The organism is Bacillus yunxiaonensis (assembly GCF_037104695.1).
Lineage (GTDB): Bacteria > Bacillota > Bacilli > Bacillales > Bacillaceae_G > Bacillus_A > Bacillus_A yunxiaonensis.
In genome coordinates this window covers 115,014-227,369 of sequence record NZ_JBAWSV010000002.1, presented here as the reverse complement: position 1 = coordinate 227,369, position 112,356 = coordinate 115,014, and the positions used below count along the sequence as shown (strand labels likewise).

At 37.0% G+C, this 112,356-nt stretch carries 129 protein-coding genes, 1 pseudogene and 1 riboswitch (2 of these 131 running past the window's edge); of the genes and pseudogenes, 97 read left to right on the top strand and 33 right to left on the bottom strand.

Annotation, left to right across the window (positions count from 1 at the left end):
* From WAX78_RS07230 to WAX78_RS07220, 3 genes are all read right to left on the bottom strand, one after another.
* Positions 1 to 266: the 5' portion of a DMT family transporter gene (locus WAX78_RS07230; RefSeq protein WP_336481624.1), read on the bottom strand. The gene continues 67 nt to the left of window position 1, outside the view; the window shows 266 of its 333 coding nt (coding positions 1-266); its start codon is at positions 264 to 266; its stop codon lies beyond the left edge, outside the window.
* Between the two features lie 68 nt (positions 267 to 334).
* Entirely contained in the window at positions 335 to 916 is a 582-nt protein-coding gene (locus WAX78_RS07225) for a TetR/AcrR family transcriptional regulator (protein WP_336481623.1), read from the bottom strand.
* A 104-nt stretch (positions 917 to 1,020) separates the two neighbouring features.
* Positions 1,021 to 1,998 (bottom strand): LacI family DNA-binding transcriptional regulator, encoded by a 978-nt coding sequence (locus tag WAX78_RS07220; RefSeq protein WP_336481622.1) that lies wholly within the window; start codon positions 1,996 to 1,998, stop codon positions 1,021 to 1,023.
* Between the two features lie 265 nt (positions 1,999 to 2,263).
* Between WAX78_RS07220 and WAX78_RS07215 the strand changes: the two genes are divergently transcribed.
* Positions 2,264 to 2,848 (top strand): DNA polymerase III subunit delta, encoded by a 585-nt coding sequence (locus WAX78_RS07215; protein ID WP_336481621.1) that lies wholly within the window; start codon positions 2,264 to 2,266, stop codon positions 2,846 to 2,848.
* 35 nt (positions 2,849 to 2,883) lie between these two features.
* Here WAX78_RS07215 and WAX78_RS07210 read toward each other — a convergent pair whose 3' ends face one another.
* On the bottom strand, positions 2,884 to 3,273 hold the full coding sequence (locus WAX78_RS07210; protein WP_336481620.1) for a rhodanese-like domain-containing protein: 390 nt from the start codon (positions 3,271 to 3,273) through the stop codon (positions 2,884 to 2,886).
* Positions 3,274 to 3,441: 168 nt separating this feature from the next.
* Here WAX78_RS07210 and WAX78_RS07205 point away from each other — a divergent pair, with 168 nt between their 5' ends.
* Positions 3,442 to 4,278 (top strand): lipoate--protein ligase family protein, encoded by an 837-nt coding sequence (locus tag WAX78_RS07205; RefSeq protein WP_336481619.1) that lies wholly within the window; start codon positions 3,442 to 3,444, stop codon positions 4,276 to 4,278.
* Positions 4,279 to 4,372: 94 nt separating this feature from the next.
* On the opposite strand, the gene WAX78_RS07200 is transcribed toward WAX78_RS07205, so the two are convergent.
* Positions 4,373 to 5,221 carry a hypothetical protein gene (locus tag WAX78_RS07200; protein ID WP_336481618.1) on the bottom strand — a complete coding sequence of 283 codons (849 nt, stop codon included), beginning with the start codon at positions 5,219 to 5,221 and terminating at the stop codon, positions 4,373 to 4,375.
* 594 nt (positions 5,222 to 5,815) lie between these two features.
* Between WAX78_RS07200 and mntR the strand changes: the two genes are divergently transcribed.
* Together mntR and WAX78_RS07190 are read left to right on the top strand one after the other, a co-directional pair.
* Positions 5,816 to 6,244, top strand: a complete 429-nt coding sequence (gene mntR / locus WAX78_RS07195; protein WP_336481617.1) for a transcriptional regulator MntR — start codon at positions 5,816 to 5,818, stop codon at positions 6,242 to 6,244.
* A 105-nt stretch (positions 6,245 to 6,349) separates the two neighbouring features.
* The gene (locus WAX78_RS07190; protein ID WP_336481616.1) at positions 6,350 to 7,003 is read left to right on the top strand and encodes an HAD family hydrolase; all 654 of its coding nucleotides are present in this window, start codon (positions 6,350 to 6,352) and stop codon (positions 7,001 to 7,003) included.
* 17 nt (positions 7,004 to 7,020) lie between these two features.
* Here WAX78_RS07190 and WAX78_RS07185 read toward each other — a convergent pair whose 3' ends face one another.
* Both WAX78_RS07185 and WAX78_RS07180 read right to left on the bottom strand, forming a co-directional pair.
* Positions 7,021 to 7,425, bottom strand: coding sequence for an SA1362 family protein (locus tag WAX78_RS07185; protein WP_336481615.1), 405 nt, complete (start codon positions 7,423 to 7,425; stop codon positions 7,021 to 7,023).
* Between the two features lie 81 nt (positions 7,426 to 7,506).
* Positions 7,507 to 8,430, bottom strand: coding sequence for a DUF1385 domain-containing protein (locus tag WAX78_RS07180; RefSeq protein ID WP_336481614.1), 924 nt, complete (start codon positions 8,428 to 8,430; stop codon positions 7,507 to 7,509).
* 239 nt (positions 8,431 to 8,669) lie between these two features.
* Between WAX78_RS07180 and WAX78_RS07175 the strand changes: the two genes are divergently transcribed.
* From WAX78_RS07175 to efp, 4 genes are read left to right on the top strand one after another with little or no spacing between them, the layout of a single operon-like run.
* Positions 8,670 to 9,155, top strand: coding sequence for a YqhR family membrane protein (locus WAX78_RS07175; protein ID WP_336481613.1), 486 nt, complete (start codon positions 8,670 to 8,672; stop codon positions 9,153 to 9,155).
* 52 nt (positions 9,156 to 9,207) lie between these two features.
* Positions 9,208 to 9,648: a type II 3-dehydroquinate dehydratase gene (gene aroQ / locus WAX78_RS07170; RefSeq protein ID WP_336481612.1), complete on the top strand. Its 441-nt coding sequence runs from the start codon at positions 9,208 to 9,210 to the stop codon at positions 9,646 to 9,648.
* Between the two features lie 3 nt (positions 9,649 to 9,651).
* Entirely contained in the window at positions 9,652 to 10,713 is a 1,062-nt protein-coding gene (gene pepQ, locus WAX78_RS07165; protein ID WP_336481611.1) for a Xaa-Pro dipeptidase, read from the top strand.
* A 20-nt stretch (positions 10,714 to 10,733) separates the two neighbouring features.
* Entirely contained in the window at positions 10,734 to 11,291 is a 558-nt protein-coding gene (gene efp, locus WAX78_RS07160; RefSeq protein ID WP_336481610.1) for an elongation factor P, read from the top strand.
* A 185-nt stretch (positions 11,292 to 11,476) separates the two neighbouring features.
* Here efp and WAX78_RS07155 read toward each other — a convergent pair whose 3' ends face one another.
* Entirely contained in the window at positions 11,477 to 11,797 is a 321-nt protein-coding gene (locus WAX78_RS07155; protein ID WP_336481609.1) for a hypothetical protein, read from the bottom strand.
* Between the two features lie 201 nt (positions 11,798 to 11,998).
* Between WAX78_RS07155 and WAX78_RS07150 the strand changes: the two genes are divergently transcribed.
* From WAX78_RS07150 to WAX78_RS07110, 9 genes are read left to right on the top strand one after another with little or no spacing between them, the layout of a single operon-like run.
* Positions 11,999 to 12,280: a YqhV family protein gene (locus WAX78_RS07150; RefSeq protein ID WP_336481608.1), complete on the top strand. Its 282-nt coding sequence runs from the start codon at positions 11,999 to 12,001 to the stop codon at positions 12,278 to 12,280.
* Positions 12,281 to 12,301: 21 nt separating this feature from the next.
* Positions 12,302 to 13,225, top strand: a complete 924-nt coding sequence (gene spoIIIAA / locus WAX78_RS07145; protein ID WP_336481607.1) for a stage III sporulation protein AA — start codon at positions 12,302 to 12,304, stop codon at positions 13,223 to 13,225.
* A complete protein-coding gene (gene spoIIIAB, locus WAX78_RS07140; protein ID WP_336481606.1) occupies positions 13,222 to 13,737 on the top strand; it encodes a stage III sporulation protein SpoIIIAB in 516 nt (171 codons plus the stop codon). The genes spoIIIAA and spoIIIAB overlap by 4 nt, the downstream gene beginning before the upstream one ends.
* 12 nt (positions 13,738 to 13,749) lie before the next feature.
* Positions 13,750 to 13,953: a stage III sporulation protein AC gene (gene spoIIIAC, locus WAX78_RS07135; protein ID WP_020061584.1), complete on the top strand. Its 204-nt coding sequence runs from the start codon at positions 13,750 to 13,752 to the stop codon at positions 13,951 to 13,953.
* A 9-nt stretch (positions 13,954 to 13,962) separates the two neighbouring features.
* Positions 13,963 to 14,361, top strand: a complete 399-nt coding sequence (spoIIIAD, locus tag WAX78_RS07130; protein WP_336482006.1) for a stage III sporulation protein AD — start codon at positions 13,963 to 13,965, stop codon at positions 14,359 to 14,361.
* A 14-nt stretch (positions 14,362 to 14,375) separates the two neighbouring features.
* The gene (spoIIIAE, locus tag WAX78_RS07125; protein ID WP_336481605.1) at positions 14,376 to 15,545 is read left to right on the top strand and encodes a stage III sporulation protein AE; all 1,170 of its coding nucleotides are present in this window, start codon (positions 14,376 to 14,378) and stop codon (positions 15,543 to 15,545) included.
* A 12-nt stretch (positions 15,546 to 15,557) separates the two neighbouring features.
* A complete protein-coding gene (gene spoIIIAF, locus WAX78_RS07120; protein ID WP_336481604.1) occupies positions 15,558 to 16,187 on the top strand; it encodes a stage III sporulation protein AF in 630 nt (209 codons plus the stop codon).
* Complete coding sequence (spoIIIAG, locus tag WAX78_RS07115; RefSeq protein WP_336481603.1) at positions 16,180 to 16,824, top strand: stage III sporulation protein AG; 645 nt, start codon at positions 16,180 to 16,182, stop codon at positions 16,822 to 16,824. The genes spoIIIAF and spoIIIAG overlap by 8 nt, the downstream gene beginning before the upstream one ends.
* 12 nt (positions 16,825 to 16,836) lie before the next feature.
* Positions 16,837 to 17,394, top strand: coding sequence for a SpoIIIAH-like family protein (locus WAX78_RS07110; RefSeq protein WP_336481602.1), 558 nt, complete (start codon positions 16,837 to 16,839; stop codon positions 17,392 to 17,394).
* Positions 17,395 to 17,436: 42 nt separating this feature from the next.
* Here WAX78_RS07110 and WAX78_RS07105 read toward each other — a convergent pair whose 3' ends face one another.
* Entirely contained in the window at positions 17,437 to 17,610 is a 174-nt protein-coding gene (locus tag WAX78_RS07105) for a DNA recombination protein RecO (protein WP_336481601.1), read from the bottom strand.
* A 460-nt stretch (positions 17,611 to 18,070) separates the two neighbouring features.
* On the opposite strand from WAX78_RS07105, the gene accB reads away from it, so the two are divergent.
* The 14 genes from accB to spo0A all read left to right on the top strand — a co-directional run bounded on the left by accB (position 18,071) and on the right by spo0A (position 33,031).
* On the top strand, positions 18,071 to 18,553 hold the full coding sequence (gene accB / locus WAX78_RS07100) for an acetyl-CoA carboxylase biotin carboxyl carrier protein (RefSeq protein WP_336481600.1): 483 nt from the start codon (positions 18,071 to 18,073) through the stop codon (positions 18,551 to 18,553).
* A 17-nt stretch (positions 18,554 to 18,570) separates the two neighbouring features.
* Positions 18,571 to 19,923 carry an acetyl-CoA carboxylase biotin carboxylase subunit gene (accC, locus tag WAX78_RS07095; RefSeq protein WP_336481599.1) on the top strand — a complete coding sequence of 451 codons (1,353 nt, stop codon included), beginning with the start codon at positions 18,571 to 18,573 and terminating at the stop codon, positions 19,921 to 19,923.
* A gap of 22 nt (positions 19,924 to 19,945) precedes the next feature.
* Positions 19,946 to 20,338: an Asp23/Gls24 family envelope stress response protein gene (locus WAX78_RS07090; protein WP_336481597.1), complete on the top strand. Its 393-nt coding sequence runs from the start codon at positions 19,946 to 19,948 to the stop codon at positions 20,336 to 20,338.
* 346 nt (positions 20,339 to 20,684) lie between these two features.
* Complete coding sequence (gene nusB, locus WAX78_RS07085) at positions 20,685 to 21,068, top strand: transcription antitermination factor NusB (protein WP_336481596.1); 384 nt, start codon at positions 20,685 to 20,687, stop codon at positions 21,066 to 21,068.
* A gap of 334 nt (positions 21,069 to 21,402) precedes the next feature.
* Positions 21,403 to 22,263 (top strand): bifunctional methylenetetrahydrofolate dehydrogenase/methenyltetrahydrofolate cyclohydrolase FolD, encoded by an 861-nt coding sequence (gene folD, locus WAX78_RS07080; protein WP_154712123.1) that lies wholly within the window; start codon positions 21,403 to 21,405, stop codon positions 22,261 to 22,263.
* Between the two features lie 27 nt (positions 22,264 to 22,290).
* The gene (gene xseA, locus WAX78_RS07075; RefSeq protein WP_336481594.1) at positions 22,291 to 23,649 is read left to right on the top strand and encodes an exodeoxyribonuclease VII large subunit; all 1,359 of its coding nucleotides are present in this window, start codon (positions 22,291 to 22,293) and stop codon (positions 23,647 to 23,649) included.
* The gene (locus WAX78_RS07070) at positions 23,639 to 23,869 is read left to right on the top strand and encodes an exodeoxyribonuclease VII small subunit (protein ID WP_336481593.1); all 231 of its coding nucleotides are present in this window, start codon (positions 23,639 to 23,641) and stop codon (positions 23,867 to 23,869) included. The genes xseA and WAX78_RS07070 overlap by 11 nt, the downstream gene beginning before the upstream one ends.
* Positions 23,869 to 24,762, top strand: coding sequence for a polyprenyl synthetase family protein (locus tag WAX78_RS07065; protein WP_336481592.1), 894 nt, complete (start codon positions 23,869 to 23,871; stop codon positions 24,760 to 24,762). Before WAX78_RS07070 ends, WAX78_RS07065 begins: the two co-directional genes overlap by 1 nt.
* A gap of 263 nt (positions 24,763 to 25,025) precedes the next feature.
* Complete coding sequence (gene dxs, locus WAX78_RS07060; RefSeq protein ID WP_336481591.1) at positions 25,026 to 26,918, top strand: 1-deoxy-D-xylulose-5-phosphate synthase; 1,893 nt, start codon at positions 25,026 to 25,028, stop codon at positions 26,916 to 26,918.
* Positions 26,919 to 26,921: 3 nt separating this feature from the next.
* Positions 26,922 to 27,761 carry a TlyA family RNA methyltransferase gene (locus WAX78_RS07055; RefSeq protein WP_336481590.1) on the top strand — a complete coding sequence of 280 codons (840 nt, stop codon included), beginning with the start codon at positions 26,922 to 26,924 and terminating at the stop codon, positions 27,759 to 27,761.
* Between the two features lie 154 nt (positions 27,762 to 27,915).
* Positions 27,916 to 28,365, top strand: coding sequence for an arginine repressor ArgR (gene argR, locus WAX78_RS07050; protein ID WP_336481589.1), 450 nt, complete (start codon positions 27,916 to 27,918; stop codon positions 28,363 to 28,365).
* Positions 28,366 to 28,698: 333 nt separating this feature from the next.
* A complete protein-coding gene (gene recN, locus WAX78_RS07045) occupies positions 28,699 to 30,438 on the top strand; it encodes a DNA repair protein RecN (protein ID WP_336481588.1) in 1,740 nt (579 codons plus the stop codon).
* Positions 30,439 to 30,557: 119 nt separating this feature from the next.
* A complete protein-coding gene (gene spoIVB, locus WAX78_RS07040) occupies positions 30,558 to 31,859 on the top strand; it encodes a SpoIVB peptidase (protein ID WP_336481587.1) in 1,302 nt (433 codons plus the stop codon).
* A 377-nt stretch (positions 31,860 to 32,236) separates the two neighbouring features.
* Entirely contained in the window at positions 32,237 to 33,031 is a 795-nt protein-coding gene (spo0A, locus tag WAX78_RS07035; RefSeq protein WP_336481586.1) for a sporulation transcription factor Spo0A, read from the top strand.
* Positions 33,032 to 33,526: 495 nt separating this feature from the next.
* On the opposite strand, the gene WAX78_RS07030 is transcribed toward spo0A, so the two are convergent.
* Entirely contained in the window at positions 33,527 to 33,685 is a 159-nt protein-coding gene (locus tag WAX78_RS07030; protein WP_336481585.1) for a YycC family protein, read from the bottom strand.
* 143 nt (positions 33,686 to 33,828) lie between these two features.
* Between WAX78_RS07030 and WAX78_RS07025 the strand changes: the two genes are divergently transcribed.
* Entirely contained in the window at positions 33,829 to 34,557 is a 729-nt protein-coding gene (locus WAX78_RS07025; protein ID WP_336481584.1) for a glycerophosphodiester phosphodiesterase, read from the top strand.
* Between the two features lie 270 nt (positions 34,558 to 34,827).
* Here WAX78_RS07025 and WAX78_RS07020 read toward each other — a convergent pair whose 3' ends face one another.
* Complete coding sequence (locus WAX78_RS07020) at positions 34,828 to 35,061, bottom strand: DUF2627 domain-containing protein (RefSeq protein WP_336481583.1); 234 nt, start codon at positions 35,059 to 35,061, stop codon at positions 34,828 to 34,830.
* A gap of 137 nt (positions 35,062 to 35,198) precedes the next feature.
* Between WAX78_RS07020 and WAX78_RS07015 the strand changes: the two genes are divergently transcribed.
* From WAX78_RS07015 to WAX78_RS06925, 19 genes are all read left to right on the top strand, one after another.
* On the top strand, positions 35,199 to 37,271 hold the full coding sequence (locus tag WAX78_RS07015; RefSeq protein WP_336481582.1) for a sigma 54-interacting transcriptional regulator: 2,073 nt from the start codon (positions 35,199 to 35,201) through the stop codon (positions 37,269 to 37,271).
* 197 nt (positions 37,272 to 37,468) lie between these two features.
* Entirely contained in the window at positions 37,469 to 38,368 is a 900-nt protein-coding gene (gene yqiS, locus WAX78_RS07010) for a phosphate butyryltransferase (RefSeq protein ID WP_336481581.1), read from the top strand.
* A 105-nt stretch (positions 38,369 to 38,473) separates the two neighbouring features.
* Entirely contained in the window at positions 38,474 to 39,574 is a 1,101-nt protein-coding gene (locus tag WAX78_RS07005; RefSeq protein ID WP_336481580.1) for a leucine dehydrogenase, read from the top strand.
* A gap of 87 nt (positions 39,575 to 39,661) precedes the next feature.
* Positions 39,662 to 40,765 carry a butyrate kinase gene (gene buk / locus WAX78_RS07000; RefSeq protein WP_336481579.1) on the top strand — a complete coding sequence of 368 codons (1,104 nt, stop codon included), beginning with the start codon at positions 39,662 to 39,664 and terminating at the stop codon, positions 40,763 to 40,765.
* A 5-nt stretch (positions 40,766 to 40,770) separates the two neighbouring features.
* Positions 40,771 to 42,192 (top strand): dihydrolipoyl dehydrogenase, encoded by a 1,422-nt coding sequence (gene lpdA, locus WAX78_RS06995; RefSeq protein ID WP_336481578.1) that lies wholly within the window; start codon positions 40,771 to 40,773, stop codon positions 42,190 to 42,192.
* Between the two features lie 81 nt (positions 42,193 to 42,273).
* Positions 42,274 to 43,275: a 3-methyl-2-oxobutanoate dehydrogenase subunit alpha gene (bfmBAA, locus tag WAX78_RS06990; protein ID WP_098310600.1), complete on the top strand. Its 1,002-nt coding sequence runs from the start codon at positions 42,274 to 42,276 to the stop codon at positions 43,273 to 43,275.
* Positions 43,276 to 43,288: 13 nt separating this feature from the next.
* Positions 43,289 to 44,272 carry a 3-methyl-2-oxobutanoate dehydrogenase subunit beta gene (bfmBAB, locus tag WAX78_RS06985; RefSeq protein ID WP_098310601.1) on the top strand — a complete coding sequence of 328 codons (984 nt, stop codon included), beginning with the start codon at positions 43,289 to 43,291 and terminating at the stop codon, positions 44,270 to 44,272.
* A gap of 15 nt (positions 44,273 to 44,287) precedes the next feature.
* Complete coding sequence (locus WAX78_RS06980) at positions 44,288 to 45,604, top strand: dihydrolipoamide acetyltransferase family protein (RefSeq protein WP_336481577.1); 1,317 nt, start codon at positions 44,288 to 44,290, stop codon at positions 45,602 to 45,604.
* 289 nt (positions 45,605 to 45,893) lie between these two features.
* Positions 45,894 to 47,069: an FtsW/RodA/SpoVE family cell cycle protein gene (locus WAX78_RS06975; RefSeq protein WP_336481576.1), complete on the top strand. Its 1,176-nt coding sequence runs from the start codon at positions 45,894 to 45,896 to the stop codon at positions 47,067 to 47,069.
* Positions 47,070 to 47,208: 139 nt separating this feature from the next.
* Complete coding sequence (locus WAX78_RS06970; RefSeq protein ID WP_336481575.1) at positions 47,209 to 47,913, top strand: DUF421 domain-containing protein; 705 nt, start codon at positions 47,209 to 47,211, stop codon at positions 47,911 to 47,913.
* A gap of 78 nt (positions 47,914 to 47,991) precedes the next feature.
* Positions 47,992 to 48,453: an NUDIX hydrolase gene (locus WAX78_RS06965; RefSeq protein ID WP_336482005.1), complete on the top strand. Its 462-nt coding sequence runs from the start codon at positions 47,992 to 47,994 to the stop codon at positions 48,451 to 48,453.
* 137 nt (positions 48,454 to 48,590) lie between these two features.
* Positions 48,591 to 48,998 (top strand): YjdF family protein, encoded by a 408-nt coding sequence (locus WAX78_RS06960; protein WP_336481574.1) that lies wholly within the window; start codon positions 48,591 to 48,593, stop codon positions 48,996 to 48,998.
* 156 nt (positions 48,999 to 49,154) lie between these two features.
* Positions 49,155 to 49,568, top strand: a complete 414-nt coding sequence (locus tag WAX78_RS06955; protein WP_336482004.1) for a BrxA/BrxB family bacilliredoxin — start codon at positions 49,155 to 49,157, stop codon at positions 49,566 to 49,568.
* Positions 49,569 to 49,802: 234 nt separating this feature from the next.
* The gene (locus WAX78_RS06950) at positions 49,803 to 50,582 is read left to right on the top strand and encodes a transporter substrate-binding domain-containing protein (RefSeq protein ID WP_336481573.1); all 780 of its coding nucleotides are present in this window, start codon (positions 49,803 to 49,805) and stop codon (positions 50,580 to 50,582) included.
* A gap of 36 nt (positions 50,583 to 50,618) precedes the next feature.
* The gene (locus WAX78_RS06945; RefSeq protein WP_336481572.1) at positions 50,619 to 51,278 is read left to right on the top strand and encodes an amino acid ABC transporter permease; all 660 of its coding nucleotides are present in this window, start codon (positions 50,619 to 50,621) and stop codon (positions 51,276 to 51,278) included.
* Positions 51,271 to 51,993: an amino acid ABC transporter ATP-binding protein gene (locus WAX78_RS06940; RefSeq protein ID WP_336481571.1), complete on the top strand. Its 723-nt coding sequence runs from the start codon at positions 51,271 to 51,273 to the stop codon at positions 51,991 to 51,993. Before WAX78_RS06945 ends, WAX78_RS06940 begins: the two co-directional genes overlap by 8 nt.
* Positions 51,994 to 52,096: 103 nt before the next feature.
* Positions 52,097 to 53,065, top strand: a complete 969-nt coding sequence (locus WAX78_RS06935; RefSeq protein WP_336481570.1) for an aromatic acid exporter family protein — start codon at positions 52,097 to 52,099, stop codon at positions 53,063 to 53,065.
* 17 nt (positions 53,066 to 53,082) lie between these two features.
* Entirely contained in the window at positions 53,083 to 53,670 is a 588-nt protein-coding gene (locus WAX78_RS06930; protein ID WP_336481569.1) for a L,D-transpeptidase, read from the top strand.
* A gap of 140 nt (positions 53,671 to 53,810) precedes the next feature.
* Positions 53,811 to 54,050: a DUF3894 domain-containing protein gene (locus WAX78_RS06925; RefSeq protein ID WP_336481568.1), complete on the top strand. Its 240-nt coding sequence runs from the start codon at positions 53,811 to 53,813 to the stop codon at positions 54,048 to 54,050.
* A gap of 21 nt (positions 54,051 to 54,071) precedes the next feature.
* Here WAX78_RS06925 and prli42 read toward each other — a convergent pair whose 3' ends face one another.
* Positions 54,072 to 54,164 (bottom strand): stressosome-associated protein Prli42, encoded by a 93-nt coding sequence (gene prli42 / locus WAX78_RS06920; RefSeq protein ID WP_336481567.1) that lies wholly within the window; start codon positions 54,162 to 54,164, stop codon positions 54,072 to 54,074.
* 206 nt (positions 54,165 to 54,370) lie between these two features.
* Here prli42 and WAX78_RS06915 point away from each other — a divergent pair, with 206 nt between their 5' ends.
* Complete coding sequence (locus WAX78_RS06915; RefSeq protein WP_336481566.1) at positions 54,371 to 55,489, top strand: tripeptidase T; 1,119 nt, start codon at positions 54,371 to 54,373, stop codon at positions 55,487 to 55,489.
* Between the two features lie 37 nt (positions 55,490 to 55,526).
* Here WAX78_RS06915 and WAX78_RS06910 read toward each other — a convergent pair whose 3' ends face one another.
* Positions 55,527 to 55,727 (bottom strand): hypothetical protein, encoded by a 201-nt coding sequence (locus WAX78_RS06910; RefSeq protein WP_336481565.1) that lies wholly within the window; start codon positions 55,725 to 55,727, stop codon positions 55,527 to 55,529.
* 134 nt (positions 55,728 to 55,861) lie between these two features.
* Between WAX78_RS06910 and WAX78_RS06905 the strand changes: the two genes are divergently transcribed.
* Complete coding sequence (locus tag WAX78_RS06905; RefSeq protein WP_336481564.1) at positions 55,862 to 57,100, top strand: DNA polymerase IV; 1,239 nt, start codon at positions 55,862 to 55,864, stop codon at positions 57,098 to 57,100.
* 361 nt (positions 57,101 to 57,461) lie between these two features.
* On the opposite strand, the gene WAX78_RS06900 is transcribed toward WAX78_RS06905, so the two are convergent.
* Positions 57,462 to 57,752, bottom strand: a complete 291-nt coding sequence (locus WAX78_RS06900) for a hypothetical protein (protein WP_336481563.1) — start codon at positions 57,750 to 57,752, stop codon at positions 57,462 to 57,464.
* Positions 57,753 to 57,933: 181 nt separating this feature from the next.
* On the opposite strand from WAX78_RS06900, the gene WAX78_RS06895 reads away from it, so the two are divergent.
* The gene (locus tag WAX78_RS06895; protein WP_336481562.1) at positions 57,934 to 58,707 is read left to right on the top strand and encodes an alpha/beta fold hydrolase; all 774 of its coding nucleotides are present in this window, start codon (positions 57,934 to 57,936) and stop codon (positions 58,705 to 58,707) included.
* Between the two features lie 98 nt (positions 58,708 to 58,805).
* Here the strand turns inward: WAX78_RS06895 and WAX78_RS06890 are convergent, their stop codons facing one another.
* Complete coding sequence (locus tag WAX78_RS06890; protein ID WP_336481561.1) at positions 58,806 to 59,057, bottom strand: DUF3932 family protein; 252 nt, start codon at positions 59,055 to 59,057, stop codon at positions 58,806 to 58,808.
* 190 nt (positions 59,058 to 59,247) lie between these two features.
* On the opposite strand from WAX78_RS06890, the gene rnz reads away from it, so the two are divergent.
* The 3 genes from rnz (at position 59,248) to sdaAA (ending at position 62,143) form a co-directional block, all read left to right on the top strand.
* Positions 59,248 to 60,171, top strand: coding sequence for a ribonuclease Z (rnz, locus tag WAX78_RS06885; RefSeq protein WP_336481560.1), 924 nt, complete (start codon positions 59,248 to 59,250; stop codon positions 60,169 to 60,171).
* 415 nt (positions 60,172 to 60,586) lie between these two features.
* On the top strand, positions 60,587 to 61,246 hold the full coding sequence (gene sdaAB / locus WAX78_RS06880) for an L-serine ammonia-lyase, iron-sulfur-dependent subunit beta (RefSeq protein ID WP_336481559.1): 660 nt from the start codon (positions 60,587 to 60,589) through the stop codon (positions 61,244 to 61,246).
* Between the two features lie 18 nt (positions 61,247 to 61,264).
* Positions 61,265 to 62,143: an L-serine ammonia-lyase, iron-sulfur-dependent, subunit alpha gene (gene sdaAA / locus WAX78_RS06875; protein WP_336481558.1), complete on the top strand. Its 879-nt coding sequence runs from the start codon at positions 61,265 to 61,267 to the stop codon at positions 62,141 to 62,143.
* A gap of 31 nt (positions 62,144 to 62,174) precedes the next feature.
* Here the strand turns inward: sdaAA and proI are convergent, their stop codons facing one another.
* On the bottom strand, positions 62,175 to 63,014 hold the full coding sequence (proI, locus tag WAX78_RS06870; protein WP_336481557.1) for a pyrroline-5-carboxylate reductase ProI: 840 nt from the start codon (positions 63,012 to 63,014) through the stop codon (positions 62,175 to 62,177).
* Between the two features lie 172 nt (positions 63,015 to 63,186).
* Here proI and WAX78_RS06865 point away from each other — a divergent pair, with 172 nt between their 5' ends.
* Together WAX78_RS06865 and WAX78_RS06860 are read left to right on the top strand one after the other, a co-directional pair.
* A complete protein-coding gene (locus WAX78_RS06865; RefSeq protein ID WP_336481556.1) occupies positions 63,187 to 64,137 on the top strand; it encodes an MBL fold metallo-hydrolase in 951 nt (316 codons plus the stop codon).
* 9 nt (positions 64,138 to 64,146) lie between these two features.
* Positions 64,147 to 64,941, top strand: a complete 795-nt coding sequence (locus WAX78_RS06860) for an SDR family oxidoreductase (protein ID WP_336481555.1) — start codon at positions 64,147 to 64,149, stop codon at positions 64,939 to 64,941.
* Positions 64,942 to 64,964: 23 nt separating this feature from the next.
* Here the strand turns inward: WAX78_RS06860 and WAX78_RS06855 are convergent, their stop codons facing one another.
* Both WAX78_RS06855 and WAX78_RS06850 read right to left on the bottom strand, forming a co-directional pair.
* The gene (locus WAX78_RS06855; protein ID WP_336481554.1) at positions 64,965 to 65,333 is read right to left on the bottom strand and encodes a hypothetical protein; all 369 of its coding nucleotides are present in this window, start codon (positions 65,331 to 65,333) and stop codon (positions 64,965 to 64,967) included.
* Positions 65,334 to 65,393: 60 nt separating this feature from the next.
* A complete protein-coding gene (locus WAX78_RS06850) occupies positions 65,394 to 65,579 on the bottom strand; it encodes a YqzH family protein (protein ID WP_336481553.1) in 186 nt (61 codons plus the stop codon).
* Between the two features lie 231 nt (positions 65,580 to 65,810).
* Here WAX78_RS06850 and argC point away from each other — a divergent pair, with 231 nt between their 5' ends.
* From argC to WAX78_RS06815, 7 genes are all read left to right on the top strand, one after another.
* Complete coding sequence (argC, locus tag WAX78_RS06845; protein WP_336481552.1) at positions 65,811 to 66,848, top strand: N-acetyl-gamma-glutamyl-phosphate reductase; 1,038 nt, start codon at positions 65,811 to 65,813, stop codon at positions 66,846 to 66,848.
* A 9-nt stretch (positions 66,849 to 66,857) separates the two neighbouring features.
* Positions 66,858 to 68,084, top strand: coding sequence for a bifunctional glutamate N-acetyltransferase/amino-acid acetyltransferase ArgJ (gene argJ, locus WAX78_RS06840; protein WP_336481551.1), 1,227 nt, complete (start codon positions 66,858 to 66,860; stop codon positions 68,082 to 68,084).
* 11 nt (positions 68,085 to 68,095) lie between these two features.
* A complete protein-coding gene (gene argB, locus WAX78_RS06835; RefSeq protein ID WP_336481550.1) occupies positions 68,096 to 68,890 on the top strand; it encodes an acetylglutamate kinase in 795 nt (264 codons plus the stop codon).
* Positions 68,859 to 70,013, top strand: a complete 1,155-nt coding sequence (locus WAX78_RS06830; protein ID WP_336481549.1) for an acetylornithine transaminase — start codon at positions 68,859 to 68,861, stop codon at positions 70,011 to 70,013. Before argB ends, WAX78_RS06830 begins: the two co-directional genes overlap by 32 nt.
* 13 nt (positions 70,014 to 70,026) lie before the next feature.
* Positions 70,027 to 70,974, top strand: a complete 948-nt coding sequence (argF, locus tag WAX78_RS06825) for an ornithine carbamoyltransferase (protein ID WP_336481548.1) — start codon at positions 70,027 to 70,029, stop codon at positions 70,972 to 70,974.
* A 107-nt stretch (positions 70,975 to 71,081) separates the two neighbouring features.
* Positions 71,082 to 71,633 carry a DUF2062 domain-containing protein gene (locus WAX78_RS06820; RefSeq protein ID WP_336482003.1) on the top strand — a complete coding sequence of 184 codons (552 nt, stop codon included), beginning with the start codon at positions 71,082 to 71,084 and terminating at the stop codon, positions 71,631 to 71,633.
* A gap of 54 nt (positions 71,634 to 71,687) precedes the next feature.
* Entirely contained in the window at positions 71,688 to 71,843 is a 156-nt protein-coding gene (locus WAX78_RS06815; RefSeq protein ID WP_336481547.1) for a hypothetical protein, read from the top strand.
* A gap of 24 nt (positions 71,844 to 71,867) precedes the next feature.
* On the opposite strand, the gene WAX78_RS06810 is transcribed toward WAX78_RS06815, so the two are convergent.
* The gene (locus WAX78_RS06810; protein WP_336481546.1) at positions 71,868 to 72,314 is read right to left on the bottom strand and encodes a MarR family winged helix-turn-helix transcriptional regulator; all 447 of its coding nucleotides are present in this window, start codon (positions 72,312 to 72,314) and stop codon (positions 71,868 to 71,870) included.
* Positions 72,315 to 72,602: 288 nt separating this feature from the next.
* Complete coding sequence (locus WAX78_RS06805; RefSeq protein ID WP_336481545.1) at positions 72,603 to 73,382, bottom strand: GDSL-type esterase/lipase family protein; 780 nt, start codon at positions 73,380 to 73,382, stop codon at positions 72,603 to 72,605.
* A gap of 295 nt (positions 73,383 to 73,677) precedes the next feature.
* Between WAX78_RS06805 and WAX78_RS06800 the strand changes: the two genes are divergently transcribed.
* A complete protein-coding gene (locus tag WAX78_RS06800) occupies positions 73,678 to 75,876 on the top strand; it encodes a bifunctional 2',3'-cyclic-nucleotide 2'-phosphodiesterase/3'-nucleotidase (protein WP_336481544.1) in 2,199 nt (732 codons plus the stop codon).
* Between the two features lie 26 nt (positions 75,877 to 75,902).
* Here WAX78_RS06800 and WAX78_RS06795 read toward each other — a convergent pair.
* A pseudogene (locus WAX78_RS06795) lies at positions 75,903 to 76,448 on the bottom strand (Na+/H+ antiporter NhaC family protein); the annotation flags it as partial.
* Between the two features lie 152 nt (positions 76,449 to 76,600).
* Between WAX78_RS06795 and WAX78_RS06790 the strand changes: the two are divergent.
* The 9 genes from WAX78_RS06790 (at position 76,601) to WAX78_RS06750 (ending at position 84,934) form a co-directional block, all read left to right on the top strand.
* Complete coding sequence (locus tag WAX78_RS06790) at positions 76,601 to 78,052, top strand: RNA-guided endonuclease InsQ/TnpB family protein (protein ID WP_336481543.1); 1,452 nt, start codon at positions 76,601 to 76,603, stop codon at positions 78,050 to 78,052.
* 117 nt (positions 78,053 to 78,169) lie between these two features.
* Positions 78,170 to 78,562, top strand: coding sequence for a hypothetical protein (locus tag WAX78_RS06785; RefSeq protein ID WP_336481542.1), 393 nt, complete (start codon positions 78,170 to 78,172; stop codon positions 78,560 to 78,562).
* Positions 78,563 to 78,640: 78 nt separating this feature from the next.
* Positions 78,641 to 80,065, top strand: a complete 1,425-nt coding sequence (gene bioA / locus WAX78_RS06780; protein ID WP_336481541.1) for an adenosylmethionine--8-amino-7-oxononanoate transaminase — start codon at positions 78,641 to 78,643, stop codon at positions 80,063 to 80,065.
* Positions 80,065 to 80,793 carry a dethiobiotin synthase gene (gene bioD / locus WAX78_RS06775; RefSeq protein WP_336481540.1) on the top strand — a complete coding sequence of 243 codons (729 nt, stop codon included), beginning with the start codon at positions 80,065 to 80,067 and terminating at the stop codon, positions 80,791 to 80,793. The genes bioA and bioD overlap by 1 nt, the downstream gene beginning before the upstream one ends.
* Positions 80,759 to 81,943: an 8-amino-7-oxononanoate synthase gene (gene bioF, locus WAX78_RS06770; RefSeq protein WP_336481539.1), complete on the top strand. Its 1,185-nt coding sequence runs from the start codon at positions 80,759 to 80,761 to the stop codon at positions 81,941 to 81,943. Before bioD ends, bioF begins: the two co-directional genes overlap by 35 nt.
* The gene (locus WAX78_RS06765; protein WP_336481538.1) at positions 81,943 to 82,692 is read left to right on the top strand and encodes an alpha/beta fold hydrolase; all 750 of its coding nucleotides are present in this window, start codon (positions 81,943 to 81,945) and stop codon (positions 82,690 to 82,692) included. Before bioF ends, WAX78_RS06765 begins: the two co-directional genes overlap by 1 nt.
* Positions 82,658 to 83,515, top strand: coding sequence for a malonyl-ACP O-methyltransferase BioC (bioC, locus tag WAX78_RS06760; protein ID WP_336481537.1), 858 nt, complete (start codon positions 82,658 to 82,660; stop codon positions 83,513 to 83,515). The genes WAX78_RS06765 and bioC overlap by 35 nt, the downstream gene beginning before the upstream one ends.
* Positions 83,469 to 84,467 (top strand): biotin synthase BioB, encoded by a 999-nt coding sequence (bioB, locus tag WAX78_RS06755; RefSeq protein WP_336481536.1) that lies wholly within the window; start codon positions 83,469 to 83,471, stop codon positions 84,465 to 84,467. Before bioC ends, bioB begins: the two co-directional genes overlap by 47 nt.
* Before the next feature lie 185 nt (positions 84,468 to 84,652).
* Positions 84,653 to 84,934 carry a hypothetical protein gene (locus WAX78_RS06750; protein WP_336481535.1) on the top strand — a complete coding sequence of 94 codons (282 nt, stop codon included), beginning with the start codon at positions 84,653 to 84,655 and terminating at the stop codon, positions 84,932 to 84,934.
* A 194-nt stretch (positions 84,935 to 85,128) separates the two neighbouring features.
* On the opposite strand, the gene ribH is transcribed toward WAX78_RS06750, so the two are convergent.
* The 4 genes from ribH to ribD are packed head-to-tail and all read right to left on the bottom strand — an operon-like array spanning position 85,129 to position 88,557.
* A complete protein-coding gene (gene ribH, locus WAX78_RS06745) occupies positions 85,129 to 85,590 on the bottom strand; it encodes a 6,7-dimethyl-8-ribityllumazine synthase (RefSeq protein WP_020059455.1) in 462 nt (153 codons plus the stop codon).
* Between the two features lie 22 nt (positions 85,591 to 85,612).
* Positions 85,613 to 86,806, bottom strand: coding sequence for a bifunctional 3,4-dihydroxy-2-butanone-4-phosphate synthase/GTP cyclohydrolase II (locus WAX78_RS06740; RefSeq protein ID WP_336481534.1), 1,194 nt, complete (start codon positions 86,804 to 86,806; stop codon positions 85,613 to 85,615).
* Positions 86,807 to 86,819: 13 nt separating this feature from the next.
* A complete protein-coding gene (gene ribE / locus WAX78_RS06735) occupies positions 86,820 to 87,464 on the bottom strand; it encodes a riboflavin synthase (protein WP_336481533.1) in 645 nt (214 codons plus the stop codon).
* Positions 87,445 to 88,557: a bifunctional diaminohydroxyphosphoribosylaminopyrimidine deaminase/5-amino-6-(5-phosphoribosylamino)uracil reductase RibD gene (ribD, locus tag WAX78_RS06730; protein ID WP_336481532.1), complete on the bottom strand. Its 1,113-nt coding sequence runs from the start codon at positions 88,555 to 88,557 to the stop codon at positions 87,445 to 87,447. Before ribD ends, ribE begins: the two co-directional genes overlap by 20 nt.
* Positions 88,558 to 88,854: 297 nt before the next feature.
* Positions 88,855 to 88,998: riboswitch (FMN riboswitch) on the bottom strand.
* 167 nt (positions 88,999 to 89,165) lie between these two features.
* Between ribD and crcB (WAX78_RS06725) the strand changes: the two genes are divergently transcribed.
* Both crcB (WAX78_RS06725) and crcB (WAX78_RS06720) read left to right on the top strand, forming a co-directional pair.
* Positions 89,166 to 89,573: a fluoride efflux transporter CrcB gene (gene crcB, locus WAX78_RS06725; RefSeq protein WP_336481531.1), complete on the top strand. Its 408-nt coding sequence runs from the start codon at positions 89,166 to 89,168 to the stop codon at positions 89,571 to 89,573.
* A complete protein-coding gene (crcB, locus tag WAX78_RS06720; protein ID WP_336481530.1) occupies positions 89,570 to 89,923 on the top strand; it encodes a fluoride efflux transporter CrcB in 354 nt (117 codons plus the stop codon). The genes crcB (WAX78_RS06725) and crcB (WAX78_RS06720) overlap by 4 nt, the downstream gene beginning before the upstream one ends.
* Before the next feature lie 35 nt (positions 89,924 to 89,958).
* Here the strand turns inward: crcB (WAX78_RS06720) and WAX78_RS06715 are convergent, their stop codons facing one another.
* Positions 89,959 to 90,162, bottom strand: coding sequence for a CDGSH iron-sulfur domain-containing protein (locus WAX78_RS06715; RefSeq protein WP_098310653.1), 204 nt, complete (start codon positions 90,160 to 90,162; stop codon positions 89,959 to 89,961).
* Positions 90,163 to 90,406: 244 nt separating this feature from the next.
* Between WAX78_RS06715 and WAX78_RS06710 the strand changes: the two genes are divergently transcribed.
* On the top strand, positions 90,407 to 90,649 hold the full coding sequence (locus tag WAX78_RS06710) for a DUF2552 family protein (protein WP_336481529.1): 243 nt from the start codon (positions 90,407 to 90,409) through the stop codon (positions 90,647 to 90,649).
* Positions 90,650 to 90,872: 223 nt separating this feature from the next.
* A complete protein-coding gene (locus WAX78_RS06705) occupies positions 90,873 to 91,331 on the top strand; it encodes a DUF4352 domain-containing protein (RefSeq protein WP_336481528.1) in 459 nt (152 codons plus the stop codon).
* 8 nt (positions 91,332 to 91,339) lie between these two features.
* Here WAX78_RS06705 and WAX78_RS06700 read toward each other — a convergent pair whose 3' ends face one another.
* A complete protein-coding gene (locus WAX78_RS06700; RefSeq protein ID WP_336481527.1) occupies positions 91,340 to 92,266 on the bottom strand; it encodes an alpha/beta hydrolase in 927 nt (308 codons plus the stop codon).
* 78 nt (positions 92,267 to 92,344) lie between these two features.
* On the opposite strand from WAX78_RS06700, the gene WAX78_RS06695 reads away from it, so the two are divergent.
* From WAX78_RS06695 to WAX78_RS06685, 3 genes are all read left to right on the top strand, one after another.
* Positions 92,345 to 92,836, top strand: a complete 492-nt coding sequence (locus WAX78_RS06695; RefSeq protein ID WP_336482002.1) for a GNAT family N-acetyltransferase — start codon at positions 92,345 to 92,347, stop codon at positions 92,834 to 92,836.
* A gap of 180 nt (positions 92,837 to 93,016) precedes the next feature.
* Entirely contained in the window at positions 93,017 to 94,183 is a 1,167-nt protein-coding gene (locus WAX78_RS06690) for a cation:proton antiporter (RefSeq protein WP_336481526.1), read from the top strand.
* Positions 94,184 to 94,297: 114 nt separating this feature from the next.
* Positions 94,298 to 95,242: a LacI family DNA-binding transcriptional regulator gene (locus WAX78_RS06685; RefSeq protein WP_336481525.1), complete on the top strand. Its 945-nt coding sequence runs from the start codon at positions 94,298 to 94,300 to the stop codon at positions 95,240 to 95,242.
* A gap of 81 nt (positions 95,243 to 95,323) precedes the next feature.
* Here WAX78_RS06685 and WAX78_RS06680 read toward each other — a convergent pair whose 3' ends face one another.
* Positions 95,324 to 96,325, bottom strand: coding sequence for an alpha/beta fold hydrolase (locus WAX78_RS06680; RefSeq protein WP_336481524.1), 1,002 nt, complete (start codon positions 96,323 to 96,325; stop codon positions 95,324 to 95,326).
* Positions 96,326 to 96,507: 182 nt separating this feature from the next.
* On the opposite strand from WAX78_RS06680, the gene WAX78_RS06675 reads away from it, so the two are divergent.
* Positions 96,508 to 96,963 (top strand): ribbon-helix-helix domain-containing protein, encoded by a 456-nt coding sequence (locus WAX78_RS06675; RefSeq protein WP_336481523.1) that lies wholly within the window; start codon positions 96,508 to 96,510, stop codon positions 96,961 to 96,963.
* Positions 96,964 to 97,076: 113 nt separating this feature from the next.
* On the opposite strand, the gene WAX78_RS06670 is transcribed toward WAX78_RS06675, so the two are convergent.
* Positions 97,077 to 98,666, bottom strand: a complete 1,590-nt coding sequence (locus WAX78_RS06670) for a bifunctional metallophosphatase/5'-nucleotidase (protein ID WP_336481522.1) — start codon at positions 98,664 to 98,666, stop codon at positions 97,077 to 97,079.
* A gap of 289 nt (positions 98,667 to 98,955) precedes the next feature.
* On the opposite strand from WAX78_RS06670, the gene WAX78_RS06665 reads away from it, so the two are divergent.
* Positions 98,956 to 99,210, top strand: coding sequence for a YqkE family protein (locus WAX78_RS06665; RefSeq protein WP_336481521.1), 255 nt, complete (start codon positions 98,956 to 98,958; stop codon positions 99,208 to 99,210).
* A gap of 108 nt (positions 99,211 to 99,318) precedes the next feature.
* Positions 99,319 to 99,834 (top strand): GrpB family protein, encoded by a 516-nt coding sequence (locus tag WAX78_RS06660; RefSeq protein WP_336481520.1) that lies wholly within the window; start codon positions 99,319 to 99,321, stop codon positions 99,832 to 99,834.
* Positions 99,835 to 99,873: 39 nt separating this feature from the next.
* Here the strand turns inward: WAX78_RS06660 and WAX78_RS06655 are convergent, their stop codons facing one another.
* Entirely contained in the window at positions 99,874 to 100,839 is a 966-nt protein-coding gene (locus WAX78_RS06655) for a quinone oxidoreductase family protein (protein WP_336481519.1), read from the bottom strand.
* A 238-nt stretch (positions 100,840 to 101,077) separates the two neighbouring features.
* Here WAX78_RS06655 and WAX78_RS06650 point away from each other — a divergent pair, with 238 nt between their 5' ends.
* On the top strand, positions 101,078 to 101,905 hold the full coding sequence (locus WAX78_RS06650; RefSeq protein WP_336481518.1) for an aldo/keto reductase: 828 nt from the start codon (positions 101,078 to 101,080) through the stop codon (positions 101,903 to 101,905).
* 29 nt (positions 101,906 to 101,934) lie between these two features.
* Here the strand turns inward: WAX78_RS06650 and WAX78_RS06645 are convergent, their stop codons facing one another.
* Positions 101,935 to 102,849, bottom strand: coding sequence for an aldo/keto reductase (locus tag WAX78_RS06645; RefSeq protein ID WP_336481517.1), 915 nt, complete (start codon positions 102,847 to 102,849; stop codon positions 101,935 to 101,937).
* Between the two features lie 53 nt (positions 102,850 to 102,902).
* Positions 102,903 to 103,031 carry a Z-ring formation inhibitor MciZ gene (gene mciZ / locus WAX78_RS06640; protein WP_272186983.1) on the bottom strand — a complete coding sequence of 43 codons (129 nt, stop codon included), beginning with the start codon at positions 103,029 to 103,031 and terminating at the stop codon, positions 102,903 to 102,905.
* Positions 103,032 to 103,105: 74 nt separating this feature from the next.
* On the opposite strand from mciZ, the gene WAX78_RS06635 reads away from it, so the two are divergent.
* Complete coding sequence (locus WAX78_RS06635; RefSeq protein WP_336481516.1) at positions 103,106 to 103,645, top strand: NUDIX hydrolase; 540 nt, start codon at positions 103,106 to 103,108, stop codon at positions 103,643 to 103,645.
* 238 nt (positions 103,646 to 103,883) lie between these two features.
* Here the strand turns inward: WAX78_RS06635 and WAX78_RS06630 are convergent, their stop codons facing one another.
* Positions 103,884 to 104,435 carry a GNAT family N-acetyltransferase gene (locus WAX78_RS06630; RefSeq protein WP_336481515.1) on the bottom strand — a complete coding sequence of 184 codons (552 nt, stop codon included), beginning with the start codon at positions 104,433 to 104,435 and terminating at the stop codon, positions 103,884 to 103,886.
* Positions 104,436 to 104,559: 124 nt separating this feature from the next.
* On the opposite strand from WAX78_RS06630, the gene spoIIM reads away from it, so the two are divergent.
* The 9 genes from spoIIM to corA all read left to right on the top strand — a co-directional run.
* Positions 104,560 to 105,210: a stage II sporulation protein M gene (spoIIM, locus tag WAX78_RS06625; RefSeq protein WP_336481513.1), complete on the top strand. Its 651-nt coding sequence runs from the start codon at positions 104,560 to 104,562 to the stop codon at positions 105,208 to 105,210.
* 107 nt (positions 105,211 to 105,317) lie between these two features.
* Positions 105,318 to 105,773, top strand: coding sequence for a ferric iron uptake transcriptional regulator (fur, locus tag WAX78_RS06620; protein ID WP_336481512.1), 456 nt, complete (start codon positions 105,318 to 105,320; stop codon positions 105,771 to 105,773).
* Positions 105,774 to 105,936: 163 nt separating this feature from the next.
* On the top strand, positions 105,937 to 106,167 hold the full coding sequence (locus WAX78_RS06615; protein WP_336481511.1) for a YqzK family protein: 231 nt from the start codon (positions 105,937 to 105,939) through the stop codon (positions 106,165 to 106,167).
* A gap of 6 nt (positions 106,168 to 106,173) precedes the next feature.
* Positions 106,174 to 107,064 (top strand): site-specific tyrosine recombinase XerD, encoded by an 891-nt coding sequence (gene xerD, locus WAX78_RS06610; RefSeq protein ID WP_336481509.1) that lies wholly within the window; start codon positions 106,174 to 106,176, stop codon positions 107,062 to 107,064.
* 188 nt (positions 107,065 to 107,252) lie between these two features.
* Positions 107,253 to 107,993: a FixH family protein gene (locus WAX78_RS06605; protein ID WP_336481508.1), complete on the top strand. Its 741-nt coding sequence runs from the start codon at positions 107,253 to 107,255 to the stop codon at positions 107,991 to 107,993.
* Positions 107,994 to 108,238: 245 nt separating this feature from the next.
* Positions 108,239 to 109,423, top strand: a complete 1,185-nt coding sequence (gene deoB / locus WAX78_RS06600) for a phosphopentomutase (protein WP_336481507.1) — start codon at positions 108,239 to 108,241, stop codon at positions 109,421 to 109,423.
* A gap of 13 nt (positions 109,424 to 109,436) precedes the next feature.
* Positions 109,437 to 110,258 (top strand): purine-nucleoside phosphorylase, encoded by an 822-nt coding sequence (locus WAX78_RS06595; protein ID WP_336481506.1) that lies wholly within the window; start codon positions 109,437 to 109,439, stop codon positions 110,256 to 110,258.
* Between the two features lie 7 nt (positions 110,259 to 110,265).
* Positions 110,266 to 111,570 (top strand): pyrimidine-nucleoside phosphorylase, encoded by a 1,305-nt coding sequence (locus tag WAX78_RS06590; protein WP_336481505.1) that lies wholly within the window; start codon positions 110,266 to 110,268, stop codon positions 111,568 to 111,570.
* An 82-nt stretch (positions 111,571 to 111,652) separates the two neighbouring features.
* Positions 111,653 to 112,356, top strand: the 5' portion of a protein-coding gene (gene corA / locus WAX78_RS06585; RefSeq protein WP_336481504.1) for a magnesium/cobalt transporter CorA. Its footprint extends 259 nt past the window's final position; 704 of the gene's 963 nt are visible here — the first part of the coding sequence; it begins with the start codon at positions 111,653 to 111,655; its stop codon lies beyond the right edge, outside the window.

The window sequence follows — 112,356 nt, the reverse complement described above, 5'->3', positions numbered from 1 at the left end:
AAACCGATAAATAAGATTTTTACAAGCGAAAATGGTTCGCCAAAAACAAAAATTTCTGTTAGCACAATACCTCCAGCTCCGATTCCTGTGAAAACAGCATACACAGTCCCTACAGGGAGTTTTGCATAAGCTTTAAATAAAAGGAAAAAGCTAATACCGATTGCAATCGCTACACCAATCCATTCCAGCGGTGTTGTTGCATGTTTTAAACCAATTACCCACACAATTTCAATGATTCCTGCTATAACAACATAAATCCATTCCATCATTTATTCTCCTTCCTACCAGTCGTTAGGTTTAGGGCCGGAAAATGACGCATTGCGTCTGCAATCCGTCAGCTTGACAATCCGCGCCAAAATACTTTCCAAGATGCGTATAATCGATTTTCAAATGGCTGTATTCCAGCAAATAAAAATTCAACCATTAATCCGTCAATTAAACATAAATAAGCTGCAACAGCTTCTGTTACTTCAATGTTACAAAGTTCTTTCTTTTCTTGTGCCTGTTCAAATATAGGTACTAAAAGCTGTCCGATGCTTTCGATGTATGCATTTGCTTTTTCGACAATTTGCTCACGAAAAGCATCTGGTGGAAAAAACGAAGTGCGTAGCCAAAACATTGTTTCAATACTTTCTTGAAAGCGATGGCCATAATCTTTAAGAAGATGAAATAAAAAGTCTCCAAAGGGAGTTTCTTCTGACTTCTTCACATACTGTTTAAAGAATGCAAGATCTTTTTGTAAAGATTCTTCTAAGCAAATAAAATATAGCTCTTCTTTTCCTTTAAAATGTGCGTATATTGACGGCTTCTTAATGCCAACATCTTGTGCAATGTTTGCTAGTGAAGTTCCTTCATAGCCATAGCGTGCAAAGTGTGACAATGCTACAGATTTTATACGGTTTGCTGTCATGTTCATCCCCTACCTACCGTTCGTTAGTTAAATTATAAGGTAAAAAAAATATATAGTCAAGGAGGGCAATTATACAAAATTGAACAGTGTAAGCTCCAATAATAGGGGCTTTACACTGTTCCTCGTTCAATTAAACGAAACGGTAACTCTTCAGAAGTCCCTGTAATTTGTTCCTGTTGCACTTGTTCATAAAATAAGGAAAAAGCACGATTTCCCATTGCTAAGCCAGGATTTTCAATTGTTGTTATCTCTAACGCTTCAGAAATAGGATGGTTATCAAATCCTAAGATTGCTAAATCCTCTGGTACTCGCAGTCCTTGTTTTTTTGCTTCTGTTAATAATCCAGAAGCAACTTGATCGCTTGCAGCAAAAAGAGCGGTAGGTCGATTTTTCATCGTTAGAATGCTGTGGATGACATTCGCACCGTCTTGAATAGTGTAGCATTGATAAAACTGCCAGTCTGTTTGCGAGCGTTTACCTGCTACATGAAGAGTATCAAAGAACGCTTGCTCACGCTGCTTCGTGCTCACGCTTTTTTTGCGTGCTAAACAAAATCCAATGCGTGCGTGTCCGTTTTGTAATAAATATTCTGTTCCAATCCGAAAGCCGTCGTAATGATTAACATAGACAGAAGATATAAGAGGATGCAGCAGTTTTTCACACGAAATGATAGGCGCAAATTTTGCATAAGGTTCAATGGCTTCCCATGAGCTCGTTCGGGAGCAAATAATCATACCGTCAAATTGTTTCATTTTCATCATTTCAAGGACACGCATTTCTTCAATGCTATCATAGTTTGTTTGACAGAGATTAATGCGGTATCCAGCTTCAAGTGCTTTCGTTCCAATACCTTCAATAATTGTGCTAAAGTACGGCAGATTAATAAAAGGAAGCATAACACCAATTGTATGTGTTTTTCCTTTGAGAAGATGAACGGCATTTACATTTTTGGCATAATTCAATTCTTCAACAGTTTCTAGGACGCGTTTTCGTTTTTCTGCACTGACATATGGATGTTCATTTAAGACGCGTGAAACAGTCGTAACGGAGACTCCAGCCGTTTTCGCGATTTGTTTTATATTTACCATATGTTTCACCTCTATTTCTATTATACAAGAAAAAGGTAAGAGAAATCTTGTAAAACTCTTGACATGAAAAGCGTTTCATACTCTATTTTGTTAATAACGCTTTTTGCTATTCGCGTAACAATTATATTCGGCGTGAGAATAGGGAAAGCGTTTTTGTCAAATTGTGTGAGATAAACGAGGAAAGTTTTCAAAGGTGGAACAGGAAGAAAAAGAGAATATGAACATAACATACGAAAGCTTCAATTGTATCTTGATAGAAAAGAGAATGTTGAGAAAGGGCGGATACACATTGAAAAAACGGATGCTATGTTTCGTATTTTCTAGTATGGTGTTAAATGCATGTTCTTTTCAGCAAACGATGGTCGAGGAAAAAAAATTTGCAGCAAGTTTAGAGGCAAGTGAAGATATGATGTCTGATCCAGTATCGGTACAAGCTGTAAAAAACGTTCTCCCGTTTTCGTTTCAAACACCATCATATTTACCGTATGAGTCAAAAGATAATCCAAAAGCAGTAGTTCGAAAAATGGGAGATAAGCGAATTGCCCTTGATATTAAATATGAACGACGTGAAAAAAGCGTGAAAGATTACATTGAATTAACAGTTGCCAACTTCTCATATAATTTTCCTTTTGTTGTAGAACAAAATCATTTTCAGGAGCAAGTAAAGCTTGAAAATGGCATAACAGCTTATTTTAAAGGTAGTGACGGAGAAATGGATGGAGAAGACATTGCGACGCTCACTTGGAAAGAAGAGAAAGTAGAATATCAGTTGCTATATCGAAATGTGCGTGATCAAAATAGTGAAGATGTAAAGAAAAATTTAATGTATATCGCTAGTAAAATGGAATGAAATAGCTAGCTTGTGATAGACAAGCTAGCTATTTGTTATGAATTTTTCTTTTTCACTTTACCAGACCAAGTTTTAAAGCCACCTTGCAATTGATAAAACTCTTTGTAACCGTGCTTCTTTAAAAACTGTGCTGCGCGTCCTGTTCGGAAACCATTTTGGCAATACATATAAATCGGTTGGTCAGCACGTAGTTCTTTGTAACGAAGGCGTAATTGTGATACGGGAATGTTACGTGCTCCTAAAATATGACCAGCATTATATTCGTCCGCTTCACGAACATCGATAAGTTGTGCTTTACGATATCCAGCGCGAAATTCTTCTTCTGGAAGTGTTTTAATTAATTTTTTCTGATAGAAATACATCCATACAGAATAGCCGATGAATCCTACAGTTATGGCTAGTAAAATAATAACATTTGTTGACACGATTGTATCGCTCCCTTTTTTCTTATCCTACTCTCAATATTATAATGCCCATATGTATTTATGCAACAAGTTCATTTTGTATTAGAAGAAATTTCGTATTCTTTCACAAATTTTGTCGAATTTGATAGACTAGAGAATGTGAGAAAAATTAGTTATATGAGGTGTGGGATGGAAAAGGAAAAATGGTGTTATATAAATTCTGGTAAATGCTCTCCAGCGTTTAATATGGCGTTAGATGAATGTTTATTAAATTGGCAAAGCGAAAAGAAAATGCCGCCAACAATTCGTTTTTATGAGTGGGAAGTTCCGACGTTAACAGTGGGGTATTTCCAACGTGCTTCAAAAGAAATTGATATGGATGCAGTGAATAGAAATGGTTTTGGATTTGTACGCCGTCAAACGGGTGGACGAGGCGTTCTTCATGATAATGAATTAACATATAGTGTAATTGTATCTGAAGATCATCCAAGCATGCCGAAAACAGTGACAGAAGCATATCGCGTCATTTCGCAAGGTTTATTAGATGGATTTAAAGAACTAGGCTTAGAAGCGTATTTCGCAGTACCAAAAACGGCAGAGGAACGTGATAATTTGAAAAATCCGCGTTCAGCAGTTTGCTTTGATGCTCCGTCATGGTATGAAATCGTTGTAGAAGGGCGCAAAATTGCTGGAAGTGCACAAACTCGTCAAAAGGGAGTTATTTTACAGCACGGCTCCATTCCATTAGAAATTGATTTAGACACGCTGTATGATTTGTTTCTGTTTCCAAATGAACGTGTGAAAGAACGTATGAAAAAAATGTTCTCTTCAAAAGCAATTGCAATCAATGAATTAACAGATCGTACTTTTACAATTCAACAACTGATTGATGCATTCCACATTGGATTTGAGAAAGGATTAAATGTGGAACTTGTTCCGTATCAGTTAACAGAAGAACAATTGCATGAAGTAGAAACATTAGCAAAAGAAAAATATGAAAGTGATGAATGGAATTATAAGAAATAAGGAGATGGATGTCCATCTCCTTATTTTTATATTGTTGAGAGCTTTCCAGCAGTGATGATGAGAAAACGGACTGATGGAATTTTCGCTTTATAATTTATAATAAGTTTAATACTTTCTCTACTTTAATTCCTTTTTGCTTTAGTGAACGTAAACGATTTACAACATCCATAATTTCTGCATCAAATGCTACCGATATTCCTTGTTTTTGTAACTCGCCTTTTAAGTTCTCGATAGAATCGTCTACATCCATACCAAGCTCGTAATCTTGACATACATCTACAGCTTGTTTTACAAGACGAACATACTTTTCTTGTAATTCAGAGTTTGGTTGATTTGTTGCAGGTTGTTTAACTGTAACTGCTGGCTGTACTGGAGTTGATACAGTTACTTCTTTTTGCACTGTAGTTGGTGCAGTTACATCTTTTTGTACAGGAGTTGGTGTAGCTTTAACTACAGGTTCTGGACGCACCGGCTTTGGAATTGGTGTTGGAGTAGGTGCAACATTTACAACTGGTTTTGTTACAGGTGTCACTTCTTTTGAAGCTTCAACTACTGTCTCTTTCTTTGGAGCAGGTGTTTCGACAACTGATAGTGTATTGTCTTCTAATTCTGTCATTTCTTCTTTTGTTTCTTTACTCCACATAACGCGTTCGATTTGCAGTGAAACATTGTTTTTGTTCATGGCGCTTAATGTCACTTTACCAACTTCGGCATTGCCAGTAAAATCGACAATTTTATAAATAACGCTTTTGTTCCAATCTACTTTTCCGCTCAAAAATAATTCTTCGTTACATTTTGGCGTTAAGCCCTCGATTTTAATTTCTGCGTTTACACCGTTTTCACTATATACCATGATTAGCGAAGCATTCACATCTTCGTCTGCTAACATTAGTTCACGTACCATTTTGCCGGTGCGCACTTGTGTTTTCTTCTTAAGTGACATCAAATTTCCCCTCTCAAAAATTTAGTAATAATAAAAAATCGTATAACGAAAAATAATTGCTCACGAAGAAATATGATACCGATAATAAAAGCATCACGTCAACAATTTACTTTAATTATTTTGTATTTTTCTTTTTTGTTTATGTTATTTTTCTTTTTGTAAATTTAGACAAACGAAAAATAGTCCTGAAAAAAACCGTTAAAACCCTGAGGCTTTAAATAAAAATTTATATAACATACAGAAGAAAAAGGGCCAATGCGGCACCTTGCCACATTGTTAAGTGATAGGATAGATACTCTTGCTTTTTTAGGTAAATATTTAAGAATGCAGATAAATAAAAGTGGAAAAGTCCGATTGGTTCAACTGATGGAAGTTTCAATTTATTTACAAACACTTAGAGGTTATACTCATAAATATTTTCCGAATGCTGAAATTCAATATTTTACATGATAGAACCCAAGCTATGTATGTGGGTTCTTTTGTGTGTCGGAAAAATGGGCTTGTTTCCACCCTTGTCACAATATCCTTTCTGTTGTATCATTTTATTGATTGCTTAGTGCGGAATTTATAAACTGAATTGGATGGAGGAAAACGATGCCTACTCCTAGTATGGAAGATTATATCGAACAAATTTATTTGTTAATTGAAGAAAAAGGATATGCCCGTGTATCTGATATTGCCGAAGCGCTTAGTGTACATCCATCCTCTGTAACGAAAATGGTACAAAAACTTGATAAAGATGAATATCTAATTTATGAAAAATATAGAGGACTTGTATTAACATCAAAAGGGAAAAAAATTGGTAAGCGCCTTGTCTATCGTCATGAATTGTTAGAGCAGTTTATGCGTATTATCGGTGTAGATGAAAGTAAGATTTATAATGATGTAGAAGGAATTGAACATCATTTAAGCTGGGAAGCTATCGATCGTATTGGCGATTTAGTGCAGTACTTTGAACAAGATGAACTTCGCGTTGAGAAGCTTCGTGGTGTTCAAAAGGCAAATGAGGAACAGGCGCAGTAAGAGAGGGAACTGAGGAACAGTTTCCTTTTTTGTTTGCAAAAAAAGGGGATTTTCACACAGCGTAGAATATATAGATGCTGACTACACTTGTAGGGAGAGGATACATTGAAAGCGGTTGTGTTTGACTTTGATGGACTCATTGTAGATACAGAAACGGTATGGTTTGAAGCATATCAGGAAATTGTACGTGAATACGGAGGAGAGTTGCCACTTGAAGAGTTTGCAAAATGTATTGGAACAACAGATGAAGTGTTACATGCATTTTTGCAAGATGAGTTAAAAGAAAAATGGAATAAAGACCATATAGAAAAAAAAGTAGCGACATTGCATCGTGATAAAATGAAATTACCTGTGGCTCGTGAAGGGGTAAAAGGGTATTTGGAAGAAGCAAAGAAACTCGATTTGAAAATCGGTTTGGCCTCTAGTTCTTCACGGAAATGGGTGACAAGTTTTTTGAAGGAATTGGGATTACAAAAATATTTTGAGGTTATTAAAACGAAAGAAGATGTATTACAAGTTAAGCCAGACCCAGCACTATACGTGAGTGCTGTTGCTGAACTTGGCGTACATCCTTCTGAAGTAATTGCTTTTGAAGATTCCGTAAACGGAGCAAGAGCTGCAATTGCAGCCGGGTTAAAATGTGTAATTGTGCCAAATGAGGTGACGAAATCCTTGTCTTTTGAAACGCATCATTTACGTTTAAATTCTATGAAAGATAAGAATTTAGTAGAGGTTATTGAACATATTAAGCAAAAGTAAAGAAAGACCACACTTCTCTAAAAGGAAGCGCGGTCTTTCTTTTTGCCTTTTTTTCCTTCAATAACTGTTAAGTGAGATTGCTTTCGTTTGCGTCTTAGGAAGGAAGCATTTCCTTTTTTTCCTTTAGCATCAGAAGCATTTTTCTTTAACAAATTTTTGCTTAGGGGTGTTACATCCTGTTTTCCATATTTTCGGTTCGATTGTTTCGCAGCACGTTTGTAGGAAGATTGTGAGTTATTAGCTGAACCGCTTGAACTCGTAAGCATCTTATAAAGCAAATAAAAGACACCAACAACAATGAGCATTATCGCAATGTTTTTTACAACTCCCATTGGATTTTCAATTGTGAATGATACAAGGCTAAATACGGCTAACCCAACAATTATAACAAATAGAGCGAACATAAATGAGCGACCCTTCATAAGGAACACCTCCTAAAAAGAAAGATATTTTAATTAGTTTATTAACGAAAGGCAAAGGAGTTGAATAATATTACGAAAAAGTTATTGTTGTCCTTCTTCTAGACGCAGTAGTTCTTCAAAAGATGCAATTGCTACTTCAACTTGATCATCTGTCGGTTCTTTCGTTGTTAACAGCTGAAGCCACAGACCAGGGTATCCTAATGTGCGGAGTACCGGAACGCTTCGCAAGCTGTTTGTAAATTGAAGCACTTCAAATGAAATACCTAGTACTACAGGAATGAGCAAAATACGATTCATAAGACGAACCCAAAGGGGATCCGTTGGAACGAGAAAATATACAAACATCCCAATAATAACAGTAAATAAAATGAAGCTGCTGCCGCAACGATAATGGAGACGGGTTTGTTTTTGTACGTTTTCTACCGTTAATGGAAGATTATTCTCATAAGCATTAATTACTTTATGTTCCGCCCCGTGATATTGAAATACACGTTTAATAAGTGGAGTCAGTGAAACAAAATAAATATAGCTAAGTAATAATACAAGCTTAATGATACTTTCGACAATGATCTGCCCAGCATGAGATGGGAAAATGGGTCTTGTCAATTCTGCTAAAAGCGCAGGAACCGCAGTAAAAATCACTTTTCCGAAGATAAAGGATAAGACCCCGACTGCCGCAACGCTAAGTATCATCGTTAGCTTCGACTGCTCTTCTTTTTTTTGTACGAATTGTTCATCATCTGCAGGGTGTACATCATAGCGTTCTGAAGCGAAGTTTAAATGCTTTGCCCCGTTTGCACTTGCATCAATAATTGCCGCGATGCCGCGTAGAAATGGAATTTTTTTAAACATAGATGATACTTTATTACGAACACGAGGTAATCGATAAAATTCGATAGACTTATCTTTACGACGAATCGCTGTAACAGTATATTCTCTACCGCCAAACATAACTCCTTCTACTACCGCTTGACCGCCGTAGATTTGTTTTGTCTTCTCTGTCATGTCAACACCAACCTGTATTTGTTTTTCTCTTATCAGAAAAGAGGTAGCGACTCTAGGTGTTGTCATTATATTACATGACAACACTACAGTTTCCTTTATTTTATCGACAAAAGCGTACTTCTGACAAGGAAAATCAACAGGTTAGTCAGACATTTCCTATTCTTTTTATAGACAAGTTCTGCAGTATTTAAACATGCTTTAAATTAGTTTCGGACATACTAGTAGGCGGAGGTGTGGATGTGAAACAAGAACAATCTGTCACGAAAAAAATAGTTCAAATTGGTGTGTTTGGAGGTTTGTTTTGGGGAGCTGTTTGGTACTTTCTCAATTTTTTTTCCTTCACTGAGGCGGGCCCAAATTATTTGCTGCTCCCGTTTGCGCTAGGAAATTGGAAAGAAGGTGTATGGGGAAACGTAACGGGAATTGTGTGTATGGGAATACTTTCAATTGTTGTGGCGTTTGTATACAGGGCAGCTTTGAGTAAGTTTGAAGGTGTGATTCCAGGCGTTATATACGGTCTTATATGGTGGGGAATATTATTTTTTGTGATTGGATCTGTTGCACCTGTCATAAAAAGTGCGTTAGAAATGCCTAGAACAACCATTATAACGACAGCATGTATTTTTATTTTATATGGTGTTTTTATTGCATATTCTGTTTCGTTTGAGGTGAATAACGAAAAGGGTATAGGGAATGAGGAAAAGACAAACTATTCAAATAAGTGAGAGGTATGATAAAATGTTATATAGACATTTTTTTTATTAAGGAGTTAGGTATATGAATAAATTGCTCCTCGTTAACGGGCCTAATTTAAACCGTCTCGGTGTGAGAGAGGTTAATGTATATGGTACGGGAACGTTAGCATCGTTAGAAGCAGATATGAAACAACAAGCAGAAAGTTTGGGAGTGGAGCTAGAGTGTTTCCAATCCAATCATGAGGGTGCCATTATTGATATCATTCATGAGGCTGAGGGTACATATAAAGGAATTATTCTAAATCCAGGAGCATTTACGCATTATAGCTATGCAATTCGTGATGCGATTGCGAGTGTTTCGATTCCTGTTGTTGAGGTGCATATTTCAAATATTCATCAGCGCGAATCGTTTCGTCATGTATCTGTTACGGCACCGGTCACAGCAGGACAAATTGTAGGATTTGGTTTGTATGGCTATCACTTAGCGTTACTTGCATTATTGGAGAAAATCGGGGAGGCATAATCCATGGAGAAACTTACAAAATTAAGAAGTGCATTTGGAGAAGCTGGTATTGATGGCATTTTATTAACGAATCAACATAGTCGTAGATATATGACAAACTTTACAGGAACGGCAGGAGTTGTATTAATTTCAAATGAACGCGCTTTGTTTATTACAGATTTTCGATATGTTGAACAAGCGCAAAAACAAGCGGTTGGCTATGAGATCGTGCAGCATACGGGTACGATTCTTGAAGAAGTTGCAAAACAAGTAAAAGACCTAGGAATTCAAAAGCTTGGTTTTGAGCAAGATACTCTTACATACAGCTCTTATACGGCATATAAAGAGGAAGTTGATGCAGAATTTGTTGCAACTTCTGGTATTGTGGAAAAGTTACGCTTGATTAAGACTGATTCAGAGATTAAGATATTAAAGGAAGCTGCACAGATTGCAGATGCTGCCTTTGAACATATTCTATCATTTATTCGCCCGGGAGTATCTGAGATTGAAGTGTCAAATGAACTTGAATTTTTCATGAGAAAGCAAGGAGCAACTTCTTCTTCGTTTGATATTATCGTTGCTTCGGGACTTCGTTCAGCATTGCCGCACGGCGTGGCATCTGAAAAATTGATAGAAAAGGGAGATTTTGTTACATTAGACTTCGGTGCTTACTATAAAGGATATTGCTCTGATATTACTCGTACAATTGCAGTAGGTGAGCCGTCCGACAAATTAAAGGAAATTTATAATATCGTATTAGAAGCGCAGCTGCGTGGTGTAAACGGCATTAAAGCTGGTTTAACTGGCCGTGAAGCTGATGCGTTAACGCGTGACTACATAACTGAAAAAGGATACGGTGAATATTTTGGGCATTCTACAGGTCATGGAATTGGTCTTGAAATTCATGAGGGACCAAGTTTAGCCTTCCGCTCTGAAACGGTACTTGAGCCAGGAATGGTTGTGACTGTAGAACCTGGAATTTATATTCCAAATGTAGGCGGAGTTCGTATTGAGGATGATATTATAGTAACAGCTGAAGGTAATGAAGTGTTAACTAAATCTCCAAAAGAACTCATTATTTTGTAATACACAGGAGGATTTTTTGCATGATTTCAGTAAACGATTTTCGTACAGGTTTAACAATTGCGGTGGACAACGGCCTTTGGCAGGTTATAGATTTCCAACACGTAAAACCAGGTAAAGGTGCAGCGTTCGTTCGTTCTAAACTACGTAACCTTCGTACAGGTTCTGTTCAAGAAAAAACATTCCGTGCTGGTGAAAAAGTGGAAAAAGCACATATCGAAAACCGTCGTATGCAATATTTATATGCAAGCGGTGAAGCTCATGTATTCATGGATAATGGAACATACGAGCAAATCGAACTTGCTGACAAGCAAATCGAACACGAATTAAAATTCTTAAAAGAAAATATGGAAGTAGCAATCATGACATATCAAGGCGAAGTACTTGGTGTAGAACTTCCGAACACTGTTGAGTTAAAAGTTGTTGAAACAGAACCAGGTATTAAAGGTGACACAGCTTCTAACGTAACAAAACCAGCTACATTAGAAACTGGTCTAGTTGTACAAGTACCAATCTTCATTAACGAAGGTGAAATGCTTATTATCAACACAGGAGAATCAAAATACGTTTCTCGTGCGTAATTGAAAGAGGCACTCGTGGATTATCCATGAGTGCCTCTTTTTATTCTGCTATTCGTAGGCAGTTAGACCCTATTTTAAGATTCTGAGAAAACAAAGAAGATAGGTGGGGAATAACTGCTGACACGTGCCCGATTGGACGGAATTTCCACCAGTGGTGGTAAAAAGCCATTGATGGAAGTTTCATTTTATGTGAAATAAGGTACGTAATAAATGACAGTAGTAATAAAGCTAATGATAAGCAGTAGAAGAGTCCCAGCCATATAAGGATTCATTCGAATTTGAAAAGGTGTTATTTCCCCGGTGTTAAGCCCTGTGAAACTTTTTGTAATAGCACGATCCATATTAGCGTTTCGGTTCATATTTAAAAGCAACAGCCAAGTGATACTGAAAATAGCTAAACTCCCTAAAAAGAAACTTTCTATAAACGGCCAATCGACAAATTTTGCAAACAAGAAAATAGCAGCCACTTCTACTGAGATAGTAAGGATAATTTTAAGAATTTTCATACTTACACCCTTTTTATTCCAATATATCACAATTTAATGGAAAATTCCGTTTATTTTCATTTGATAATTAAAAAATTACTTTTCCACTTCTGAAATAGACAACCATTGCATATGGTTGTACAAACGTACTCTTTCATCTTGTTTCAGCAGGATATATGTGTGCTGTTAGAACGGTGTAAGGATAACGAGAGAGGTGAGAGGATGAAACAATGGCTAGCGGCATTTGAAACATCTGTGCTCGTGATGGCGCTTCTTAGGCTCTTCTCGGGAAGCATGGAGATTTTCGCCGCTTTGCTTATGTTGTATTTCAATGATGCCAAAAAAGCATTGTTCGTAAATGGCATGCTTGCATTTGTTGGCCCAACTGTTTTGATTGTAACGATGTCAATTGGAATTGCGAGCGTTACGAATGAAATTTCTTTTTTGAAATTGTTTTTTTTGGCGCTTGGAATTGGCTGTATTTTTATTGCGGTACTGAAATAGCGATGTGATGGGGAGAGAGCTATGAAAGAAGTATTAGAGATGTTGCCAAAGCAAATCGAACGTTTTATACAAGACTATAAAGAATATGACGGATTGGAAGAAATACGGATTCGGATTGGTCGACCGCTTGAATGCATTGCGCGCGGTGAAGCGCATTTTTATAACTATATTGTGACGGTAGAAGACGCAGCGTATTTGCTGAATAAGCTGAGTCAATATTCACTTTATACGATGGAAGAAGAATTAAAGCGAGGGTATGTTACATTGCGCGGAGGACATCGCGTTGGTTTAGCGGGCAAAGTAATTATGGAAAAGAGTGCAGTGAAAATGATCCGGGATGTGGCGTCATTTAATATTCGAATTGCTCGGCAAAAAAAGGGAATTGCTGAGCCGCTTATACCATATTTATATGAGAAGCATTGGCTGAATACAATGATTATCGGTCCGCCGCAAACAGGCAAAACAACATTATTACGTGATGTAGCGCGTTGTATGAGTGCGGGGGTTCCAAGGCAACATATTCCTTCTTGTAAAGTTGGTATCGTAGACGAAAGATCAGAAATTGCGGGGTGCGTGAAAGGTGTACCGCAATATGAGTTTGGAACAAGAGTGGACGTGTTAGATGCATGTCCAAAAGCAGAAGGTATGATGATGATGATTCGCTCAATGAGTCCCGATATATTAATTGTTGACGAAATCGGCCGACCAGAAGATAGCGAAGCAATTATGGAAGCTGTTCATGCTGGTGTTCAGTTGTTTACTAGTGTGCACGGACAAGGGCATGAAGATATACTGAAACGACCTTCGCTAAGGAAAATAATAGAATTGGGCGTATTTGAACGCTTTATTGAGCTTTCTAAAATAAAAGGACCAGGAACGATTTTGAATATGAAGGATGGCAGCGGAAAGCCAATTCGCCGCGGAGAGAAGGTGCTGACCGTATGATTAAATTTTTGGGTGCTGCACTTATCCTTGCTGTATCAACATTTTTTGGTTTTTCATATGCGAAGAAATATAGTGAGCGCCCTCGCCAATTACGGTTGTTAAAGGCAGCCCTGCAATCACTTGAGGCGGAAATTATGTATGGACATACCCCGTTGTCAGAGGCAGCTGCACGTCTTGAAAAACAAATGCCAAAGCCTTTGAACTGGTTATTTCATAGCTTCCATGAACGATTAGAAAGGGGAGAGCAAACGGTTCGGGAAGCATGGATGGATAGCTTACAAGAAAATTGGAAACTCACAGCCCTGAAGCAAACAGAATATGAAATTTTACAGCAATTTGGAGAAACGTTAGGACAACACGACCGGGAATCACAGCAAAAGCATATTCGTTTATGTATTACGCATTTAGAAAGAGAAGAAGGGGAAGCAAAGGAAATGCAGATTCAGTACGAAAAGATGATGAAAAGTTTAGGTGTATTAGCAGGACTACTTATTGTTATTTTATTGTTGTAAGGGGGAAAGGTGATGTCGATCGACGTTGGATTAATCTTTCAAATTGCAGGCATTGGTATTATTTTAGCTTTCATTCATACTGTGCTGAAAGAACTAAAGCGAGAAGATATTGCCAACTGGGTTATTCTTGTTGGTTTTGTCGTTATTTTATTCCAAGTTGCATTTTTAATTAACAATTTGTTTGACAAGATTAAAAGCGTCTTTCTCTTTCAGTAAAGGGGGGCGATTCGAATCGAAATATTACAAATTGTAGGACTTGGGCTTGTGGCGACTTTTTTGGCGGCAGTATTGAATCAACATAAATCGAGTATAACTTCATTGTTTGTTGTATTTGTCGGTAGTGTGATGTTTTTACTAATAATCGATCAAATTCACTCTATTTTAACGATGATTGAGCGCATTGCAAATGAAGCGAAAGTGAGCAATGTGTATGTGGAAACGCTGCTGAAAATTATTGGAATTGCTTATATTGCAGAATTTGGCGCACAAATTACGAAAGATGCAGGACAAGGAGCGATTGCCTCAAAAATTGAATTAGCAGGAAAAATTTTAATTTTAGTGATGGCGATTCCAATATTAACGGTTGTAATTGAAACAATTCTCGGTTTTTTACCAACCGGATAAAGGAGGGGTGAAACGTGCGATCGTTTGGAATAAAGCTTTTGTTTACCTTTCTCCTCTTTTTTTCTTTGCCAATTATCGTACAAGCTTCTCCCTTAGAACAAAATGTTGTGGATGAACAGCTAGGAAAGCTTGGGATAGAAGATGTAAAGAAATATTGGGATGACCTTGTTGCAAAGTACGGGGGATATTTGCCGGAAAGCCAAAAGGGAAGCTTTATGGAGTTTGTAAAAGGAGAAAAAAATTTTTCAATTAAAGAGTGGATAATTGGATTACTAAAATATTTATTTCATGAATTAGTGGCTAATGGAAAGTTACTTGGGACACTTATTATGCTTACTATTTTTAGTGCGCTTCTTCAATCACTTCAATCTGCTTTTGAAAAAAGTAGTGTTGGAAAAATAGCAGATGCTGTTGTATATATGGTGCTTATCGTTTTTGCTTTAAATAGTTTTTACGTTGTAATGACGTATGCAAGAGACACCATTCAAACAATGATAGATTTCATTTTAGCACTTCTTCCTATTTTGTTGGCACTTATTGCTACTGGAGGCGGTGTTGTATCTGTTTCCTTCTTTCATCCGATTATTGTTTTTCTTATGAATACGAGCGGGATGCTCATGAATTATATTGTTTTACCGCTCCTGCTGCTTGCAACGATTTTAAGTATTGTAAGTACAATGAGTGATCAATATAAAGTCACAAAATTGTCCAAGCTGCTTCAAAATGTTAGCGTTAGCATCATTGGCATTTTCTTAACAATCTTTCTTGGTGTGCTATCTGTACAAGGAACGGCAACAGCAGTAGCGGATGGGATTGCTGTTAAAACAGCAAAATTTGTAACGGGAAACTTTATTCCAGTTGTGGGGCGAATGTTTACCGAAGCGGCAGATACAGTGCTCAGTGCATCTGCATTATTAAAAAATACAATTGGAATTGTTGGGATTGTTATTTTATTACTTATCGTTGCTTTTCCTGCGATTCAAATTTTTTGCATTGCTTTTATCTATAAGTTTGCAGCAGCAGTGTTGCAACCTGTTGGTGGAGGGGCGATTATCCAATGCCTAGATATTATCGGTAGAAGCATTATATACGTGTTTGCTTGTTTGGCTATTGTATCGTTTATGTTTTTTTTAAGTATCACTATTATTATCGCAGCTGGAAATATTACGTTAATGATGCGTTAGGGGGTGATCAGGTTGCAATTTGTAGTAGAGTGGATTCGGAATATTATTGTGTTTCTACTATTAGCGACGATGCTTCATATGTTACTTCCTAATTCAAAATTACAAAAGTATGTCAAATTTGTTGTTAGTTTGCTTCTAGTTGTTTTAATCTTAACGCCCTTGTTTAAATTATTGCAAACAGACATTCAAGATGTAATTGCAAACGTTAGTGAAGACAAGTATGTGGCCAATGGATTAGTAGAAAATAAAATTGATACAAAGAAAAAAGAAATACAAGCCTCACAACGTGCATATATTTTAGAACAGATGGCTGTCCAAATGAAAAAACAAGTTGGGAAAGAACTGGAAGAACAATATGGCATGGCCGTTATGAGTTTGCAGATACAAGTACCAGAAGAAAAAAAGGAAGTGAAATCTCAGCAAGATATTCAGTCTGTCGTCGTAACGCTTCAAAAAAAGGATCGTAATCGAGAAGGAGCTATTGAAACAATTCAAAAGGTAGAAATTAATTCGAAAGAACCTCGAAAGACATCAGAACAAAACACAGCTGAAATGAAACAATTCTTCTCAAACAAATGGCAATTAGAAGAGAACAAAATTAAAGTTCAGATGGAAGGGGGGGCAGAAAAAGCAAATGAATAACAAATTTCAATTTCTTCGCAATTTTTTTAAAGGAAATGAAAAAGATGAGAAAGAGAAAAAAATAACATCAAAGTTTTTAATTGTTTTGCTTATACTCGGTATGCTTCTTATGTTTTCTAGTAATCTTTTTCAAGCGAAAAAACCAGAAGTACCTGTTTTGAAATCGCAGACAGGGCAAGAACAGCCTAAAGATGTACCGACGTTTGGACAAAAGGACAGCGACAATAAATCTATCATTGATAAATATGAAAAAGAATATGAGCAACAATTAAAAGAAGCATTAGAAAGTATTACAGGTGTTAAAGACGTGACAATTACAGTCAATCTTGATTCATCTGAAGAAAAAATACTCGACAAAAATACGGTGAAGCGATCGCAAACGACAAATGAAACAGATAAAGAGGGTGGAACACGAAAAGTTGAAGATGAGTCTACTGATGATAAAACGGTAATTATACGTCAAGGGGATAAAGAAACTCCTATTGTACTTCGAACAGAGAAGCCGAAAGTTCGCGGTGTTCTTGTTGTTGCAAAAGGAGTGGATAACATACAAGTAAAACAAATGGTGAAAGAAGCTGTTACGCGTATGCTTGATGTCCCAAGCCACCGTGTATCTGTCTTGCCAAAAAAGAATTAGGGAGGAAATAAGGTGTTAAAAAAACAAACAGTTTGGTTATTAACGATGTTAAGTTTAGTTGTTGTTCTTTCGGTATACTATGTAATGACGCCAGATAATAAAAGTAAGGTTGTTACAACATCTCTTGAAGAAGTAACGAAAGAGAAGCAAGGAACTCAAAAGGAAACAAGTAAAAAAGAAACAAGTAAAAAAGAAGGTAATGTATCTAGTCAGTCTGCTAGTGATGATAGTTTCACAGCACTACGTTTGCAAATGGAAGATCAGCGCAGTGAAGTGAAAGAAAAATTGCAAGATGTAATGAACTCAACAAACGCTTCTGCTGAAGAGAGAAGTAAAGCAAAAGATGAATTTAATGCATTAAGTGATTTATCAGCAAAAGAAACGTTATTAGAAACATTGATTAAAACAGAAGGTGGCTATAAAGATGCACTTGTACGTGCAGATGGAAATGACATTAAAGTGACAGTGAAAGCAGCGAAGCTTTCTGCGAAAGAAGCAAATAAAATTATGCAGCTTGTAAAAAGTGAAACGGGCTTAATGGCAGACGTTCGGTTTGAAATAGCAAAGTAAAAAGCTATCGATTTTTCGATAGCTTTTTTTGTCTATTAGAAGTTAGTCTAGTAATCGTAATTCAGCCTCTTTTACTTTTATAGGCGAAATTCGTTGTGAGCAAAAAATCATCGGTTCTTGATGAAGGCGATTACTTTGTCCGCATTTCATTTGAATAGCAAGAGCTATACCCCAAATAATAACAGTTGGTAGAAAGAGAATAAGCCAAATGTTCACGTTTCCGCACCTCACTGTATAGGATTCTACTTTGACGATACTCCTTTTATGTGAAGGGGATATGAAGTAAAGGTAAATAAACTTTTAATGTTTGGTAAAAAATATACAAACTTACATAATAAGGTAGATGTCGCTGTTTTTTCAGAAGTGGTCTTGCCAATTTTGAGTGAAGCTTGGTATTATTACTAGGTGATAAAATATAAAATACTGTTATTTTCACAGGAGTTTTTATTTATCATAAAGAAAAATAAGTTGGAATGTTAAAAATATTTATCGTAAGATGAATATATAGTGTGAAACTTCATAGTAGTTTTTTATTGAAAGTACGCGAAGTAATTTATTATTGTCTGTTATAGCAAGATTTAGTGAAACTTCCATCAATGGCGTTTATGAATGATGGCTTGTAGAAGCAACCAAGCTATTGCAGCAGGACAAACAAGTATATAGGAGTGGATTTTATATGTTTAAAATTCAAGAAGTTCGTGAATTAATTAAATTGATTGATGATTCTAATATTGATGAATTTGAATACAAAAAAGATGGTACTACAATTAAGATGAAAAAGCGTGGCAATGAAGTAATTGCTGTGCAACCTGCTCTTGCAGCACAGAAACCTGTACAAGCTATCGCAACAGAAGTAGTTGCTGCACCAGCTCAAGGTGAAACGCCAAAACAAGAAGAGAAACCAGCAGTACAAGATGAGAACTTGCAAAAGATTACTTCTCCAATGGTCGGAACGTTCTATGGATCTCCATCACCAGATGCACCTGCATATGTAAATGTAGGAGATCGCGTATCAGAAGGGAAAATTGTTTGTATTGTAGAAGCAATGAAACTCTTTAATGAAATTGAATCAGAAGTAAATGGAGAAATCGTTGAAATCCTTGTGAATAACGGTCAGCTTGTTGAATATGGACAACCGCTATTTCTTGTAAAAGCATAATAAGGGAGTCTTGAATAATGATTAAAAAAGTATTAATTGCGAACCGCGGGGAAATTGCTGTACGAATTATTCGTGCTTGTAAAGAAATGAACATTGAAACAGTTGCGATTTATTCTGAGGCAGATAAAGAAGCGCTTCATGTACAAGTAGCCGATGAAGCATACTGCGTTGGTCCAACCGTATCAAAGGAGAGTTATTTAAACTTAACGAACATCATTAGTGTTGCGAAATTAACAGGTTGTGATGCAATTCACCCTGGATATGGATTTTTAGCAGAAAATGCTGATTTTGCAGAGCTTTGTCGTGAATGTAATTTAATTTTTATTGGTCCAAGTCCAGAAGCTATTTCAAAAATGGGCACAAAAGACGTTGCACGTGATACAATGAAAGAAGCAGGGGTTCCGATTGTACCGGGTTCACAAGGAATCATTAAAAATATCGAAGAAGCTGTAGCACTCGCAGAGGAGATTGGATATCCTGTTATTATTAAAGCAACAGCGGGCGGCGGCGGTAAAGGTATTCGCGTTGCGCGCACTGAAGAAGAGCTTGCGAAAGGAATTCAAATTACGCAGCAAGAGGCAAGTACCGCTTTTGGAAACCCTGGTGTATATTTAGAAAAATACATTGAAGATTTCCGTCATGTGGAAATTCAAGTGATGGCAGATAACTATGGTAATGTCATTCATTTAGGAGAGCGTGATTGTACAATTCAGCGTCGTTTGCAAAAGCTGCTAGAAGAGTCACCTTCTCCAGCTTTAGATGCTACTATTCGTCAACAAATGGGAGAAGCAGCAGTAAAAGCAGCGGCAGCGGTAGATTATACAGGTGCTGGCACAGTTGAATTTATTTACGAATATAAAACGAAAAGTTTCTACTTTATGGAAATGAATACGCGAATTCAAGTCGAACATCCTGTAACTGAAATGGTGACAGGTGTAGATCTTATTAAAGAGCAAATTCGTGTTGCTTCAGGAGAGCAGTTATCGCTGCAGCAAGAAGATGTACAATTTAACGGTTGGGCAATTGAGTGCCGAATTAATGCGGAAAACCCTGCCAAAAACTTTATGCCATCTCCAGGAAAGGTAGAAATGTATTTACCACCAGGAGGATTTGGTATTCGCGTCGATTCAGCTGTATATCCTGGATATACGATTCCGCCTTATTACGATTCGATGGTTGCAAAGCTTATTGTTTACGGAAAAACACGTGAAGAAGCAATTGCAAAAATGAAGCGAGCGTTAAGTGAATTCGTCATTGAAGGTGTACATACGACGATTCCGTTTCATTTACAACTTCTTGACCATCCTGAGTTTGTACAAGGTGAATTTAACACTAAGTTTCTAGAACAGCATGATTTAACGGCGCACTGATACATTTAAAGGAGGTTTTTTCATGGCTGATCATATGTTAGACATGGGGCAAGACACAAGCCTTGGTAAAGTAGAAATCGCACCGGAAGTAATTGAAGTAATTGCAGGTATTGCTGCTTCTGAAGTAGAAGGTGTAGCAGCAATGCGTGGTAATTTTGCAACAGATGTTGTTGAGAAGTTAGGAAAGAAAAATCACGGAAAGGGCGTAAAAGTAGAGTTAGCAAACGATGACATTATCGTTGATGTTTATGTATTAATGTACTTTGGTGTAGCAATTCCAGTTGTTGCACAAAACATTCAAGATAATATTCGTCAAGCGCTTCTTACAATGACAGGCCTTGAACCGAAAGAAATAAACGTGCATATCGTTGGTGTAACATTTGAAACACCAAAGACAGAAATTGAGCCAGTGTAATACTAAAAAGGTGCCTCGTTATACAGGCACCTTTTTTATCGTTTTGTATACTTTTGCCTGAATTTCAGAAACATAATATTATTCGGAAAAATGAAAAAATACTTAAGGGTAAATACGTGTTTTTGAAAAAAACGTACATTGTGGTATGATATGGAACTTGAAGTTAATCTTTTTATTATTTTTCCGTTAGGGAACTCGTGTATGAAACGATAAATTGTGGTATTATCATTGTATTATAAGGTTGAAAACTCAGCGGAATTTATAAAGAGTAAGTAATTCGACGGCTTATAAATTATAATAATATAACAAAACATAAGAAAGACTTGAAGTATAAAGGAGAGTTATAATGAAACGTAGGACGGCTAGAGAAAGAGCAATGCAAGCACTCTATCAAATGGATATTACCGGAGAATATAATCCGAAAGCTGCAGTAGAAAATGCACTTGAAGAAGGCGAAAGTACAAATGAATTTTTAGAAACACTTGTCTTCGGGTGTGTAGAGCATAGAGAAGTAATTGATGAGCTTATTCGTCAAAATTTAAAAAAGTGGAAATTAGAGCGCATTAGCATTGTTGATCGTAGTATTTTACGACTTGCTGTGTATGAAATGAAATATATGGAAGATATTCCGCACAGCGTATCTATTAACGAGGCAATCGAAATTGCAAAAGCATATGGAGACGAGGAATCTCGTCGTTTTATTAACGGCGTTTTATCTAGTATAAAGTGAAACTTCCATCTGTGAGGGGATTTTCCCCCACAGATGGAAAGTTCTCACCAATCGGGCGCATGCCAGCAGTTATTCCCCACCTATCTTTGTCGTTTCTTTTTAATCTTAAGGTGGGGATCATACTGCCCAAAAGTAACGGGATACAGTGAAACTTTTATCTGCGGGGAGTTTCATCCCCCCACAGATGATTAGTAAGACTAATTAAGCTTTTATGAGCAGTTAACCCTCACCTATCTTCTTTGAATTTTCAAACCTTTAAGATGGGGGCTCTACTGCTCGTTAGAGCGGGGTAGAAGAAAAATAGCTTTGTAATTTTTTAAGGGGGAATTTTAACATGGTAGCAGTAATCATCAAAGGAAATGAAGTTGCAGAGAAAAAGCGAGCACAGTTAAAAGAGAAAGTTGCAGAACTAAAAGAACAAGGAATTGTACCAGGATTAGCTGTTATTTTAGTTGGGGATGATCCAGCTTCTCATTCGTATGTAAAGGGGAAAGAAAAAGGGTGCGAACAAGTTGGTATTTATTCTGAACTAATTACATTTCCTGATACAATTACACAAGATCGTTTATTAGCAGAAATCGATCGTTTAAATAACGATGATCGTATTCACGGTATTTTAGTGCAATTACCTTTGCCAAATCACATTGAAGAGAAGGCTATCATTGAAAAAATTTCTCCTGAGAAAGATGTGGATGGTTTCCACCCAATTAGTATCGGCCGTATGATGACAGGACAAGATACATTCCTTCCATGTACACCGCACGGTATTTTAGAATTAGTAAAAGAAACGAACCTTGATATTACAGGAAAACACGTTGTTGTTATTGGACGAAGCAATATTGTTGGAAAACCAGTAGGACAACTGTTTTTAAATGAAAATGCGACAGTTACTTATTGTCATTCAAAAACAGCGAATATAAAAGAATTAACAAAGCTAGCTGATATTTTAATTGTTGCAGTTGGCAGAGCAAAAATGGTAACAGCTGACTATGTAAAAGAAGGCGCAGTTGTAATCGATGTCGGAGTAAACCGTTTAGAAACAGGAAAACTTTGCGGTGATGTTGACTTTGATGATGTATTAAACGTTGCAGGCTATATTACCCCAGTACCAAAAGGTGTAGGTCCAATGACGATTACAATGCTACTAGAAAATACAGTACTATCTGCAGAGCGCGCAGGTGTTGTTTGTAAGTAATTACAAAGCGGCTATGAGGAGAGAAAGATGGATAAGCAATATTTAACCGTTACAGCATTAACTCGTTATATGAAAACAAAAATAGAGTATGATCCTCATCTACAGTCTGTTTGGTTAAAAGGAGAAATTTCAAATTTTAAATATCATAGCCGCGGTCATATGTATTTCACATTAAAAGATGAAAATGCAAGAATTGCTGCGGTCATGTTTGCAAGTCACAATCGTAATATGAAATTTAGACCAGAAGACGGGATGACAGTGCTTGTAAAAGGGAAGATCTCTGTTTATGAAGCAAGTGGTTCATACCAAATTTATGTTCATGATATGCAGCCGGATGGAGTAGGGAATCTTCATTTAGCATATGAACAGTTAAAGGCTCGTTTAGAGGAGGAAGGGCTGTTTTCACAAGTATATAAACAACCAATTCCTGCTTATCCAACAACAATCGGTGTTATTACGTCACCAACGGGTGCGGCCATTCGGGATATTATAACGACGATTACACGCCGTTATCCTATTGGAAATGTAATTGTATTTCCAGTTCTTGTACAAGGGGAGTTCGCAGCTCCCTCGATTGTACAGGCTATTGAAAAAGCAAATGAAATGAACGATATGGATGTATTAATTGTTGGGCGCGGCGGAGGTTCAATTGAAGAACTATGGGCGTTTAATGAAGAAACAGTGGCCCGAGCAATCTTTGCGAGTAAAGTTCCGATTATTTCTGCAGTTGGTCATGAAACAGATTTTACAATTGCTGATTTTGTTGCGGATTTAAGAGCGCCAACGCCAACAGCAGCAGCTGAATTGGCAGCTCCTCACATTCTTGAATTAGAAGAAAAAGTGATGCAGCGTACACTTCGGTTAACGCGTGCGATGCGTGAGATGATGAAATATAAGCAGGAACATCTGCAAGCATTACAAAAATCATATGCGTTTCGATATCCAAAACAACTGTATGAGCAAAAGGAAGAACAATTGGATCGTACAATTGATAAGCTGATGCAAACGAAAGAACGTTACATAGAGAAGAAGGCGAATCAGCTTCAGCAGCTGTCTTTTTATTTAGGGAAGCATCATCCTTCGCAAAAAATTGAACAAACAAAGCTTACGGTGGATGCATTGCAAAAACAACTGCAACGCGAAATGCAAACTCTTTTACAAGCGAAAGAATTTGCATTTACGAGAGCAGTAGAGAAGTTAGAAACCTTAAGTCCTCTTAAAGTGATGATGCGAGGCTACGGTCTTGTGTATAACAATAAAAAACAGGTGTTAAAAAGCGTGAAGGAAATTGATCTTGGAGATACGGTTGCAGTACAGCTTCAAGATGGTGTGTTAGAATGTAATGTATGGGGAATAGAGGAGCGTGAACTAGGCGATGGAAAATAAAGTGAGCTTTGAAGAAGCGATTGCAAAGCTTGAGCAAATTGTTTCTAAGCTTGAACAAGGCGATGTTCCGCTTGAAGAAGCAATTTCATATTTTAAAGAAGGTATGGAACTTTCTAAGCTTTGCGATGGAAAATTAAAAGATGTACAAGACCAAATGGCAGTTATACTTGGTGAAGACGGTGAACTTCGTCCTTTTACTGCCCTAGGAGATGAAGCATAATGGCGTATGTAGCTTTTGATGCTTTTATGAAAGAGAGCAAAGCATTTGTTGAAGAACAGCTTGTGCGTTATGCAAATACACTGCAATGTCCGAATGTGCTTCGCGAGGCGATGGCATACTCATTAGCAGCGGGCGGAAAGCGTCTCCGGCCGTTACTTTTATTTGCGACGCTTCAAGCGTTTGGGAAAGATAGAGATTTAGGGATAGGTACAGCCTGTGCACTAGAAATGATTCATACATACTCTTTAATTCATGATGATTTGCCTTGTATGGATGACGATGATTTACGCCGCGGGAAACCGACAAATCATAAAGTATTTGGTGAAGCAATGGCTGTATTAGCCGGTGATGGATTGTTAACATATGCATTCCAAGTTGTAACAGAGCAAGAGCATACAGACGTTACTCCTGAAATTAAGCTACGCATTGCGTTAGAACTTGCAAAGGCAGCAGGACCAGAAGGAATGGTTGGAGGACAAGTTGCAGATATGGAAGCGGAAGGAAAACAGTTAACGCTTCATGAGTTAGAATATATTCATAAGCATAAAACTGGCCGTTTATTAGAATTTGCAGTATTAGCCGGTGCACTATTATCAGGGGCTACAACTGAGCAACAAGAAAAACTACTTACATTTGCGAAATATGTTGGACTTGCTTTTCAAATTCGTGATGATATTCTAGATGTAGAAGGAACAGAAGAAGAAATTGGGAAGCCAGTCGGAAGCGATATGACAAATGAAAAAAGTACATATACAACGTTGTTTACAGTAGAAGAAGCGAAGCAAATTTTAGAAGAGACAATTGCAAAAGCAAAAGAAGCAATTTCTTCTTTACAATTACAAGATGAATATTTGTTAGCAATTTGTGATTTAATTGCAAAGCGTAATCACTAGTATTAAGAACGTTTTCGTTTGTTGAGCCATTCAGGATTTTATGGTATAAATGTAGACAAAGGTTTTTCTTTTCTTGTTATTGGCAAAAATATATGTAGATTACATTGCCGTTATCACTTTGTGTTAGCGGCTCTTTTTTCATCGTATAAAATTAAAGAATATGCTTGATTTTTTTAATACAATTAAGTACAACTATGTTTTATAGGTATTTTGTATAATAGTTGACATGATGACAGATTATGAAACGAAAGTGAGTGATCCTTGTGGATCTGACGCAAATTCAAAATCCTAGTTTTTTGAAGGATATGTCTATAAGTGAATTAGAGGCGTTAAGCGAAGATATTCGAAAGTTTTTAATTGAAGAGCTTTCTCAAACTGGTGGACATATTGCCCCAAACCTAGGTGTAGTAGAACTCACAATTGCTTTGCATAAAGTATTTAATAGTCCAAGGGATAAATTCTTATGGGATGTAGGACATCAATCCTATGTACATAAAATTTTAACAGGGCGTGCAAAGGAGTTTGGTACATTAAGACAATATAAAGGATTATGCGGTTTTCCAAAGCGTTGTGAAAGTGAGCACGATGTATGGGAAACTGGGCATAGTTCTACTTCATTATCTGCCGCAATGGGAATGGCGCTTGCGCGTGATTTAAAGAAAACGAAAGAGTATATTGTTCCAATTATTGGTGATGGTGCGCTAACAGGTGGAATGGCACTGGAAGCGCTAAATCATATTGGACATGAGCAAACAGATATGACGGTTATCTTAAATGATAATGAAATGTCGATTGCCCCGAACGTTGGTGCATTGCATAACGTACTTGGACGTTTACGTACAGCAGGGAAATATCAATGGGTAAAAGATGAATTAGAATACTTATTGAAGAAAATCCCAGCAGTAGGTGGTAAAGTAGCAGCAACAGCAGAAAAAGTAAAAGACAGTTTGAAATATTTACTTGTGTCTGGTGTGTTTTTTGAAGAGTTAGGCTTTACATATTTAGGACCTGTTGATGGTCACGATTATGAAAGTTTATTTGAAAATCTTCAATATGCAAAGAAAACAAAAGGCCCTGTTATTGTCCACGTCATTACGAAAAAAGGAAAAGGCTATAAGCCAGCTGAAAGTGATGTAGTGGGAACTTGGCATGGCACAGGACCGTACAAAATTGAGTCTGGTGATTTCGTAAAACCGAAAGAAGCTGCCCCGGCATGGAGTTCTGTTATTAGTGAGGCTGTTCGTAAATTAGCGAAGAATGATCCGCGTATTGTTGCTGTGACACCAGCGATGCCGGTTGGGTCAAAGCTTGAAAAATTTGCGAAAGAGTTTCCTAATCGCATGTTTGATGTAGGGATTGCTGAGCAGCATGCGGTAACGATGGCGGCTGGTTTAGCGACGCAAGATATGAAGCCGTTTTTAGCGATTTATTCTACGTTTTTACAACGTGCTTACGATCAAGTTGTTCACGATGTGTGTCGTCAAAATTTAAATGTCTTTTTTGGAATTGATCGAGCAGGGTTGGTAGGAGCTGATGGAGAAACGCATCAAGGTATATTTGATATTGCATTTTTACGCCATCTTCCGAATATCGTTCTCATGATGCCAAAAGATGAAAATGAAGGCCAACACATGGTGTATACGGCTATTAATTATAAAAATGGACCAATTGCACTTCGTTATCCACGTGGAAATGGGCTTGGTGTACCTATGGATGAGGAGTTTAAAGAAATTCCAATCGGTACATGGGAAACGCTTCGTGAAGGTTCACAAGCAGCCATTTTAACATTTGGTACGACAATTCCGATGGCAATGGAGGCAGCAGAATGCCTCGAGAAGAAAGGTATTTCTGTAAAGGTTGTAAATGCTCGCTTTATTAAGCCTATGGATGAAGCGTATTTACATGAGCTGCTAGGAAAGAATATGCCGATTTTAACAATTGAAGAGGCGTGTTTAATGGGAGGATTTGGTTCTGGCGTGTTAGAATTTGCTAGTGAGCAGGGGTACCATAATGCATTAATTGAGTGTATGGGTATTCCGGATCATTTCATTGAACATGGCAGTGTACCTAAACTTCTTGAAGAAATTGGCTTAACAACAGATGCAGTTGTTGAACGCATTTGTACAATGATTCCATTAAAACAAAAAAGGGCGTAACAAATGAGCGGAAAAAAAGAAAGAGTAGATGTACTATTAGTAGAACGCGGACTTATAGAAACAAGAGAAAAAGCAAAGCGGGCTGTTATGGCTGGTCTTGTATATGCTAATGAAATGCGTTTAGATAAACCTGGTGAAAAAATACCGCAAGATATAGAGCTTACAGTAAAAGGCCAAGTGATGCGGTATGTAAGCCGTGGTGGATACAAACTAGAGAAGGCATTAGAGACGTTTCGAATAGATTTGCAAGACAAAATTATGTTAGATATTGGTTCTTCAACTGGTGGATTTACCGATTGTGCTTTGCAAAACGGAGCGAAATTATCATATGCGTTAGATGTAGGTTATAATCAGCTTGCATGGAAAATGCGTCAGGACGAGCGCGTTGTGGTAATGGAACGGACGAATTTCCGTTATGTAACACCTGCTGATCTGCAGCAAGGGTTACCGCAATTTGCGAGTATTGATGTATCATTTATATCTTTAAAATTAATTTTACCTGTATTGAAAACAATGTTAACTCCTGGTGGTGACGTTGCAGCGCTTATTAAGCCGCAATTTGAAGCTGGGCGAGAGCAAGTGGGGAAAAAGGGAATTGTTCGCGACCGTAAAGTGCATGAAGCGGTTATAGAAATGATTGTCGATTTTGCATTAAATGAGGGTTATGATGTTCAAAATTTAACGTTCTCCCCAATTACAGGCGGAGATGGGAATATTGAATTTTTAATTCATTTAAAATGGCATGGTGATCGTGCGCAAGGGGAAAATCATTCTCCTATTCGAGTAGAGGAAGTTGTAACAGAAGCTCACGAAGCCCTGAAGAAAAAAGGGAAAGAGGAATAACAATTGTTGTTCCTTTTTTTATCATATAGAAAGTTAGAGTTGTAAACACAATTGTAAAAACAATTGTGTACAAGTAACCGGTTATACGTTAACATAAATAAGAGAAGTATACCAATGTTAAACTAAGGTAAGAGATAGTGCGAGGTGCAAAAAGATGAATAAAGGGCAGCGCCATATTAAGATCCGAGAAATTATTGCGAGTAAAGAAATTGAAACACAAGATGAACTAGTAGATATTTTGCGTAATGAAGGTTTTAATGTAACGCAAGCGACAGTATCACGAGACATTAAGGAATTACATTTAGTAAAGGTACCACTTCATGACGGAAGGTATAAATATAGTTTACCAGCCGATCAACGATTTAATCCGCTTCAAAAATTAAAACGCAATCTTATCGATTCGTTTGTTAAATTAGACTCAGCTGGTCATATGCTTGTGTTAAAGACATTGCCAGGTAACGCACATGCTCTTGGTGCGCTTATTGATCATTTAGAATGGGATGAAATTATTGGCACAATTTGCGGTGATGATACGTGTTTAATTATTTGCCGTACATCTGAAGATACAGGAGTTGTATCGAATCGTTTTTTAAATATGCTGTAACAAAAAGAATCTTGTTTGCTTTATTGCTCAGAAGAGTGAAAAGTAAGCAAGATATTTTTGTTATGAAGAAATATAAAGTGAAATTTCCATCAGTGGGGGAGGCTTATTGCCCGCGAATAGCGGGATAAAAATCCAAAATAGCACGTGAAAATATACATCTCCATATCAAAATATCATTATTGTTACATTGACCATAAAAACGAATGTTTGGTACAATGAAGCAGGTTACATGACATATTCTTCATCAAGAAGAGAATCAACAGAAGAATGTATGTGAGAATAGTTTAAGCCTCCAGTGCGGAGTGTGAATTAGATAACGAGGTGAATGAGGCATTGTTATCAGAATTATCGATTAGAAACTTTGCTATTATTGAATCATTAAATATTTCTTTTCAAAAAGGGCTGACTGTTTTAAGTGGTGAAACGGGTGCAGGGAAATCCATTATTATTGATGCGATTAGTCTTCTTGTTGGAGGACGGGGTTCTGCGGAATTTGTTCGCTATGGGACAGAGAAAGCTGAAATTGAAGGGTTATTTTATATTGAGGATGAAAATCATCCTTGCGTTATGAAAGCAGAAGAACTTGATATTGAAATTGAAGATGGCATGATGATTTTAAAACGAGATATTTCTGTGAACGGGAAAAGTGTATGCCGCGTAAACGGAAAGTTGGTTACATTAAGTGTATTAAAGGAAATTGGGAAAACGCTTGTTGATATTCATGGGCAACATGAAACGCAAGATTTGATGAATGAAGACCGTCATTTATTTATGCTTGATCATTTTGATGGGGACCATATCTTAGTTCAGTTAGAAAAGTATCAAAATGTTTATAGAGAATACGAGCAATTAAAAAAACAATTGCTCTCTTTAACAGAGAACGAGCAACAAATGGCGCATCGTTTAGATTTGATTCAATTTCAACATGAAGAGATTCGGAATGCAGACTTGAAAATAGATGAAGAACAAAACTTATTAGAAGAACGATTGAAGATTTCGAACTTCGAAAAGATTTATAAGGCGCTGGGTGATTCGTATCGTTCTTTAACTGAAGACCGTTCTGGTTTAGATCATGTTCGAAATGCAATGAATCAAATGGAGAGCATTACGGATTTGGATATAGCATATCAAGAAAACTATGATGCAATTGCAAATAGTTATTATTTATTGGAAGAGGTCGCTTATCAGCTACGTGAAAAGTTAGATATGATGGAGTATGATCCTAATCGTTTAGATGAAATTGAAACACGTTTAAATGAAATTCGTATGTTAAAACGTAAATATGGAAATACTGTAGAAGAGATTTTAGCGTATGCAGATGAGATTGAACAAGAAATATTTACCATTGAAAATAAAGATGTACACATTGAAACGACAAGAAAGAAATTAAAAGAAGTAGAACAGCTTATATTAAAAGAAGCGAAATCCTTAAGTGATATGCGCCACAATCTTGCGAACCGATTAACAACGGCAATTCATCAAGAGTTAAAAGAGCTGTACATGGAAAAAACAAAATTCGAAGTAATGATAAAGAAAAAAGAAGGGACAATTGACGATCCTCTTGTCGAAGGAGCTCCTGTAAAAATGACCCAAGATGGGTATGACCGTGTGGAATTTTATATTTCTACAAATCCAGGAGAACCGCTAAAGCCGCTTTCTAAAGTAGCTTCAGGAGGAGAATTATCCCGTATTATATTAGCGTTAAAGAGTATTTTCTCTAAACATCAAGGTGTTGCTTCTGTCATTTTTGATGAGGTAGACACCGGGGTAAGTGGGCGTGTTGCGCAGGCAATTGCTGAAAAGATTTATCGTGTTTCTGTCAATTCACAAGTGCTATGTATTACGCATTTACCGCAAGTTGCGTCTATGGCAGATTCTCATTTGTTTATTCGTAAACAAATTGTCAATGAGCGAACAGTTACATCTGTTACTGTACTGAATCAGGACGAAAAAGTAACAGAAATTGCTCGTATGATCTCTGGTGTGGAAATTACTGATTTAACAACAGAGCATGCAAGAGAGTTGCTCTCGCAAGCGCATCGTTTTAAACAAGCAGCAGAGGCTATCCAATAATGGATAGCTTTTTTGGTAACAACAATGATTTCTTAATTCTTCCGGTTATAAAGAAAGGGTAGCAAGGAGAGATTAAAAAGTGAAGCCGCATGGCTGAATGTGGGTTAGGAGCGAGGAGAGTGAAAAGATTGAAATTAGAGCAATTTCGAAAAATCATAGGAATCTGTCTCCTTGTTTCACTTGTTTTTATTGGGTGTTATAAACCGTTCCGTGAGTTTATTTCACTTCCAAAGCAACTTGTTATGTTTCAAAGTCAAGATTCACAAGTATCTTCTTTACCTGTATTTCAAACAAAATCAACAGATGAAACGATTTTTACAATTGCTTCTCAACATGCTGGTGAAAAAACAATTGCAGTAAATCCCCATCAAGACGGAGAAGCTGATATGGTTTATGAGCTTGCAGGATTGCCGGTGAAAAAAGTAAATGTAAAAGTACTAAAAGATTTTAAGGTAGTTCCAGGCGGGCAATCAATAGGAGTAAAGTTAAATGCAAAAGGGGTACTTGTTGTAGGGCATCATTTAATCCAAACAGAAAAAGGAAAAGTATCTCCGGGTGAACTTGCAGGTGTACAAGTAGGGGATATGATTACTGAAATAAATGGTAAGACAATTGAAAGAATGAGTGACATTGCACCATTTATTCATGATAGCGGGAAAACAGGAGAATCGCTTAATCTTGTTTTATTGCGAGATGGAAAATATATTCGAACAAAATTAACGCCACAAAAAGATGGAGGAGAACAGTCGTATCGAATTGGATTGTATATTCGTGACTCAGCTGCGGGCATTGGAACGATGACATTTATTCATCCAGAGTCAATGAAGTACGGTGCACTTGGTCATGTTATTTCTGACAATGATACGAAGAAGCCAATTCAAGTTGAAGATGGGCAAATTGTCCGTTCGACGGTAACATCCATTGAACGTGGTAGTAATGGTGATCCGGGGGAAAAACTAGCAAGATTTTCACCAGATCATGAAATTATTGGTAATATCACAACAAATAGTCCATTTGGTATTTTTGGTAAATTAAATACAGGAATGAAAAATGGAATTATGGATGAAGCAATTCCGATTGCTCTTTCGTATCAAGTAAAAGAAGGACCTGCAAAAATTTTGACAGTTATTGACCAAGATAAAGTGGAAGCGTTCGATATAGAAATCGTAAGTACAGTTCCGCAAAAATTCCCTGCAACAAAAGGAATGGTTGTTAAGATTACAGATAAACGTCTATTAGAAAAAACAGGTGGAATTGTACAAGGAATGAGTGGTAGTCCTATTATACAAGATGGGAAATTAGTTGGAGCTGTAACACACGTATTTGTCAATGATCCAACATCTGGCTATGGTGTTCATATTGAGTGGATGCTACATGAAGCGGGTATTAATATTTATACCGATCAGAAAAAAGCAAGCTGAATAAGTTCAGCTTGCTTTTTTTCGATCTATTCCGCTATTCGCGGGCAGTAAGAGCCTGATTGGCTCAACTAACCTTTCGTGAAAAAAAGCGTTCATGAAAGGAAGTTTCATTTTATAAAGTCGTTGAAAATTTACAAAAGTTTCGCAATGGTTGTGTTTTGTTGTAAAATAAAAGTAGAGTATGTATATTCGGTTGTAATCATATGATGGAATATGTAAAAGAAAACTAAGAAATGAACGATAAAGATGTTTTTTTGTGATTTTTTCGGAATTTAAGAAAGTTTTAAAGGGGATTTTCACATAATTGTCGAACAATTCATGTAGTCTAGAAGCTAATACTTTATGTCGGGAGAAATCATTAGTAGGGAGGAAAAGTTGTGGAGAAAATTAAAGTGTGTCTCGTGGATGATAATAAAGAACTTGTATCTATGTTAGAAAGTTATGTTGCCGCTCAAGATGATATGGAAGTGATTGGTGTAGCTTACAATGGTCAAGAGTGCTTAAATTTATTAAAAGAGAGACAACCGGATGTACTCGTTCTCGATATTATTATGCCACATTTAGATGGACTTGCAGTGCTAGAAAAAATGCGTCATATTGACCGTTTCAAACAGCCAAATGTTATTATGCTAACAGCGTTTGGACAAGAGGATGTGACAAAAAAGGCTGTTGATTTAGGTGCATCATATTTTATTTTGAAACCATTTGATATGGAAAACTTAACTAGTCATATTCGTCAAGTGAGTGGAAAATCAAGCGCTATAATTAAACGTCCACTGCCAGCTTTTCGTTCTGCCACAACGTCTGATGGGAAGCCGAAAAATTTAGATGCAAGCATTACGAGTATCATTCATGAAATTGGTGTACCAGCTCATATTAAAGGGTATATGTATTTGCGAGAAGCAATTTCTATGGTATATAACGATATTGAATTGCTTGGTTCAATTACGAAAGTGCTATATCCAGATATCGCAAAGAAATACAATACAACAGCAAGTCGTGTAGAACGTGCAATTCGTCATGCGATTGAAGTTGCATGGAGCCGAGGTAATATTGAATCCATCTCTTCTTTATTTGGTTATACGGTATCTATGTCAAAAGCGAAGCCTACGAACAGTGAGTTCATCGCGATGGTGGCAGATAAGTTGAGATTGGAACATAAGGCTTCGTAAAGATTGATATTATAAGTTTTTTAATGTTTAGCGGTAATGTAAAGTTACTGAAAAACTTCTTTTTGTACTAATAAATAACGTTAATTTTTAATAAGAGCCGTCTTTTATTGGTTTGTGAAAATACAAATTAATGGAAGGCGGTTTTTATTTTTGATGAATGTAACATTATCGCCTGGAAAATCCTGAAAATTAAATATATAGTTGGAAACCTTTTGTTTAATAAATGTATCTCAAGTTGTGTCTAAAAAGATTGGTCGCTACAATAGATGGATGCGAAAGATGAGCATAAGTTACTTGTTAACGAATAAGTCATTCATATATAAAGTGAACCTTCTATCAATGGGCATTTTTGTTATTTCAGTGGTGCTATCGGAGGTTTTCTTTTGAGTTGATAGAATACTTAAGTGTTACATGTCATTTTGGCAATAAAGGAGAGATAAGATGTGTTAGTGGACTGGAATCTTATAAGAAAAGTCCTGTACACAACAGGACTGTCTATTCTTTATCTTGATTTTGATTTTGATTTTGTTTTTCTAATTCAACAAGTTTTTGGATTAAAATATGCTGAGGCATATGCATAAGCTGTTCAAGTGGAACACCGAGAGCTTTAGATAACTTAATAGCTGTTTCTGGTGAAAGTTGTAATGGTTTCATAAAAGTACCTCCTTTTTGTATAGTATAACATAAAGTGGAGCACCCATCGGTGGGAGACTTGCTGATGGCAGCAACTCGTAAGGTTAGTAACTTGTAATGATTTCTTGCTAGCCGATAGAGCGGATAAGATTTGAGGTGATAAGATGACGCTTATTTTTGGGCATCGCGGGGCTGCGGGAACATATCCGGAAAATACAATGGTTTCTTTTCAAGCGGCGGAGCAGTTCGGAGCCGATGGAATTGAATTGGATGTTCAGTTCACAAAAGATAGCAAAATTGTTGTCATTCATGATGAAACAGTAAATCGAACGACGAATGGAAAAGGAACAGTTCGGAGTTATTTATATAAAGATTTGCGTGCATTGGATGCCAGTTATACATTTTATAATAAGGTTGGTGTGTGCCGCATTCCTTTATTAGAAGAGGTGTTAGAATGGCTAGAAACAAACAATCTTTTTCTTAATATTGAATTAAAGAATAATAAGGTGCCGTATCGAGGTTTAGAAGAAGAGGTGATTACACTTATTCGGAAATATCGTATGGAGGAGCGAATTATTCTATCTTCTTTTAATCATCATAGTATGAAAAAGTGTCATATGATGGCTCCTGATATTGAAACAGCGATTTTATATAAAGAAGGGTTGCATAGTCCTTGGGCTTATGCGAAAAAGATGGGCGCCAGTGCCATTCATCCGAACTATCGTTATATTTCGGATGGGATTATAGAATTAACAATGATAAATGGTGTAGCGGTGCGTCCGTATACGATTAATGATGAAGAAGTGATGAAAAAGTTTTTGGAGATGAATGTGACCGCTATTATTACAGACTTTCCAGAGCTTGCAAAAAGGCTATTGCAAGGTGAAAAATGAGACCTTTCTTCAGAGAAGGTCTCATTTTTGTGTGAACGTTTGATATTGTGGAGTGTTTCAAGTTGAAGAATTCTATCTCGCTATTTGCGAGTAGTAAGAGTCCGCTGATGGAAGGTTCACTTTATCCTGCTATTCGCGGGCGGTAAGACCCCACCCCCACCTCAAGATGGAGAGAAGCGAAGAAGATAGGTGTGGGCTAACTGTCCGTAAAAGCCCGATTGGTTCAACTAACCATTCGAAGGAAAAGCACCTTCGAATGGAAGGTTCACTTTATCTTCGAAATCGAGCTTGTACTTTATTTCGTTTTCGATCACGATATAAAACGAAGCCGCCAAAAATATAAAAACCAATCGCAAAACAGAGTGCGCCAACTAAAAACTGCAACCATAATGTAGGGATTGGAGAGAAAAGAATGCCGAAAACAGTATCTCTCATTAGTTTAATGCCTACCACAGCTAGTGAAATGGGAATAACTGCTAAAAGAAGGGCAAGATAACGCTGCATGAAAAAACTCCTTTTCAGACAATTTAGTATATACAAAATGATGTTATAATTTGTGTTCGTTTGTCAAGAGGTTTCAGAAGAAGTAAGATAGAAGTGTGAAAAATTTTGCAGACTTGCTGCGGAAGGAGTGATGACATATGAGACAAAGAGCATTAATTATTGGAGCTGGGGCTGGGGGCAGTGCGATTCTGGGCTTGCTGCAAAAATCGAATATATTTGAAGTGGTTGCAATTGTCGATATTGATGAAAAGGCAAAAGGTATACAACTTGCAAAGAGTCTTTATATTTCTACAGGAAGTGACTGGGAAGCGTTTATAAGAGAGGATATTGATGTCATCTTTGATATGACAGGTGATTACAGTGTGTATGAAAAGGTTTTGGTGAAGAAACAAGAAGATGCACTGCTTGTTCCGGGTGATGTTGCGAATATAGTTGTCAAGCTTGCGCATGAAAAAGAAATGTTGATTGGGCGGTTGAAAGAACAAACACAGCAGCGGGATCTTATTTTAAATTCAACGCACGACGGTATGATTGTTGTTGATAAAGATGGGAATGTACTATTATTCAATAAAAGTGCGGAACGAATGATAGGGTATAAAAGCCGAGATGTTGTTAATAAGTACATTTTAGAAGTAATTCCAACAAGTAAGTTACTTCGTATTATTCGTACGAAACAAATTGAGATTAATCAAGAATTAACATTACATAACGGGAAAAAAATTATTTCAACGCGCATTCCAATTTTAAATGAAGTTGGGGAAGTGCAAGGAGCGTTTGCAGTTTTTAAAGATATTACCGAGATTGTAAATTTAGCTGAAGAAGTGACGAATTTAAAAGAAATTCAAATGTTGCTAGAAGCGATTATTCATTCATCTGAAGAAGCGATTTCCGTTGTTGATGAACAAGGAAGAGGACTTGTAATTAACCCAGCTTATACAAAATTAACAGGTCTTTCTGAAGAAGATATTATTGGTAAGCCAGCGACAACGGACATTGTAGAAGGGGAAAGTATGCATATGAAAGTGCTTCGGACACGCAGAGCAGTGCGTGGCATTCATATGAAGATTGGTCAAAAAAAGAGAGATGTTATTGTAAATGTAGCCCCGGTTATTGTTGATGGAATTTTAAAGGGAAGCGTTGGCGTCATTCGTGATGTATCTGAAATTCAAAAATTAACAAATGAATTAAATAGGGCGAGACAAATTATTCGTACGTTGGAGGCGAAATATTCATTTGATGATATTGTTGGAACGTCAGAAGGGATTGTAGCGGCAATTGAACAGGCGAAACTAGGAGCGAATACACCAGCGACGGTACTCCTGCGCGGAGAGTCAGGAACTGGAAAAGAATTATTTGCGCATGCCATTCATAATGGCAGCAATCGGAAGTACAATAAGTTTGTTCGGGTAAATTGTGCAGCCATTTCCGAATCGTTATTGGAAAGTGAACTATTTGGTTACGAAGAAGGTGCATTTTCCGGTGCGCGACGCGGAGGGAAGCGTGGTTTTTTTGAGGAAGCAAATAATGGAAGTATTTTCTTAGATGAAATAGGAGAGTTGTCTGCGAATACACAGGCGAAATTACTTCGTGTTTTGCAAGAGAAAGAAATCGTCAGGGTCGGAGGTACGAAGCCGATTCCTATTAATGTTCGAGTCATTGCTGCAACGCATGTGAACTTAGAAAAAGCAATTTTAGATGGTGACTTTCGGGAAGATTTATATTATCGCTTAAATAAAATTCCGATTCATATCCCGTCGCTTGGTCAGCGTAAAGAAGACATTGCTGAAATTGCCGATCGATTAATTCAAAAAATTAATCAAGATTATGGACGCAATGTCGAAGGGCTGACAGAATCAGCCGTACAGTATTTGCAATCGTATGACTGGCCTGGGAATGTTCGTGAGCTTGAAAATATTTTAGGACGAGCGATTATTTTTATGAATTATAATGAAATGTATATTGATGTACATCATTTACCTTCGCTGCATCAAGAGGATCAATCTGAACTTAAAGGGAGTAAATTACTTCCCGAATTAGAAGAAAAGCCTCTTGAAGATTTAGTAGCTGAATTTGAAGGGAATATTATTCATGAATATTTATCTAGATTTGATGGGAATAAAACAAAAACAGCTCAAGCATTAGGGGTTTCGGTTCGGAATTTATACTATAAGCTAGAAAAATACGAACGTGCAAAAAATAGCATGCAATAAATTTCATACCGTGCAATAAATTGCACGGTAAATACGATGCGACAAAATTAGACGGAATTTTTTGTTTAGTTACAAAATGTTGATTTTTCTACGTTTTGAATGCGTTTTCAAAAATATTTGAATGGAATTTAAAAGTTGGCACGGTATTTGCTTTAATATATAAGCGAGGGACGACGAGGAAGGGTTGATTACAAAATATGAAGTTACAAACTTTAATTGATCAGGCAGCAGAGCAGCCGAAAAAAACAGTTGCTGTTGCAGTAGCTGAAGATCATGAAGTAATTGAAGCAGTTGTAAAGGCTGTTCAATTACAGTTAGCTCAATTTCGTCTATATGGAAATCAAGAAACGATTATGAATATGTTACAGGAGCATGGAATACAGCCTTCAGAACATATTGAAGTAATCTCCGCTACATCTAATGTAGAAGCTGCTGAATTAGCAGTAAAAGCTGTAAGAAGCGGAGAAGCAGATGTACTTATGAAGGGAAATATTCCAACCGCTAGCATTTTGAAAGCAGTATTAAATAAAGAATGGGGTCTTCGTAAAGGCGGTGTGTTATCACACGTTGCAGCTTTTGAAGTACCAAATTACGATCGCTTTATCATCATAACAGATGCAGCGATGAATATTGCTCCAGATGTGCAGCAAAAAGCGGCAATTGCACAAAATGCAGTTGAAGTTGCCCGGGCAATAGGAGTAGAGGTACCAAAAGTAGCTCCAATCGCTGCTGTGGAAGTTGTAAATCCAGCAATGCAAGCAACGATTGATGCGGCAATGTTAACGCAAATGAATCGTCGAGGACAAATTAAAAATTGTATCATTGATGGACCACTTGCTTTAGATATTGCTGTTTCACAAATTGCAGCAGAGCATAAAGGAATTCAAAGTGATGTAGCTGGTAAAGCAGATATTTTACTCGTCCCAACAATTGAAGCTGGAAATGTATTATATAAATCGCTTGTATACTTTGCAAATGCAAAAGTAGGAGCGATTATCGCCGGAGCAAAAGCACCGATTGTGTTAACATCTCGCGCAGATTCAGCAGAAACAAAAGTGTATTCATTAGCATTGGCAGTTGCGACTGCTTCTAAATAAACTTTCTTGCAGTACATGTTTTATTTTTATTAATGATTGAGGAAATGAGTCCAGTATAATGGGCTAAATCAAAAAAATGTTAAACATATCAAGGGGGAAATTACAATGGCATTCGAAATTTTCAAATACTTAGAAACTTATGATTATGAGCAAGTAGTATTCTGTCAAGATAAAGAATCAGGATTAAAAGCAATCATTGCAATTCATGATACAACTCTTGGACCAGCTCTTGGCGGAACAAGAATGTGGACATACGATTCTGAAGAAGCGGCAATTGAAGATGCTCTTCGTCTTGCAAAAGGAATGACATATAAAAACGCAGCAGCTGGTTTAAACTTAGGCGGTGCAAAAACAGTTATTATCGGCGATCCACGTAAAGATAAGAGCGAAGCAATGTTCCGTGCATTAGGCCGTTACATTCAAGGGTTAAATGGCCGTTACATCACAGCAGAAGATGTTGGTACAACTGTAGATGATATGGATATTATTCATGAAGAAACAGATTTCGTAACAGGTATTTCACCTTCATTCGGTTCTTCTGGTAACCCATCTCCAGTAACTGCTTACGGCGTATACGTTGGTATGAAAGCAGCTGCAAAAGAAGCGTTCGGTACAGATAACTTAGAAGGTAAAGTAATTGCTGTTCAAGGTGTAGGAAATGTAGCTTATCACCTATGTAAGCATCTACATGCAGAAGGTGCAAAATTAATCGTTACAGATATTAATAAAGAAGCTGTACAACGTGCTGTAGAAGAATTTGGTGCAACTGCTGTTGAACCAAACGAAATTTACGGTGTAGAATGTGATATCTATGCACCATGTGCATTAGGAGCAACAGTAAATGATGAAACAATTCCACAATTAAAAGCGAAAGTAATTGCTGGTTCTGCAAATAACCAATTAAAAGAAGATCGTCATGGTGATATCGTTCATGAAATGGGTATCGTATATGCACCAGACTATGTAATTAACGCAGGCGGCGTAATTAACGTAGCGGATGAGTTATACGGATACAATAGAGAGCGTGCATTAAAACGCGTAGAAGCAATTTATGACACAATTGCAAAAGTAATCGAAATTTCAAAACGTGATGGCGTGCCAACATATGTAGCGGCAGATCGTCTTGCTGAAGAGCGTATCGCAAGCTTAAAAAATACACGCAGCACATTTTTAAGTAACGGTCATAACATTTTAAGCCGTCGCTAATTAATAGAAAAAGTAAATGTGAAAGCAGTGGCGGCTTCATTTAGAAGTTGCTACTGTCTTTCTAAATAAATGGTGGAGGGAGCAGCCTTGTCCGTGAATCGAATTCTTGTCATTAATCCTGGTAGTACATCTACGAAGATTGGTGTTTTTGATAATGAAAGACCTGTTTTAGAAGAAACAATTCGTCATGACGAAGAACAGATTGGGAAATATAAGCGTATTATTGATCAATATGAATTTCGCAAGCAAACTATTTTAGAGGTGCTTCATTCCCATGGTATTAATATTTCTAAGTTAAATGCTGTATGCGGGCGCGGAGGATTACTTCGCCCGATTGAAGGTGGTACGTATACAGTAAACGAAGCTATGCTAGAAGATTTAAAAAATGGTTATAGTGGTCATCATGCTTCCAATTTGGGAGGTATTTTAGCATATGAAATCGCTTCTGGACTTAACATTCCAGCGTTCATTGTTGATCCAGTAGTTGTAGATGAAATGGATGATATTGCCCGTATTAGCGGAATAGCTGGCATGGAGCGAAGAAGTATTTTTCATGCGCTAAACCAAAAAGCAGTAGCTCGTAAAGTTGCGAAAGAACTTGATCGTAAATATGAAGATTTAAACTTACTAATTGCACATATGGGCGGCGGTATTTCAGTTGGTGCTCATAAAAAAGGAAAAGTTATTGATGTAAATAACGGTTTAAATGGAGAAGGACCATTCAGCCCAGAACGTGCAGGAACAGTTCCGGTAGGTCAGCTTGTAGAAATGTGCTTCTCTGGTGACTATTATCGTGATGAAATGATGAAAAAAATCGTTGGACAAGGAGGCTTAGTAAGCTTACTTGGAACAAATGATGCAATTAAAGTAGAAAAGATGGTAGAACAAGGTGATCCAGAAGCAACACTTGTTTATACGGCAATGGCATATCAAGTTGCAAAAGAAATTGGCGGAGCAAGTGCAGTTCTTCGTGGGAAATTAGATGCAATTGTTTTAACTGGTGGACTTGCATATAGCAAAATCCTTGTTGATGAAATTAAAGAGCGCGTTCATTGGATTGCAGATGTCATTGTACATCCAGGAGAAGATGAACTACAAGCATTAGCAGAAGGTGCGCTTCGTGTACTTCGTGAAGAAGAAGCTCCAAAAGAGTATGTTGTAAGGGAAAAAGAAACCGTAGTTAGGGGTTGAAAAATATGGCAACAGAGTACGATTTAGTTATTGTTGGCGGCGGTACAGGCGGATATGTTGCTGCTATTCGTGCATCACAATTAGGACTAAAAACAGCGCTTGTTGAAAAAGAGAACCTTGGTGGCACATGTTTACACAAAGGTTGTATCCCAAGTAAAGCGTTGCTTCGTAGTGCGGAAGTATACGCAACAGCGAAAAAAGGGGAAGAATTTGGTGTTGTTACAAGCGATGTTTCATTAAACTTTGCAAAAGTACAAGAACGTAAAGAAAAAATCGTTAGCCAACTTCATAAAGGTGTTCAGCATTTAATGAAGCAAGGGAAAATCGATGTGTATGAAGGAATTGGTCGTATTCTTGGCCCATCTATTTTCTCACCGATGCCGGGAACGATTTCTGTTGAATTAGCAAGTGGTGAAGAGAATGAAATGCTTATTCCGAAAAACGTAATAGTTGCAACAGGATCACGTCCAAATTCTTTACCAGGACTTGAACTTGATGGTGAATATGTTATGTCATCTGATCACGCCTTGAAAATGGAAGCGCTTCCTGAATCTGTCATTATTGTTGGCGGCGGTGTAATCGGTATTGAGTGGGCATCTATGCTTGCTGATTTCGGTGTGGAAGTAACTGTACTTGAATATGCAAAACATGTTCTTCCGCTTGAAGATCAAGATGTTTCTAAAGAAATGCAACGTTTGCTTAAGAAAAAGGGCATTAAAATTGTAACTGGTGCCAAAGTATTACCAGAAACTTTAGTAAAAGATAATGGTGTTACAATTCAAGCAGAACTTAACGGTGAAAATAAAGAATTTAAAGCTGAAAAAATGCTTGTATCTGTTGGAAGACAAGCAAACACACAAAATATCGGCTTAGAAAATACAGATATTGTTGTTGAAAAAGGTTATATTCAAACAAATGAATATTATCAAACAAAAGAATCACATATCTATGCGATTGGTGATGTAATTGGCGGCTTGCAACTTGCACACGTTGCTTCTCATGAAGGAATTGTAGCGGTTGAACATATTGCTGGAAAAGAGCCGATGCCAATTGATTACTCTATGGTATCTAAATGTGTATATAGTAGCCCGGAGGTTGCTTCTGTCGGTCTAACAGAACAAGAAGCAAAAGAAAAAGGCTATAAATTAAAAGTAGGTAAATTTTCATTCCGTGCAATCGGAAAAGCGCTTGTGTACGGAGAGTCTGATGGTTTTGTGAAACTTGTTGTTGATGAAGAAACAAATGATATTCTTGGTGTTCATATGATTGGACCACACGTAACAGATATGATCTCAGAAGCAGGTCTTGCAAGAGTATTAGATGCAACGCCTTGGGAAGTTGCACATACAATTCATCCGCATCCATCATTATCAGAAGCAATTGGTGAAGCTGCGTTAGCAGTTGATGGAAAAGCGTTACACGGATAAAAGTGAACCATTGGGAATGGATAGTGTATCGTTCTTGCTTTATAATAGAGCGGGGTAAAAAGGATTTAGGAGGGTGTTAAAATGGCTGAAGTAAAAGCAAAGCGCCATGAAGAGCTTGGCTTAAGCGATGAGCAAGTATTAGAAATGTATCGCACGATGTTACTCGCACGTAAAATTGACGAGCGTATGTGGTTATTAAACCGCGCGGGGAAAATTCCTTTTGTAATTTCTTGTCAAGGGCAAGAAGCTGCACAAGTAGGCGCAGCATTCGCACTTGATCGCGAAAAGGACTACGCATTACCATATTACCGTGATATGGGTGTCGTGTTAGCATTTGGTATGACGGCAAAAGAGCTTATGCTATCTGGATTTGCAAAAGCAGAAGATCCAAACTCTGGCGGACGTCAAATGCCTGGACACTTTGGACAAAAGAAAAATCGCATCGTAACAGGTTCTTCACCAGTTACAACACAAGTACCGCACGCAGTAGGTATTGCATTAGCAGGACAGATGGAAGGAAAAGATTTAGTAACGTTTGTTACATTTGGAGAAGGTTCTTCTAACCAAGGTGACTTCCATGAAGGTGCAAACTTTGCAGGAGTACACAAATTACCAGTTATTTTCATGTGTGAGAATAACAAATATGCAATCTCTATCCCAGTTGAAAAACAATTAGCTTGTAAAAATGTATCTGATCGTGCAATCGGTTATGGTATGCCAGGATACACAGTAGACGGAAATGACCCGCTTGAAGTATATAAAGCTGTAAAAGAAGCGGCAGATCGTGGCCGCCGTGGTGAAGGTCCAACATTAATTGAAACTGTATCTTATCGTTTAACAGCTCACTCTAGTGATGATGATGATCGTGTGTATCGTGATAGAGAAGAAGTAGAAGAAGCAAAGAAAAAAGATCCAATCTATACATTTGCAAACTACTTAAAAGAAGTAGGCATTTTAACAGAGGAATCTGAAAAACAAATGTTAGATGACGTGATGCATATCGTAAACGAAGCAACAGAATATGCAGAAAATGCTCCGTATGCGGATCCAGAATCTGCATTAAAGCACGTATACGCGGAATAAGGGGGAACGTTTCATGGCTGTAATGTCTTATATTGACGCGATTACATTAGCGATGCGCGAGGAAATGGAACGCGATGAGAAAGTATTTGTATTAGGAGAAGACGTTGGTAAAAAAGGTGGCGTATTTAAAGCGACAACTGGACTATATGATCAATTTGGTGAAATGCGCGCGCTTGATACACCACTTGCAGAATCGGCAATTGCTGGGGTAGCAATCGGTGCAGCGATGTATGGAATGCGCCCAATTGCAGAAATGCAATTCGCTGACTTCATTATGCCAGCGGTAAACCAAATTGTTTCCGAGGCAGCAAAAATTCGTTACCGTTCTAACAATGACTGGACTTGTCCAATCACGATCCGCGCACCATTTGGCGGCGGTGTTCACGGTGCATTGTATCATTCTCAATCTGTAGAAGCACTTTTTGCAAATCAACCTGGTTTAAAAATTGTTATTCCTTCTACACCGTATGATGCAAAAGGTTTATTAAAAGCAGCAATTCGTGATGAAGATCCAGTATTATTCTTTGAACATAAACGTGCATATCGCTTAATTAAAGGTGAAGTGCCGGAAGATGATTATGTATTACCAATCGGAAAAGCGGACGTAAAACGTGAGGGTGACGATATTACTGTTATCACATATGGATTATGTGTTCACTTTGCTCTTCAAGCTGCTGAAAAATTAGCACAAGATGGCATTTCTGCTCACATTCTTGATTTACGTACTGTATATCCGTTAGATAAGGAAGCAATTATTGAAGCAGCTTCAAAAACAGGTAAAGTTCTTCTTGTAACGGAAGATAATAAAGAAGGAAGCATTATGAGTGAAGTAGCAGCAATTATCGCTGAAAATTGCTTATTTGATCTTGATGCACCAATTGCTCGTCTTGCAGGTCCAGACGTTCCAGCAATGCCATATGCACCAACAATGGAAAAATTCTTTATGGTAAATCCAGATAAAGTTGAAAAAGCAATGCGCGAACTTGCGGAATTTTAATCGGGGGGACTATACATGGCTGTAGAAAAAATTACGATGCCTCAGCTTGGGGAGAGTGTAACGGAAGGTACAATTAGTAAATGGCTTGTTTCTGTTGGTGATCATGTAAATAAATATGATCCGCTTGCAGAAGTAATGACAGATAAAGTAAACGCAGAAGTACCATCTTCTTTCACTGGGGTTGTTACTGAGTTAATCGCTGGCGAAGGTGATACATTAGCTGTCGGTGAAGTGATTTGTATGATTCAAGTTGAAGGTGCAAATGAAGTAGCTGCAACAGCTGTAGAAGAAAAAACAGAAGAGGCGCCAAAAGCAGAGGCAACTGCACCAGCAGCGCCAAAAGCGAAGCAACCAACTGATGGTAAGCCACGCTTTTCACCAGCTGTATTAAAACTTGCAGGTGAACATAATATTGATTTAGATGCAGTAGAAGGTACGGGAACAAATGGCCGTATTACGCGCAAAGATATTTTAAAATTAGTGGAATCTGGAAATATTCCACAAGCAGGTGCGAAGAAAGAAGCAGCAGCTGCACCAATTACGCAAGAAGCACCAAAGGCTGTGACTACACCAGCACCAGCAGCTCCAAAAACAGAAGCTGCAAAACCAGTATCTGTACCAACAATGCCTGGAGATATTGAAATCCCAGTGACTGGTGTGCGTAAAGCGATTGCTGCAAACATGCTGCGTAGTAAGCATGAAGCACCGCATGCTTGGATGATGATTGAAGTGGATGTAACAGACCTTGTTTCATACCGTAATTCAATTAAAGGTGAATTTAAAAAGCGTGAAGGTTTCAACTTAACATTCTTTGCATTCTTTGTAAAAGCTGTTGCACAAGCATTAAAAGAATATCCACAAATTAATTCTATGTGGGCTGGCGATAAAATTGTTCAGAAGAAAGATATCAACCTTTCTATCGCAGTTGCAACTGACGATGAACTATTCGTTCCAGTTATTAAGCACGCTGATGAGAAAACAATTAAAGGTATAGCTCGTGAAATTACTGAGCTTGCAACGAAAGTACGTACGAAGTCATTAAAAGCTGACGAAATGCAAGGTGGAACATTTACAATCAATAATACAGGATCATTCGGTTCTGTTCAGTCTATGGGTATTATTAATTATCCACAGGCGGCAATTTTACAAGTGGAATCTATCGTGAAACGTCCAGTAATTATGGATAACGGTATGTTCGGTGCACGTGATATGGTTAACTTATGTCTATCTCTTGACCACCGCGTATTAGATGGATTCATTTGTGGTAAGTTCTTAGGCCGTGTGAAAGAAATTCTTGAAAATACGTCTGCAGATAATACTTCTGTATATTAATAAAAAAGCTCGCGCTTGCGAGCTTTTTTTTATATGCCACGATTCACCCCCTAATAAAAGGAAAATTTTTCATTCAATCTCTTTCTTTTCATGTAAACCTTACAATCTAAGTTCATGTTTTATAAACTTACTACAATATATTGCGAATATCTCGTATATAGAGCTACAATAAGTAACGGCTTTTGTTATTTGTTTGACTCTACAGAATAAATGCATTCCTATTTTGATGGATAAAGAGTACAAGCATGAAAGTTTCGTATTATGTGTGACATTGATTCAGGAGGATATCATGAAGGCTATTGCAGAATTTCAGAAAAGTTTGGATAAGAAATTGCTTTTCATCTTGGGTATTTTATGTGTAACAAGTTTAGTTGCCATATACAGTAGTCAACAAACAGGACAGTATGGAACAACAAATTTCGCGTTGCAGCAAGGAATTAATTATATAATAGGAATTGTATTACTATTACTTGTTGCAAGTATGGATATTGATCAAATTCAAAAATTAGCTTGGCCTTTTTACATTGCTGCGTTCGCTTCTATTGTAATACTTCGTATATTACCAGTATCAAAATTTACACCTGAAATTTTAGGTGCAAAAAGATGGTTTAGATTTGGTTCACTAGCTATACAGCCTTCGGAATTCTTTAAGATTGCCTTAGTTATTTTAATTGCGAGTTTGGCAGTAAATCATAATGCGAAATATATAGTAAGAACATTTAAAACTGACTTATTGCTTGTAGGGAAAATTGCATTAGTGGCAATTCCACCATCGCTATTTGTATATCAGCAACCAGATACGGGAATGGTTTTCTTATACGCTTCAGCAACTGCTTGTATTATTTTTATGTCAGGTATTCAGAAGAAGCTGATTGCACTATTGACAGTTGTTCCAACCGTAATAATGACTACATTAATATATATTTACTTTGAATATCCAAGTATTCTATTTAAAAAGTTAATTCCTTTGTTAAAACCACATCAACAATCACGAATTTTAGGTTGGTTAGCGCCTTTTGACTATACAGATCAAGGATATCAAACACAACAATCAATTTTAGCAGTCGGTAGTGGTGGTATGGAAGGGAAAGGAATTGGGCATGGAAGTGTCTATATTCCAGAAAAACATACAGACTTTATTTTTGCTACTATTGCTGAAGATGGTGGATTTATATTTGCAGCTTTCATTGTATTTATATTTCTTCTTCTTATTTATCGAATAATTATAGTGGGATATGAAGCAGATAACCTATTTGGTACATTATTATGTGCGGGAGCAATTGGTATTTTAGCACTGCAGATTTTTCAAAACATTGGAATGATCGTTGGGCTAATGCCAGTAAAAGGAATATCTCTTCCGTTTTTATCATATGGAGGAAGCTCCTTGTTCTCTAATATGATGCTAATAGGACTCATACTATCTGTAAGAAAGACATACAAAAAGTATATGTTTTCTGTTAGTTAAAGAATATATAGATTAAAAAACTGATCCGTTTGTGTACGGATTAGTTTTTTTACATAGGTATCCTCAATAAACATAAACTAAAGAGAATGTAGTAGATTATTCAGTTTTTGTAATCATGTTTACTTGAGGAGTGCGATTTATGCATATGCATATTTTTGAAGGAACACGTCATCTTTCAAATGTAGAGTGGATGTTGCGTGCCATATTGGCATATATGTTTTTAATTATTGTTGCAAAGGCAATGGGACAGCGCTCTATTGCTCAGCTTCGTTTTTTAGATCTTGTGCTAGTGCTATTATTAGGCGGAAATATATCGAACGCATTATCTGATGAAAGAGTAGGCCTTCTCGGTTCTCTGATTACAACATTTGTTCTCGTAGTACTTCATATAGTAAGTTCCATTTTGACATTAAAGGTGGATTGGTGGAGACGTTTTTTAGAACCTGCTCCTATTATTCTTATACATAATGGCTCCGTTCAATTTAATAATTTAAAGAAAGCACGGATTACAGTAGAATATTTGTTTTCTGAGCTGAGATTGCAGGGGATTACGGATATTCAAACGGTAAAGTTAGCTTTATGGGAAGCGAGTGGAGTCGTTTCAGTATTTCAATATGCAGCACATGAAACAATTTCTCGAAAAGATATGAAAATATACGTAGAACAATCACCTATTACATTTATTCTTGTGAAGAACGGAAAGATTCAAAAAGATGTTCTCGCTTTATTAGAAAAAACAGAAGAGTGGGTAAAAGACGAGTTAAAGCAAAAAGTGCCTATTCAATCGATTGAATTAGCGACGGTAGATGAAAAGGGACAAATAAATATTTTGCTTAAAAAGTAAAAAAATTACGCATTTTTCCATTTTATACATATGATACAATGGTGTGGACAAGGAAATAAAAAAGAAAGGTTTGTTGGAATGGGATATGTGGAGGAATTACGGAAAATAGTTGGTAATCGCCCTTTAATTTTAGTCGGTTCGGTTGTTCTCGTATTGAATAAAGATGGGGAAGTATTATTACAACAAAGACAAGAACCGTATGGGAAATGGGGACTTCTTGGGGGATTAATGGAGTTACGGGAATCACCAGAAGAAACAGCATGTCGTGAAGTGTATGAAGAAGCCGGCATTCATGTGAAGAATTTGCAGCTCATTAATGTGTTCTCAGGTGCAAAACATTTTGTGAAACTAGAAAACGGTGACGAGTTTCAAGCAGTAACGACTGCATATTATACGCATGAGTATGAAGGAGAACCTACTGTAAATAAAGAGGAAGCGATGCAATTAAAGTTTTTCCCGGTTACAGAATTACCAGAGTATATTGTAGGATCGCATAAAAGAATGATTGAAGTATATGTAGAAATGATACAAAATAAGTAAAAATGTAATATAATGGAGATAGAAATGCAAAAACACAGTTCCGGTTGGTAGTCCGGACGCATAATTTCTATGTCAGTAACCTTCCCCCTCCGGGATGTCCAGCATTTCTGAACAAGTTTGTAAAGGAGGGGCTGTCAGTGAAATTGACAGTATATCACGACGGTCAGTATTTTATAGGAATGATTGAACGAGAAGAAAATGGAAAGTTGTATGCAGTACGGCACATTTTTGGTGCTGAACCGTCTGATGAAGAAGTGCTTTTGTTTGTAAATGATACGTTGTTACCGTATTTTGATCGCTTTGCTAAATGCGGAGTAGAGATTAAACAGCAAAAACGCCCGAAAAATGTAAAGCGTATGATTCGGCAAGCCGCAAGGGAATTAAAAACTTCAAAATTTACGAAAGCACAAGAAGCGATTCAGTTATCGTATGAAGTGCATAAACAAGAGAAGCAAGTACAATCGAAAGAAATGCGAGAAGTAGAAAAACGGAAAAAACGTGCGTTAAAAGTGCAGAAAGCGAAACAAAAGCATCGTGGTCACTAAGAAAAACGTCTTAGAGCAAGGTCTCTAAGACGTTTTTCTTAGTAAATGATAACTACACAAAGCAAGTAAGTTTACTTGTATTTTAGAAAGGGTTATTGGTAAGATACAGGTAGAGATATGTAAGGAGGGAAAACTTTGATTAATTTCAACTTTTTTATGAATGATGTTGTCCGTCAAGCACGCGAAGAAATCGTGGCAGCTGGTTATACAGAATTAACAACTCCAGAAGCTGTAGATGAAGCACTGCAAAAGAAAGGTTCAACGCTTGTAATGGTAAACTCTGTATGCGGCTGTGCAGGGGGAATTGCCCGTCCAGCAGCAGCGCATTCTGTTCATTATGATAAACGCCCAGATAATCTTGTTACTGTATTTGCAGGCCAAGATAAAGAAGCAACAGCACGTGCTCGTGAATATTTTGAAGGATATCCACCATCATCTCCGTCGTTTGCATTATTAAAGGACGGTAAGATTGTGACAATGGTTGAGCGTCATGAAATTGAAGGCCATGAACCAATGCAAGTAATTGCTAAATTACAGTCGTACTTTGAAGAACATTGTGATGAAATGTAATATACATTTCTAGAACCGTTAAGAATAGAATCTTAACGGTTCTTTTTTGTACATAAAATCAGTTGTTTATGCACAAAATTATACAGTCTATAAATTATTAATGACACATAGAAAGAAAAAAATAATTTATTTTTATTTTATTTATTGCATAAAAATAAATTTATTGCTACAATACATTCAACGAATAAAAATTCTATAAAACATATAAATATACATTAACTAGGAGGAAAAGGAATGAAGAAGTTTTTATCAATTTCAGTTGCACTTATTTTAATCATGAGTATATTCACAGCTTGTAGTAAGAGTGGAAACGCAGGAAGTGACAATAAAAAGAAAGTGTTAGTAATGGGAACTTCTGCAGATTACAAACCATTTGAATATGTCGATGCAAAAAAGAGTGACGACATTATCGGTTTCGATATTGATGTTATGAACTATATCAGTAAAGAATTAGGTTATAAAGTTAAAATCAAAGACATGGATTTTAGCGGATTGTTAGCATCATTAGAAGCTGGAAAAGTTGACTTTGTAATGGCTGGGATGACACCGACAGCAGAACGTAAGAAAAATGCTGATTTTACGGATATTTATTTTACTTCTAAAAACTTGATTATTTCTAAAGAAGGTTCAAACATTAAAACATTACAAGATTTACAAGGTAAAAAAGTAGGAGTACAAACAGGATCAATTCAAGAAGAAAAGGCAAAGGATTTACAAAAACAAGTATCGTTCCAATTTGAAGGACGTGACCGTATACCAGAACTAATTCAAGAAATTCAAGCAGGACGTTTTGATGCAATTATTTTAGAAGATACAGTAGCAAAAGGATATTTAGAAAAAAATAAAGAGTTAAAGAGTGTAGAAATTCCGGAAGCTGCGGATGAAGCTGGTTCAGCAATTGCGCTTCCGAAAAATAGTGATAAGACAGCGGAGTTTAATAAAGTGATTAAGAAAATGAAAGAAAATGGAGAAATGGATAAATTAGTGAAGAAATGGTTTGGCGGCGAGAAATAAGCCGCCTTTCCATCTTCTGGAGAGGACTGACTTAGGATGAACTTGGATTTTTCGCAAATTACGCCGTCAATACCGTATATATTAAAGGGATTAGAAGTAACGTTAAAAATTGTTTTTGTAGCTTCTTTGCTCGGATTTGCGCTAGGTACGTTATTAGCGCTTTGTAAAATTGCTAGAATTAAAGTTTTAAGTATTATTGCTGATTTTTATACATCAATTTTTCGTGGTACACCGCTTGTACTACAATTAATGCTTATTTATTATGGTCTCCCTCAAATTACAGGATATGATATTTCGGCATTTTTAGCAGCAGTTTTAGCATTTAGTTTAAACTCAGGTGCGTATATGTCAGAAGTTATTCGCGCCGGAATTCAGGCGGTTGATAAAGGACAAACAGAAGCAGCGATGGCACTTGGTGTTCCATATGGAAAAATGATGCGAAATATTATTTTACCGCAAGCATTAAAAAATATTTTACCTGCATTAGTAAATGAGTTTGTTACATTAACGAAAGAGTCGGCAGTTGTTACTGTGATAGGCGCAACAGATTTAATGCGCCGCGCGTATATTGTTGGCGGGGAGACATTGTCATATTTTGAACCACTTTTATTTGTCGGTATGATTTATTACATTCTTGTTATTATTCTTACATTCATCGGCAAAGCGGTTGAAGGGAGAATGAAGAAAAGTGATTAAAATTAAAAACCTTCATAAATCATTTGGAAATAACGAAGTATTAAAAGATATTACAACAACAATTGGACAGGGCGAAGTAGTAGCGATTATTGGGCCGTCTGGTTCAGGGAAATCAACGTTTTTACGTTGCATGAATTTATTAGAAGCACCATCGAACGGACAAATTTGGATTGACAATCAAGAGGTAACAAATCCGAATACAGATATTATGGAAGTTCGTCAGCATGTTGGGATGGTATTTCAGCATTTTCACTTATTCCCTCATATGACAGTGTTAGAAAATATTACGTATGCTCCTCTTACGGTAAAAGGTATCTCAAAGGATGAGGCAGTAAAAAAGGCTGAAGAATTATTAGAAAAAGTGGGATTACTTGAGAAAAAGGATGCATATCCAAATCGCCTTTCTGGTGGACAAAAACAGCGTGTTGCAATTGCAAGAGCATTAGCAATGGAACCGGACGTTATGCTTTTTGATGAACCGACTTCAGCACTAGATCCAGAGATGGTAAAAGAAGTACTAGAAGTTATGAAATCTCTTGCAACGACAGGAATGACGATGGCGATTGTAACGCATGAAATGGGTTTTGCTAAAGAAGTAGCAGATCGTGTGCTCTTTTTAGACGGCGGAAAACTTGTCGAAGATGCGAAGCCAGAGCAGTTTTTTACAGCACCGGAAAGCAAGCGTGCCCAAGAATTTTTGCAAAAAATGTTGTAACATGTAAAAGTTGCGTGAATAATAATGGAAAAAGGATGACATTGCGTCATCCTTTTCTTTATACTTATTTTGAAAGTAGTTCGTACATAATAGGAGCGTTAATATGTTTAAAATTGGATATCGAACAGTGAAAACAGCAGCTGGAACTGCCTTGGCTGTGTGGATTGCTCAATTCTTTCATTTGGAGTTTTATAGCACAGCCGGCATTCTTGTTATTTTATGTGTGCAAAATACAAAAAGAAAATCATTAGAAGTATCTATTCATCGCTTTTTAGCTTGTTTACTTTCTATGGTGTTTGCATTTTTTATTTTTGAATCGATAGGGTATACACCGCTAGCACTTGGACTTCTATTACTTCTGTTTATTCCAACTGCAGTTATGCTTAAGATTCAAGAGGGGATTGTTACAAGCTCTGTTATTGTTATGCATTTATTTTCATTACAAAAAATTACGTGGTCAATTGTTGGAAATGAGATTTCAATTTTAACGGTTGGAATTAGTGTTGCTTTGTTAATTAATTTGTACATGCCAAGCGTTGAAAGTGAGTTAAAAGAGTTTCAACAAAAAGTAGAATCTAATTTTAAGACGATTCTTTTTGAAATGGCTGCATATTTAAGAAATCATGATAGTGTGTGGAATGGAAAAGAGCTAATTGAAACGGAAACATTACTTGAGAAGGCAAAAGAATTGTCTTTTAAAAAGCTGGAAAATCAGTTTATGCGTGAAGATGATTATTACTATCGTTATTTTCAAATGCGTCAGCAACAGTATGAAATTTTAGAAAGAGTTATGCCACTAGTTGCTTCGTTACCTTGGTCATATGAACAAGCAGGGATGGTGGCGGATGTAATTGAAAATGTTGGGAATGCAATTCGCCCAGAAAGTACGGGGGTTATTTCATTAAGGCAACTTCAGGAGATGCGAGAAATCTTTCGAGAAATGCCGCTTCCAGAGACACGAGAAGAATTTGAAACGCGTGCTAAGCTCGTTCAACTCGTCTATGAAATAGAGCAATATTTACTCATTAAAAGTCGATTCAAAGGGAAATATAACATCAAAGAATTAATATAAGAAGGAAGGAATGAGATATGCCATATCTTCTTTCATTCATATTATTTATTTCCCTATCGCCGCTTTGGCCGCTTGGTAATAATCCACGTGTTGGCGATCCGCTTATTATCGTCAATAAACAAACGAACCAACTTGCATATATTCATGATGGAAAGATACAAAATACATTTCCAGTCGGGACAGGTAAAACGAATGATTTGACGCCGGAAGGTACATTTGATGTTGTGATGAAAGTAAAAAATCCATATTATATTGCAAAGAATATTCCAGGTGGTTCACCGGAAAATCCACTCGGTTCTAGATGGATTGGGTTTAATGCCCGAGGTACGGATGGCAGTAAATATGGAATACACGGAACGAATCAGCCAAGCTCGATTGGCAAATATGTTTCGCAAGGGTGTATTCGCATGTATAAAAAAGATGTAGAGTATTTATACGATCAGGTTCCAATTGGAACAAAAGTATGGATTGTTAAGTCGAAAAAGTCATTTCAGCAGCTTGCGAAAGAAAAAGGCGCGATTGCTTACAAAAAAAGCCGGCAGTATATGTTGGCTTTTTATTGTATTGAATCTTGTCTTGACATGTGTACATATAGGATGCGTTAATGAAGATAAGTCGAAATTTCCATTCTTGAGGGAGGTTTATCCCGCTATTCGCGGGCAGTAAGACCTCTACTGATGGAAGTTTTATTTTATTGTTCGTTAATGAGAGGTAAATAAAGGTTTGGTGAAAAGGGGTTGCTGTTATGTATATAAATCAGAGCTTACCATACGTTCAATTTTTTGTAGCATTTCTTTCCGCTATTGCTTTTATATTGGCTATTTTTAATATCTTTCCATTCACTATAGCTATCTTTTTTATTTCTCTTCTCAATTTCACTTTTGCAATAGGTGCTTTTTATCAGCAGCATTACAGCAGCTTCGTACTAGCACTCGCGATGGGATTTGCATTTAGTATCGCTGGCGTTGTAATTATAATAAAATAACAAGGACAAAGCAGTCCTTGTTTACCAAAACATGCTTATCCCAGTAAGTAATGTTGTTATAAGCATTGTAATTAACATAACATAAACCATAATTTTTTGAGTTTTTTTATTCATATTGATCCTCCTTGCGAATCTCTTCTATTTATTGTAACGAGAAATAAAAAAGGAGACAAGGGATTTACTTAGACAAAATTGAAAGTAGTAAGGGTATTGTGATTATAAAATAATGTAAAAACATCTTGTACCATCTCTTTCGAAAATTTTACGAAATTCTGCTATAATAGTCATTGTTACATACATAATGCAGGAGGCGCATTCTCATGATTAATCAAGAACGTTTAGTGAATGAATTTATGGAACTTGTGCAAGTAGACTCAGAAACAAAATACGAAGCTGAAATTTGCAAAGTATTAAAAGAAAAATTCTCTTCTTTAGGCGTTGAAGTATTTGAAGACGATACAATGGGTGAGACTGGTCACGGTGCTGGTAACTTAGTTTGTACATTACCAGCAACAAAAGAAGGAGTAGATACAATTTACTTTACTTCTCATATGGATACAGTTGTTCCTGGTAAAGGAATTAAGCCGTCTATTCAAGATGGTTATATCGTATCAGACGGCACAACGATTTTAGGTGCTGATGATAAAGCTGGACTTGCATCAATGTTTGAAGCAATTCGCGTGTTAAAAGAGAAAAATATTGCACACGGAAAAATCGAATTCATCATTACAGTTGGTGAAGAATCTGGTCTTGTAGGTGCAAAAGCATTAGACCGTGAACGTATTACAGCGAAATATGGTTATGCATTAGATAGTAATGGAAAAGTTGGAGAAATCGTTGTTGCAGCGCCAACACAAGCAAAAGTAAATACAATTATTCGCGGTAAAACAGCTCATGCAGGTGTAGCGCCGGAAAAAGGTGTATCTGCAATTACAATTGCAGCGAAATCTATTGCAAAAATGCCACTTGGCCGCATTGATTCTGAAACAACTGCAAATATTGGCCGTTTTGAAGGCGGTACACAAACAAATATCGTTTGTGACTATGTAGAAATCTTTGCTGAAGCACGTTCTTTAGTAGACGAAAAAATGCAAGAGCAAGTTCGTAAAATGAAAGAAGCATTTGAATCTACAGCTAAAGAAATGGGCGGACAAGCAGAAGTAAACGTACAAGTAATGTACCCAGGATTTAAGTTCGCTGATGGCGATCACGTTGTAGAAGTTGCAAAACGTGCTGCTGAAAAAATTGGCCGTACACCATCTCTTCACCAAAGCGGTGGCGGCAGCGATGCAAACGTAATTGCTGGTCACGGTATCCCAACAGTAAACTTAGCAGTTGGTTACGAGGAAATTCATACAACAAACGAAAAAATTCCTGTTGAAGAATTAGTAAAAACAGCAGAAATGGTCGTTGCGATTATTGAAGAAGCAGCAAAGTAATGTGGAAAAAGAGGCTAGCATAAAAGCTAGCCTCTTTTTATTTTGATTCCAACGCCTTCACGAGGCGAATAAACCAATACAGAAAAATCCATGGGAGAATGTATAAAGTTGAAAATGGCAATAGAGACGAAAGGAGCCCATGAGCATCGAAACCTATGATTGGAAGTAGTAAATAGATAATCAACAAACAGAAAACAGATAGTGAAATTAGATAAAGGGGTTTTACACGTGTAGTCATGTTTTCTCCTTAACCTCCTTGAAATTTCCATGTGGACATACTTCTATAAATTAACAATTTCCTCCTCTATAAAATTGATTTTTTTATAATGTTTTTGATAAAATAAGAACGAATGTTCTTGTGAGGTGAGAAAGATGCGTGAAATGTATCCGAAAAATGGCCGCGTCATTTTGCATGTTGATATGAATTGTTTTTATGCATCTGTAGAAATCGCACATGATGCATCATTGCAAGGTAAAGCGTTAGCAATAGCTGGGAATGCGAAGGAACGGAAAGGGATTATTGTAACGTGCAGTTATGAAGCAAGGGCGAAGGGAATTCGTGCGACAATGCCTGTTTGGGAAGCAAAACGATTATGTCCGGAACTTGTTATAAAACATCCAAACTTTGAGTTATACAGAGAGGCTTCTTTTGCATTGTTTCAAATTCTTGCGCGGTTTACTGAAAAAATTCAACCTGTTTCAATCGATGAAGGGTATTTAGATATTACAGAGTGTTATGGACTCGGTTCACCGTTAGAAATTGCTCAAATGATTCAACAAACATTACTAACAGAATTACAGCTTCCGTGCAGCATTGGGATTGCTCCGAACTTATTTCTAGCAAAAACAGCCTCTGATATGAAAAAACCTCTAGGTATTACAGTGCTTCGTAAACGAGATGTACAAGAACTTCTTTGGCCGCTTCCAGTTGAAAAGATGCATGGGATTGGAAAGAAAACAGCAGAAAAATTAAAAGATGTACATATACATACGATTGGGGATTTAGCTACTGGAAAAGCTTATATTATTCGTTCTATGATTGGAAATCATGGATTGGATTTACAAAAACGTGCAAATGGCATAGACAATAGAGATGTGGACCCAAGTCAAATGGGACAATATAAAACAATCGGAAATTCTATAACGTTGCCAAAAGATGTGGACGAAGAGAAGGAATTGCTGGATATGTTAGAGCGCTTGTCTCAATCTGTGAGCCGAAGATTACAAAAACGTGCTCTCGTTACATATAATATTCAAATTACGATTAAATACTATAATCGCCGAACGATTACGCGCAGTAAAATGCTAGAAAATGCAATTTGGGAATCGCCAGATATTTTTCAATCAACAATAAGGCTATGGAAAAAACATTGGGATGGTGACCCTGTTAGATTACTTGGCATTACTGCTTGTGAATTAGAATGGAAAACAGAAGCGACTAAGCAGCTTGATTTATTTTCTTTTGAAGAAGATGCGAGGGCAGAACCGCTTTTGACAGTGATGGAACAACTAAATAGTAAATATGGTACGAAGGTTATTCAGCACGGCAGTCAATTGTTTCGACAACAAGAGAGAACATTTCAGCAGAATTTAGAGAATAAATTCATATAAAAAATTCATATGTAAGTTTATTTACTACAACAAAATCACGCAGAAGGTATCTTCTACGTGATTTTTAGTTATTGTCATTTATCCCGCTATTCGCGGACAGTAAGACCCCACCTCAAGGTTGAGAGAGAATCGTTGTCCAGCTCTAGCGGCTGGAATCTCCAGTCGTTTCGCCCCCTCGGACGAGGCAAAAAGTGCCTCTCTGTCGGGTGCTCCAACGTCCTGCGATTCTGGGCGAGCCGCTTCCGCTTTTCTACAGAAGATAGGTGGGGGTATTACTGTTGGCATGCGCCCGATTGGTGAGAGCTTTCCATCAGTGGAGGGATGAAGAAAACCCCACTGATGGAAGTTTCACTTTATGCAATTATTTCTTTTGTTTATTTGGTGTTATTTCATTACCAAATTCCACATTTGCCAAATTTAAATTAGTTGGCATAACTATTCTTGTTGTACTTTGAAGACCTCGAAAGACACGTTGCATCGGCTTCATCATATTAAAGTTTCGGCTTGCTACTAAACCAAAAACTGTTCCTATGCCTAGTAAAGAAATCCAAATCCAATTTCTATTATTCGTTCTATTTCTAAACAATTGAAACACTCGCTGAGTTCCTCTTCTAAAAGTGAATAATGATATAAACCAAGTTAGAATATTCATGTTCGACTCCTTGTGGAAAAATTTAGGGATAGGTATTTGGCTTCATTCTACATGATTTATATTGCGATATTTATGGAGTTTTCATGATGACAACTTATGTTAATGTATTTTCCAGAATATAAAAAGAAAAGTTTCGTATAATAACAGAAGCTAATGTAAAGACAATGAGGTGATTACATACATGCCAATGTTGGATGTAGACGGTAGCAGCCTATACTATACCGTAAAGGGAAAAGGGATTCCTATTGTTTTTATTCATCCTCCTGTGCTCACTTCTGTAAATTTTGAGTACCAAGTCGAAGAATTATCTCAAAAGTTTCAAGTTATTACTTTTGATATTAGAGGTCACGGAAGAAGTCAGTATTCAAAACAATCGCTAACTTATCCATTGATTGTTGAAGATATTAGATGTTTATTGGATCATTTGGACATCAAGAGAGCATTCATATGCGGGTATTCAATTGGAAGTTCTGTCGTATTGGAATTTTTGTTGAACTATGCCGAAAGGGCCTTAGGGGGTATTGTAATCGGAGGGATGTCAGAAGTAAAGGATAACTATCTAAAGAATAAAATTTCTTTAGGTATAACACTTGCAAAAGCACGGGCTATTCATGTTCTAGCATTGTCCATTGCATGGAGCAATTCGAATACACAGAAATTATTTGTAAAGATGTTTAAAGAAGCACAAAAAGGAAATGCGAAAAATATTGAACAATATTATCGTTATAGTTTGCATTATAATTGTACAAGTCAACTTAGAAAGATTAAGCGTCCTGTTTTGTTAGTTTATGGTAAGGAAGATAAAGCATTTTACAGTTATGCGAACCTACTGTATGAAAAATTGCCATGTAATAAATTAAATTTTATTGATAATGTAAAGCATCAGATTCCTACAAAAGCAGCGAAGGATTTAAATGAAATGATTAAGCAATTTGCAACAATACATGACAAATGATAGGCATTTTGTATTTAAACCAGTCGTTTTGCTTATTCATCCCAACATAAAAAGGTATCGGAAGCCGATACCTTTTTATGTTTTAACACGTAAACATATTATGACATAGAAGGGCTTTCGTAAATCACAATGTCTGTATTAGTTGACGTAGAAATGCGCTGTGCATAATATGTGATGGAAGAAGAGATGTATTCTGGTACCGCTTGAACTGTATGCAATGCAATATATTCATGAATTAATTCTTTTAATGTAGACCATTGTAATTCTGCTGGTGTTTCAGAAATAAATGAACTTACCCAGCGATCAAAAGAAGAAGAAAAGCCAGTTTGTAAACGAAATACTTCTTTCATTGTTTTAGCCACCTTGTATAAATGATAGTATTATCTTACTACAAGACACGAACGAGTGTGAAGTTTTTAATTGTTAACGTTCGGAATATATAGTTGTCTATATGAGCGGTTTATACGAAGTTTATTTGCCATTTTTGTTTATATTCCGTAAGATAACGATAGATATTATGAAATGCTTGGAGGATGCAACGTGGAATTTGTATTTTTAGGAACGGGAGCTGGTGTTCCTTCAAAGGGAAGAAACGTATCAGCGATAGCTTTGCAATTATTAGAAGAACGAGGTGCAACGTGGCTATTTGACTGCGGTGAGGCAACACAGCATCAAATTTTACATACATCAGTGCGTCCGCGTCGCATTGAGAAAATATTTATTACGCATTTACACGGGGATCATATTTTTGGATTACCAGGTTTGTTAGGAAGCCGCTCTTTTCAAGGAGGAACAACCCCGTTAACTGTATATGGTCCAAAAGGGATTAAACAATTTATTGAAGTAGCATTGGCAGTGAGTACAACACATGTGAAATACCCGATAGAGATTATAGAAATTACCGAAGAAGGTATTGTATATGAAGATAAACAATTTCTTGTGGAAACGAAACGGTTGTCACACGGAATTGAATGTTTTGGCTATCGTATTGTAGAAAAGGATATTCCAGGTCATCTTCTCGTAGATAGATTATTAAAGGAAGGAATTAAACCGGGACCAATCTTTAAGCGGTTAAAAGATGGAGAAATAGTAGAGATTGAGGATGGACGTATACTTTGCGGAAAGGATTTCATTGGACCACCTCAAAAAGGACGAATTATTACAATTTTAGGCGATACACGTTATTGCGAAGCGAGTATTGAATTAGCACAGGATGCTGATGTACTTGTACATGAAGCGACGTTCGGCGCGGAAGATTCACAGCAAGCTCATGATTATTTTCATTCTACAACACAGCAAGCGGCGAATATTGCGCTGCAAGCAAATGTAAAACAAATGATTTTAACTCATATTAGTTCTCGTTATCAAGGTGAAGCATGTAACATGCTCGTTGAAGAAGCGAGACAAGTATTTCCAAACACGGAAATTGCAGCAGATTTAAAAAGTTTTCCTGTATCAAAATAATGAAAAAACCATGACAGAGATAACGTATGTATCTGTCATGGTTTTTATTGTGTCGTTTTCGTAAAATAGAGAAGAACTACTAACGGTAGAATACTATTGAACTGAATGTGTGGAAGGTTTGTTTTTAGTTTGAAATATTAAAAAATTTAAATTCTGTAAAAAAAGAGATATAATGAAAGCGTATTCACTATGTTTGTACGTAATAAATTTATGTTTTGTTTGTTTTTGTAAAAAAAATGAAATAAATCAAGAAGTGACAAGATGATTCTTATATATTATGATAGCTGATGGTATGTATCAGTTTATTAAATTGATTCTATAAATTTATTAGTACAAATAGAAAAACAAAAAAGCGACAGATTAATAGATTATTAGTAGGTAACTTTTTCATAATGAAGATTTAGGGGGAACTATTATGAAATATCGCTCAGTTTTTGATATTATTGGTCCAGTTATGATTGGTCCGTCTAGTTCACATACAGCAGGTGCAGCAAGAATGGGGCAAGTTTCTCGTCAGCTGTTCCGTCATGAACCTGAGAAAATTATCATTTCTTTATATGGTTCGTTTGCGAAAACGTATCGAGGTCATGGTACAGATGTAGCGCTTGTTGGGGGCATACTAGGATTTGAAACGGATGATCCTCGTATTCCGCAGGCACTTGAAATTGCAAAAGAACGTGGAATTGATGTTACATTTATTGAAGAAGAAGCACAAGCAGTACATCCAAATACAGCGAAAATTCGTTTGTATAAAGCTGAGGATGAAATTGAAGTGGTTGCTTGTTCAATCGGCGGTGGGAAAATTGAAGTTGTGGAGCTAAATGGATTTGATTTGCAATTAACAGGTACAAGTCCGGCACTTCTTATCGTAAATAATGATCGTTTTGGAGCAATTGCCTCAGTTACATCTATTCTTGCAAAGCACGAAATCAATATTAGTATGATGAGTGTTTCACGTAAGGAAAAAGGAAGAAAAGCGTTAATGGTCATTGAAACGGATGAGTTGTTAGCAGATGAGATAATCGATGAAATTAACGCGCAGTCAAATATTTGTCAAGTAACCATCATGGATTAATAGCAGGGGGGACACAACATGTTTCGGAACGCAGCGGAACTAGTTGCACAAGCAGAAGAGAAAAACGTAAAAATTGCAGAGATTATGATTCAATGTGAGATGGAAACAAGAAAACTTTCTCGTGAAGATGTAATCGCTGGTATGGAAAGAAATTTAGTTGTAATGGAAAAAGCAGTAGAGCGTGGAATTCAAGGCGTAAAATCTCCGACTGGACTTACTGGCGGAGACGCAGTGAAAGTACAAGCGTACATGAAAAGCGGAAAAGGGTTGTCTGGGGATACAATTTTAGATGCGGTAAGTAAAGCTGTCGCAACGAATGAAGTAAACGCTGCTATGGGTATTATTTGCGCAACGCCAACAGCTGGTTCAGCTGGAACAGTACCAGGTGTACTATTTGCGCTAAAAGAAAAATTAAACCCAACACGTGAAGAAATGATTGAATTTCTATTTACAGCTGGTGCGTTCGGTATGGTTGTAGCGAATAATGCTTGCATTGCCGGGGCAGCTGGTGGGTGCCAAGCGGAAGTCGGTTCAGCAAGTGGTATGGCAGCGGCAGCAGCTGTTGAAATGGCTGGGGGTACACCAGAGCAAGCAGCAACAGCGATGAGTATCGCACTTAAGAATATGCTTGGTTTAGTATGTGATCCTGTTGCAGGGCTTGTAGAAGTACCATGTGTAAAACGTAATGCAGCAGGTGCATCAAATGCGATGATTGCAGCTGATTTATCATTAGCTGGTGTAACGAGTGCTATTCCTTGTGATGAAGTAATTGAAGCGATGTACCGCATCGGACAATCGATGCCAAGTGCGCTTCGTGAAACAGCAGAAGGCGGTCTTGCGGCAACGCCAACGGGGCGTCGTTTGCAAGAGGAGATTTTTGGAAAGAAAAGTGAATAAGAGAAAAACCTTGCTTACTCAGCAAGGTTTTTTATTTTTCATTTACAAATTTCTCTAACGTTTCACCAAGCTCGTGAGAACGTTTTGTTGCTTCTGTAATACATTGAATAAGTGCTTCTTGAAATTGAAAGCTTTTCAATATTTCAATGCCAGCTTCCGTCGTTCCTCCTGGTGATGTAATTTCTTTTCGTAATATGGAAGGGTGCTTTGTATTTGTTTTTAACATCTCTGCGGCACCAATCATTGTTTGGAGAATAAGTGATTTTGCAACAGTTTCCTCTAGGCCGATTTGTTTCGCAGCATTTTCCATCGCTTCGACAACGTAATAAATATAGGCTGGTCCACTTCCTGATAAAGCGGTGACAGCATGCATGTGCTTTTCTTCTACAACAGAAACAAGACCAATTGTTTCAAAAAGCGTTTTTGCAAGCATGATATGTTCTTCTTTTGCGTGAACGGAAGGAGAAATAGCGGTAGCGGATTTTAAAATTGCTGATGATGTATTTGGCATTGCACGGATGATAGGAACATTTTTTTGTAATAAATTAGTAATGGATGTCGTAGATACACCTGCTAATAATGAAATGATTAATTGATTCTCTGTAATGTAATCCCGTAATGGAGTAAGGGCTTCCACAACATCTTTTGGTTTCATTGCTAAAAATATAATATCGGCATGAGCAAGCAGCTCTTTTTTATCATGTGTACCATGTACTCCGTAGCGATGATGTAACTCTTGCAGTCTTCTTTCATTAGAGCGATTACTGACAGTAATTTGTTCCCCTTTTACAACGTGAGCTTGTAATAAGCCGGCAAGCGTAGCTTCGGCAATTGAACCTGCACCGACAAAAGCAATTTTTCGTAGTGACATGATGAGTCCTCCTTTTACTGTGTATATGAGAATAACTTATAAATTTACATACATTCGGTTTTGTATAGAAAATCCCTTCTTTTTGTCTGAAAATAATGACAAATTTTTATATAAGATGTAAACTGAAGGAAGATTCATTTTTTGAAACGGAAAGAAAGAGGGGCGAATATGTATGACAGTCATTCATCGAATGGAAATTCCTGTTCCATTTGCGGTTGAAACAGTCAATGTTTTTTTAGTAGAGGGAGAAACACTTACATTAATTGATACAGGAACAAATACAAAAGAATCGAGACTTGCACTGGAGAAACAACTAGCTGCATTAGGATATAAAGTAGAAGACATTGAAACGGTTGTTCTTACACACCATCATGCAGATCATTGCGGATTGCTGGATATATTTTCTGAACGTACAAATATTGTCGGTCATCCGTGGAATGAGCCGTGGATTACACAAGATCCGCAATTTATAAAGCGTTATCAACAGTTCTTTTTAGAAGCATCTGTACAGTTTGGAGTTCCAGAAGTCTTGTTACCACAAGGTGCATTGTTAACGAAAACAATGATTTACTCCTGTAAACGTTCGCTTACACATACTGTACGAGAAGGAGATAGTATTGCTTCATTACCGGAGTTTACGGTGATTGAAACACCTGGGCATGCTTCTACCCATATTTCTTTATATCGTGAAAGAGATGGGGTGTTAATTGGTGGGGATGCGCTGATTGGGCATATTTCTTCTAATCCAATTCTAGAACCGCCATATGAGGGAGAAACAGAACGAGCACAACCGATGCTGCAGTACAATGAAACATTAAAGCGCTTAGCTCGTATGAATATTTCACGTGTTCTATCAGGGCATGGAGAAGATGTTCTTGATGTGGCAGGACTAGTAAATGAGCGATTACAAAAACAAGAGGCACGAGCTTTTAAAGTATTAAATTTATTAAAAGCACAACCGATGACAGCATTCGAGGTGTGTGTCAAACTATTTCCTACGCTATATGAAAAGCAGTTACCACTTACCATCTCTGAAACAGTTGGACAATTAGACTTTTTAGCATATAATCAACAAGTGATGATTGACAAGTCATCTAAACAATGGATTTACTATGCAAAGTAGGTGACATCTATGAATCGACGTTTACAAGATAAAGTAATCGTCATTACAGGAGCTTCCAGTGGAATTGGAGAAGAGATAGCGTTGCAAGTAGCGGAGCGAGGTGCAACTCCGGTATTAATTGCCCGTACAGAAGAAAAATTACGATTACTTAAACAAAAAATTGAAAACACATATCGTACTCCTTGCCATTACTATGTTTTGGATGTTAGTAATGAAGAAGAAGTGGAGGTTGTTTTTACACAAATTCTTCAGGATATAGGATGTATTGATATATTAGTCAATAATGCTGGTTTTGGTGTCTTTAAAACATTCGTTGATGCATCCGTGCAAGAGGTAAAGGATATGTTTGATGTAAATGTATTTGGTTTAGTAGCATGTACGAAGGCGGTTTTACCTTATATGATCAAACGAAATAGTGGACATATTGTGAATATCGCTTCACTAGCAGGGAAAATTGCAACACCGAAATCAAGTGCATATGCAGCAACAAAGCATGCAGTATTAGGGTTTACAAATAGTTTGCGCATGGAACTTGCAAATACAAATATTACTGTAACAGCCATTAATCCAGGTCCAATTGATACAAACTTCCATACGATAGCAGATCAATCTGGTACATACGTAAAAAGTGTCGAACGTTACATATTAAAACCAAATTATGTAGCGCATCAAGTTGTAAAAGCAATTGAAATGAAAAAGCGTGAAGTAAATCTACCCAAGTGGATGAGTTTAGGACCGATTATTTTTTCATTGTTTCCAGGGTTATTTGAGCGTGTAGCTGGAAAATCACTAAGTAAAAAATAGGAGATTCTCTTTTTGAGAATCTCCTATTTTTTATTCATTAAATTTTCTATTGCTGATTCTAGTTCAGTATTTTTTTTGTAATAATATCCGTTAATTTCGGAAGTCGTGAAACTGCCTACTTCTTCGTCCTTGTTATACATCTTTACGGAATATATATATCCGACTATTTTTTCTTGTTTTTTTTCTAGTGTGAATGTAATAGACTGCATGCGATTGATCCATTCATCGATATGTGTTTGATTTGTGATAATCGTATTTTCTCCGTTGCCTTTTGTTATTTCTATTTTGGTTACATGAACATGAGGATAAATGTCTGTAAAGTGTATGATGTTATTTTGGCAAGCTGTTAAAAAGAAAGTAAGTAATCCGAGAAGAATAAAAATTTTTTTCATTTTTTATAATCTCCTTTTCATGCTTCCTACTCCTTTAACATGTTATAAGTTTCTCAATCTCTAAGATAGCGTAATGTATTCATATACAACATCCTCTATAGCCTCATACAAATCAATCTCTGTATTATTAGAAATCATGTTTTGAATACGTTCTACAAGCATTTTATAGTCTTCTTGTGAAGTTGGCGTACATTGATATTGTTGAAAACTTTTTATAATCATTTTTTGAATTAGTTTTTCATTCATGATTTTTCCCACCTACATCTATATATGTATTGTTTTTATTGTACTTGAATTAGAAAAGAAAGTCTCTATATTGTTAATTTGCATAAAAATTCATGCGTTTTAAAAGTTTTATTAGTAAAACGACTTTTTATATCAATTTTTATTATTTAAAAATTTATAAATATTTAATTGACTTCATAAATATACAATATTATAATCATACTTAAATCTAAAAGGTAATGAGGAGGAATTATGAAAGCGGCAATTATTGGGGCAACTGGATACGGAGGACTTGAGCTTTTACGGTTATTAACACATCACCCAAGCATTACAGTGACATCGGTACATTCTTTTTCACAAATTGGAGAAGTTATGACAACACCTTATCCTCACTTATCTACTTTTATTTCTCATACATTAGAAGAAGTAGATGTTGAAGGTATTGCAAAAGAAGCAGATCTTGTATTTTTAGCAACACCGGCTGGGGTGTCAGCGAATTTGACTCCAAGTTTACTAGAGGCTGGTATGAGAGTTATTGATTTATCTGGAGATTTTCGAATTCGAAAGCCGTTTATATATGAAGAGTGGTATAAAAAAACAGCTGCGAAAGAAGAAGTATTACAACAAGCTGTGTATGGATTAACGGAGTGGAAAAAAAGTGAAATTGCAACTGCAAGATTAATTGCGAATCCAGGATGCTATGCGACTGCAACGCTACTGGCGGCCGCGCCGTTAGTAAAAAACGGAATAATTGAAGTGGATTCACTTATTATTGATGCAAAATCAGGGGTTTCTGGAGCTGGAAAGACACCAACAAGTATGACGCATTTTCCAGAAATTCACGATAATTTATACATTTATAAAGTAAATGAACATCAGCATGTCCCGGAAATTGAGCAAATGTTGCAAGAATGGGATGAGAACATGAAACCAATCACATTTAGTACACACCTTATTCCAATTACAAGGGGAATTATGGTAACACTCTATGCAAAGGTAAAGCAAGAGATAACAGATGTTACACTTCAGCAAATTTATGAAGAGAGTTATTGCCACTCACCGTTTGTAAGAATACGAGAAAAGGGAGTTTTTCCAAGTCCGAAAGAAGTAAGGGGATCTAACTTTTGTGACATCGGAACGGCTTATGATAAACGGACGGGACGAATTACGATTGTAGCAGTCATTGATAATGTAATGAAGGGTGCAGCTGGGCAGGCTGTGCAAAATGCAAATATATTGGCAGGAGTGGAAGAAACGAAGAATTTACACTTTATGCCGCTGTATCCGTAAGGGGGAAGAATGATGATTGAAACGGCATTATGTACGAAGATAGAAAACGGTTCGATTGTAACACCAAAAGGGTTTGCAGCGATTGGAATTCATGCAGGATTAAGAAAAGAGAAAAAAGACATAGGAGCAATCCTATGTGAAGTGCCAGCTAGCTGTGCGGCTGTTTATACGCAAAATCAATTTCAAGCAGCTCCTCTTGTTGTTACGAAAGAAAGTATTGCTGCCAAGCAAAAATTACAAGCCATTATTGTCAATAGTGCAAATGCAAATTCTTGTACAGGGGCAAAAGGACTGCAAGATGCATATGAAATGCGTGCATTAGTAGCCAAGCAGTTTCATATAGAGGAGCATTACGTTGCGGTAGCATCTACAGGAGTTATTGGGCAGCCTCTACCAATGGAAAAAGTGCGAAGTGGTATTGCTTCTTTACAACCATCAAAAGAAGTAGAAATTGCTACATCATTTTATGAAGCGATTTTGACAACAGATTTAGTTGCGAAACAATCGTGCTATAAGCTCTCTATTGAAGGAAAAGAAGTTGCAATTGCCGGGGCTGCAAAAGGATCAGGGATGATTCATCCGAATATGGCAACGATGCTTGGGTTTATCACGACTGATGTGAATATTGAAAGTGAAGTATTGCAAAGAGCTTTATCCCAAATTACGAATCAAACATTTAATCAAATTACAGTTGATGGAGATACATCTACAAATGATATGGTACTTGTTATGGCAAGTGGATTATCAAACACAACCGCAATATGTGAAGGGCATCCAGAATGGGAGAAATTTTTGATGGCGCTTGGAAAGGTTTGTGAAGATTTAGCAAAACAAATTGCAAAAGATGGAGAAGGAGCAACAAAGTTAATTGAAATAAATGTGCATGGCACACGAACTGTAGAAGAAGCAAATATGATTGCGAAGAAAATTGTTGGTTCCAATCTTGTGAAAGCAGCTGCATACGGTGAGGATGCAAACTGGGGTCGTATTATTAGCGCAATTGGACAAAGTGGCATTGTCATTGAGCCAAGTACGGTTGATATTTATATCCAGTCGATTGCGGTATTAAAAGGTAGTGAACCGCAACATTTTTCAGAAGAAGAGATGAAACAAATGTTACAGCAATCAGAGATTGTTATGGATGTATATGTACATATTGGCAAAGCAAGCGGAAGAGCATGGGGATGCGACCTAAGTTATGAATATGTGAAAATTAATGCTTGTTATCACACATAAGGAGAGAAGAGATGAGAGAGCGTATTGTAATAAAGTGTGGCGGTAGTATGTTAGCTCATTTAGGCGAAACATTTTTCCAATGTATGAAACAAATGGTAGAAATGTATGATGTGATTATTGTTCATGGCGGTGGACCTGAAATTGATGCGATGCTAAACAAATTAAGTATCCCGATTGAAAAAAAAGATGGATTACGTGTGACAACAGCAGAGGTAATGGAAGTTGTGCAAATGGTATTATGCGGTAGTACAAACAAGACATTGGTTTCAAAGCTAAATGAACAAGAGCTTGGAGCGATTGGATTATCCGGTTGTGATGGAATGCTATTGAAAGTTGCTCCATTAGAAGAGGAATTTGGCTTTGTTGGTGAAGTGCAATATGTTCAAACAATGCTGCTAGAACATTTGTTGGCAAATCGATTTGTTCCTGTTGTTGCGCCTGTTGGAGTAATGGATGGGCAAGTATACAACGTCAATGCAGATACAGCGGCAGCAGCAATTGCGACAGCGATGAATGCGAAAAATTTAATTTTTATTACAGATGTAGATGGTGTCATATATAAGGAGGATCTCCTTGAGCAAGCAGAGGAAAAGCAGCTTCTTGAGCTTATAGACAATGGAATTATTACTGGTGGAATGATTCCGAAAGTAAAAGCAGCACTGATGTCATTGGAACTAGGTGTGAAGGATGTTGTAATTGTAAACGGTACGCAACGTTTTCTGACAAATAAAGGAGAGTGGGTTGGTACAACAATAAAAAAGGGGGGGATTTATAATGGGACAGCATGTTTTTCCAACATACAGTAGACGAAACATTGAAATTGTGAAAGGCAGCGGCACAAAGGTTACAGATAAACAAGGAAAGCAATATTTAGATTTTACTTCTGGAATTGCAGTATGCAATTTAGGACATTGTCATCCAGCGGTCGTAAATGCTGTAGAAAAGCAATTAAAAACAATATGGCATATTTCAAATTTATTTCCGCATACAGTGCAAGAAGAAGTAGCCGCGTTATTAACGAAAGATCGAGAATTAGACTACGCATTTTTTTGTAATAGCGGAGCTGAAGCGAATGAAGCAGCGCTGAAGTTAGCCCGTAAGTATACAGGGAAATCAGTCGTAATTACGTGTAAACAATCGTTTCACGGACGAACGTTTGGAACAATGAGTGCAACAGGACAATCTAAAATCCACGATGGATTCGGCCCGCTCCTTCCAAGTTTTCTGCATCTACCTTTTAATGATATTGTTGCATTTCGAGAGGCAATGAATGAAGAGGTTGCAGCTGTTATGGTAGAAATTGTGCAGGGAGAAGGTGGTGTTCTTCCAGCAGATATCACATTTTTACGTGAAATCGAGAAGTTGTGTCATGTATACGGAGCACTTTTTATCATTGATGAAGTGCAAACAGGAATCGGGAGAACAGGGACGTTATTTGCATATGAACAAATGGGAATTTCACCTGATATTGTCACAGTCGCAAAAGCACTTGGAAATGGTATTCCAGTTGGAGCGATGCTTGGTAAGAAAGAGTTAGGGTCTGTTTTTTCTCCAGGAACACATGGTTCGACGTTTGGTGGGAACTTTATTGCTATGACAGCAGCAAAAGAAGTATTACAAATCATTTCACAGTCTTCTTTTTTGCAAGAAGTACAAGAAAAGGGAACATATTTTTTACAAAAATTACAAGAAGAATTGCAGGATATAGATTGGATTATTGATATTCGCGGGAAAGGGCTTATGATTGGGGTTGTTTGCAAGGGAGAAGTTAGTGATATGGTGGCAGCGCTAGAGAATGAAGGGCTGCTTGTTTTGCAAGCTGGGCCCAATGTACTGCGTGTATTACCGCCACTTATCGTAACGAAAGAAGAAATTGATGAAGCAGTGCATATGATGAATCGTGTATGTAAACAAGCATTGATTAAATAGAGGGGGAATTCGTATGAAAACAATGTCTGTACCTAAACTTCAAACAAAGGATATTTTAACATTAGAAGAATTAACGAAAGAAGAAATAATTGCAATTATTGAATTTGCGAAGTATGTAAAAGAAGAAAAAACATTGCCCTTATTAAATGGTAAAATTTTAGGATTAATCTTTGACAAACATTCTACTCGTACGCGTGTATCATTTGAAGCTGGTATGGTTCAGCTTGGAGGACATGGTATGTTTTTAAGCGGTAAAGAATTGCAGCTCGGCAGAGGAGAAAGTATTGCAGATACGGCTAAAGTGTTGTCACAATATATTGACGGAATTATGATACGAACATTTTCACATGCAGAAGTAGAAGAATTAGCAAAAGAAGCGACAATTCCGATTATTAATGGACTAACAGATGATCACCATCCATGTCAAGCACTGGCAGATTTAATGACGATTTATGAAGAAGTGAATACATTCCAAGATATCAAACTTGCATATGTTGGAGATGGAAATAATGTTTGTCATTCACTGCTGCTTGCGAGTGCGAAAGTGGGAATGAATATTACAGTTGCAACGCCTCCAGGATATGAAGCGGATGAAGAGATTGTGAAACGTGCGATAGAAATTGCAAAAGGTACAGGAGCTAAAATTGAAGTTACGTATAATCCAAAAGAGGCTGTTAAAGAATCGGATTTTATTTATACAGACGTTTGGATGAGTATGGGTCAAGAAGATAGTAAGGAGAAATATGAATTATTTCAGCCATATCAAGTAAACGAGCAGCTCACTCAGTATGCAAAATCAACTTATCGTTTCTTACATTGTTTGCCCGCTCATCGTGAAGAAGAAGTAACCGCAGCAATTATTGATGGGCCACAATCAATTGTATTTCAGCAAGCCGGCAATCGTTTGCATGTACAAAAGGCATTATTAGTCAGTTTATTACAAGAAAAACAACCTTCTTAATAATGGAAGGTTGTTTTTTATTCAAAATGTCTTATTGAAATTTCGCATTTTCTCTTTGTATACTTTATAATAGTAAATAAAAGAAAAATATAAGAGAGATGATTCAGATGCGAGTTAACAAGAAAACGTATTCATTCTTTCAGCGTATTTGGCGAGGAATGAAGTTAAATTATTATAAATTATTGCGTGCACCAGAAGGCGCGAAAATTGTATCAAGAGGATTTGCTGTTGGTTTTGGAATAGAAATGCTAGTTATTCATACAGCTTCTCTCGTATATCTTATTTTTTATCCGCTCGTTCGATTATTTAACGGTTCGTTTCCAGCAGCTGTTATCGGCAACCTTATTGGAAAAGCAACATTTTTACCTGTTATTCTAATTCCTTTCGCACATGCACTCGGAAAACTTATTTATCCATTTGAAGTAAAAAAAATGCCGTATCACCACTATACAATAAAAGATTTTTTTTCAAGTCATGGGCTAACGATGTTAAAAAACCTGTTACAAAACGAAGTGTATGTAATAATCGGAATGACAATTATAGGAATTATATTCGGCATAATTGCCTATTTTGTTATGTACTATTTATACGAGAAAAACCGCAAAATAAGATTGACAAGAAGAAAGAAACAAATAAAAAGCCCCATTACACAAATATAATGAATGCACATCAAATTTCCTTTTTGAATATGCTTCTAAAAAGGGGGAAAGTTGATGTTTTTTTCTTATTATGCTCCTAGGTACTATCAGCGTATTGTATATTATCCTGTCCCGTACGTAAGACAGATTCAACCATCACAAGAAAGTAAACCGTATTTAACTACTTGGCCGTATTCCAATGTATATTATGGAAACTATTACGAAACATAAAGCTGCTTCTGTCTAGAAGCAGCTTTATATATTTGCTTTCATAATTAAGTTTTGAATTGTTTGTAGCGAATGGGTCAGTTGTTCCCGGTCGCTTGATGATAACGTTTGTAAATTTTCCTTCAGTTTTTCTAAAAGGAATTGTTTGTATTGATTTACCAATAATTTTCCTTCGGCTGTAAGTGACATTAAAATAACACGCCGATCTTTTTCGCTATAATGGCGCTCTACAAGTTCTTCTTGAATGAGTTTATTTAGCAATGGTGTCATATTCGGTCTTGAAATAGCTAACCGTTTTCCGATTTCTGAAACCGCTAATGTATCTCGTTCATGCAATAACAATAACACCTGTGTATGTGATGGTGGCATATGTCTACGAGAAGAGAACTCTCCAGGAAGCATAAACTTGCGATAAAAAAGAGGCACTAACGAAAGAAGATGATCAACGATACGCTCCCACTCACGTGACTCCATATAACAGGCCCCCTTCTATTCTTATTGTAACAAAAAATTATGATGTATAAAAATAGAATTATTTGCTTGTATCTTGATTCCGCCCAAACAAGCGGTATGTGTGAGCGGTACAAGAGGGAATCCCGTCTGTAAGGCCTGATTGGTTAACCATAAGTAGGAAAATCGTCTACTTATGAAAGTTTCACTTTATCCCGCCCAAACCGGCGGTAGTTTGGGGTAATTCAAGATGAAAAACCGCCTGTAAGGGCCCGATTGGTTCAACTAACAATAAGTAGGAAACCCGCCTACTTATTGAAGTTTCACTTTATATGACAACACTTGCTGTACAAAGGATTCTGCAATTTTTTCATATCCTTTATCATTCGGGTGGACTTGATCGTATAGTAAGTCTTTTTGGTCACTTGGTAATAATTTGCGAATCGGTAATACGAGCGAAGGCTGATTTTCTTTTGAAATCGAATATATTGTTTTGTTCCAGCTATCTAAGAAAACATTTGCGTAAGAAGCAATGGAACCTTCGAGCTTTAATGGATTATAGAGCTCAGATAAAATGAGGAGTGCATTCGGATTAGACATACGAATGGTCTTTACAATGTTTTGTAAATCGCGTTCAAAACGATCTTGCTCTTCATTTAATAATTTCATTCCTTCCGTAATACCGACATTTTTGTTTATGTGTAAAATGTTATTCCCACCAATACTAATTGTAATAATGTGGGCATCTTTTATTTTTTGTTTTACTTCTTCTGTTTGTACCATTTGAAGTAAACCATCTGTTGTTAAGCCGTTTACAGCAAGGTTATCGACAGTAATTTGTTTGTGCAATTGCTCTTCTAATTCCTGAGAAGCAATTTGTGTATAGCCACCTTGTGTAGACCCGTAGCCTTTTGCAAGAGAATCACCTAAGACAAGATGATGTAGTGTTGCATCTGTTTGTGAATCAATCCAGTGCGGAACGGTTGCTGTTGGAGATTCCTTTTGAACATTTGTCTCATGATTCTTTTCATAATCCAACAATATAATGATAAGAAGGAGGAGACAAAGTGCAGATAAAATGACCTTTTTCATCGTTATACTCTCCTTATAGATGCTTATTGTACCATATTCATTAGGGGGGGGGATGGGATAGGCATTATGCCTTCAAAAAAAATTTACATAATTTTTACGGAAGATTTGTAGAAATCTGTCAAATTACATTGACGATATAAATTCCTGTTCGTTATGATAGATGTCAGACGGGTAGATTTATTATGTTCTCAGAAGAAGTAAGACACCTAACTTCTTTCAGAATTTGACGGTGTGAAGGGATACACACTAATATTCTATTTTGTCGCATGGGATTATTTTACAAGGGGGATTTTATGTGAAAAAATCGGCAAAAACGTTAGTTGGCGCTGTACTTGCATTGGGAGTGATTGCTCCGCAAGTATGGCCTACACCTGCATATGCAGAGGGGGAGGAAAGTACTGTAAAACTAAGAATATTAGAAACTTCTGATATTCATGTAAACTTAATGAATTATGATTACTATCAAACAAAAACAGATAATAAAGTAGGATTAGTTCAAACGGCGACTCTTGTGAAGCAAGCGAGGGAAGAATCAAAAAACTCTGTTTTATTTGATGATGGAGACGCACTGCAAGGAACACCGCTTGGCGATTATGTAGCAAAAGTAAAAGGGCTAGATGGAAACTATGTGCATCCATTATATCGTTTAATGAACATGATGAAGTATGACGTTATTTCTCTTGGAAACCACGAGTTTAACTATGGTTTAGACTTCTTAAACAAAGCGATTAGCAAAACAGAGTTTCCTGTAATTAACTCTAATGTATATAAAGATGACAAAGATAGTAATGAAGAAAATGACCAAAATTACTTCAAACCGTATCATATATTTGAAAAAGAGGTAGAAGATGAGTCTGGTCAGAAACATAAAGTGAAAATTGGTGTAATGGGCTTTGTTCCACCGCAAATTATGAGCTGGGATAAAGCAAATTTAGAAGGAAAAGTAAAAGCGAAAGATATAGTAGAAACAGCGAAAAAAATGGTTCCAAAAATGAAAGCGGAAGGTGCAGATATTATTGTTGCATTGGCGCATTCTGGCATTGATAAGAGTGGGTACAATATTGGAATGGAGAATGCCTCTTTCTATTTAACGAATATTCCTGGTGTTGATGCGGTATTAACAGGACATTCCCATGCGGTTGTAACCGATACATTTAATGGCGTTCCGGTTGTAATGCCTGGTGCTTTTGGGAGTAACTTAGGAATTATTGATATGGAATTGAAGCAAGTCAATGGAAAATGGGAAGTACAAAAAGAGAAATCTAAACCTGCTGTTCGTCCAATTGCAGACAGTAAAGGAAATGCTTTAGTAGAATCAGATAAATCTTTAGTAGAAGCAGTAAAAGATGATCATGAAGCGACAATTAAATATGTAAATACACCAGTTGGTGAAACGACAGCACCAATCAATAGTTATTTTGCTCTTGTAAAAGATGATCCATCTGTTCAAATTGTAACAAATGCACAAAAGTGGTATACAGAGCAGAAGATGAAGGGTACAAAATTTGAAGGTATGCCAATTTTATCAGCAGGTGCACCGTTTAAAGCAGGTGGACGTAACGGATCTACATATTATACAGATATTCCGGCGGGAACGCTTGCAATTAAAAACGTTGCGGACTTATACGTATATCCAAATACATTATATGCAGTGAAAATAAATGGTGCTCAGTTGAAAGATTGGTTAGAAATGTCCGCTGGTCAATTTAACCAAATCGATCCAAAGAAAACAGATGAGCAAAAATTAGTGAATATTAACTATCCAACATATAATTTTGATATATTAGATGGCGTCAAATATGAAATTGATGTAACGCAGCCAGCTAAGTTTGACAAAGATGGAAAAGTTGTAAGTGAAGCTGCCAATCGTATTGTGAACTTAACGTATGATGGAAAACCAGTAACAGACGGTCAAGAGTTTATTGTAGCAACGAATAACTATCGTGGTAGTAGTCAAACATTCCCAGGTGTAAGTAAAGGAGAAGTAATTTTACAATCTCCTGATGAAACGCGTCAAATTATTGTAGAATATATGAAACAAATGAAAACAATTAACCCGACAGCCGATAAAAACTGGACGTTTAAAACAGTTACCGGTGAGAATTTGAATGTCACATTTGATTCTTCTCCAAACGCCCAAAAATATATAGAAAAAGACGGGAATATTTCTTATGTTGGTCCATCAGAAAATGAATTTGCGAAATACGCAATTGATTTAACGAAAAACAATGAATCAACTGGTGGAGATAACGAGAGTGATAAACCAACAACGCCGCCAGATAATAATAACGGTGGAGATCAGCCGAAAACACCAGAAGATAATAAGAATGGCGAAGAGCAATCAACAACAGTAGATTCAGTCCAAGATCAAGACAAAACAGATCATAGCTTGCCGAATACAGGAGCGAATGTGTTTACGACATTAGCAACAGGACTAGCATGTATTGGTGCAGGTGCGTTAGCACTATTTAGAAGAAAAAAATTAAATAAATAATAAAGAAAAGTCCGCTGCTTAGCAGTGGACTTTTCTTTATTCCATGAAAGACCAATGCCTGTGAATCCAACAAGTAAAGTGATGATTGGACAAAGTAAACAGAAAACGGTGTATGGAAGGTAGCTCATTGTTGGTACGTTTAAGACACTTGCGAGAAATACACCGCTAATTCCCCACGGTACGAGCGGATTAATAACTGTACCGGCATCTTCTAATACACGTGATAGATTGCGATGTTTTAATCCCAGTTCATCGTATTTTTCTGCAAATGCTTGACCCGGTAAGATAATTGATAAGTATTGTTCACCGAGTAAAAAGTTAACCCCGATTGCAGTAATTGCTGTCGAGAAGATTAAACGTCCGCTCGTAGTGACAAAGCTTGCAATTGCTGCCATAAGCTGTTTGATAATCCCTATCTCTTGTAGTAATCCTCCCATGCCAAGTGAAAGGAAAATAAGAGCAACAGACATTAACATACTTTGTAACCCGCCGCGTGTTAATAAACTATCAATGTCTTTTACACCTGTATGCGATACATATCCGTTTTGCATAATGTTGATTAAATTTGCAAGAAAACTCCATCTTCAAAACGTGTAGGGCATAGCCCAGTTTAAGGTGGAGATGAATTGCCATCGCATTTGTAAAAATATTTTTGTAACATGGCGAATGTATGTTCTTTTTGGCCGTTTTATAGTATTATGAAGGAAAGAAGGAGGTGAACATGATGACAAAAGAAAAAGAATATGCATCCTATCAAATTTGGATCAAGAAAGGTCATAAATTGTACATCTACTTCATGGAAATGTGTCAAAATGCAAAAAATCTATACAATACGACAAATTTCTATATTCGCCAAGTGTATACGGCTTTACGTACGGATCAACCATTACAGCCGCTTCAACAAGAAGTTCTTCATACATTACAAGCACATATTGAAATCATGAATGAAAATCAACTTCATGCGTACCAAAAGCGCGTGCAAAAACAGAAAGAAAAACCTGTTAAAGAACAAAAAGAAATGAAATGTAACTTGTTTACATTCCCGACACAAGAGAAATCGTTCCTATCGTATCATTTCTTAGATTGCTTGTTTAAAACAATGAAACAACAAGATTATATGAACTTACCAGCGCAAACGAATCAAGCAGTTATGAAGAAGTTGTATCAAAATTGGAAATCATTCTTCGCTTCCATCAAGGCATACCAAAAACATCCTTCCACTTTTACTAGCAGACCTCGCATTCCAAAATATATCAAATCATCTATGAAAGAAATTGTATTCACCAATCAAGTATGTAAACTCCAGGATAATTACATTCGTTTTCCAAAAACAAACATGAAATTAAATATTGGCAAATTGTTCGGACATATCGAAAATCTAAAAGAGGTACGTGTTTCTCCTGCTTACGGGAAATTTAAGGTAGAAATTGTAACAGAACAATCTGATTCAGCACCTGAACATGTAGACAACAACCGTTTTATGAGTATTGATTTAGGGATCAATAACATTGCAATTATCACAACGAATACAGGGACCACTCCTGTGTTAGTAAAAGGCAATGTGATCAAAAGCATCAATCAATACTACAACAAACAAAAGGCTCATTTACTGAGGATTCTTCGTCATGGAAAGGAACCAAAAGAAGGACCACACACATCAAAGCGTTTAGAGAGGCTTCATGAGAAACGGTTTCTTAAGATAAAAGATTTCTTTCACAAAATCAGTTACCACATTGTTCATTTCGCAGTTCAACATGAGATCTCTATGATTGTGGTTGGGAAAAATACATCATGGAAACAAAACAGTAATATGGGAAAACGACAGAATCAATCCTTTTGCCATATCCCACACAATCTACTCATTGAAATGATCACCTATAAGGCAAAACGAAAAGGTATTCCTGTACAAGTAGTGGAAGAATCGTATACAAGCAAGGCATCCTTTCTAGATAATGATGTGATCCCCACTTATGGAGAGGAAGACATTCCTGTATTCAGTGGAAAACGGATCACACGTGGCTTGTATCGTACGGAAGAGAATAAACTACTAAACGCAGATGTGAATGGTGCTTATAACATCTTAAAAAAAGCAGTTCCAAAGGTGTTTGCCAATGGAATAGAGGGGTTGTGCCATCAGGCAGCTGTGTCAACTCCACTCGTGTTAAGCATCTTTTGAAGGTGATACACGAGAAACCCGCACTTCAAGATCCGAAGGAGATAAGTGGCGGGAGTTTTCATACGATAGGGATAATATAAAGAAAATTAACACAAATTATAATAATTGTTCGTTATAATGAATTTGAGAGGAGGAGAAAATATGAAGATGAAAATAATAATTGTTTCTATGGTGTTCATAGTCGTCGGCGGCGCTGGAATTTATACAGCGGTTGCGGCATCTCCTAATTTAATAAAGACAAGTGCTGAAAAACCAAAAGAAACGATACAACAAAGTAAAAAAGAAAAGAGCATAAGTGAAGAAGAGAAAATGCATAAAACAGCTAATAAATTAGGAGTTTCTACAGAAGGGAAAACAAAAGAACAGATCCAAAAAGAAATAGATGCAGTGCGTTCTGAAAAGCGCCAAGAGCTTCTTCGAGAGTATGCAAAAGAATTGGGAATTGAAATAGAAGGCAAAACAGATGAACAATTGATACAGGAGATTGGTAAAATTCAGCACAGTAAATAGAGCGGCTTATCATATGATAAGTCGTTCTTTTTTAAGAATATTATTGTTTGAAAAAGAATTGACAGTGTTTGTTTTATAATGTTAACCTTAAATAAAAATAAGTTAACATTAGAGGTGACAATCGTGACTGTAAGGAGTATTGATCAAACTTTTACATATGAGGAACTAGCTCAAAAAAATAAGGCCTATGTGTGGCATCCATTTACCCAAATGAAAGATTACTTGGAGGATGATCCCGTCATTATTGAACGAGGAGAAGGAAGAAAATTATACGATGTGAATGGAAAAGGCTACTGGGACGGTGTGTCTTCCATTTGGCTCAATGTTCACGGCCATCATGTACAAGAGCTAGATGACGCTATTCGTGAGCAATTAAATAAAATAGCACACTCTACATTGCTAGGTATTGCGAATGTACCAAGTATTTTGTTAGCCGAAAAAATTATTGAAATTGTACCAAATGGATTGAAGAAAGTTTTTTATTCCGATTCTGGTGCCACATCGGTTGAGATTGCAATTAAAATGGCATTTCAATATTGGCAGCATAAAGGAAAACCTGAAAAGAAAAAGTTTATTACGATGAAAGAGGCGTATCATGGTGACACAATTGGAGCGGTATCTGTTGGAGCTATTGATATGTTTCACCAAGTGTATAGTACACTTCTATTTGATACGTTAAAAGTACCATATCCGTATACATATCGTTCTCCTTATGGGGAAAATCATCAAGTTATTGTGAAAAAACATTTAGAAGAAATGGAAGAGTTGTTGCGACAAAATCACGAAGAAGTAGCAGCTGTTATTGTAGAACCTCTTGTACAAGGAGCGAGCGGCATTATTACCATGCCAGAGGGCTATTTAAAAGGATTGCGAGAACTTTGTACAGCCTACAATGTTCTTCTTATTACAGATGAAGTAGCCACAGGATTTGGAAGAACGGGTAAAATGTTTGCATGTGAACATGAGGGCGTTACACCGGATATTTTAACGGCTGGAAAAGGTTTAACAGGAGGATATTTACCGGTTGCAATTACAGTAACAACAGATGAAATTTATAATGCATTTTTAGGTGACTATGAGGAGCAAAAAACGTTTTTCCATGGTCATAGTTATACAGGGAATCCACTAGGTTGTGCAGTAGCACTTGCCAATTTGAAATTATTTGAAACTACAAATCTTATAGAAGCTGTTGCTCATAAAGCAGAATACATCGCAAAACGGTTAGAAGTTTTTCATGAATGTAAACATGTGGGAGATATTCGTCAGCGTGGTTTTATGGTAGGCCTTGAGCTCGTACAAAACAAAGAAACGAAAGAAGGATATTCTTGGCAGGAACGAATGGGTGTGAAGGTATGTAGAAGAGCACGTGATTTAGGTATGATTCTTCGTCCGTTAGGAAATGTTGTTGTATTTATGCCGCCGCTCGCTTCTACAATAGAAGAACTTGATGATATGATTATGATTTTACATCAAGCAATTCAAGAGGTAACGGAGGGCGAATGATGAGTGGTTTCTTTGTAACAGCAACTGATACTGAAGTTGGTAAAACGGTTGTAACAGGTGCATTAGCAGGTGTGCTTCGTCAACGTGGATATAATATCGGTGTCTATAAACCATTGCAAAGCGGCCACCTTTCTTCCCATCCAGAAGGTGATGCTGCTCGGTTGAAAGCAACTGCCGGTGTAACGATATCATGCGAAGAGATTTGTCCTTACTCAGTTGAAGAACCGCTTGCGCCTCGTCTAGCAATGAAGCGAGCAGGGCGACAAGTATTATTATCAGATATTACAAGTCATTACGAAGAATTATCGAAACAATTTGACTCTTTATTTGTAGAAGGTGCTGGCGGACTTGTAGTTCCTTACACAGACGATGCCCTTGTTGTAGATTTTGCGAAACAACTGCAATTACCATTGCTTATTGTAGCAAGGCCAACACTTGGTACAGTGAATCATACTGTCTTAACTATTTCTTATGCAAAAGCACACGGTCTATCAGTCGCAGGTGTCATTTTTTCTGGATGTCAACAATATGAAAAAGAGAGAGTGCTAGAAAATAAAAAAATGATTGAAGAGTTAAGTGACGTACCGGTTATTGGATTATTACCAGCGCTTCGTGAAGGCTTTACGCGAAAAGAATTATTACAAGCAGCAGAAGAGAGCGTTGCTATCTCAAGGTTAGAGGAGTTTTTACGCCATGAATCCAGTGTGGGAAGCACATTTTCAGTCTAAATTAACGAGTCTTACAGAAACATCACAGCACCGAACATTATTCGTGACGGAACACGCAGAAAAAACGTGGCTCGTTCGAAATGGAAAGAGGATGCTAAATTTAGCCTCAAATAATTACTTAGGATTAGCTGGAGATGAACAGCTAAAAGAAGCTGCAGTGGAAGCAACAAAAAGATATGGGACCGGAGCAACGGCGTCCCGTCTTGTTGTAGGTAACTATCCGTTATATGAAGAGATTGAACAACAAATATGTGCATGGAAAGAAACTGAAAAAGCACTAATTGTGAATAGCGGCTACACGGCAAATGTTGGAGCAATTTCTTCACTTGTAGGCAGGCATGATATTGTGTTTAGCGATAAGCTCAATCATGCAAGTATTGTAGATGGCATTGTATTAAGCGGTGCAGAGCATAAGCGCTATCGTCATAATGATTTGGAACATTTAGAGAGAATGCTGAGATCTGCTCCAGCAGAAAAACGAAAGCTTATCGTTACAGATACTATTTTTAGCATGGATGGGGATATGGCTCATCTAGAGAATCTAGTAATACTGAAAGAAAAGTACGGAGCGCTTCTTATGGTTGATGAGGCGCATGCTGGCGGAGTATACGGCAAGAATGGAGCAGGCCTTGCTCATAACCATCCAGAATTAGCAAAGCGAATAGATATTCATATGGGTACATTTAGTAAGGCGCTGGGCTGTTATGGTGCTTATATTACCGGAAGTGCAGTTTGTATCGATTATATGATTAATACTATGCGTGGTTTTATTTTTACAACTGCTTTACCTCCAGGAACGCTTGGAGCAATCGGAAAAGCAATTGAGATTGTAAGCAAAGATGGAACATATCGTCAAAGGTTAATAGAAAATGGCGGATATTTTCGCACTGCGTTGCAAGAGGCCGGTTTTTATATCGGAGACAGCACTACGCATATTGTTCCTGTTATCGTGGGTTCTAATGAAGCAGTGCTTCGTTTCAGTATGAAGTTACAAGAAGCAGGGATAGCGGCAATTGCCATTCGACCACCTACTGTTCCGCAATATAGTTCCCGCATTCGGTTTGCTGTGACAGCGCAGCATACGAATGATGATCTACAATGGGCAGCACAGCGGATTGTACAAATTGGAAAGGAAGAAGGAGTGATTTGATGAAGCAACTTAGTCTTGTGCTCATTTCTGGATGGGGCATGGAAGAGCAAGTTTGGGAATCATTCTTTCCATATTTACATGAATTTCCGGTACATATTGTTCATTGGTGGAACGTTGAAGACCAAAAGGATTTCAGGCAACGAATTATAGAGATAGCTAAAGATAAAGAAGTGATTTTAGTTGGCTGGTCACTTGGGGCGTTGGCAGCTCTTCAAGCATATGATTCATTGCAAACGAAAGGGATTGTTTTATTAGGAGGAACAGCGAAATTTACAATAGATTCTGATTATGTACATGGATGGAAAGGGTCTTTTGTTGAAAGAATGAAACGAAGTCTTCTCAATCAAAAAGATGCTACATTGAAACGATTTTATGTAAGCATGTTTTCAAAGACGGAGCAGGAAATTGGAGAGCAAATTGCATTTTTAAAAGTAGCTGAGCAGTTTCAAGGCGATTCAATTTATTCTTTGCAATGTGGACTTGATTACTTAATAGAAACAGATGCTAGAGAACAGCTGCAGCAAATAGATGTTCCGTTATTACTTCTTCACGGAGAGGCTGATGCCATTTGTCCTCTGTCTGCAGCACAGTATATAAATGAAAAAACAAATGCATTGCTAACGATTATAGAAGAAGCTGGACATGCACTTTGTTTTACACATGCAGAACGATGTGCTAAAGAAATTCTACAGTTTGTAAGGGGGATACAACAAAATGATCAACAAGACGTTATTACAAAAACGATTTAATCAAGCTGCTGTATCCTATGATCAATATGCAAATGTACAAAAAAAGATGGCAGACCAGCTGCTTGCTTATATGAAAGAACATTACGATGCAGCGGCGCAAATTCATATTTTAGAGCTTGGATGCGGCACAGGTTATGTAACAGAGAAACTAGCGACATCTTTTCCGAATGCGACGATTACAGCTGTTGATTTTGCAGAAAGTATGATTGCGAAAGCAAAAACGCAGTGTAATGTGGAGTCTGTTACATTTCGATGTGAAGACATTGAACATATTAAACTTTATGAACAATATGATGTGATGATATCCAATGCAACGTTTCAATGGTTAAATGATTTATCAGCTGCATTAGCGAATTTATATAAAAATTTACGTGAAGATGGTGTGCTGCTGTTTTCAACATTTGGATATAAAACGTTTCATGAGCTGCATACATCATTTCAGCGTGCAAAAACAATGTGTGCAATAGATGATGCAACAACTGTTGGCCAAACTTTTTTAGCAGGACTACAGTTGCAAGAGTTGTGTAAAAGAATAACAGGGGATATACATGTTGCTGAAACATGTTACATAGAAACCTTCACTACAGTTCGTGATTTTTTACAATCCATTCGTAAAGTTGGGGCTACGAACAGTAACGAAGAATCCTATTGTCAAAGTCCTTCTATTTTTCGCAATATGCTTCGCATATATGAACGAGATTTTATGGAAGATGGAAGAATTGCGGCAACATATCATGCTTTATTTTCTTATATGAAAAAAGAGGGGAAGAGAATAAATGAAACATATACAAACGAAAACAGATTGGAAACAAATCGCATCTGAAGTCGTACAAGGAAGAGCTGTAACGAAAAAAGAGGCACTTCATATTTTACAGGCAAATGATACAGAAATTTTAGAAATTATGAATGCTGCGTATGTGATTCGTCATCATTACTTCGGGAAAAAAGTAAAACTAAATATGATTATTAATACGAAATCTGGTCTATGTCCAGAGGATTGTGGGTATTGTTCCCAATCAATCGTATCAGAGGCTCCAATTGATAAGTATGCTTGGTTAACGCAAGAGAAGATTGTAGAAGGTGCACATGAAGCGATTCGACGTAAGGCAGGTACATATTGTATTGTTGCTTCTGGCCGCCGCCCAACTAATAATGAAGTAGAACATGTCATTGGAGCGGTAAAAGAAATCCGTGATACGACTGATTTGAAAATTTGCTGTTGTTTAGGATTTTTAAATGAAGATCAGGCGCAGCGTCTTGCTGAAGCTGGTGTGCATCGTTACAATCATAATTTAAATACGCATGTAGATAATTATGAGAGTATTTGTTCAACTCATACGTACGACGATCGTGTTGATACAGTTGAAAAAGCGAAGCATGCGGGTATATCACCATGTTCGGGTGCTATTTTCGGAATGGGGGAAACAACGGAGCAACGTGTAGAAATTGCATTTGAATTAAAACGCTTAGATGCAGATTCTATCCCATGTAATTTCCTTGTTGCTGTAAATGGAACGCCGTTAGAAGGGCAAAAAGAATTAACACCAATAGAGTGCTTAAAAGTATTAGCAATGATGCGCTTTGTGAATCCGTCAAAAGAAATTCGGATTTCTGGTGGACGCGAAATTAACTTACGCGCTGTTCAACCACTCGGTTTATTTGCTGCAAATTCAATCTTTGTTGGTGATTATTTAACGACAGCTGGCCAAGAACCAACAGCAGACTGGGGAATGATTGAAGATTTAGGGTTTGAAATTGAGGAATGTGCGTTGTAATAAAGATTAGGAAAGAAAGCTCTTAATATAGGAGCTTTCTTTTTTGTAAATAAAATGTAATAAAACGTATATAACCCCTGTGGCTATTCAATTTGTAAGAAGATGACCAGGAAATGCTGCCGAATTTCCCGCTCCGCAATTGTACATAGTAAGAGAGATATTAACAACGGTTTGGAGAGATTTGCATGCATAAATATGTATTAGCAGTTATGAGCTTTCTTATTTTATTAAAAGCAATTAGTGCAGACCCAGTGAAAGCAATTGAAAATCCTGAACAGAAAGATATGCAAGCGAGAATTGAGCAGCATCTTCGGCATCAAGCTGAGTATTTTGGAATTGAAACAGAAGGAAAAGATTTAAAAGAAGTGGGTAGAGAGCTCCATATTACGCAAGAGGAACAGAGAAAAGAAAAAATGAGAAAGCAAAAAGAGGCCGAAGCCTCTTTTTGTTGTTTGCTCGAAACCTAACCAGCCATAAGAGCCCGATTGGTTCAACTAACCTTTTGTGAGGAAAAGCACCTCACAAAAGGAAGTTTCACTTTATCCCGCTCAAACGGCTGGTAAGAAGTAAGAGCAGGAAGAAGACCTAACCAGCCGTAAGAGCCCGATTGGTTCAACTAACCTTTTGTGAGGAAAAGCACCTCACAAAAGGAAGTTTCACTTTATGCCCATTGACGGGATAGGTTTGCCATTTCAATGGCTGCAACAGCAGATTCCCAGCCTTTATTTCCAGCTTTTGTACCAGCACGTTCAATTGCCTGTTCAATTGTTTCTGTTGTTAATACGCCGAAGATAACAGGAATTTCTGTTTGTAATGAGAGGGAAGCGACACCTTTTGCAACTTCATTACAAACGTAATCATAATGCGTTGTTGCACCGCGAATTACTGTTCCAAGTGTAATAACTGCATCGTATTTTCCGCTGTTTGCCATTTTTTTCGCGATTAATGGAATTTCAAATGCACCAGGAACCCAAGCGACATCAATATTGTTTTCTTCTACTCCATGACGCTTTAAACCGTCTAATGCACCACCTAATAACTTGCTTGTAATAAATTCGTTAAAACGACCAACGACAATACCTACTTTTAATCCTGTACCAACTAAATGACCTTCGAATACCATAATATATCTCTCCCTTAATCTATTATAAATTTAATAAGTGACCTAATTTTGTTGATTTCGTTTGTAAATATGCCTTATTTTCTTCTTTTGTTGGCATTTGCAACGGTACGCGCTCGACAACTTCTAGATCATAACCTTGTAAACCCGCGATTTTACGAGGATTATTTGTTAAAAGACGAAGTTGTTTTAATCCTAAATCTTTTAAAATTTGTGCGCCAATACCGTAATCGCGAAGATCAGCTGCAAAGCCAAGCTTTTCATTTGCTTCTACAGTATCGTAACCTTCTTCTTGCAGCTTATATGCTCGTAATTTATTAAGCAGTCCAATGCCGCGTCCTTCTTGGCGCATATATAGAAGAACCCCTTTTCCTTCCCGTTCAATTTGAGCGAGAGCTGCATGAAGCTGCGGACCACAGTCGCAGCGGCAAGATCCAAATACATCACCAGTTAAACATTCAGAATGGACACGTACAAGCGTTGGTTCACCTGTTGAAATATCTCCTTTTATAAGAGCAATATGTTCTTTATCGTCAAGAGAATTGGAATAGCCAATTGCTTGGAATGTACCAAATTCCGTCGGTAAAGTAATTTCCACTTCGCGCTGTACAAGTGTTTCATGACGACGGCGATATGCAATTAGGTCCTCAATTGTAATCATTTTGAGATTAAATTGCTTTGAGATCTCTGATAAGTCAGGAACTCGTGCCATCGTACCATCTTCATTTATAATTTCACAAATGACACCTGCTGGTTCTGCACCACATAATTTTGCTAAATCTACAGCAGCCTCTGTATGCCCAGCGCGGCGGAGGACACCACCTGCTTTTGCGATTAAAGGAAAAATATGTCCAGGACGTTTAAAATCACTTGCTTTAGCCTCTGAGTTTAGTAGTTCGCGTACGGTTGTCGCACGTTCATGAGCACTAATACCAGTTGTTGTTGAAATGTGATCGATGCTAACTGTAAAGGCAGTGCCATGAGAATCTGTATTATGTGAAACCATTGGCTTTAGTTCCAAACGATCGGCATATTCTTCTGTAATCGGAACACATACAAGACCGCGCCCGTGTGTAATCATGAAATTGATTGTTTCCGGTGTAATGTACTCAGCTAAGGCAATAAAATCTCCTTCGTTTTCTCTATGTTCATCATCACATACGATGACAACTTTTCCTTGCTTTAAATCTTCTAGTGCTTCTTCAATACGATGAAACATTTCATTTCCTCCCTTATAGAAATCCGTTGTCTTGTAAAAAGCTTTCCGTAAGTGAGCTTTTTTTAGGTGTTGCCTGCGTAATAAAACGTTCAATATATTTTCCAATCATATCGCACTCAACATTCACGATATCGCCGACAGTTTTCTTTCCGATCACTGACTGACTTAACGTGTGTGGAATGAGGGAGATTGTGATAGAAGAGTTATCGACACCAAAAATTGTAAGACTTGTACCGTCAATGGAAACAGATCCTTTTTGTAAACAATAACGAAGTAGTTCATTTGGTAATTGTATTTTGTAATATACGGCATTATAGCTCCGTCTTTTATCGATAATTGTTCCAATACCGTCAATATGTCCTGTAACGAAATGTCCACCAAAGCGACCGTTTGCACTCATAGCGCGCTCTAAATTTACATTTGAACCGCGGCTAAGAGTTTGCAGCGAAGTTGCTCGCATCGTCTCCGGCATGACATCAACGGTAAAAGAGTGTGTTGTAAAAGAAGTGACGGTTAAACATATCCCGTTTACAGCAATGCTGTCACCTAAGTTTACATCTGACAAAATTGTTTGTGCTGAAATTGTAAGTTGCATTGCTTCACCGGCTTGTTGCATGTTAGCAATTGTTCCAAGTTCCTCAACAATTCCTGTGAACATAAGGCACCTCTTTTCTTGGAGTAGCAACTACTTTTATATCATCTCCGATTTGTTCCATCGATTGAATGTGTAAGGGAAGTGCATCTTGCAGTTTTGTGAAACCATTTCCGCCAAACCATGTTGGAGCTTCTTTACCACCAATTAGTTTTGGACTAATATACGTAATCAATTCATGAAAGCATTTTGCTTCTAAGAAACTAGCATGAATAGTTTGTCCGCCTTCGACAAAGAGAGAAAGAATATTTTTTTCTCCAAGAAGATCAAGCAATTCGTTTATTTCAATGTTACTCGTCTTCATCTGCAGCACAGATACCATATTAGATTGGAATTTTGCAATTTTCTCTTTGGAAACGCCATTTCCAACAATAATCCACGTTGGAACCTCTCCGTCTGTAATCACATGAGAGGAAAGTGGAGTTCGTAAATGTGTATCAAGTACGATGCGAATCGGATTTTTTCCGCCATTTACAAGGCGTGTTGTTAAATGCGGATTATCGGCAATGATTGTATTTACACCAACGAGAATGGCATCGTGTGTATGGCGATAACGATGTACATCAGCTCGTGATGATTCACCTGTAATCCATTTACTTTCTCCTGTACGAGTAGCGATTTTTCCATCTAGGCTCATTGCTGTTTTTAAGGTTACAAATGGCCGCTTTGTTTTCATGTAGTGAAAAAAGTAACGATTTAATTCTTTTGCTTCTTTTTCGAGTACACCAATTGTTACGTCAATTCCAGCTTCCTGTAAACGTTTGACACCTCGGCCTGAAACGAGTGGATTACTATCGAGTACTGCGATGACCACTCGTTTGACGTTTTTGGCTATAAGTAAATCGCAGCAAGGAGGCGTTCTTCCGTGATGACTGCATGGTTCTAATGTTACATACACTGTTGCATCATGGGCTTGTTCACCAGCCATCTGAAGAGCGTGAACTTCAGCGTGTTCAGTTCCTGCTCGTAAATGAGCACCTACTCCAATGATATTTCCATCTTTTACAACAACAGCACCGACCATTGGATTAGGACTTGTTTGACCAGCGGTATTTTTTGCTAATTGCAGAGCAAGTGCCATATATTCTTGATCCGTCATAAAATCACCTCTCTTAAAAAAATCAAAAAACCCCAAGGACATAATCCTTGGGGTGAGAGAGACGATGTTTCTAGAAATATAAGAAGGATACGAGAGTATACTTAAGAAACCTAGCAATTATTGATATGTTTGCATAGAAAAGAAGCCTAGCAAATATCGATTTTTCACATGCTAGTGTTATCGTGTTATTTCAGCAGAGAAACAAATGGTATACGAAAAGAAACATATGTATGTCTAAAAATAAACAATACAAATGCGTATGCTGAAATAAGCGTATCCTATATACGTACTAGAAAACATATCCTTCTCCCATCCAGACTATACTGTCGGTTCTAGATTCTCACTAGATCCACCGTTTTCAAATTGAAAACGGGTCACGGACTTAGAAGTGTGCACTTCATCACCGCCGGTTGGGAATTTCACCCGACCCCGAAGGATGCTGTTTGCTCACATTATAGCACAAAAAAGACAAAAGGCTATAAAAAATATTTGAATGTGAAGAATTGCATGAAAATAAAACAGGGAGCTAAATTGACATTCGCAGGGAGATGAATTTACTATACTAGTGTAGTTAAGGGATTATATAGTATTTAAACCGAGGTGAGAGTATGAAGAAATATATTGCTGTAGGAATAGGCGGTGTTATCGGAGCTTTGGCGCGTTATGGAGTAGGTCAATTATTTCAACCAACATTTTCGACTGGTTTTCCATTAGCAACATGGCTAGCCAATATGAGCGGTAGTTTTTTATTAGCATTTTTAACGATGTCTGTTTTTCGGATGAAACAAGTTTCACCGCTTATGATAAGTGCCGTTGGTACAGGAATAATTGGAGCATTTACAACATTTTCGACATTTAGTGTGGAAACGTTGCAGTTGTTACGGCATCAAGCACTTACAATGGCTTTTTTATATGTAAGTGCGAGTATGATAGGGGGATTACTTGTATCTTTTGTCGGATTTTATGTTGGGAATATGCTATATGAACGCGGTATGAGGAAAGAAGGAAATATATGAATATTCTACTTGTCGGTATGGGGGGCTTTTTTGGAGCAATTGCACGTTTTTATATTAGTACTGTAGCAAAAGAAAAGTACGGAAATGTTTTTCCATATGGAACATTTTTTATAAATATAATCGGCTCATTTTTACTCGGTATGTTATTTGGTGCTGAAGTAGCTAAAATGTGGGTATTGTTATGTGGTACAGGGTTTATGGGAGGATTCACGACGTTTTCGACATATCAACTAGAAATGATACAACTTATACATAAACGAGAAGGGCAAAAGGCATTACTATATTTTGTTATGAGTAATGTAATAGGTATTGGTTGCGCTTTTGCTGGTTTTTATATTGGGGGCATGTAAAAAAATACGCGCACATTTTCTTGTGCGCGTGTTTTTTATTCTTTCGGTGCACGTACAACAGATTCAAATTTGCCTTTATGTGAACCATCGCAATACGGCATATTTTGGGATAATCCACAACGGCATAGAGAAAATGCCGGTTTAGCTGGAAATACATTCCCTTCAGCGTCGATTAGTTCCACATCCCCTGTAATACGGAACGAACCATTATTATTTACTTTAATTTGTACTTTCTCCATTCTTACACCTCCTTACCAAACGCTTATGTCTATCATATACTTACTAGAATTACTTGACAATGTTTAGAAACAATGCTTTTTGTGAGAAAATAGAAATGATATAATAAAGTGAAACTTCCATCAGTGGGGGATGAAGCACCCGCCTATTTTCTTTGCTTCTCTATGAATCTTGAGGTGGAGGTCTTACTGCCCGCGAATAGCGGAATAAATCATATACTGAAAAGATATTAAGGTGAACATAAACATGAACAAACAATTACGTACATTACAAAACATTGCACAAGAGAGAACGTGGGTATCGTTTTTAAACGATAATCATCCATACAGCTTACTTCATTGGTCGATTGCTGGTGTACAGCAAGAAGTGAAAGATGTATGGTTATTACAAGATGAAGTCACATTTCAAACAACAGAGTTCCTATCACTAGATGAAGCGGTAAAATGGATTTCTGAAAATATGGATCAAGTTACAGACGTATTGGCATAACATAAGTTGCTATTAGTAGGTGTTCGTTTCTAATGAAATGATTTTTACTGTTGGCTGAGATAAGAAAAAGGCAAACTCATAGGGAGATGAGTTTGCCTTTTTTATGTAATCATGCGGGTGACTCATTTGTATTTTTACTTATAGATTAGATTTTCCAAATGCATAAAAATGCGCATTGTGTACATCATACAACCGATAGAAACAGCAAAGAAGGTGGAAGTTGTTGCGGAAACGATTGAGCATAATAAGTATCATTATATGCTTTTGTATTGCCGGATGTAATAGAGAGGAACAGGTTAATAAATCAAGTGTTAAAGGGGTTTTATCTGCCCATCAAATAGAATTTGATATTAAAAATATAAGTCGTGAAGTGCATTATGATGTGTGGACTGCGAAACAAAACCACACGCTTCTTGTTATAAACTTTTCTTTAAAAAACAATAGAAACAAAAGTATTGTTGTTAAACCTGCTCAGTTTAATGTTATTTCAACGACTGGAAAAATATATGGGGTCTTTCAAACAAAAAGGAATCCAAATATATTGCATGATAGAAGGCTAAAATCATACGATTCATTGCAAGCGAGCATCGTATTTGAAATGCCTAAAGAAGAGGTGGAATCTGAATTGTTATTTGCTCCCGACTTTGCTAAAGATGAACCAATTGTTATTTCACTAAAATAAAAACAGGCTTATGAAAGCCTGTTTTTTGTTTCGTTTACGTATGTTGTTAAAAATTGGTCAACTGCCATTTCATATTCCTCTTTATTTTCTGCATATGAACAAGCATGAGCGCCTTTTTCAGCAATATAGAGTTCTTTTGCGCCTTCTTTTGCTTCATACAATGCTTGCGTCATCTTGCATAAAATGTATTCATCGTCTTTACTATGGATGAACAACACAGGATTTTTAATATTTTTTACGCAATCAATTGGAGAAATTTCATGAAGTGTATAACCATCACGCACTTTTAAAAGTGTGTTAGCTATTGGTAGAAGAGGCCACTTTGGCAAATGAAACTCAACTTTTAAACGGTAATGAAGCTGCTCATAAAAGTCAGAGAATGGACAGTCGGCAATGTAAAAGTCAGCGCCATCTTCAACCATACCTGCATATTGTAATAATGTCGCAGCTCCCATTGATTCACCATGAATACCAAGTATAATATTTGAACCAAATCGTTGTTTGAGCCAATCTACTACCGTTTTTAAATCGTGTTTTTCATAATAGCCGTAACTCGTTGTTTTTCCTCCTGTTTGTCCGTGACGACGATGATCGTAAATAAATACATTGAATCCTCTGTTCAAAAATAAATTCGCATATTTTATCGAGTTCATTTTGTTGACGGTTACGCCGTGACAAAAAATCATGAACTTATTTGAATGGCCGCTAGTAGGAATATAGTAACCATGAATGTTATAACCAAATTGAGAAGAGAGGTATACTTCTTCCTTTGAGAGAGCTTCAAAGTCCTCTAAGCGAAAATGTTGTTTTGTTTCACGTTCTAAAATTTCTTTTTCGGTTTTTTTCTTTAAATACATGACCTTATTCGTGAAGAAAATGCCAATGCCAATAAGAGTACCCACTATCGTTAATAATACCTTCAAAAACGCTTTCATACTCCATCCTCCAAGCTACAATACATATGATACAATTATATTGTATCATAACAATATGTAAAGGTGAGAGAAATGAGTATGGTGAGAATTCAAAATATAAAAGCAGAGATGCAAGAAGAAATTAGTCAATTTATGAAAGAAAATTGGGGAAGTACTGTAATGGTTTCAAAAGGACATGTCCATCAATTAGATCGATTACCAGGATTTATTGCAGTTGAAAATGACAAAATAATAGCAATTATCACATATTATGTTGTTAATAAAAATTGTGAAATTGTATCACTTGACAGTTTCAAAGAAAAAAGAGGGATTGGTACACAGCTTGTAGAGTGTGTAATAGATGCGGCAAAGAAACAATTTTGTGAAAAGGTTTGGCTTATTACGACAAATGATAATGTAAATGCGATTCGATTTTATCAAAAACGAGGATTTACTATGACAAATCTATACATAGACGCCGTGCAAGAAGCTCGTAAGCTGAAGCAAGAAATTCCGATTATTGGTTATGAGGGGATTCCAATCTTACATGAAATTGAGTTTGAAAAAAATATATGTAAGATTAAAGGGTAGATAGACTGAAATATATGTTCTTGTTTTATAAATAGGAAGTGTTTTTATTTTAGGTATTTATTGGGAAAAAATGAGTGTAATAATTATGGGAAGATGCTCATTTGATAATTTCACAGACTAGTATAAATTGTATATAATCATAATTATTCTGATGAGTAAGATGAGAAAAGGAGAGATGAGATGATATTTTTCTTTCAATTAGCAGTAATTTTGCTAAGTACAAAGCTTGCGGGTGACTTAAGTGTCAGGCTAGGGCAACCGTCTGTACTTGGAAAACTTATTGTTGGTATTATGATTGGTCCAGCAGTATTGGGATTAGTTGATAATACGGATTTATTGAAGCAATTAAGTGAAGTTGGGGTTATTCTCCTCATGTTTATGGCTGGTTTAGAAACGGATTTAAAGGAACTAAATGAAAATCGCAATTCTTCTTTAGCAGTAGCGGTTGGTGGAATTATTATGCCGTTTTTAGGTGGCTATGTTGCCGGTCTGATTATGGGAATGGAGCAAGCAAATGCAGTTTTTTTAGGCTTACTTCTTTGTGCAACTAGCGTTAGTATCTCTGTGCAAACGCTTCGGGATTTAGGGAAAATGAAAACGCGCGAAAGTACAACAATGCTTGGCGCAGCTGTGTTTGATGATATCCTCGTTGTTATTTTACTTGCATTTGCCATGAGTTTCTTAGGTGCAGGTGATGTGAATTTAACAATGATTATTTTGAAAAAGGTTGTCTTCTTCGCAGTTATTATCCTGATTGGATGGAAAGGTGTTCCAATGATTATGCGCTTGCTTTCTCCGCTTCGTGTGTCAGAATCTATTATTAGCGCAGCCCTTATTATTTGTTTCTCCTTTGCTTATTTTGGAGAATTATTAGGAATAGCGGGAATTATCGGAGCGTTTGCGGCAGGGATTGCTATCTCCCAAACAGATTATAAACATGAAGTTGAGAAGAAAGTTGAGCCAATTGCCTATGCAATGTTTGTTCCTATTTTCTTTGTAAGTATTGGAATGAATATTACGTTTGCGGGACTTGGAGATAAAATTTGGTTTATCGTCATTTTAACAGTAATTGCTGTCTTAACGAAATTGATTGGTTGTGGCCTTGGAGCACGTATGACAGGTTTTGATCTTCAGTCTTCTACAATTATTGGATCTGGAATGGTTTCACGTGGCGAAGTAGCCTTGATTATTGCAGGACAAGGTTTAGCTTCAGGATTATTAGCACAAGATTACTTTACAGCGATTGTTATTGTTGTTATTTTGACAACGATGATTACACCGCCGATGTTGAAGAAAACATTTGCGATAAAAGACAAACAATTGAAAGAGGAAAGAAGTGCTGTGTAGGCACTTCTTTTTTTATGTAACAATTTTCAGAAATATACAATAATAACCTTGACGTAGGCTTTGTTTTGCTTTACGGTAAAATTGTAAACCATTTCCATGTTGAGGGGTGAAGATGTGGCAACGATACGCGATGTTGCAAAGTTGGCAGGAGTTTCAGTCGCAACAGTTTCACGAGTATTAAATGAAAAAGGGTATGTACACGAAGATACGGTAAAGCAAGTGAAGAAAGCAATTGAGGAGTTGCAATATAGGCCAAATGCGGTAGCCAAGGCGCTATTTAAAAAATCTTCTACGATGATTGCTCTGCTTATACCTGACTTACAGGACCCGATAGCCTTACCACTGCTTACAGTTATTGAAGAAGAAGCTTACAAAGAAGGGTATCAAATTATTATATGCAATATGAAACATAAGCGTGGTTACATGGATGTATTGGAGCAAAATAATATTGCAGGTGTTATTATGACACGTGATGTATATAAAAGCTTACAAAAAGACATCGTATCAGTTCCGTTTGTAATTGTAGATTCGGTCGAGGGGGAGGCTTTACATTATTATAATGCAGCGATACAAGCTGTTTCTGTTCTAGAAGAGAAAGGATGTCAGTTTATTGCCTATATCCATGAAGAGACAAATAATGAAGTGATGGAAGAACATTTCAATGGTTTTTTAGACGCGGTTTGGGAGAAGAAGATATCTTACCGAGTTATAGAAATGCATAGGAAAGAGACAGATTCAGAACAAATAGCTACGGAGGTATTACAAAAACATCCATACATAGATGGAATCGTTACTTGTAGCGATATTGTAGGAATTGGCTTTATTCGTGCTGCCCAAAAGCTTTATATCTCTATTCCGAAACATTTACAAGTTATTGGTTTGAGTGGAAGTGTACAAGGAGAGTGGTCCACGCCAGCTTTAACGACAATTGCCCCCCCGATAACAAATGTAGGAGCACTTGCTATTCATAAGTTAATTGCAAAAATAAAAAAGGTGGAATATAACCAAGAGGTAGCTGATTTAGATTTCGTTCTAATTGAGAGAGAATCAACAAAGTAAAAGGTGCGTGAGAACACGCACCTTTTTTCTATTTTGTTACTCGTAGGCAGTAGGAGTCTGATTGATGAAAGTTTCACTTAATCAAGGGTGCAGTAAGAAGTGTTCTTGTTTAATATCAAGTAACATTGCTGCAAAACGCTCATGTTCTTCAAAATTTGGAGCATGAGCTGAATTTGGAAACCAAATCATTTTTTTAATAGGTGCGTTAAGAACATCACAATATTGTTGGACAAGTGCATAAGGCGTTTGATAGTCATAGCGTCCAGAACAAAAATACACAGGAAATGAAACGCTTGGAATTTGTGAAAATAAATCAATCTTCAACATTTCCCTCCATAATTCTCCGGATTTCATATTTCCACTAAAAAATTTAATCCAGTCTATCCATGCATATTCTGGGGATCGAAACCCTTTTCGAATGAAAGAAAAAAATGTCCCCTTTTGAATAGCGCCGCCAAAGATACCGAGCCATTTCCTTTGGATAAGTAGTCGTCTCTTATCTAAAAACGGAGGCTTTCCAAGTTTTTTCAAAGAGGCGAGTGCACTATCATGTCCACGCTGCTTTGCGGATCGAATTAAATGTTCAAAAAGCAATTCCTCGTTTTGTTTCATATGCACAATTTGGCCAACTCCGATATATGCTTCGATGTATTGGGGAGATTGCTGTGCAGCAAATAATCCAATGATGCTGCCCCAAGAGTGCCCGAGAAGAAATAATTTCCTTTTTTGAAACCTTGTTAGAAGATAATCAATTATTTGATGTGTGTCTAAAATGAATTGTTCAATTGTTAGTGGTTCTTTGAAATCTCGCCATGAAAAGGATTTTCCTGCTCCGCGCTGATCCCAGTTGACAACAATAAAATGTTTTTCAAGTTCTGTTTGGAAATGGCGTGCAAAGCCAATTTGAGCCATTCCTGGTCCACCGTGTAAGCATAATAAAAGAGGTTGATTGAGATCTTGCCCACGAATGAGTAATGATTGTTTCCGATCATTTATAAGAACATTTTCAATTGTAGCAATACTATTTGCGATGTGTTTTTTATTTTTATCGTAAAAAGAGGGGGTGCTGCTGCGAATGAACATGAGGACGACCTCCTTTTGATTGCGATATATTGAACAGTGCTGTTTTTTTCATCATATACTAAATATACTAATAAGAAATTATTGTATCATAACATAGTAATTTTATCCCGCATTAACAAGCAATAGGCTCCCGTTGATGAAAGTTTCACGTTATCTTATGTTTAATAGAGAGGAGGGAGGAGGTGGAAATTGGTGAAATTATTGATCGTTTAAATAATCGTGAACCGATAGCGATTGTTGCGAAACGACTGGAAATGAGTCCATATACACTATCAAAAAAATTACGATTACTTGGATATGAATATGATGGTGAGCAGAAAAAAAGGACATTTGTTGGAGAAGGGGAAGAACCTCGTCATTTACAATTAAAAGAAGCTGTGAGTCTACAGCAGGAAAAAATAGATTATCAGCGCCTCATTTATGAGCAATTGCAACATATTTATGAGTTGTTGCAAAAACGCGAATGTGGAATATGTGTCACGTCCGTGGAACAAGGAGAGAAAAAAAAACGTACATTTTCTCTTTCTAAACAAGTACTAGAACAGCTAGATTGTCTTTCTGTTAGAAATGGTGTACACAAGTCTAGGCTTGTAGAAATTGCACTGAAAGAATATTTAGAAAGATATCATGAAAGATAATAAAAGCGGGATTTCCCGCTTTTATCTTATAGTTGCAGGCAATAAGATTTAAAAGGGGACCTGCCTGTAAAAGTTTGATTTCTTATGCTTATGAAAGTTGTATATTTTAATGGCTAATTTATTTTTTGAATACGCCCTTCAATTTTTGCTTCGATCGGTGATTTTGCTTGCTTCACATAATCTACTAACGCATCTAAATCATTTGGTCCTGTTTCTGTATTTGTTCCATTTTTAAATGAAACAAAACCATCCCCACCAGAAGCTAAAAAGGCATTTGCTACGACAGTGTATGTTTGCGAGTCAACAAGAGCTTCGCCGTTTGATAAGTGTATATCAACTACTTTTTCACCATCTGCTTTGTTAGCGTCCCATTTGTATGTGATGCCAGAGATTTGGAGCATACGTGTTTTATCTTTTTGCCACTGCTGATTTAAAATATCCCGGATATCTTTTCCAGTCAATGTTGATTTTATTAATTGGTTGCCAAAAGGTTGAATGCCATATAGTTCTCCCCATGTAATATCCCCTGCATCTAAATCGTTACGAATACCACCAGGATTCATAAGAGCAATTTGTCCATTCATCGCACTGCGCTGTGCATCTGCAATTAAGTTACCAAGTGTTGACTCTCCAGCAGGTGATTCTTTTCTGTCTAAAGCAGTTGCCGCTTTACCGACAATTTCATTTACAAGTGGAGCAACTTTTTCAGCATACTGCTCGACTTTTTTCTTAATTTGTGGATCAGGTTGAATGCCATCGTGAAATGTTGTAACAATCTCAGCCTTTTTCTCTACAATATCTTTTGTTTTTTTATCAATTTTTAAGTCAACATCTGCGAATGCTGTACCGTACGAATAAGCTTGTACAAGAAGTTTTCCATTTACAGTTCCATTTACATATGCATGGTTATGACCGCCAAAAATGACATCGACTTCTGGATCGGTATTTTGAGCTAAGCGAGCGAGATCACCATCTGTAATTCCTTTATCATCCGTTGTACCAGGATTGTGTGCTAATACAACAATTGCTTTTACACCTAATCGTTTTAATTGTTGTGCAGACTTGTTAATGGCTTCTACTTCATCTGTGAACTTTACGTTTTCAACCATTTTAGGCATAACAATGCTTGGTGTTTCTGTTGTGACGACACCAATAAAGCCGACTGGAACTCCCTGTACCATCTTTACTGTAAATGGTGGTAAAAATAAGCGTCCTGTTGTCTTATTATAGACATTGGCTGCAACGTAAGGGAACTGAGCACCTTTGAAGTTTCCAGTTTTTTCATGATAACCACCGTAAATAAGGCGGCGCATTTCGTCCATACCTTCGTCAAATTCGTGGTTTCCAATTGTTGCAACATCAAATCCAAGGTCATTGAAAATGTCAATTGTTGGCTCATCTTGTAATAAAGCAGAAATTGGTGGACTTGCCCCGACTGCATCTCCGGCATGAACAAGCAGCGTATTTGGGTTTTGTTTTTCGCGATCCCGCAAGTATGCAGCTAAGTAATCGACCCCACCTGCGTCCTTATTGTTTATTTTTTTTACTGTGTTTAATTGACCGTGGAAGTCATTAATGCCTAGTATTTGAACATCAATGTAACGGTTTTCCTGTGCTGGTGTAGATGTTGGTTGAGCTGCAAATACACTTGAAAACGTGACCGTACTCAAAACAGCAACTGCAGGTATAATTTTTTTCCACATGTTTTTTGTCTCTCCCCTTTATATAAATCTGACATTACACGACATCATTTTAATAGATTATGAGAAAACAATCTATATAAAATACTATATTTTAAGAAAATTTACAAAAATTAATCTTTTTATTTTTATGTAGAAAATAATTAACTAATTATAGATGATTAACTGTTTTGTATCTTCATATGGAATTGGGATTCGCGCAATTTAATAGTAATAGAGATGCGGCTCTTGTGGTTGCTGGTAAATTACATTTTCTACTATAATAAAGAAAAAAGTAAAAGGTGATTTGATTATGGCGAAGAAAAAACAAAAGCAAGCACAAACGGGAATGAAAATGGAAAAGGAGACAGTAACAATTGGAGATCAATTGAACGAAGCATTAATGAAGCAGCTGAAAAGTAAACAAAAAGAGCTAAAAGAGAAAGAGGAACAGAAAAAAGAAGCAGAGTTAGAGAGAAAGCGTAAAGAACAGCGTGAGCGTGAAAAAAATAAATCGTTTGAAGAATTATTAGGTGAAAGTAGTTTGTCATGGAAAGACTTTAAGTAAGAAATGAATGTAAAATGAAACTTCCATTAGTGGGGGGCTTTCTCCCCCGCTGATGGTTAGTTGAATCAATCGGGCTTTTACTGCCCACAAATAGCGGGAGGGATGGGCATGAGAAAAGTGGAAGTAGTGCCCTATGAAAATCATTGGGCCGAAAAGTTTCAGAAAGAAGCGAAACGTTTAAAGGAAGCAATGCCAGAACATGTGAAAGTTCATCATATTGGCAGTACATCTGTGCCAGGGTTAGCGGCAAAGCCCATTATTGATATGATTATGGAAGTTACGAATATTGACAAAGTGGATAGCTGGAATGATTGCTTTGTGGAACTCGGATATACACCAAAGGGAGAAAATGGTATATCCGGACGGCGTTTCTTTGTGCACGGTACAGAAGAAAAGAGAAGTTATCATTTGCATATATATGAGACAGGCAATCAAGAAATTATGCGTCATCTCTCTTTTCGAGATTATATGATGGAGCATTGTGAAGAAGCAGAGGCGTATGCGACGTTAAAGCAAGAGCTTGCGAAACAATTTACATATGATATTGATCAGTATATTGAAGGGAAAGATGCATTTGTTCGTGATAGGGAGCAAAGAGCTATAGAATGGATGAAGAAAAGATAACGTGCCATGTATATGCGGCACGTTATTTTTATAATTGTTTTATGGAAGTAATAAAATTTTCCCTGTGCTTTTTCTACTTTCTAAATAATGGTGTGCTTTCGCTCCTTCGCTTAAGGAAAATGTAGTTGGCTTAGATAATTTGATCTGTCCTTGTTGAATCCATGTAAATAGCTCTTCAGAACGCAGAACGCGTTCTTTATGAGAAGTGAGTACATTCCATAGATCCCCGCCGGTTAGCGTCTTAGATGTATCCATAAGCATGCGCGGGTCTACAGGAGCTGGATCGCCTCCTGCCATTCCGTAAAAAACAACGGTTCCTCCAATACGTGTTGCTTCAAAGCTATCCATCAGCGTAGAGCCAACAGATTCATATACAACATCTACACCTTTTCCGTTAGTCGCATGCATGACTTTCTGTTTCCAATCATCCTCATACAAAAAGGCCCAGTCTGCGCCAACTTCTTCGGCAGTTTTTGCTTTTTGGATAGAAGAAGTGAGGGCAATCACTTTACCGCCTAGTAATTTTATGATTTGTACAAGAAGCTGTCCTACACCACCAGCAGCAGCATGTACGAGTACAATGTCTCCTTCCTTTACTGCATAGCTATCATGAGTTAGATAGTGAGCTGTTAAACCTTGCAGTAAAATAGAAGCAGCTGTTTCATATGGAACATGATTTGGAAGTGGAATTGCTTTCTCTATTGGAACCGCTACAAGCTCTGCATTTGCATATGGAACATCTGCAAATGCAATAGAATCTCCTTGCTTTATAGTCGTAACATTATTTCCTACCATTTCTACAATTCCAGCGCCTTCGTAACCTAAAATGTATGGTGGTTGACCAGCAAGGTGATAATTTCCTTTTCTTCTATAGACATCGGCAAAGTTTAAACCGATTGCCTTCATTTTTACAAGAATGTCATTAGGTCCAATAACGGGATCGGGAATTTCTTTATATTGCAATACTTCTGGTTCTCCAAATGTGTCAAATGCAAGAGCTTTCATCTTTTTCCCTCTACTTTGTGTATTTTGTTTTACGCTTACACTGTAAGATAAAAGAATGAAGAAAGCAAGAAATTACTTCTTAAAAAAGAAGTAGGTGAAGGTGATTTGTATTAAATGCAAAAAATGGGGATTATTTACTTTTTTGATTTCTTGACATAAAAAGATTATGTAAACTGATTGCTTTCTTTGACTTTTTATTTTTTTCTTGTTCATAATGGAGTAAAGGAGGAGTTTTTTTATGCATATTCCAACAACAACACTTCAGAACGGTGTGAAAATGCCAATGCTAGGCTTAGGAGTATATAAAGCAAAAGAAGGAGAGGAAGTAAAACGAGCGGTACATACTGCGTTAGAGGTCGGATACCGTGCAATTGATACAGCTACTATTTATGAAAATGAAAGCGGTGTCGGAGAAGCAATTCGTGAATTTGGAATTGCTCGTGAAGAGCTTTTTATTACAACAAAAGTATGGAACGATGAACAAGGATATGAAACGACGCTTAAAGCATTCGAAACAAGTTTAAAGAAGTTACAGATGGATTATGTGGATCTATATTTAATCCATTGGCCAATACGCGGAAAGTACGTAGATACATATCGCGCTCTTGAAAAATTGTATGAAGAAGGAAAAGTACGTGCGATTGGTGTGTCAAACTTCCATATTCATCATTTAAAGCAGTTATTGGCGAATTGTCATATTAAACCAATGGTGAATCAAGTCGAGCTTCATCCAATGTTAGCACAATTTGAACTTCGCAATTTTTGTCAGCAAGAACAAATTCAAATGGAGGCATGGAGTCCGCTTATGCGAGGCGGAGAGGTATTTGAACATCCGGTTATTCAAGAGATTGCTAAAAAATATGGGAAAACACCTGCTCAAGTTATTTTACGCTGGGATATTCAAAGTGGGATTGTAACAATTCCGAAATCTGTTACACCTTCTCGCATTGCAGAAAATTTTCATATTTTTGATTTTTCATTAACGGAAGAAGAAGTAGGGCAAATTGATAAACTCGATTGTAATAAGCGTTCAGGAACAAATCCAGAGAAATACGATACGATGTAAAAAAGCTACCGGTTTTTCGGTAGCTTTTTTTATCGATGAGATTCATATGTATCTAATTTTGCAATTGCTTGAATGTGTGTGTATTGTTCGTCTGTCAATGAATTTGTAGTGCCTGCTTTTACATTCTCACGTAATTGGTCAATTGAACTTGCGCCTGGAATGAGGGCTGCGATTGCCTGGGTATGTAGGCAATATTGAAGCGCGGTTTCTGTTAGAGAGCGATTATTTGTTATTTCTTTTACACGAGATACGATGTGTTTTGCTTCATCATAATTGTAAGAGAGATAGTCTTTTTCTTTCACTTTAGCTAATTTCTGTTCATTGTTACTAGTTAATAAGCCCTTTGCGAGTGAACCGCGGGCAATTACGCTAATATTATGTTCTTGCAAGAATGGGAACCATTCTTCTGGGCGGCGGTTTAATATGTTATATTCCATTAAAATACTTACTATATTAGAACGCTCTGCATATTGGCGAATGACATTAGGACGGATGGAAGAAATTCCGTAATGACGAATGATTCCTTCTTGTTTTAGTTCTTCAAATGTTTCAATGACTTCGTCAATATTATCTTCAATTGTTCCGCCATGTAGCTGATATAAATCGATATAATCCGTTTTTAATCGGCGTAAGCTCTCTTTTACTTCCTCTTTTATATATGCCTTAGAAGGGTCCCAGGACCAACCGTTTTTTTCTTCTGTCCAGCGGTTCCCAACTTTTGTAGTAAGTACAACTTGCTCTCTTTTTCCTTGCAGTGCTTTTCCGACAAACTCTTCATTTAATCCATAATTGTATAAATCGGCTGTATCTAAAAAATTAATACCTAAATCTAACGCTTCATGAATGATTTGAATGGCTTCTGTTTCATTTGTCCCCAGTGACATGCATCCAAGGCCAATTTCACTTACATATAAATCTGAATTTCCTAATTTACGTGTTTTCATCATTAACCTCCTTACTTTTATTGTACGAAAGCGTAAGGAGTTTCACAAACACTTTACTTTTGTGTATTTGTAATCCAGTCATGAACAGTTTTATAACGTTGTTCATATTGTTTTAGCATATGACGAATTTCCCAAGCTTTTCCGACTAACGTTACTCGATTTGGTAAAATGTACACTTTCATTTTCGTTTCGCTCCTTTCAATGTGATAGAATGTATGAAGAAAGACTAGGAAATAGAACAGGGAGATGAAGTCTTATGAGTAATCTTGAAGAAAAAACGATTGCGACTGAGCCTATTTTTGATGGAAGAGTAATTAAAGTTCGTGTTGATGAAGTAGTATTGCCAAATGGTGAGACGAGTAAACGTGAAATTGTGAAGCATCCTGGTGCGGTAGCGATTATTGCAATTACAGATGACGAGAAAATTGTGTTAGTTGAACAGTATCGCAAAGCGATGGAAAAAGCGCTTGTAGAAATTCCTGCTGGAAAGTTAGAACCGGGAGAAAAACCTGAAGCAACAGCAATTCGTGAATTAGAGGAAGAAACAGGGTACATATGTGATAACATGAAGCTCGTTACGTCATTTTACACATCACCAGGGTTTGCAGATGAAATTGTGTATGTATATGAAGCGACTGGCTTGAAGAAGAAGGAAGACAAAGCGGATCTTGATGAGGATGAGTTCGTTGAGTTAATGGAAGTATCATTAGAAGAAGCACTTCAATTTATAAAAGAACAACGTATTCATGATGCGAAAACAATGTTTGCAATTCAATATCTACAGTTGAAAAAATAAAAACACTCGCGTAAAGCGAGTGTTTTTATTTTGAAATTTAAAGATGACTAGCTGTAGCGTCTTTTTTTATCCCGCTATGCGCGGGCAGTAAGACCTCCACCTTAAGATTCAGGGCGAGCCGCTTCCGCTTGTCTACAGAAGATAGGTGGGGGATGAAGACCCCACCCCACTGGCGGAAGTTTCACTTTATAAATCTCAAAGGTATCTAGCTTCAATGACAGTCCCTAGAAGTGATTTTTTATTGTATTTTTGCATATACACATGTATCACGTAAACTACCATCAGGAGCAAGAAAGTCATTTTCTAACGTACCTTCTAGAATAAACTCTAGGCGCTCTGCTACTAATCGTGCATTTGTATTATTGGCATCACAGCGAATTTCAAGTCGTTTTGCTCTGAGTTTATCGAAGGCGAATTGAACGGCCCCTTTTAATGCTTCTGTCATATACCCTTGTTTTGTGTAGGAGCTATGAAGCCAGAAACTGATAGAAAATTTTGGAATATCCCAGTTTTCTGGGTGAAGGGTGAGCGCACCGATGAATGTACCTGTTGTTTTATCATATAGATGAAACGGTAATGTTTCACGAAGTAAAAACTTTCCATGCGCGGCTCTTACTGCTGATTCTGCTGATTCTTCAGTTTCATGTGCAATAGACATCCATGGCTGTAGATCCTCTAAAGAAGTTTGAATTGCCTCATAAACTTCTGCCCCATCCCCAGGGAACGGTTTACGTACCTGCAGACGCTCGGTCTGAAATAATGTTGGAAAATCTAATAATAGTTGTTTCAAACGAAATCCCTCCTATTCTCTACTTTTAAGTTTAGCAAAGTGGCGTAGAATTTCAATGTTAATTCGTCATACTTTTTTCTTTCTATCATACATTCTAGTAAGAGGAAGAACGGAGGGACGTAATATGCTAAGGAAATCGTCTTGGCAAGATCGTGTAACATATCATGTACAGGAATATTCTTCATTATATGTATTTGTAGCTGTACTTTTATTAATGGGCGTTATTTTTGGGGCGATTCTTGTGAATAGTTTACAAATAAGTCAAAAACAAGATTTGTATTTTTATTTAAGTCGTTTTTTTGGACAAGTCTCCAAAGGGCAATTTGCAAATGCAGGTGAAATGTTTTGCGAAAGCTACTTATCGCAACTAAAATATATTGGTTTTATTTGGATTTTAGGCATCTCCATTATTGGTTTGCCACTTATTTTTATTTTATTATTTTTAAAAGGAGTCGTTGTTGGTTTTACAGTAGGTTTCTTAGTAAGTCAACTTGGGTGGAATGGTTTATTATTAGCATTTGTGGCTGTACTTCCACAAAATTTAATCATTATTCCAACATTTCTTATTATGACGACGATTGCCGCTAACTTTTCCTTGCGCATGATCCGTCATCAATTTATCCGAAAAATAAATGAGCCCCTATTACCACTTTTTATCCGATACACTTGCTTTTTTCTTATTATCGGTGCAGTGTTAGCAATTGCTTCAGGGATTGAAGCTTATGTATCACCAATGTTTATGAAACAAGTCATGGATACTATTAACAAAAAATAATTATACTTTGAGAATTATTATCAAGTGATTTTGATTACTTTTCTTTTGACAGTTCTCCTTCTTCTGATATAATGGGGTAAGAGTGGCGAGGGAGGGAGTAGTACCGAATGGAAGAAAGAATTGATCGAATTAAAAAGCAATTACATGCAGCGAGTTATAAGTTAACACCACAGCGTGAAGCTACGGTTCGCGTGCTGCTAGAAAATGAAGAAGACCATTTAAGCGCGGAAGATGTTTACCTCCTTGTAAAAGAAAAGTCGCCAGAGATCGGACTTGCAACCGTTTATCGGACTTTGGAATTATTATCCGAGTTAAAGATTGTCGACAAGATTAATTTCGGTGACGGTGTTTCGCGCTATGACTTAAGACAAGAAGGAGCATCACGTTTTCATCATCATTTAATTTGTACAGAATGTGGTGCAGTAGAAGAAATTCAAGAAGATTTACTTTGTGAAGTAGAAAAAAGAGTAGAAACTGAGTGGCGCTTTAAAGTAAAAGACCATCGCTTAACGTTCCATGGTATTTGCAAAAAGTGTCAAGAAAAATTAGCAGAAGAAAATTAGCCTTTTCCTATTTAGTTAGGAAGAGGTTTTTTTATTGAAAATGGATAAGATTCTTTAACTCAAGATTTTAGAGGGAGAAGTGGCGGGTGTTTTCAATAATTAGGTATAAATGATGAAAAGCTTGGCATATGTTGTAATAACATAAATTTTGGAGGAATTCACAATGCGCCGAGCAATTCAAGTTATTTTTGATGGTATGAAGGTATTTTTATTGTTTATCAGTTGTACCATTTTGTTTTATTTCGCTATACTATGGATAAATGAAGAATATGAAAGTTATCATCGTTATGAAAAACCTAAAGAAGGAATGGTAGAAAAGGTATCTGGAACAGAGGAGCCTGCAAAGGATGCTTTCGTCAACAGAATGATTTTTTTCTATGAAAATGGGGAGTAGAGAAGATTGGAAGATCAATTACAAGACTTTATTCATTATATGGTTGTTGAAAAAGGGCTAGCTCAAAATACAGTTGTATCATATGAGCGCGATCTAAAAAGTTATACGAAGTATTTACAAAAAGTAGAACAAATTACATCTTTTCATGATGTGGCGCGCATGCATATTGTGAACTTTTTACATCATCTAAAAGATAATGGGAAATCTTCGAAAACAATGGCGCGTCACATTGCATCTGTACGATCGTTTCATCAATTTTTATTACGTGAACGTGTTGTGGAACACGACCCATCTGTACATATTGAAACGCCTCAAGGTGAACGTAAACTACCGAAGGTGTTATCAATTAATGAAGTGGAAGCACTATTGCAAACACCGAAAGGAACAAGTGCATTTGGAATTCGTGACAAGGCTATGTTAGAGTTATTATATGCAACAGGATTACGTGTTTCTGAATTAATTGAATTAAACTTATCAGATGTACATTTAACAATGGGCTTTGTTCGTTGCGTCGGAAAGGGAAATAAAGAGAGAATTATCCCTCTTGGCAGTTTAGCGACAGAAGCGATTCAGTATTATATTGAAAAAGGAAGACCGGAACTATTAGGAAAGAAAATGGCCGAAGCGCTCTTTTTAAATCATCATGGAAACCGTTTATCTCGCCAAGGGTTTTGGAAGATTTTAAAGAGACTTGCACAAGAAGCAAATATTCAAAAAGAACTTACACCGCATACGTTACGTCATTCCTTTGCAACGCACTTATTAGAGAATGGTGCAGATTTAAGGGCAGTACAAGAAATGCTTGGTCATGCTGATATTTCGACAACACAAATTTATACGCATGTTTCAAAAGCTAGATTAAAAGATGTATATAAACAGTTTCATCCAAGGGCATGAGTATTCATGCCCTTTTCTTATTGGAAAGTGAAACTTCCAACAGTGGTGGTCTTACTGTCCGCGAATAGCGGGATAAAATGAAAGCACTTCACAAAAACTTCACAAACATTTCGTACATTGTTTTCAGCAGATGGCTAGAATATGAACACATATTTCCTCTATACTAAGATAGGAAGAAGGAGGAAGTTATGATGAAAAAACTTTTAATTACATTATTTATCACAATGCTAGCGTTAGCTGGTTGTAATACGAAATCAGACGAGACAACGAAAAAGAGTAAGTCGCTTGAAGAAGTAAAGGTAGAAATAAAAACGAACCCTGAAACATTAAAGCCGAATGAAAAAGTAGAAGTACAAGCAATTGTTACACAAGGGAAAGAAAAAGTAACAGATGCAGATGATGTAAAGTTTGAAATTTGGAAAGATGGCGACGAGAAAAAAGAGATGCTAGACGCGAAGAATAAAGGTAACGGTGTTTATGCAATCGATAAAACATTCCCATCTGATGGTGTTTACCATATTATCGCACATACAAATGCACGTGATATGCATGTGATGCCAGAAGTAAAAGTGGCTGTTGGAAATGCAAAAGTTGAGGATACAAAAAAAGAAGCAGATGGTCATCATGACGATCATGCTCATGGCGATACAATGATTCATCTGATGGCAGATGGCGTGAAAGCAAATACAGAATCTACCCTGAAAGCACATGTACAACAAAAAGAAGCAGCATTAACTGGTGCGGAAGTTCAACTTGAAATTTGGAAAGACGGTGCAGAAAAGCATGAGTTTATTCCAGCAAAAGAAGGTAACAAAGGCGAGTATACAAGTACTTATACATTTAAAGAAGCAGGAACATATAATGTAAAGGTTCATGTGAAAAAAGGTGATCTTCATGATCATAAAGAAGAAAAAGTTGAAGTGAAATAAAAAACAGCTCTTTTAAAGAGCTGTTTTTTTATTTGTATGTTGGGAAACATTAGCGCTTCTAGGTAGAATATATTACAATGAAAATGTGAAAAAAAAACGAAATGTGCTAAAAATTTCTTAAAAAGAAAGCGTGAACATGTTATGATAGCAGCATGAGATGTCTGACATCTGACTTAGAAGAAGAAGGAAGTTTTTACAGCGATTTGAACATACTACATTAGTAGCATATATAGGAGGTTACAGTTGTGAGTAAATATAAACGTATTTTCCTTATCGTAATGGACTCTGTAGGAATTGGAGAAGCACCAGATGCTGAGAAATATGGCGATAAAGGTTCTGACACACTTGGCCATATTGCAGAGCATATGAACGGATTACAAATGCCAAACATGATGAAATTAGGTCTTGGTAACATCCGTGAAATGAAAGGGATTGCAAAAGCAGAGAAGCCGCTTGCATATTATACAAAAATGCAAGAAAAATCTATGGGAAAAGATACAATGACAGGTCATTGGGAAATTATGGGCCTGTACATTGATACACCGTTTCAAGTATTCCCAGAAGGATTCCCAAAGGAATTACTTGATGAACTAGAAGCGAAAACAGGGCGTAAAATCATCGGGAATAAACCAGCGTCTGGAACAGGAATTCTGGATGAACTTGGACAAGAACATATGGAAACAGGCGCATTAATTGTGTATACATCTGCTGATAGTGTATTGCAAATTGCAGCTCATGAAGAAGTTGTACCGCTTGAAGAATTATATAACATTTGTAAAATTGCACGTGAGTTAACACTTGATGAAAAATATATGGTAGGTCGTGTGATTGCTCGTCCATTCGTTGGTGAGCCAGGAAACTTCACACGTACGCCAAACCGTCATGACTATGCTTTAAAACCGTTTGGACGCACAGTTATGAACGAATTAAAAGATTCCAATTATGATGTAATTGCAATCGGTAAAATCTCTGATATTTATGATGGAGAGGGCGTAACGCAATCTCTTCGCACAAAATCTAACATGGATGGTATGGATAAGCTTGCAGATACAGCGAATATGGACTTTACAGGTTTAAGCTTTGTAAATCTTGTTGACTTTGATGCGCTGTTTGGTCATCGCCGTGATCCTCAAGGTTATGGAGATGCGCTGCAAGAATATGATGCACGTCTTCCTGAAGTACTTGAAAAGTTAAAAGAAGACGACTTGTTAATTATTACAGCTGACCATGGTAATGACCCAATTCATCCCGGTACAGACCATACACGTGAATACGTACCATTATTAGCATATAGTCCAAGTATGAAAGAGGGCGGAAAAGAATTACCGCTTCGTCAAACATTTGCTGATATCGGTGCCACAGTTGCAGAAAACTTCGGTGTAACAATGCCAAAATACGGACAAAGCTTCTTAAACGAGCTAGATAAATAAGGAGGAATATCAAATGAATCGCGAGTTAATTTCAAAATCTGCTACATATTTAAAAGGGAAATTTCAAGAAACACCAACAGTAGGGTTAATCCTTGGTTCAGGTCTAGGTGTATTAGCTGATGAAATCGAAAATGCAGTAGCTGTACCGTACAGTGAAATTCCTGAGTTTCCTGTGTCTACTGTAGAAGGCCATGCTGGTCAACTTGTATTTGGTACACTTCAAGGTGTTACAGTTGTAGCAATGCAAGGTCGTTTCCATTACTATGAAGGATACGATATGCAAAAAGTAACATTCCCAGTTCGTGTTATGAAAGAGTTAGGTGTAGAAGCAGTTATCGTTACAAATGCTGCTGGCGGTGTAAATACATCATTTGAGCCAGGAGATTTAATGTTAATTTCAGACCATATTAACTTTATGGGTCATAATCCATTAATCGGACCAAATGATTCTGAGATGGGCGTACGTTTCCCTGATATGTCTGAAGCATACAATAAAGACCTTCGCAAAATGGCAAAACAAGTTGCTGCTGACTTAAATATTAAAGTACAAGAAGGTGTGTATGTTGCGATGACAGGTCCTGTATACGAAACACCTGCAGAAATTCGTATGATTCGTACAGTTGGCGGTGATGCAGTCGGAATGTCAACTGTACCAGAAGTTATTGTGGCTGGTCATGCTGGTATGAAGGTACTTGGTATTTCTTGTATTTCAAATATGGCAGCTGGAATTTTAGATCAGCCGCTTCATCATGATGAAGTAATTGAAACAACAGAGCGTGTAAAAGCAAACTTCTTAGCACTTGTAAAAGCGATTGTAAAACAAATGAAGGGGTGAGTTCACAATGAGAATGGTGGACCTAATTGCAAAAAAACGTGATGGTAAAGCATTAACGACAGAAGAAATTAATTTTATCATTGAAGGTTACACAAATGGTGATATTCCAGATTACCAAATGAGTTCACTTGCAATGGCAATTTTCTTCCAAGATATGAATGAGCAGGAACGTGCTGATTTAACAATGGCAATGGTAAATAGCGGCGATACAATTGATTTGTCAGCGATTGAAGGAGTTAAAGTTGATAAACATTCAACAGGTGGTGTTGGTGATACAACTACGCTTGTGTTAGGTCCATTAGTTGCTGCTCTTGGTGTACCAGTTGCAAAAATGTCTGGTCGCGGTCTTGGGCATACAGGTGGTACAATTGATAAATTAGAAGCAGTTCCAGGATTTCATGTAGAAATTGAAAACGAGGAATTTATTCGTCTTGTAAATGAAAATAAAATCGCTGTTATTGGCCAAAGCGGAAACTTAACACCTGCTGACAAAAAGTTATATGCACTTCGTGACGTGACGGCAACGGTAAACTCTATCCCGTTAATTGCAAGCTCTATTATGAGTAAAAAAATTGCAGCTGGTGCGGATGCAATCGTTCTTGATGTTAAAACAGGTGCGGGTGCATTTATGAAAACGGACGAGGATGCGAAGCGATTAGCTGAAGCAATGGTTCGCATCGGTAATAATGTTGGCCGTAAAACAATGGCTGTTATTTCTGATATGAGTCAGCCGCTTGGTGAGGCAATCGGTAACGCTTTAGAAGTGAAAGAAGCGATTGATACATTGCAAGGAAAAGGACCAAAAGATTTAGAAGAGTTATGTTTAACGCTTGGAAGTCAAATGGTATATCTAGCTGGACAAGCTTCTTCTTTAGAAGATGCGCGTGAAAAGCTAATCGAAGTTATGAACAACGGAAAAGCACTAGAATCATTTAAAACGTTCTTAGCAGCACAAGGCGGTGACGCTTCAGTTGTAGATGATCCTTCTAAATTGCCGCAAGCACAATATAAGATTGAAGTAGAGGCAAAAGAAGATGGATTTGTATCTGAAATTGTTGCAGATGAAATTGGTACAGCAGCAATGCTTTTAGGAGCAGGCCGTGCAACGAAAGAATCTGAAATCGATTTAGCAGTTGGACTTATGCTTCGTAAAAAAGTGGGCGATAGTGTGAAAAAAGGTGAATCACTTGTCACAATTTACGCAAACCGTGAAAATGTAGAAGATGTAAAACAAAAAATTTACGAAAACATGAAGGTATCTGCAGAACACGTAGATGAACCAAAGTTAGTACATGGCATCGTAGAGAAATAAGATAAAGTGACAATTTGTACACGAATTGTGAGATAAAAAAGCTGAGGAGTTTTCTCCTTAGCTTTTTTTGCTTATAATAATAATGGGTGAAACTATGATAAGAATTTGTGCAGTAACAAAAGAAAATGAAATATTATATGATTTGTCATTAGAAGAAACAAAGCGAGAAGATATTGTGTGGTTTTGGCTAGATTTATGTAAACCGACAAAAGAAGAGTATACATATATTTTACAAGACTATTTCAAATTCCATCCTCTTGCGATTGAAGATTGTCTAGAATATGTACAGAGGCCGAAAGTTGACTTTTATGAAGGGTATAATTTTTTAGTTCTTCATGCTTTTAGTGAAGAGGGATTAGAGCCACATGAAATTGATTTATTCGTTAGTGATCATTTTGTTGTATCCTTTCACTTTTCGCATAATAAGGCAATTGAACGGGCGTGGGATAAACTTGGGGAAAGACAGCGAATAAAGAGAAGTACTCTTCATGTGACCCATATGATTATTGACCAAATTGTCGATGATTATTTTGCTCCAGTATATTATATTGAAGATCATTTGAATGCAATTGATGATAATTTAACAGGAAATATAACAAGTACTGTATTAGAAGAGGTATTTGATATTCGTACTGATTTATCAAAATTGCGAAGAACAATTGTACCAATGCGTGATTTATTGTATCGTATTTTAAATTCAACACGTTTTTATGGTGGGAATGATCATGAAATTTATTTTAAAGATATTTATGATCACCTGTTAAAGCTGTCTGAGATGATTGAAAC

What these genes read in the sequence shown, in the direction of transcription:
- WAX78_RS07065 (WP_336481592.1), top strand. Translation starts at nt 23,869, where the DNA reads ATGGCGTATGTAGCTTTTGATGCTTTTATGAAAGAGAGCAAAGCATTT.
- WAX78_RS06810 (WP_336481546.1), bottom strand. Translation starts at nt 72,314, where the DNA reads ATGGAGTCACGTGAGTGGGAGCGTATCGTTGATCATCTTCTTTCGTTA.
- spoIIIAB (WP_336481606.1), top strand. Translation starts at nt 13,222, where the DNA reads ATGATTAAATTTTTGGGTGCTGCACTTATCCTTGCTGTATCAACATTT.
- ribH (WP_020059455.1), bottom strand. Translation starts at nt 85,590, where the DNA reads ATGGTATTCGAAGGTCATTTAGTTGGTACAGGATTAAAAGTAGGTATT.
- WAX78_RS06925 (WP_336481568.1), top strand. Translation starts at nt 53,811, where the DNA reads ATGTATATAAATCAGAGCTTACCATACGTTCAATTTTTTGTAGCATTT.
- bioC (WP_336481537.1), top strand. Translation starts at nt 82,658, where the DNA reads ATGATCAACAAGACGTTATTACAAAAACGATTTAATCAAGCTGCTGTA.
- bioB (WP_336481536.1), top strand. Translation starts at nt 83,469, where the DNA reads ATGAAACATATACAAACGAAAACAGATTGGAAACAAATCGCATCTGAA.
- folD (WP_154712123.1), top strand. Translation starts at nt 21,403, where the DNA reads ATGGTAGCAGTAATCATCAAAGGAAATGAAGTTGCAGAGAAAAAGCGA.
- WAX78_RS06950 (WP_336481573.1), top strand. Translation starts at nt 49,803, where the DNA reads ATGAAGAAGTTTTTATCAATTTCAGTTGCACTTATTTTAATCATGAGT.
- WAX78_RS07180 (WP_336481614.1), bottom strand. Translation starts at nt 8,430, where the DNA reads ATGACAGAGAAGACAAAACAAATCTACGGCGGTCAAGCGGTAGTAGAA.
- WAX78_RS06820 (WP_336482003.1), top strand. Translation starts at nt 71,082, where the DNA reads ATGCGAGTTAACAAGAAAACGTATTCATTCTTTCAGCGTATTTGGCGA.
- WAX78_RS06900 (WP_336481563.1), bottom strand. Translation starts at nt 57,752, where the DNA reads ATGAATATTCTAACTTGGTTTATATCATTATTCACTTTTAGAAGAGGA.
- WAX78_RS06710 (WP_336481529.1), top strand. Translation starts at nt 90,407, where the DNA reads ATGAACAAACAATTACGTACATTACAAAACATTGCACAAGAGAGAACG.
- WAX78_RS07090 (WP_336481597.1), top strand. Translation starts at nt 19,946, where the DNA reads ATGGCTGATCATATGTTAGACATGGGGCAAGACACAAGCCTTGGTAAA.
- WAX78_RS07020 (WP_336481583.1), bottom strand. Translation starts at nt 35,061, where the DNA reads ATGCAGCGTTATCTTGCCCTTCTTTTAGCAGTTATTCCCATTTCACTA.
- spoIIIAA (WP_336481607.1), top strand. Translation starts at nt 12,302, where the DNA reads ATGAAAGAAGTATTAGAGATGTTGCCAAAGCAAATCGAACGTTTTATA.
- ribE (WP_336481533.1), bottom strand. Translation starts at nt 87,464, where the DNA reads ATGTTCACAGGAATTGTTGAGGAACTTGGAACAATTGCTAACATGCAA.
- mntR (WP_336481617.1), top strand. Translation starts at nt 5,816, where the DNA reads ATGCCTACTCCTAGTATGGAAGATTATATCGAACAAATTTATTTGTTA.
- WAX78_RS06765 (WP_336481538.1), top strand. Translation starts at nt 81,943, where the DNA reads ATGAAGCAACTTAGTCTTGTGCTCATTTCTGGATGGGGCATGGAAGAG.
- WAX78_RS06740 (WP_336481534.1), bottom strand. Translation starts at nt 86,806, where the DNA reads ATGTTTCATCGTATTGAAGAAGCACTAGAAGATTTAAAGCAAGGAAAA.
- WAX78_RS06785 (WP_336481542.1), top strand. Translation starts at nt 78,170, where the DNA reads ATGAATTTGAGAGGAGGAGAAAATATGAAGATGAAAATAATAATTGTT.
- proI (WP_336481557.1), bottom strand. Translation starts at nt 63,014, where the DNA reads ATGTCACTACGAAAAATTGCTTTTGTCGGTGCAGGTTCAATTGCCGAA.
- WAX78_RS06635 (WP_336481516.1), top strand. Translation starts at nt 103,106, where the DNA reads ATGAGTAATCTTGAAGAAAAAACGATTGCGACTGAGCCTATTTTTGAT.
- WAX78_RS06665 (WP_336481521.1), top strand. Translation starts at nt 98,956, where the DNA reads ATGGCGAAGAAAAAACAAAAGCAAGCACAAACGGGAATGAAAATGGAA.
- argB (WP_336481550.1), top strand. Translation starts at nt 68,096, where the DNA reads ATGAGAGAGCGTATTGTAATAAAGTGTGGCGGTAGTATGTTAGCTCAT.
- crcB (WP_336481530.1), top strand. Translation starts at nt 89,570, where the DNA reads ATGAATATTCTACTTGTCGGTATGGGGGGCTTTTTTGGAGCAATTGCA.
- yqiS (WP_336481581.1), top strand. Translation starts at nt 37,469, where the DNA reads ATGAAGTTACAAACTTTAATTGATCAGGCAGCAGAGCAGCCGAAAAAA.
- WAX78_RS07185 (WP_336481615.1), bottom strand. Translation starts at nt 7,425, where the DNA reads ATGAAGGGTCGCTCATTTATGTTCGCTCTATTTGTTATAATTGTTGGG.
- WAX78_RS06975 (WP_336481576.1), top strand. Translation starts at nt 45,894, where the DNA reads ATGAAGGCTATTGCAGAATTTCAGAAAAGTTTGGATAAGAAATTGCTT.
- WAX78_RS06945 (WP_336481572.1), top strand. Translation starts at nt 50,619, where the DNA reads ATGAACTTGGATTTTTCGCAAATTACGCCGTCAATACCGTATATATTA.
- WAX78_RS06670 (WP_336481522.1), bottom strand. Translation starts at nt 98,666, where the DNA reads ATGTGGAAAAAAATTATACCTGCAGTTGCTGTTTTGAGTACGGTCACG.
- WAX78_RS06905 (WP_336481564.1), top strand. Translation starts at nt 55,862, where the DNA reads ATGCGTGAAATGTATCCGAAAAATGGCCGCGTCATTTTGCATGTTGAT.
- WAX78_RS06860 (WP_336481555.1), top strand. Translation starts at nt 64,147, where the DNA reads ATGAATCGACGTTTACAAGATAAAGTAATCGTCATTACAGGAGCTTCC.
- WAX78_RS06690 (WP_336481526.1), top strand. Translation starts at nt 93,017, where the DNA reads ATGATATTTTTCTTTCAATTAGCAGTAATTTTGCTAAGTACAAAGCTT.
- WAX78_RS06965 (WP_336482005.1), top strand. Translation starts at nt 47,992, where the DNA reads ATGGGATATGTGGAGGAATTACGGAAAATAGTTGGTAATCGCCCTTTA.
- WAX78_RS06895 (WP_336481562.1), top strand. Translation starts at nt 57,934, where the DNA reads ATGCCAATGTTGGATGTAGACGGTAGCAGCCTATACTATACCGTAAAG.
- WAX78_RS06910 (WP_336481565.1), bottom strand. Translation starts at nt 55,727, where the DNA reads ATGACTACACGTGTAAAACCCCTTTATCTAATTTCACTATCTGTTTTC.
- WAX78_RS06955 (WP_336482004.1), top strand. Translation starts at nt 49,155, where the DNA reads ATGAATGATGTTGTCCGTCAAGCACGCGAAGAAATCGTGGCAGCTGGT.
- WAX78_RS06890 (WP_336481561.1), bottom strand. Translation starts at nt 59,057, where the DNA reads ATGAAAGAAGTATTTCGTTTACAAACTGGCTTTTCTTCTTCTTTTGAT.
- WAX78_RS06930 (WP_336481569.1), top strand. Translation starts at nt 53,083, where the DNA reads ATGCCATATCTTCTTTCATTCATATTATTTATTTCCCTATCGCCGCTT.
- WAX78_RS07025 (WP_336481584.1), top strand. Translation starts at nt 33,829, where the DNA reads ATGACGCTTATTTTTGGGCATCGCGGGGCTGCGGGAACATATCCGGAA.
- WAX78_RS06695 (WP_336482002.1), top strand. Translation starts at nt 92,345, where the DNA reads ATGGTGAGAATTCAAAATATAAAAGCAGAGATGCAAGAAGAAATTAGT.
- WAX78_RS07030 (WP_336481585.1), bottom strand. Translation starts at nt 33,685, where the DNA reads ATGAAACCATTACAACTTTCACCAGAAACAGCTATTAAGTTATCTAAA.
- WAX78_RS06850 (WP_336481553.1), bottom strand. Translation starts at nt 65,579, where the DNA reads ATGAATGAAAAACTAATTCAAAAAATGATTATAAAAAGTTTTCAACAA.
- argC (WP_336481552.1), top strand. Translation starts at nt 65,811, where the DNA reads ATGAAAGCGGCAATTATTGGGGCAACTGGATACGGAGGACTTGAGCTT.
- WAX78_RS07005 (WP_336481580.1), top strand. Translation starts at nt 38,474, where the DNA reads ATGGCATTCGAAATTTTCAAATACTTAGAAACTTATGATTATGAGCAA.
- fur (WP_336481512.1), top strand. Translation starts at nt 105,318, where the DNA reads ATGGAAGAAAGAATTGATCGAATTAAAAAGCAATTACATGCAGCGAGT.
- WAX78_RS06615 (WP_336481511.1), top strand. Translation starts at nt 105,937, where the DNA reads ATGCGCCGAGCAATTCAAGTTATTTTTGATGGTATGAAGGTATTTTTA.
- WAX78_RS07215 (WP_336481621.1), top strand. Translation starts at nt 2,264, where the DNA reads ATGTTGAGAAAGGGCGGATACACATTGAAAAAACGGATGCTATGTTTC.
- mciZ (WP_272186983.1), bottom strand. Translation starts at nt 103,031, where the DNA reads ATGAAAGTGTACATTTTACCAAATCGAGTAACGTTAGTCGGAAAAGCT.
- WAX78_RS06645 (WP_336481517.1), bottom strand. Translation starts at nt 102,849, where the DNA reads ATGAAAACACGTAAATTAGGAAATTCAGATTTATATGTAAGTGAAATT.
- WAX78_RS06750 (WP_336481535.1), top strand. Translation starts at nt 84,653, where the DNA reads ATGCATAAATATGTATTAGCAGTTATGAGCTTTCTTATTTTATTAAAA.
- accC (WP_336481599.1), top strand. Translation starts at nt 18,571, where the DNA reads ATGATTAAAAAAGTATTAATTGCGAACCGCGGGGAAATTGCTGTACGA.
- WAX78_RS06680 (WP_336481524.1), bottom strand. Translation starts at nt 96,325, where the DNA reads ATGTTCATTCGCAGCAGCACCCCCTCTTTTTACGATAAAAATAAAAAA.
- WAX78_RS06700 (WP_336481527.1), bottom strand. Translation starts at nt 92,266, where the DNA reads ATGAAAGCGTTTTTGAAGGTATTATTAACGATAGTGGGTACTCTTATT.
- accB (WP_336481600.1), top strand. Translation starts at nt 18,071, where the DNA reads ATGTTTAAAATTCAAGAAGTTCGTGAATTAATTAAATTGATTGATGAT.
- WAX78_RS06595 (WP_336481506.1), top strand. Translation starts at nt 109,437, where the DNA reads ATGAATCGCGAGTTAATTTCAAAATCTGCTACATATTTAAAAGGGAAA.
- WAX78_RS07225 (WP_336481623.1), bottom strand. Translation starts at nt 916, where the DNA reads ATGAACATGACAGCAAACCGTATAAAATCTGTAGCATTGTCACACTTT.
- ribD (WP_336481532.1), bottom strand. Translation starts at nt 88,557, where the DNA reads ATGACGGATCAAGAATATATGGCACTTGCTCTGCAATTAGCAAAAAAT.
- WAX78_RS06660 (WP_336481520.1), top strand. Translation starts at nt 99,319, where the DNA reads ATGAGAAAAGTGGAAGTAGTGCCCTATGAAAATCATTGGGCCGAAAAG.
- WAX78_RS06790 (WP_336481543.1), top strand. Translation starts at nt 76,601, where the DNA reads ATGACAAAAGAAAAAGAATATGCATCCTATCAAATTTGGATCAAGAAA.
- sdaAB (WP_336481559.1), top strand. Translation starts at nt 60,587, where the DNA reads ATGAAATATCGCTCAGTTTTTGATATTATTGGTCCAGTTATGATTGGT.
- spoIIIAG (WP_336481603.1), top strand. Translation starts at nt 16,180, where the DNA reads ATGAATAACAAATTTCAATTTCTTCGCAATTTTTTTAAAGGAAATGAA.
- WAX78_RS06605 (WP_336481508.1), top strand. Translation starts at nt 107,253, where the DNA reads ATGATGAAAAAACTTTTAATTACATTATTTATCACAATGCTAGCGTTA.
- bioF (WP_336481539.1), top strand. Translation starts at nt 80,759, where the DNA reads ATGAATCCAGTGTGGGAAGCACATTTTCAGTCTAAATTAACGAGTCTT.
- WAX78_RS07150 (WP_336481608.1), top strand. Translation starts at nt 11,999, where the DNA reads ATGAAACAATGGCTAGCGGCATTTGAAACATCTGTGCTCGTGATGGCG.
- argJ (WP_336481551.1), top strand. Translation starts at nt 66,858, where the DNA reads ATGATGATTGAAACGGCATTATGTACGAAGATAGAAAACGGTTCGATT.
- bfmBAB (WP_098310601.1), top strand. Translation starts at nt 43,289, where the DNA reads ATGGCTGTAATGTCTTATATTGACGCGATTACATTAGCGATGCGCGAG.
- lpdA (WP_336481578.1), top strand. Translation starts at nt 40,771, where the DNA reads ATGGCAACAGAGTACGATTTAGTTATTGTTGGCGGCGGTACAGGCGGA.
- WAX78_RS07055 (WP_336481590.1), top strand. Translation starts at nt 26,922, where the DNA reads ATGAGCGGAAAAAAAGAAAGAGTAGATGTACTATTAGTAGAACGCGGA.
- bioA (WP_336481541.1), top strand. Translation starts at nt 78,641, where the DNA reads ATGTTAACCTTAAATAAAAATAAGTTAACATTAGAGGTGACAATCGTG.
- WAX78_RS07200 (WP_336481618.1), bottom strand. Translation starts at nt 5,221, where the DNA reads ATGTCACTTAAGAAGAAAACACAAGTGCGCACCGGCAAAATGGTACGT.
- WAX78_RS07015 (WP_336481582.1), top strand. Translation starts at nt 35,199, where the DNA reads ATGAGACAAAGAGCATTAATTATTGGAGCTGGGGCTGGGGGCAGTGCG.
- aroQ (WP_336481612.1), top strand. Translation starts at nt 9,208, where the DNA reads ATGAATAAATTGCTCCTCGTTAACGGGCCTAATTTAAACCGTCTCGGT.
- spoIIM (WP_336481513.1), top strand. Translation starts at nt 104,560, where the DNA reads ATGCTAAGGAAATCGTCTTGGCAAGATCGTGTAACATATCATGTACAG.
- pepQ (WP_336481611.1), top strand. Translation starts at nt 9,652, where the DNA reads ATGGAGAAACTTACAAAATTAAGAAGTGCATTTGGAGAAGCTGGTATT.
- argR (WP_336481589.1), top strand. Translation starts at nt 27,916, where the DNA reads ATGAATAAAGGGCAGCGCCATATTAAGATCCGAGAAATTATTGCGAGT.
- WAX78_RS06655 (WP_336481519.1), bottom strand. Translation starts at nt 100,839, where the DNA reads ATGAAAGCTCTTGCATTTGACACATTTGGAGAACCAGAAGTATTGCAA.
- WAX78_RS06805 (WP_336481545.1), bottom strand. Translation starts at nt 73,382, where the DNA reads ATGAAAAAGGTCATTTTATCTGCACTTTGTCTCCTCCTTCTTATCATT.
- WAX78_RS06650 (WP_336481518.1), top strand. Translation starts at nt 101,078, where the DNA reads ATGCATATTCCAACAACAACACTTCAGAACGGTGTGAAAATGCCAATG.
- crcB (WP_336481531.1), top strand. Translation starts at nt 89,166, where the DNA reads ATGAAGAAATATATTGCTGTAGGAATAGGCGGTGTTATCGGAGCTTTG.
- WAX78_RS06935 (WP_336481570.1), top strand. Translation starts at nt 52,097, where the DNA reads ATGTTTAAAATTGGATATCGAACAGTGAAAACAGCAGCTGGAACTGCC.
- WAX78_RS06980 (WP_336481577.1), top strand. Translation starts at nt 44,288, where the DNA reads ATGGCTGTAGAAAAAATTACGATGCCTCAGCTTGGGGAGAGTGTAACG.
- WAX78_RS07155 (WP_336481609.1), bottom strand. Translation starts at nt 11,797, where the DNA reads ATGAAAATTCTTAAAATTATCCTTACTATCTCAGTAGAAGTGGCTGCT.
- nusB (WP_336481596.1), top strand. Translation starts at nt 20,685, where the DNA reads ATGAAACGTAGGACGGCTAGAGAAAGAGCAATGCAAGCACTCTATCAA.
- sdaAA (WP_336481558.1), top strand. Translation starts at nt 61,265, where the DNA reads ATGTTTCGGAACGCAGCGGAACTAGTTGCACAAGCAGAAGAGAAAAAC.
- WAX78_RS06855 (WP_336481554.1), bottom strand. Translation starts at nt 65,333, where the DNA reads ATGAAAAAAATTTTTATTCTTCTCGGATTACTTACTTTCTTTTTAACA.
- WAX78_RS06915 (WP_336481566.1), top strand. Translation starts at nt 54,371, where the DNA reads ATGATTAATCAAGAACGTTTAGTGAATGAATTTATGGAACTTGTGCAA.
- spoIIIAC (WP_020061584.1), top strand. Translation starts at nt 13,750, where the DNA reads ATGTCGATCGACGTTGGATTAATCTTTCAAATTGCAGGCATTGGTATT.
- WAX78_RS06970 (WP_336481575.1), top strand. Translation starts at nt 47,209, where the DNA reads ATGCATATGCATATTTTTGAAGGAACACGTCATCTTTCAAATGTAGAG.
- bfmBAA (WP_098310600.1), top strand. Translation starts at nt 42,274, where the DNA reads ATGGCTGAAGTAAAAGCAAAGCGCCATGAAGAGCTTGGCTTAAGCGAT.
- WAX78_RS06590 (WP_336481505.1), top strand. Translation starts at nt 110,266, where the DNA reads ATGAGAATGGTGGACCTAATTGCAAAAAAACGTGATGGTAAAGCATTA.
- WAX78_RS06830 (WP_336481549.1), top strand. Translation starts at nt 68,859, where the DNA reads ATGGGACAGCATGTTTTTCCAACATACAGTAGACGAAACATTGAAATT.
- efp (WP_336481610.1), top strand. Translation starts at nt 10,734, where the DNA reads ATGATTTCAGTAAACGATTTTCGTACAGGTTTAACAATTGCGGTGGAC.
- bioD (WP_336481540.1), top strand. Translation starts at nt 80,065, where the DNA reads ATGAGTGGTTTCTTTGTAACAGCAACTGATACTGAAGTTGGTAAAACG.
- argF (WP_336481548.1), top strand. Translation starts at nt 70,027, where the DNA reads ATGAAAACAATGTCTGTACCTAAACTTCAAACAAAGGATATTTTAACA.
- WAX78_RS06865 (WP_336481556.1), top strand. Translation starts at nt 63,187, where the DNA reads ATGACAGTCATTCATCGAATGGAAATTCCTGTTCCATTTGCGGTTGAA.
- WAX78_RS07205 (WP_336481619.1), top strand. Translation starts at nt 3,442, where the DNA reads ATGGAAAAGGAAAAATGGTGTTATATAAATTCTGGTAAATGCTCTCCA.
- prli42 (WP_336481567.1), bottom strand. Translation starts at nt 54,164, where the DNA reads ATGAATAAAAAAACTCAAAAAATTATGGTTTATGTTATGTTAATTACA.
- WAX78_RS07220 (WP_336481622.1), bottom strand. Translation starts at nt 1,998, where the DNA reads ATGGTAAATATAAAACAAATCGCGAAAACGGCTGGAGTCTCCGTTACG.
- WAX78_RS07070 (WP_336481593.1), top strand. Translation starts at nt 23,639, where the DNA reads ATGGAAAATAAAGTGAGCTTTGAAGAAGCGATTGCAAAGCTTGAGCAA.
- xseA (WP_336481594.1), top strand. Translation starts at nt 22,291, where the DNA reads ATGGATAAGCAATATTTAACCGTTACAGCATTAACTCGTTATATGAAA.
- WAX78_RS06715 (WP_098310653.1), bottom strand. Translation starts at nt 90,162, where the DNA reads ATGGAGAAAGTACAAATTAAAGTAAATAATAATGGTTCGTTCCGTATT.
- WAX78_RS06815 (WP_336481547.1), top strand. Translation starts at nt 71,688, where the DNA reads ATGTTTTTTTCTTATTATGCTCCTAGGTACTATCAGCGTATTGTATAT.